General features: G+C 56.1%; 66 protein-coding genes and 2 pseudogenes (1 of these 68 only partly in view). 14 read left to right on the top strand and 54 right to left on the bottom strand.

What is annotated here, in order from left to right:
- The 5 genes from ACYVHB_RS22595 to ACYVHB_RS22575 all read right to left on the bottom strand — a co-directional run.
- A partial coding sequence (locus ACYVHB_RS22595; protein ID WP_461054069.1) for an FG-GAP repeat domain-containing protein occupies window positions 1-614 on the bottom strand: 614 nt, incomplete at its 3' end.
- A gap of 114 nt (window positions 615-728) precedes the next feature.
- On the bottom strand, window positions 729-1,277 hold the full coding sequence (locus ACYVHB_RS22590) for a phage tail protein (RefSeq protein ID WP_461054068.1): 549 nt from the start codon (window positions 1,275-1,277) through the stop codon (window positions 729-731).
- Window positions 1,278-1,742: 465 nt separating this feature from the next.
- Window positions 1,743-3,194: a DEAD/DEAH box helicase gene (locus ACYVHB_RS22585; RefSeq protein WP_461054067.1), complete on the bottom strand. Its 1,452-nt coding sequence runs from the start codon at window positions 3,192-3,194 to the stop codon at window positions 1,743-1,745.
- Between the two features lie 249 nt (window positions 3,195-3,443).
- Window positions 3,444-5,384: an OmpA family protein gene (locus tag ACYVHB_RS22580; RefSeq protein WP_461054066.1), complete on the bottom strand. Its 1,941-nt coding sequence runs from the start codon at window positions 5,382-5,384 to the stop codon at window positions 3,444-3,446.
- Between the two features lie 44 nt (window positions 5,385-5,428).
- Window positions 5,429-6,073 carry a 7-carboxy-7-deazaguanine synthase QueE gene (locus ACYVHB_RS22575; protein ID WP_461054065.1) on the bottom strand — a complete coding sequence of 215 codons (645 nt, stop codon included), beginning with the start codon at window positions 6,071-6,073 and terminating at the stop codon, window positions 5,429-5,431.
- A 77-nt stretch (window positions 6,074-6,150) separates the two neighbouring features.
- Between ACYVHB_RS22575 and ACYVHB_RS22570 the strand changes: the two genes are divergently transcribed.
- The 3 genes from ACYVHB_RS22570 (at window position 6,151) to ACYVHB_RS22560 (ending at window position 10,592) form a co-directional block, all read left to right on the top strand.
- Window positions 6,151-6,345, top strand: coding sequence for a hypothetical protein (locus tag ACYVHB_RS22570; RefSeq protein ID WP_461054064.1), 195 nt, complete (start codon window positions 6,151-6,153; stop codon window positions 6,343-6,345).
- A gap of 240 nt (window positions 6,346-6,585) precedes the next feature.
- A complete protein-coding gene (locus ACYVHB_RS22565) occupies window positions 6,586-6,996 on the top strand; it encodes a hypothetical protein (RefSeq protein WP_461054063.1) in 411 nt (136 codons plus the stop codon).
- Window positions 6,997-7,097: 101 nt separating this feature from the next.
- Window positions 7,098-10,592: a carboxypeptidase regulatory-like domain-containing protein gene (locus ACYVHB_RS22560; protein ID WP_461054062.1), complete on the top strand. Its 3,495-nt coding sequence runs from the start codon at window positions 7,098-7,100 to the stop codon at window positions 10,590-10,592.
- A 17-nt stretch (window positions 10,593-10,609) separates the two neighbouring features.
- Here ACYVHB_RS22560 and ACYVHB_RS22555 read toward each other — a convergent pair whose 3' ends face one another.
- Window positions 10,610-11,134, bottom strand: coding sequence for a hypothetical protein (locus ACYVHB_RS22555; protein WP_461054061.1), 525 nt, complete (start codon window positions 11,132-11,134; stop codon window positions 10,610-10,612).
- 257 nt (window positions 11,135-11,391) lie between these two features.
- Here ACYVHB_RS22555 and ACYVHB_RS22550 point away from each other — a divergent pair, with 257 nt between their 5' ends.
- From ACYVHB_RS22550 to ACYVHB_RS22520, 7 genes are all read left to right on the top strand, one after another.
- Window positions 11,392-13,602: a tetratricopeptide repeat-containing sensor histidine kinase gene (locus tag ACYVHB_RS22550; RefSeq protein ID WP_461054060.1), complete on the top strand. Its 2,211-nt coding sequence runs from the start codon at window positions 11,392-11,394 to the stop codon at window positions 13,600-13,602.
- Window positions 13,603-13,812: 210 nt separating this feature from the next.
- A complete protein-coding gene (locus tag ACYVHB_RS22545) occupies window positions 13,813-14,874 on the top strand; it encodes an efflux RND transporter periplasmic adaptor subunit (RefSeq protein ID WP_461054059.1) in 1,062 nt (353 codons plus the stop codon).
- 92 nt (window positions 14,875-14,966) lie between these two features.
- Window positions 14,967-19,472: an efflux RND transporter permease subunit gene (locus ACYVHB_RS22540; protein ID WP_461054058.1), complete on the top strand. Its 4,506-nt coding sequence runs from the start codon at window positions 14,967-14,969 to the stop codon at window positions 19,470-19,472.
- A 16-nt stretch (window positions 19,473-19,488) separates the two neighbouring features.
- Window positions 19,489-20,214 (top strand): porin family protein, encoded by a 726-nt coding sequence (locus ACYVHB_RS22535; protein WP_461054057.1) that lies wholly within the window; start codon window positions 19,489-19,491, stop codon window positions 20,212-20,214.
- 2 nt (window positions 20,215-20,216) lie between these two features.
- Complete coding sequence (locus tag ACYVHB_RS22530; protein ID WP_461054056.1) at window positions 20,217-20,858, top strand: DUF5367 family protein; 642 nt, start codon at window positions 20,217-20,219, stop codon at window positions 20,856-20,858.
- Window positions 20,845-21,996 (top strand): sensor histidine kinase, encoded by a 1,152-nt coding sequence (locus ACYVHB_RS22525; RefSeq protein ID WP_461054055.1) that lies wholly within the window; start codon window positions 20,845-20,847, stop codon window positions 21,994-21,996. The genes ACYVHB_RS22530 and ACYVHB_RS22525 overlap by 14 nt, the downstream gene beginning before the upstream one ends.
- The gene (locus ACYVHB_RS22520; protein ID WP_461054054.1) at window positions 21,993-22,751 is read left to right on the top strand and encodes a LytR/AlgR family response regulator transcription factor; all 759 of its coding nucleotides are present in this window, start codon (window positions 21,993-21,995) and stop codon (window positions 22,749-22,751) included. Before ACYVHB_RS22525 ends, ACYVHB_RS22520 begins: the two co-directional genes overlap by 4 nt.
- 76 nt (window positions 22,752-22,827) lie before the next feature.
- Here the strand turns inward: ACYVHB_RS22520 and ACYVHB_RS22515 are convergent, their stop codons facing one another.
- The 4 genes from ACYVHB_RS22515 to ACYVHB_RS22500 all read right to left on the bottom strand — a co-directional run bounded on the left by ACYVHB_RS22515 (window position 22,828) and on the right by ACYVHB_RS22500 (window position 26,387).
- Window positions 22,828-23,628: a hypothetical protein gene (locus tag ACYVHB_RS22515; RefSeq protein WP_461054053.1), complete on the bottom strand. Its 801-nt coding sequence runs from the start codon at window positions 23,626-23,628 to the stop codon at window positions 22,828-22,830.
- A 172-nt stretch (window positions 23,629-23,800) separates the two neighbouring features.
- Window positions 23,801-24,670 carry a dienelactone hydrolase family protein gene (locus ACYVHB_RS22510; protein WP_461054052.1) on the bottom strand — a complete coding sequence of 290 codons (870 nt, stop codon included), beginning with the start codon at window positions 24,668-24,670 and terminating at the stop codon, window positions 23,801-23,803.
- An 86-nt stretch (window positions 24,671-24,756) separates the two neighbouring features.
- Window positions 24,757-25,752 (bottom strand): ABC transporter substrate-binding protein, encoded by a 996-nt coding sequence (locus tag ACYVHB_RS22505; protein ID WP_461054051.1) that lies wholly within the window; start codon window positions 25,750-25,752, stop codon window positions 24,757-24,759.
- Between the two features lie 56 nt (window positions 25,753-25,808).
- Window positions 25,809-26,387, bottom strand: a complete 579-nt coding sequence (locus ACYVHB_RS22500; protein ID WP_461054050.1) for a cupin domain-containing protein — start codon at window positions 26,385-26,387, stop codon at window positions 25,809-25,811.
- A 264-nt stretch (window positions 26,388-26,651) separates the two neighbouring features.
- On the opposite strand from ACYVHB_RS22500, the gene ACYVHB_RS22495 reads away from it, so the two are divergent.
- Window positions 26,652-27,449, top strand: coding sequence for a UDP-2,3-diacylglucosamine diphosphatase (locus ACYVHB_RS22495; RefSeq protein WP_461054049.1), 798 nt, complete (start codon window positions 26,652-26,654; stop codon window positions 27,447-27,449).
- A gap of 63 nt (window positions 27,450-27,512) precedes the next feature.
- Here ACYVHB_RS22495 and ACYVHB_RS22490 read toward each other — a convergent pair whose 3' ends face one another.
- The 5 genes from ACYVHB_RS22490 to ACYVHB_RS22470 form a co-directional block, all read right to left on the bottom strand.
- Complete coding sequence (locus tag ACYVHB_RS22490; protein WP_461054083.1) at window positions 27,513-28,505, bottom strand: phytase; 993 nt, start codon at window positions 28,503-28,505, stop codon at window positions 27,513-27,515.
- Between the two features lie 142 nt (window positions 28,506-28,647).
- Window positions 28,648-29,916, bottom strand: a complete 1,269-nt coding sequence (locus tag ACYVHB_RS22485) for a right-handed parallel beta-helix repeat-containing protein (protein WP_461054048.1) — start codon at window positions 29,914-29,916, stop codon at window positions 28,648-28,650.
- 57 nt (window positions 29,917-29,973) lie between these two features.
- Window positions 29,974-32,754 carry a TonB-dependent receptor gene (locus ACYVHB_RS22480; RefSeq protein ID WP_461054047.1) on the bottom strand — a complete coding sequence of 927 codons (2,781 nt, stop codon included), beginning with the start codon at window positions 32,752-32,754 and terminating at the stop codon, window positions 29,974-29,976.
- 278 nt (window positions 32,755-33,032) lie between these two features.
- Window positions 33,033-34,694 carry a tetratricopeptide repeat protein gene (locus ACYVHB_RS22475; RefSeq protein WP_461054046.1) on the bottom strand — a complete coding sequence of 554 codons (1,662 nt, stop codon included), beginning with the start codon at window positions 34,692-34,694 and terminating at the stop codon, window positions 33,033-33,035.
- A 117-nt stretch (window positions 34,695-34,811) separates the two neighbouring features.
- Window positions 34,812-35,540, bottom strand: a complete 729-nt coding sequence (locus ACYVHB_RS22470) for a carboxypeptidase-like regulatory domain-containing protein (RefSeq protein WP_461054045.1) — start codon at window positions 35,538-35,540, stop codon at window positions 34,812-34,814.
- Window positions 35,541-35,812: 272 nt separating this feature from the next.
- Here ACYVHB_RS22470 and ACYVHB_RS22465 point away from each other — a divergent pair, with 272 nt between their 5' ends.
- Window positions 35,813-36,115: a hypothetical protein gene (locus ACYVHB_RS22465; protein ID WP_461054044.1), complete on the top strand. Its 303-nt coding sequence runs from the start codon at window positions 35,813-35,815 to the stop codon at window positions 36,113-36,115.
- 93 nt (window positions 36,116-36,208) lie between these two features.
- Here the strand turns inward: ACYVHB_RS22465 and ACYVHB_RS22460 are convergent, their stop codons facing one another.
- From ACYVHB_RS22460 to ACYVHB_RS22395, 14 genes are all read right to left on the bottom strand, one after another.
- A complete protein-coding gene (locus tag ACYVHB_RS22460) occupies window positions 36,209-36,460 on the bottom strand; it encodes a hypothetical protein (RefSeq protein WP_461054043.1) in 252 nt (83 codons plus the stop codon).
- 34 nt (window positions 36,461-36,494) lie between these two features.
- Window positions 36,495-36,767 carry a hypothetical protein gene (locus tag ACYVHB_RS22455; RefSeq protein ID WP_461054042.1) on the bottom strand — a complete coding sequence of 91 codons (273 nt, stop codon included), beginning with the start codon at window positions 36,765-36,767 and terminating at the stop codon, window positions 36,495-36,497.
- Window positions 36,768-36,898: 131 nt separating this feature from the next.
- Window positions 36,899-37,909 (bottom strand): zinc-dependent alcohol dehydrogenase, encoded by a 1,011-nt coding sequence (locus tag ACYVHB_RS22450; protein ID WP_461054041.1) that lies wholly within the window; start codon window positions 37,907-37,909, stop codon window positions 36,899-36,901.
- Between the two features lie 86 nt (window positions 37,910-37,995).
- Window positions 37,996-38,376: a VOC family protein gene (locus tag ACYVHB_RS22445; protein ID WP_461054040.1), complete on the bottom strand. Its 381-nt coding sequence runs from the start codon at window positions 38,374-38,376 to the stop codon at window positions 37,996-37,998.
- Window positions 38,373-39,158, bottom strand: coding sequence for a sialate O-acetylesterase (locus ACYVHB_RS22440; RefSeq protein ID WP_461054039.1), 786 nt, complete (start codon window positions 39,156-39,158; stop codon window positions 38,373-38,375). The genes ACYVHB_RS22445 and ACYVHB_RS22440 overlap by 4 nt, the downstream gene beginning before the upstream one ends.
- Window positions 39,155-41,245, bottom strand: coding sequence for a heparinase II/III domain-containing protein (locus ACYVHB_RS22435; protein ID WP_461054038.1), 2,091 nt, complete (start codon window positions 41,243-41,245; stop codon window positions 39,155-39,157). Before ACYVHB_RS22435 ends, ACYVHB_RS22440 begins: the two co-directional genes overlap by 4 nt.
- Complete coding sequence (locus tag ACYVHB_RS22430; RefSeq protein ID WP_461054037.1) at window positions 41,245-41,955, bottom strand: RraA family protein; 711 nt, start codon at window positions 41,953-41,955, stop codon at window positions 41,245-41,247. The genes ACYVHB_RS22435 and ACYVHB_RS22430 overlap by 1 nt, the downstream gene beginning before the upstream one ends.
- The gene (locus ACYVHB_RS22425) at window positions 41,952-42,653 is read right to left on the bottom strand and encodes an SDR family oxidoreductase (RefSeq protein ID WP_461054036.1); all 702 of its coding nucleotides are present in this window, start codon (window positions 42,651-42,653) and stop codon (window positions 41,952-41,954) included. The genes ACYVHB_RS22430 and ACYVHB_RS22425 overlap by 4 nt, the downstream gene beginning before the upstream one ends.
- 10 nt (window positions 42,654-42,663) lie before the next feature.
- A complete protein-coding gene (locus ACYVHB_RS22420) occupies window positions 42,664-44,358 on the bottom strand; it encodes a sodium:solute symporter family transporter (protein WP_461054035.1) in 1,695 nt (564 codons plus the stop codon).
- Window positions 44,359-44,425: 67 nt separating this feature from the next.
- A complete protein-coding gene (locus ACYVHB_RS22415; RefSeq protein ID WP_461054034.1) occupies window positions 44,426-45,952 on the bottom strand; it encodes a GH39 family glycosyl hydrolase in 1,527 nt (508 codons plus the stop codon).
- A 36-nt stretch (window positions 45,953-45,988) separates the two neighbouring features.
- Window positions 45,989-47,395: a GH39 family glycosyl hydrolase gene (locus ACYVHB_RS22410; RefSeq protein WP_461054033.1), complete on the bottom strand. Its 1,407-nt coding sequence runs from the start codon at window positions 47,393-47,395 to the stop codon at window positions 45,989-45,991.
- A gap of 6 nt (window positions 47,396-47,401) precedes the next feature.
- Window positions 47,402-48,706, bottom strand: coding sequence for a TolB family protein (locus tag ACYVHB_RS22405; RefSeq protein WP_461054032.1), 1,305 nt, complete (start codon window positions 48,704-48,706; stop codon window positions 47,402-47,404).
- 176 nt (window positions 48,707-48,882) lie between these two features.
- A complete protein-coding gene (locus ACYVHB_RS22400) occupies window positions 48,883-50,328 on the bottom strand; it encodes a RagB/SusD family nutrient uptake outer membrane protein (RefSeq protein ID WP_461054031.1) in 1,446 nt (481 codons plus the stop codon).
- A gap of 20 nt (window positions 50,329-50,348) precedes the next feature.
- Window positions 50,349-53,501, bottom strand: a complete 3,153-nt coding sequence (locus ACYVHB_RS22395) for a SusC/RagA family TonB-linked outer membrane protein (RefSeq protein ID WP_461054030.1) — start codon at window positions 53,499-53,501, stop codon at window positions 50,349-50,351.
- Window positions 53,502-53,774: 273 nt separating this feature from the next.
- On the opposite strand from ACYVHB_RS22395, the gene ACYVHB_RS22390 reads away from it, so the two are divergent.
- Both ACYVHB_RS22390 and ACYVHB_RS22385 read left to right on the top strand, forming a co-directional pair.
- Window positions 53,775-54,545 carry an SDR family oxidoreductase gene (locus ACYVHB_RS22390; RefSeq protein ID WP_461054029.1) on the top strand — a complete coding sequence of 257 codons (771 nt, stop codon included), beginning with the start codon at window positions 53,775-53,777 and terminating at the stop codon, window positions 54,543-54,545.
- A 79-nt stretch (window positions 54,546-54,624) separates the two neighbouring features.
- Window positions 54,625-55,368 (top strand): IclR family transcriptional regulator, encoded by a 744-nt coding sequence (locus ACYVHB_RS22385; protein WP_461054028.1) that lies wholly within the window; start codon window positions 54,625-54,627, stop codon window positions 55,366-55,368.
- Between the two features lie 154 nt (window positions 55,369-55,522).
- Here the strand turns inward: ACYVHB_RS22385 and ACYVHB_RS22380 are convergent, their stop codons facing one another.
- The 25 genes and pseudogenes from ACYVHB_RS22380 to ACYVHB_RS22260 all read right to left on the bottom strand — a co-directional run.
- Window positions 55,523-58,174 carry a glycoside hydrolase gene (locus tag ACYVHB_RS22380; RefSeq protein ID WP_461054027.1) on the bottom strand — a complete coding sequence of 884 codons (2,652 nt, stop codon included), beginning with the start codon at window positions 58,172-58,174 and terminating at the stop codon, window positions 55,523-55,525.
- A 24-nt stretch (window positions 58,175-58,198) separates the two neighbouring features.
- Window positions 58,199-59,119 carry an SIS domain-containing protein gene (locus tag ACYVHB_RS22375; protein ID WP_461054026.1) on the bottom strand — a complete coding sequence of 307 codons (921 nt, stop codon included), beginning with the start codon at window positions 59,117-59,119 and terminating at the stop codon, window positions 58,199-58,201.
- Window positions 59,120-59,140: 21 nt separating this feature from the next.
- Window positions 59,141-60,067, bottom strand: a complete 927-nt coding sequence (locus ACYVHB_RS22370; protein ID WP_461054025.1) for a DMT family transporter — start codon at window positions 60,065-60,067, stop codon at window positions 59,141-59,143.
- Window positions 60,064-60,990, bottom strand: a complete 927-nt coding sequence (locus tag ACYVHB_RS22365) for an ROK family protein (protein WP_461054024.1) — start codon at window positions 60,988-60,990, stop codon at window positions 60,064-60,066. The genes ACYVHB_RS22370 and ACYVHB_RS22365 overlap by 4 nt, the downstream gene beginning before the upstream one ends.
- Window positions 60,991-60,997: 7 nt before the next feature.
- Window positions 60,998-63,655: a glycosyl hydrolase-related protein gene (locus ACYVHB_RS22360; protein ID WP_461054023.1), complete on the bottom strand. Its 2,658-nt coding sequence runs from the start codon at window positions 63,653-63,655 to the stop codon at window positions 60,998-61,000.
- The gene (locus ACYVHB_RS22355) at window positions 63,652-64,065 is read right to left on the bottom strand and encodes a sugar 3,4-ketoisomerase (protein ID WP_461054022.1); all 414 of its coding nucleotides are present in this window, start codon (window positions 64,063-64,065) and stop codon (window positions 63,652-63,654) included. Before ACYVHB_RS22355 ends, ACYVHB_RS22360 begins: the two co-directional genes overlap by 4 nt.
- Window positions 64,066-64,244: 179 nt before the next feature.
- A complete protein-coding gene (locus tag ACYVHB_RS22350) occupies window positions 64,245-64,493 on the bottom strand; it encodes a PKD domain-containing protein (RefSeq protein ID WP_461054082.1) in 249 nt (82 codons plus the stop codon).
- Window positions 64,494-64,607: 114 nt separating this feature from the next.
- Window positions 64,608-64,916: pseudogene (locus tag ACYVHB_RS22345) on the bottom strand (PKD domain-containing protein); the annotation flags it as partial.
- A gap of 175 nt (window positions 64,917-65,091) precedes the next feature.
- Entirely contained in the window at window positions 65,092-66,792 is a 1,701-nt protein-coding gene (locus ACYVHB_RS22340) for a RagB/SusD family nutrient uptake outer membrane protein (RefSeq protein ID WP_461054021.1), read from the bottom strand.
- 89 nt (window positions 66,793-66,881) lie between these two features.
- The gene (locus ACYVHB_RS22335) at window positions 66,882-69,728 is read right to left on the bottom strand and encodes a SusC/RagA family TonB-linked outer membrane protein (RefSeq protein ID WP_461054020.1); all 2,847 of its coding nucleotides are present in this window, start codon (window positions 69,726-69,728) and stop codon (window positions 66,882-66,884) included.
- Window positions 69,729-69,747: 19 nt separating this feature from the next.
- Window positions 69,748-71,487: a RagB/SusD family nutrient uptake outer membrane protein gene (locus ACYVHB_RS22330; RefSeq protein WP_461054019.1), complete on the bottom strand. Its 1,740-nt coding sequence runs from the start codon at window positions 71,485-71,487 to the stop codon at window positions 69,748-69,750.
- A 6-nt stretch (window positions 71,488-71,493) separates the two neighbouring features.
- Window positions 71,494-75,012, bottom strand: coding sequence for a SusC/RagA family TonB-linked outer membrane protein (locus ACYVHB_RS22325; protein ID WP_461054018.1), 3,519 nt, complete (start codon window positions 75,010-75,012; stop codon window positions 71,494-71,496).
- Window positions 75,013-75,126: 114 nt separating this feature from the next.
- Window positions 75,127-76,146: a FecR family protein gene (locus ACYVHB_RS22320; protein WP_461054017.1), complete on the bottom strand. Its 1,020-nt coding sequence runs from the start codon at window positions 76,144-76,146 to the stop codon at window positions 75,127-75,129.
- A gap of 65 nt (window positions 76,147-76,211) precedes the next feature.
- The gene (locus ACYVHB_RS22315; RefSeq protein WP_461054016.1) at window positions 76,212-76,838 is read right to left on the bottom strand and encodes an RNA polymerase sigma factor; all 627 of its coding nucleotides are present in this window, start codon (window positions 76,836-76,838) and stop codon (window positions 76,212-76,214) included.
- Between the two features lie 254 nt (window positions 76,839-77,092).
- Window positions 77,093-77,938, bottom strand: a complete 846-nt coding sequence (locus ACYVHB_RS22310) for a sugar phosphate isomerase/epimerase family protein (protein ID WP_461054015.1) — start codon at window positions 77,936-77,938, stop codon at window positions 77,093-77,095.
- Window positions 77,939-77,960: 22 nt separating this feature from the next.
- Window positions 77,961-79,298 carry a Gfo/Idh/MocA family protein gene (locus ACYVHB_RS22305; protein ID WP_461054014.1) on the bottom strand — a complete coding sequence of 446 codons (1,338 nt, stop codon included), beginning with the start codon at window positions 79,296-79,298 and terminating at the stop codon, window positions 77,961-77,963.
- A gap of 115 nt (window positions 79,299-79,413) precedes the next feature.
- Window positions 79,414-80,802, bottom strand: coding sequence for a right-handed parallel beta-helix repeat-containing protein (locus ACYVHB_RS22300; RefSeq protein ID WP_461054013.1), 1,389 nt, complete (start codon window positions 80,800-80,802; stop codon window positions 79,414-79,416).
- A gap of 20 nt (window positions 80,803-80,822) precedes the next feature.
- The gene (locus tag ACYVHB_RS22295; protein WP_461054012.1) at window positions 80,823-81,926 is read right to left on the bottom strand and encodes a phosphotriesterase family protein; all 1,104 of its coding nucleotides are present in this window, start codon (window positions 81,924-81,926) and stop codon (window positions 80,823-80,825) included.
- 159 nt (window positions 81,927-82,085) lie between these two features.
- The gene (locus ACYVHB_RS22290; RefSeq protein ID WP_461054011.1) at window positions 82,086-83,387 is read right to left on the bottom strand and encodes a polysaccharide pyruvyl transferase family protein; all 1,302 of its coding nucleotides are present in this window, start codon (window positions 83,385-83,387) and stop codon (window positions 82,086-82,088) included.
- 131 nt (window positions 83,388-83,518) lie between these two features.
- Window positions 83,519-84,985, bottom strand: a complete 1,467-nt coding sequence (locus ACYVHB_RS22285; RefSeq protein WP_461054010.1) for a glycoside hydrolase family protein — start codon at window positions 84,983-84,985, stop codon at window positions 83,519-83,521.
- Window positions 84,986-84,998: 13 nt separating this feature from the next.
- Window positions 84,999-87,161, bottom strand: coding sequence for a formylglycine-generating enzyme family protein (locus ACYVHB_RS22280; RefSeq protein ID WP_461054009.1), 2,163 nt, complete (start codon window positions 87,159-87,161; stop codon window positions 84,999-85,001).
- A 13-nt stretch (window positions 87,162-87,174) separates the two neighbouring features.
- Window positions 87,175-88,671, bottom strand: coding sequence for a glycoside hydrolase family 28 protein (locus ACYVHB_RS22275; RefSeq protein ID WP_461054008.1), 1,497 nt, complete (start codon window positions 88,669-88,671; stop codon window positions 87,175-87,177).
- Between the two features lie 192 nt (window positions 88,672-88,863).
- Complete coding sequence (locus ACYVHB_RS22270; protein ID WP_461054007.1) at window positions 88,864-90,327, bottom strand: phytoene desaturase family protein; 1,464 nt, start codon at window positions 90,325-90,327, stop codon at window positions 88,864-88,866.
- Window positions 90,328-90,568: 241 nt separating this feature from the next.
- Complete coding sequence (locus tag ACYVHB_RS22265) at window positions 90,569-91,075, bottom strand: YeiH family protein (protein ID WP_461054006.1); 507 nt, start codon at window positions 91,073-91,075, stop codon at window positions 90,569-90,571.
- 64 nt (window positions 91,076-91,139) lie between these two features.
- Window positions 91,140-91,453, bottom strand: a pseudogene (locus tag ACYVHB_RS22260) (putative sulfate exporter family transporter) (its annotated part continues 280 nt past the right edge of the window); the annotation flags it as partial.

The raw sequence follows: 91,453 nt of genomic DNA, 5'->3' as shown, positions 1-91,453 counted from the left end.
TTGCCGTTTTGGTAGAGCAGGTCCTGGTCCCCATCGGCATCCAGGTCCACAAACAGAATCCGGGCTCCAAACGTGAGCACAGGCAACGGACTACTGGCCGCCACGCTGAACGTGCCATTGCCGTTGTTGACCACCACCCGTCCGGCTGAGTTGTTGGCGGGTTCGATCAGGTCCCGGTCTCCATCGTCGTCAAAGTCGACCGAAAGAGTTGCTGTGGTGACCTGGGTAAAGGTGATGCCATTGAGGGGGCCACTGGTAAAGGTGCCACTCCCGTTGGCGTCGATGGGCGCAGCAAAGGTGCCATTGCCGTTGTTGAGTTTGAGACTAATACCCGCCCCGCTGGTGTTGCCGTTTTGGTAGAGCAGGTCCTGGTCCCCATCGGCATCCAGGTCCACAAACAGAATCCGGGCTCCAAACGTGAGCACAGGCAGCGGACTACTGGCCACTACGCTGTACATGATGGCCATTGGCTTCAGCAAAGGCGCCGGGTGAACGGGTTTAACTAAGCCTGTTGGCGTCAGCGGAGCAGCCTGAAGGCCACCTCCAATCAATAATAGAGCTAAAAGCAGCCGACATAGTAGTCGGCTACCTGCTGTCAGGTAATTGTCAGACATGAGAAGTTGAGTTTACTGAATGGTTGAACGGAATGGTCTTCTAAACGGAAGCGGCACCATCTCTCTCAGGCGGAAGATGAGAAGTGGTGCCGCTTTCCTGAATAGAGCCGTCAATTAATTACGGCTGGGGAAAATGCCCTGCAACGCAATGCAGTAGTTCATTGCCAGGTACGGCTGCACATTCTCGTGAGGTTGGTTGCCGCCCGCCGGAGTAATGGCGGAAGGATCGGCGACAACCGCGTTGCCGGCTGGTGCATACGCATGGACAGTTACAGCATCTCCGTTGACCGTATCAGCACCATTCGTCGAAGCCAGTACGCTGCCCCTGAGGTCGCTAACCGTAGCTGCGTTGCCCGAACCGGTCAGCATGTGGTTATGAGCGGGCATCTGCGTCGACAGCAGCGTCACGTTTTCGCTGCCCCCCTGTTGCCCAATCGTGTAATTGGACAGGCCCGGCCCCTGCCCCATGCCCAGCGGGACCCGGCTTTGCAGGTTGGGCAGGGCGAAGGTGTTTACTCCGTCACCGCCGTATTGTGTGCCTAATAAGGCGAACAGGGCAGAGTTTTGGGAGATGGACAACAGTTGTCCATTGCAAAAGGCCCAGCCGCGCGGGGCAAAATTGAAGCCAAACAGGGCAATCATACCCAAAAATGGATCAGTCATGAACATAAATGGTTAAAAAAGTGAAAAAGGAAGATTGTGTAATTAGTCAGCGTAGCCGGTCCAATTCGCAGCTATGCGCAACGAGGAAACCTGCCAGGCGATTAATCAAGGGCAAAAGTATAGTAAACTTTGATTTTACTTGCCTGTTTTTCTAATTAGGATACCTTATAATAAATTAACAATTACCTCAACTGAAAATATCTTCTCTAAGTATACATATGTAGAACTGTAGATTCTGTTCAGGCGACTTTTGCGTATGCTGGTAGTGAATGTATCCTGGTGGTGCGGCATACTGACGGCCACGTCCGGGCGTAACTGCAACAGTATTTATGTGAGTACGGATAAAGTTGCTGACCGCACCGGCGGACCGGCACAGTCCTTCGACAGTTCAGAGTATTTAGCTCAAAAACACAAAAAGCCCCGGAGAACATCCGGAGCTTTTACAAACGTTACTGACTATACGTCCTAATAATTGCTGTCTGAATTAGTATTGGTGAACCGGCTGTTACCCGTACCCCGGCCGGGCCGTTGTGCGCTGTTTCCCGGACGACTCGGACCGCTATTGCTGCTGCCTTCACGACGATACCCGCCCGTGGGCTGACTCGCCGGACGACTGTCGCTGCTGCGCTGCTGACTGCCGTTGCTGGGTGAACCACCGGAGCGGCCACCACTATTCCGGCGATCACCGCCGTTCCGGTTGCCGCCACCATCCCGGTTGCCCCCGCTGCGACCCTGCCGCGACGCGGGCGTCGATGGCGTGATGGTTGCCGCCGTAATGTTCAGCACGTACGGATGGTCGGTGATGACCGGTACGCGCTTGCCGATGAGCTTGTGAATGTCGCGCAGGTACTCGGTTTCTTCCTCGTCGCAGAACGACAGCGCAATCCCGTCGTGACCCGCCCGGCCCGTCCGCCCGATGCGGTGAACGTAGGTTTCGGGAATGTTCGGCAGTTCGTAGTTAATCACGTGCGAGAGTTCGTCCACGTCGATGCCCCGCGCGGCAATGTCCGTCGCCACGAGTACCCGTGTTTCGCCACTTTTGAAGTTGGACAGTGCGCGTTGCCGGGCGTTCTGCGACTTGTTGCCGTGGATAGCTTCGGCTTTAAAGCCGCCGTTGAGCAGGTCTTTCACCACCTTGTCGGCCCCGTGTTTCGTACGAGCAAACACCAGGGCTGACTTCACGCTCTTGTCTTCCAGAATGAGCGCCAGTAGCCTGCGTTTGTTTTCTTTACCCACAAAATACAGCGCCTGGTCAATCGTATCGGCCGTTGACGACGCGGGCGTCACTTCAACTTTGGCCGGATTGCTCAGGATCGTGTCGGCGAGTTTAGCCACGTCGGGCGGCATCGTTGCCGAGAAAAACAGCGTCTGACGGCGCGTTGGCAACTTGGCGATGACCTTTTTAACGTCGTGGATAAAGCCCATGTCGAGCATCCGGTCGGCTTCGTCAAGGACAAAGAACTGGACGTCGCGCAGATTAACGAAACCCTGGTTCATCAAGTCGAGCAGGCGGCCCGGCGTGGCAATCAGAATGTCGATACCCGCTTTGAGCGTGTTGACTTGCGCGTGCTGCGAAACGCCCCCGAAAATAACGGTGCTGCGCAGGTTCAGGTGCCGACCGTAGGCCCGGAAGCTTTCTTCGATCTGGATGGCTAATTCGCGCGTGGGCGTCAGAATCAGCGTTTTAATGCGCCGGGGACCGCCCGCGCTTTTGCTTCGTTCCTCATTCAGCAGTTGCAGAATCGGAATGGCAAAGGCGGCTGTTTTGCCGGTGCCGGTCTGGGCGCAACCCAGCAAGTCCTGGCGACTCAGCAGAATCGGGATGGCTTGTTCCTGAATGGGGGTTGGGGTGGTGTATCCTTCTTCGGCGAGCGCCTTCAGGATGGGGTCAATCAGTGATAAATCGGAAAATTGCATGTATTAGGTAGACGCTGGAAACTGGATGGCGGGTGCTCGAAAAGGGGATGTTGAACAGCGCGGGTCCGGAGTCTAACGTCCGACGTCTTAATGGAATTGATTAGTTAATCATCTGTACAACCGCTGTAGTGCAAATAAAGTGCCATTTGTAAGCGGGGGTAGGTGGTTTGAATGAATTTGTCATCCCGACGCAGGATGGATCTCACGCATCAAACAAGCTTGAGATCCCTCCTGCGTCGGGATGACAAACTACATCACCCGCCACTCAATCCTCCGGTTAAGTTGCCGGTTTTCGTCGGAGGTGTTAGGAACGGCGGGGCGCGTTTTACCGTAACCGATGGCCCGCATCCGGCCTGGTTCAACGCCTGCTTTGGTTAGGTAGGCCACCACTGCCTGCGCCCGTTTCTGCGAGAGGAGCAGGTTAGCCGCCGGGTCGCCCCGGTCGTCGGTGTGGCCCGAAATTTCGATGCGCACCGCCGGATTCACCCGCATAAACGCCGACAGCCGGTCGAGTTCGGTGCGCGATTTCTCGGCGAGGTCATAGCGGGTCGATTCAAAAAACAGGTTGTTCAGCGTCTCTTTGCCCGACGCCCCCGCCACGGCCGGTTCCAGCGGTACGTTCAGGGCAATGCCCGCTCCGCTGCCCCGGTCGCCCGTGTTTTTGCGGGTGAAGTCGAACGACAGGCTTTTGAAGAGGTAGCCCGGTGTGCTGACGTAGAGCGCGTAATCGCCCCCGCTGGGCAGCACCGCCGTGTACTGACCCGTGCTGGTGTCGGTCAGCACCCGCGAAACAACCTGATTTGTCTTCAGGTCAATCAGTTCGACGGTGGCGGTTAAGGGCTTTTTTGTGCGACTATCAGTAACAATACCTTTCAGGAAACTCACTGGCTTCACCCGCTCCCGCAGTGATTCGGGCAGGTCGAAGGCGTACAGCCGCGATTTCTGCGAGACGCCGTCTTTCTGTTCTTCAAATGAGTAGTAAGCCCGCGCACCATTAGCCGCCACAAACAGCGATGCCTGGTCTTCGGAGGAGTTGATGGGGTAGCCCAGGTTTGTTGGAACCGACCAGCCCGTGTTCGGCCCGGTCGATGCCAGGCTGTCAGCAATAAACAGGTCGTAGCCACCCAGCCCAACGTGCCCGTCCGACGCAAAAAACAGGCTCTGCCCGTTGGCGTGGATGAACGGTGACGCTTCGTTAAAGGGCGTGTTGACCGGCCCGCCGATGTTAACCGGCTCCTGCCAGTTGCCGGTTGCGTCGAGGTCGCTGCGCCAGATGTCGCGTCGTCCTTTGCCGCCCGGCCGGTCCGACACAAAATACAGCCGACGCCCATCGGCCGACAGCGACGGCTGCGACTCGTAGTAGCGGCTGTTAACGGCGGGGCCGAGATTTTCGGGGGTCGACCAGTCGGGGCCGGTTTTGCGGCTCAGGTACAGGTCGCAGCTACCAAACCCTTTGCGGCCCTGGCAAGCGGTGAACACAATTGTGCGCCCGTCGGCCGAGAGGCTGGCCGTGCCTTCGTTGTCGGCCGTGTTGATACCGGGCGAAAGCGACACGGGTGGTGACCAGCTCTCGCCGTTGTAGGTAGCGATCATCAGGTCTTCGTCACCTTCTTCTTTCAGGGCGGTGAACACCAGCGTCTGCTCGTCGGGGGTGAGCACGGGAAAATACTGCGAAGGCGTCGTTTGCAGCACCGGCGAAAGCGGCTTGGGATCGACCGGCTGGGGACGCTGCATGGCTTCCTGCCCAAAGCGGGCCGATTCGATCTGCCGCGCAATGCGCTGTCCCTGCGCCGACTGCGGAGCAAACAGCGTCTGGAATTTTTCGAGGTAAGGCAGGGCTTCACCATAGCGGCCGAGCCGAAGCAGGGTGTTGCTCAGCGACTGATACGCGGCCCCCGATACGGGGCTGTCGGGCTGGAGCCGGACGGCGTTGCGGTAAGCGGTCAGGGCCAGATCGTAGCGCTTTGTGAACTCGTACAACTGACCGAGTTTCAGGTACGCATCCGTGAAGTTTGGGTCCTGCTTGATAGCCTGCTCCATAAACGGAATGGCCTCGGTGGCTTTGCGTTCCCCAAAGAGCTTAATCGACTGGGCATAGAGGTCTTTCGCCTTAGTATCCTGGGCGGAAGAGGGGCTAATGAATAATGTAGAATGGATAATGAATAATGTTAGACGGAATCGGTGGCTCATTATCCATCCATTGTTCATTATCCATTTTACTTTATTCATTACCCTCAAGGAATGTCCATGTATTTGTGAGTCTGTAACGAAATCTGCCATTGCGGATGGTCTTTAACGTAATCAACGATGCGGGGCAGCATTTCATTGGAACGACTCCATTCTGTTTGCAAAAAGAGTTGGCAGCCGGGCCGCAGGTGAGGCACAAACGACTCGGCAAAGGCAAAATCAGAGGGGTTATAAATGATTACTTTAAGTTCATCGGCCCGCTCGAAAATGGCCGGGTTGGGCTTTTTGAATTTCTTGGGCGAAAAACAAATCCAGTCCCACGACCCCGTCACGGCCCGGCACACGCCCGACGTTTCGATATTGGTCCGAAAACCGGCCGTTTGCAGGGCGTTGGTCAGGCAGCTGAGGTCGTGCATCAGCGGTTCGCCACCCGTGATGACCGCCATCCGGCCGGGGTACTGCATCGCCCCCGATACAATGTCGTCGATGGTGCGTTGGGGGTGGGCGTCGGCGTCCCACGATTCTTTCACGTCGCACCAGTGGCAGCCTACGTCGCAGCCGCCGAGCCGGATAAAATAAGCCGCCCGGCCCGAGTGCGCCCCTTCGCCCTGAATGGTGTAAAAAGACTCCATCACAGGCAGGGCCACCGTTTCGTTCTCTATTAGTAGTTGTTGTGTGTGTTCCAAAAGCATAGACAAAGATACGAATTTACGGACCTGCGAATTCTCAGACTGGTGCCGTTTTTTTGAAACCGGGACAGAGCAAACGCATGAAGCAAGGCAATACGGAGGAGGTAACGAAGTCTACGCCCACCAGCGTGTCGGCTACCCTGTTTGGATTCGTTATGCCCCGTGAGTTTTACGTGCCCCGCTATGAGCCATCACCAACGGCTACTCTTCAGGATCGGCGGGACGTGCTGTTCTGGGAACCGCTTGTTTGTTTGCTAACAAATTTTGATATTTAGCCGTTTATTCATAGCGCTGGAGGCAGATGACGTATGGCAACTTAGATATACTACAGCGTGGCGAAGAAGAGCAGATGGGTTGAAAGTCAAATTAAACCGCTGGAATCTTTTTTAGATTCGATTAGAGACTTAATCATGGATAAAGGTGAAACGTCAGCCGAAGTCCAGAAAGACATTGATGAGGCATTGGACACCCTTAGCGGATGGTACGAAATGAGAGACATGTTTAACTAATTGACAATGAACACTACAGCAATTATAGAGCAGATTCGGGCGATTACCACGCTCGATGACATGGATCGGGTCGACGCACTAATTCGTACTGAAGAAGGTTCAATGGCCCCTGAAGTACAGCAGGCACTACTGGAAAAATTGAGAGAAGTTACGGCCAACAGCCGCAAAGCACTGGAGGAGACGAAGTCAATATTGCAGGTGCACGGGGTTAGCTATCCGCTGACGGACTGGTTAACGCCAAGGAATTACGCGCTTAAGTTCGGCGTCAAAAATACAGAGACGGTCATTAACTGGATCAACCGGGGCGTTATCCCGGCAGACGATGTTCGGGAAGTACCCGAACTTGGGCTTCGTTTGGTAAGGGCGGTTCCCTATGCCCCCCGGAAGCACTCCAGTCACCAGACAGTGAACGCCTGATGCTATTCGCTGCCTGTTAGCGACCGGGCCGATTTATTGCCGCCAGTTGATTAGCAGGTGACAAATGCATACATTGGTCTTTCCCTGACCGATAACCCCTGATGAAAATTCGTTGTGCGCTGCTTCAGCTAATGGCCGGGCTGTGGGTCGGCGCGGCTCTGGCCCAGACACCAACGGCCTCCCTCACCGGCCGGGTGCTCGACGCCCAGACGAACCAGCCCCTACCCTTCGCCACCGTTTACCTCAACAACACGTCGCGGGGCACTGTGGCCGACTCCAACGGCGTCTACCGGCTGACTAACGTGCCGCTGGGCAATGCCGAACTGGTGGGGTCGGTGCTGGGCTATCAGACCCTCCGCCAGCCGCTGCGCCTGACCGACGCCCGCCTGCGCGCGGTGGACCTGCGGCTGCAGCCGACCGATCAGGCGCTGGCCACGGTTACCGTCACGGCCCGGCGTAATCCAGCCTGGGCGCGGCAGTTCCGCACCTTCAGCCGCGAACTGCTGGGCAACCGGCCCCAGGCCCGTGTGTGCCGCATTATGAACCCCGGCGTGCTTTCGTTTACTGAAGAGAAAGGACACCTGCGGGCGCAGGCAACGGAGCCGCTGGTCATCGAAAACGGGGCGCTGGGCTACCGGCTCCACTACAGCCTGCTCCTCTTCGACCTCTACCGGAGTAAGCTGCTCTTCGCCGGTAGCGCCCGCTTTGAGGAACTCCCCGCTACCAGCCCCCGCCAGCAAACCGGCTGGCAGGCCAACCGGCAAAAAGTGTATCAGGGTTCATTGCAGCACCTGCTGGCAACCCTGCTGGCGGGCACCCACGAGCAGGCGGGCTACCTCGTCTACCGAACCCCGCTGACCGGGGAGGACAACGACCAGACCCTGCCGCTGGTGCGCACCACGGAGCGGCAGTACGTAGGCAGTCAGCAGGCGCAGGCCCTGTTCCGGCCCGGTGAACTACCAGTTGAACGGCGGCTCCTGTCCGATCAGCCCTTAGAAGTCTACTACAACCGGGTGTATGCCGCCAACTCACCCTACCGCGATTCGCCGTATGCCTACTCCCTGTTGCTGTTGCCTAATAGGTCGCTGGACCTGACCACCACCGGCGGCATTACGCAGGGCAACGGTCTCGATGTGCGGGGCTACCTGGGCAATGAACGATTAGCCACCTTACTACCCGCCGACTGGGTGCCACCCAGCGAAGAGACCTTAGTGCCTGCGAACATCGACGCCGGGCGACCCCAGCGGCCCGACGCCGGACTCGACTCACTCATCGCACTCCGTCGGCGTCATTACGAGCGAACGGCGCCCATCGTCTACGTGCAGACCGACAAGGCGCTCTACGCCACCGGCGACCAGCTTTACCTGAGCGCCTACGTACTGGACGCGGCCCGCCAGCTTCCCATCGTGAGCCGCACCGAAACGGCCCTGCAGGTGGCTCTGATTGCGCCCACGGGCCGGGTGGTGCAGCACCAGTGGCTGCGGCTGACCGACGGGCGGGCTGCGGCCAGCTTCCGGTTAGCCGATACACTGACGGCGGGCACCTACCGCCTGCGGGCCTACACGGCACGGGACCAGGTGGCCAACGGTCCGGCTTTTGAGTGTTCCTTCCCCGTGCTTAACCTGAAGCAGTCGGCCCCCGGTCCTGTGCTTAGCCAGACGGTAGCTACCGCCAGCGGTGCCGTGGCTCATTCCCCACTGCCCGACTCGCCCGACGTGCAGTTCCTGCCCGAAGGCGGACGCTGGCTGGCGGGCGTGGCCGGTTGGGTCGGCATCAAGGCGCTACAAACAAACGGACGTGGGTTGTCTGTCAGCGGACGCCTGATCGACCAGACGGGCACCGAGGTGGCCCGCTTCAGGACCAACGCGCTGGGTATGGGGCAGGTGAAGCTTACGCCCCAGGCGGGCCAGCGCTACGTGGCCCTGCTGGACCCGCTGGCGGGCACAACCACCCGGCCCGTGCCCTTACCCGCCGTTGAGCCAGAGGGCTGGGCACTATCCGTCGATGCCCTCTCGGACAGCAGCCGCCTGACGGTGAGCGTGCGGGCTACGGGCCGCTACAGCCAGCAGCCCGTCTACGTGACGCTGCAAAGCCGGGAGCAGTTGGCATACCGCCAGAAGTGGGTGCTGACCAACGGGGAAGCCCGGTTTACGCTGTCGACGGCTACGCTGCCGCCGGGCGTGTGTCGGGTGACGCTCTGGGACATGACCAACCAGCCCCGCGCCGAACGGTTGGTGTTCGTGCCCGAGTCGGCCGGGGGTTTGCAGATGCGGGTTATCACGGGGAAACCCCGCTACGAGGCCCGCGAGCTGGTGGCCGTTGGTCTACAGTTCCGCGATGCCGACGGCTACCCGGTAGCGGGCAGTTGGTCGGCCGCCGTGACCGATGCCGACCAACTGCCCGCCGACACGACCCGGCCCGATTTGCGGACGTATCTGCTGCTGACGGGCGGGCTTCGGGGCACGGTTGAGTTTCCGGGGTATTATCTGGAGCCGGAGCACCGGAGTGATCTGGACAACCTGCTGCTCACCCAGGGCTGGCGTCGGTTACCGGCTCCGGCGCGGGCTGACTCAACGGGCGGCTGGACGCTGAGCGGCCGGGTGCGGGATGAGCGGGGACGCCCCGTGGTGGGCAAAGCCGTGGTGGTGTCGCTGGAACAAGGTGGTGAGCGGATGCTCCGCCGGGTCAGCACCGATGCGCAGGGCGGGTTTCGCTTAGGCGGGTTGACTATTGCCGACACGGTGCAGGTGCAGGCGGGCGTTCCCGATCTGGCCGGGGCTGTGCTCACGTTTGATGCGCCGGGTCTGCCGTTTCCAAGCCCGGCATTGGCCCCACCCGAATGGCCGATACTAAGTTCCTTTATGACCGATGCCCGCGTGCGCCAGACGGCCTGGCCCGCCCTATATCGCGACTCGACGGCCCGCCAGTTAGCCGAAGTAACCGTGCGGGCGGCCAAACCCAAGCCCGAGCGCCCTAAAGACATCGAGCGGTCCAGCCTGCACGGGGCCGCCGACGCAGTGCTGGTGGTGGACAGAAACATGGGGACCTCAGTTAGGGGAGTGGGTGAGTTGATTATGAGACTTCCTGGTATACAGCGAGTAGGTAATAGTATACGAATCGGCGGCATCGGCAGTTTCGGTGATAATACCCCGCTGTATCTAATCGATGGCCAGCCTGCCAATGAGTCGATGCTTGATGCCCTTCTTCCTCACGAAGTGCGTCGCATTGAGTTATTGAAAAGCGCGACCACTGCCGGTATGTACGGCGCTCGCGGTGCGAATGGCGTCATTGCAATCTATACGGTCATCGGTACTGAAGGAGAGACGACGACGCCCACCAGCGTGTCGGCTACCCTGTTTGGATTCGCTACGCCCCGCGAGTTTTACGTGCCCCGGTATAGCCCGTCACCAACGGCTACTCTTCAGGACCGGCGGGACGTGCTGTTCTGGGAACCGCTGGGCCAGAACGACGCCGACGGGCGGGCCAGGCTGGTGTTTCCCCTGAGTGACACCGCTAAGCGGCTTCGGCTGGTGATTCAGGGCCTGACTAATGAGGGCATACCCCTGTCCTTTACATGGCTGCTGCCCGTTCGGTAGCCTAAACGCAGGAAAGTTTATTCCCTTAGCCTGACCGCTGTTACTTCAAAAGGAAGCGGTGACAGGTTCATCAGCTCAAGTCCGGGAAACGTAAGAAAGTATCCGCTTACCATAACGGGCAAGCTATCCTTTGCGAAGGCAGGGGGCAAATTACAGCTACCCAAAAACGCTGCATTTCCGGCTCGCCTGATCTGGTAACCCACGGACTGACTGCCTGATTTCACTGCAACGATGGTAGCCGGAACCTGGTTGACAAACTGACTCGTGCGGGTCAGGGTGACGCCGGGGTAGGTACAGGACGACACCGACGAATCAATGTCATCTCTGTCGCAACCGATCAAGAAACTTAACAGCAGAAACAAACCCAATCGAACCCTCATCACCCGTTCTTTTTGAGTTAGACCCGCTTTGGTGGGCATTGGTTGTAAGTGGCCTGACGGGCCTGAACGTTCACGGGGCAGATGGGGCCGAATGTCGAACACGAACGTCACTGCCACGCCGTTCTGACGGGCGTACAAGGTAATGGGCTTGGCATCGGCCACAGTGCGGAGTTCACTGTCGACGAGCGGTAAGCGTATGAATCAATTGAGTAAACGGCAAGGGCCTCAGGACCGCACTGGTGCTGCGCAGACGCGGTCCGGGCAGTTGTTGGTTTAATCGCGATAGTCTTTCCGGGCAAGCCGCCAAACCGTCGATTGACCGAATCGGCTTTATTTCAGTATATTGGCTTCTTCAACCGACTACCCGCCCGCCGTCACCGTCGGCACCCGCTTTAGTTGCCTGACCCGTCCACAATTCCATGAAAACCCTTCTCCTCACCCTACCCTTTTTGGCGTGGTCACTTACCGCACAGGCGCAGACCGCTGCCGAACGGGACAGTCTCCTCCGCAAACTTAATGCGTTGCCCGTTACGGCCAATGATACTACCCGGGTCAACGTGCTCAACGCGTTAGCCTTTCAATACTGGTTTAATAAACCCGATACAACCTACCTCCTGTCGCAGCAAGCCTACGAACTTGCCCGTACCCTCAGCTTTCCAGCCGGTCAGGCACGGGCACTCAACCGCATGGCTATTGCATTCAGCCAGTTAGGCGATTACGCCAAAGCATTAAAGCTGTACGGCAGATCTAAGGAAATATCCGGCGAGTTGAACGACACCATTCGGATAGCGGGTACCTTAAACAATATGGCCTACCTCTATATGCTGCAGGGGGATTGGCAAAAAGGCCTCCTACGAATCCAGGAATGTTACGCCCTGTATAAAACCATCGCTAAACCGGATACGAATTTAAAAGCGACTATTCTTTCCAATATTGGGGAGTGTTTTTACCAGTTGAAGCAGTTGGACTCCGCCCGTACTTATTACAATCAGGCGTTGCCATTAGCTAAAGTGGCTAACCCTCAACTGTTTGGCAGTATGCTTTATTTGTTGGGCGATGTGGCATTGGCCGAAAACAACAGAAGCCGGGCCTACTCTTTCTACCAAAAAAGTATTGCGGTCCTGGCCAGAGAAGATGCCTATATACGCCTGAATGAAGCGTACTACCGACTGGCAGAATTTTACCGGAAAACCGCCCGAAAAGACTCAACTGTCCACTATGCCCGGCTTTCCCTGCTATATGGCCAGAAGAGCGCCTTTCCTAAAGGGATTTTGAAAAGCAGCCAGTTGTTGACCGAACTGTACGAAAGCCAGAATGATACGGAAGCCCTGCGGTATTATAAAATCGCCGTGGCCGCTAAGGACAGTTTATACAGTCAGGATAAGATGAAGCAGTTGCTGTCGCTGACGTTTGAAGAAAAACAACAGGCCCAGCAAATAGAAGTCGCTAAAGCCAACTACCGAAGCACCGTTCGCACCTACATTTTCATCGGGCTGTTAGCCGTCCTGGGCATAATTGCGCTGGTGCTCTACCGCACCAACCGGCAGAAACAACGGGCCAATGCCCTGCTGCAACGCCAGCGCGACGAAATTCACGCGCAGCGTACTAAAGCCGAAAACGCCCTGACCGAACTCCGCGTCACCCAGACCCAATTGGTCCAGAAAGAGAAAATGGCCAGTCTGGGCGAACTGACGGCGGGCATCGCCCATGAGATTCAGAATCCGTTGAACTTCGTTACTAACTTCTCGGAGGTGAGCACGGAGTTAGTTGCCGAACTGAGGCAGGAACGGGAGAAGAACCGGGCTGGTGTTTCGGGCGAAAGAGACGAAACGGTCGAAGATGAAATTCTTGGCGACCTGACCCAAAACCTGCAAAAGATTACCCACCACGGCGGCCGGGCGTCGGCCATTGTGCGGGGCATGCTCGAACACTCCCGCACCGGCACGAGCGAAAAGCAACGGATCAATCTCAATGCTTTAGCTGATGAATACCTCAAGATTGCCTACCAGGGCTTACGGCAGTCCGGCGTCCCGGCCAAAGACAAAGACCAGGCAACCGGTACGCCGGAGCGGGGCCGCTTCAATTGTGCGTTAGTCACCAACTTTGATCCCACCATAAGCAACGTGGAGGTGATGCCGCACGAGTTGGGGCGGGTGCTGCTGAACCTTTACAACAACGCTTTTTACGCCGTTCAGGAACGGACACAAAACCAGCAGGCCGGATCGCCGGACCACCTGGAACACTACCAGCCCACCGTCACCGTCAGCACCCGCTTTGTGCGCAAAAACCGCCCTGAAGGGGCCACACCACCAGCCCAGCCCACCAGGCTGGGACCGGGCGAACCGGGTGGGATGGGCGGACCGGGTGCGGGACCGGGTGAGGGCGTCATCGAAATCCGGGTCAGCGACAACGGGACGGGCATTTCCGATGCGGTGAAGCCCAAAATATTCCAGCCCTTTTTCACCACCAAACCCACCGGTGAGGGAACGGGACTGGGCTTGTCGCTGAGTTACGATATTATCACCAAAGGGCATCAAGGCTCGTTGCTGGTCCACAGCCAGGAAGGCGAGGGTACCGAGTTTGTGATTCAATTACCGACCGCAAAAGTCACCGCTCAGGATACGGTTTAACCAACCATCAGCACCCGCTTCATTGGCCAGAACCGCCCTGAAAGGGCCACATTAACACCCCAGTCCGGTGGACTGGGACCGGGGGCTCACGTATCCGTCTGCCACATCCTGCTTTTCAGTCGCCGTTTTCGGCGGTTCAGGCTAATTTCTTCCTTCGTTCCAGCCCACGCCCGCCATGTTTGTCCTGTCAATCAGAACAGGACAAACACCATGAAAAAGATCGTTTGGGTACTTGGAACACTGGCCGTGCTGGGTGGCATTGGGGTATGGCTTGCGCATAATCAGCAAAGCAAACAGGCGCAGGTACAAGCCGCTGCCCGGCCCCTGCCCGTGACGGTGGCGGTGCAGCCAGTCAGGCAGAAAACCATCACGGAGCAAACAGAATACATCGGCCAGAGCACGTTCTGGCGCGAAGTGCCCATGACCGCCACCACGCAGGGTATTGTGCGGTCGCTCAACGTCCGGCTCAACGGCACAGTCCGGCGGGGACAGCCGCTGCTGACCGTCGACACGGACGTGAACCGGGCGTCGCTGACGGTGGCCGAAGCAACGCTGGCCAAAGCCCGCCAGGAACTGGCCCGCTACGAAACGCTCCACCGCGAGAACAACGCCACCGCTACCGAAGTAGAAACGGCCCGACTAGAGGTCAGCAATGCCGGGCTGCAAATCACGTCCCTGCGCAAACAAATCAGCGAAGCCGTCATCCACGCGCCCATCGGCGGCACCATTACCGAGAAGCCCATCGAGCGGGGCATGTTCATCGCGCCCGGTACGCCCTTAGCCACCATCACCGACGTATCGTCCGTCAAAGTCATCGTCAACATCCCCGAAACCGAACTGCTGAACTGGCCCATTGGGCGGGTGGTTCGGGTCGATTTTGAGGGCTATCCCAGCGTATCGTTCCGGGGCAAGGTGCATCAGATTGGCCTGAAAGGGGGCGAAGCCGGGACGTTTCCGGTCCAGATCCGCGTCGCCAACAACCGGCCTGCCACCCCCCTGCGCGTTGGCATGACCGCCCGCGTAAGCCGCACCGATACCGCTCCAGCCGCCGTGCTGACGATTCCGCGCACGGCACTCGTCCAGGGCGCGGACACAACATCCGTGTACGTCCTGCGAGGGCAGCAAGTCAGGCTGCGGCCCATTCAGACCGGCGACCCGTCGGGCACCGATCTCGTTGTGCGTCGCGGCTTGCGGGCGGGCGAACAAGTGGTTGTGAGCGGAGCCAACGGGCTGCGGGATAAAGTAATGGTTAATGTGGATAATGTAAAATGAATAATGGACCGGGCGGACGATCCCGAATGCATAATGCCCCACACGCACGACCCCCATTATTCATTTTACATTAACCATTACTCATTTATAAAATGAACCTCACGCAACTTTCCATATCCCGGCCCATCCTGATTATCGTACTGTTCGTGGTGCTGGGCATTTTGGGCGCTTTTTCATACACGCAACTCCGGTATGAACTGCTGCCCAACATCGCTACGCCCTTTGTTACGGTTACCACCACCTGGCCGGGTGCCTCGCCGAGCGAACTGGAAGCATCCATCACCCGCCCCATCGAAGAAGCCGTCTCGACCGCCGATCAGATCAAGCGCATCACGGCGCAGTCGCTCGAAAACGTGTCGTTGGTGACCGTCGAGTTTCGGGCCGGAGCCGACGCCGACAAAGCCCTCCAGGAGTGTCAGCGCCGGGTCAACGACATCCTGGCGACGCTACCCGCCGGGAGCAAAACCCCACAGGTGAGTAAGTATTCACTGGCCGATTTACCGGTGTTGCGCGTAGCCGTTACGAGTCCGTTACCACCGCTGGAGCTGGGGGCGCTGCTCAGGAATCAGGTGAAACCCCGGCTGGCGCAGGTGCCCGGCGTGGGGCAGATTACGTTCGTGGGACTGGCCGAAACTGAAGTAGCGGTCGACGTAGATGCCCGGCGGCTGGACGAACGGCGGCTGTCGATTCTACAAATCACCAACGCCATTCGGCAGGCGAATCTGAACATTCCGGCCGGTAGTATTAAGGATACCGATGCGCTGTATGCCGTGCGGGTGGTGGGCAAAACCGATGATCTCGACCGGTTGCGCGACATTGTCGTAGCCGTTTCATCATCGGGTCAGAAAACAACGCTCGGTGAAATTGCCACCGTTCGGGCGCGGGCGGCAGAAGCCCAAAACGTGAACCGCTATAATGGCCGGTCGTCGGTGGGGATACTCGTGACCAAGCAGTCGGGAGCCAACAATGTGGACGTCAGCGAGCAGGTGCGGGCCGCGATGCAAAAGCTCCAAACGGAGTTTCCGGCGCAGAAACTACGGTTTGACGTGGCGCAGGACGGCTCGGAGTTTACGCTGGCCGCTGCCGATGCCGTTACCCACGATCTGATGCTGGCCATCGGCTTAGTGGCGCTGGTCATGTTCGTTTTTCTGCACAGCCTACGCTCGTCGCTGATTGTGATGGTGGCCATGCCGGCCTCGCTCCTGTCGACGTTCGTGCTGATGAACGGGCTGGGTTTTTCGCTCAACCTGCTCACGCTGCTGGCTCTGTCGCTGGTGGTTGGCATCCTGGTCGATGATTCAATTGTGGTGCTGGAAAGTATTTACAAGCAGCTTGAACACGCCGGGGGCGCGTCCGCCAAAGAGAAGCGGCAGGCGGCCCTCGACGGCCGCAACGAGATCGGCTTTGCGGCCGTCGCCATCACCCTTGTCGACGTGGTTGTGTTCGTGCCGCTGTCACTCGCACCGGGCCTGATTGGCGACCTCATGCGGGAGTTTGCGTTGGTCGTCGTCATCTCGACGCTGTTCAGCCTGCTGGTTTCCTTCACGCTGACGCCGATGATTGCCTCGCGCTTTGGGAAGCTGGAACACCTCACCCATAAAACGCTTATGGGGCGATTTAGCCTTTGGTTTGAAACGCAGTACAACCGGCTGAGCAACCGCTACCGCGACGTACTAACCTGGGCGCTGGTCCATCGAAAAACCGTAGCGACCGGCGTTATCGTTCTGTTCATCGGCGCTCTATCGCTACCCATACTCGGCTTTATTGGGGCTGAATTCACGGCCCCGGCCGACAAGGGCGAGGTACAGGTAATTGTCCAACTGCCCGACGGGGCGAAGCTCGAACAGACCGACTCAGTGGCAAAACGACTCGAAACCGCCCTGCGCCGGATGCCCGACGTTACGAAGGTGTTTACCAACGTAGGCGCTAACCCCGACGGATTCGCGGGCATCACCACGACCAACACCGCCGAACTGAACATCACGTTTCGGCCCCGTGAACAGCGCAGTCAGACGCTGGCTCAACTGTCGCGGCAGGTTAAAGAAATTATTGCGCAGGAGCCGGGACTGACCATGCGGGTCTCCCCCATCGGCTTGCTCGGCTCCGATGCCACCCAGCCTATCATCGTGATCGTGAACGGGGCCGACCGGGCGCAGGTGCAAACGCAGGCCCGCCGGATCGCCGAAGCTATGCGTCGCATCGCTGGCACGGCCGATATTCGACTGTCGGGTGAGCGGCTGAAACCCGAGGTGCAACTCACCGTCGACCGCGAGAAATTAGCCCGCTACGGACTGAGCACCGAGGAAGTCGGTGGAGTGGTGCGAACCGCGCTGGCGGGGTACGACGAGTTGAAAATCCAGCAAAACGACCAGTCGACAACCGTTCGGGTGCATCTGCGCGAAACCGACCGCAACCGCACGGATCAAATGCGTCGGCTCACGGTCATCAATGCGCAGGGGCAGTCCATCAGGCTCAGCCAGGTGGCCGATGTGCGCGAGGTATTCATGCCCGCCCTGCTCGAACGTAAAGACCGCTCAAACGCCGTCACCATCTATTCGCAGTTGGCCGGTCGGCCCGCGGGCGACATTGGCGAAGACCTCAAACGGGCCGTTTCGGACCTGAATCTGCCGCCTGCCGTGCGCATTACCTACGGCGGTGACCTGGAATTGCAGGACGATTCGTTCGGCAAGTTGGGATTGGCGTTCGGCGCGGCCATCCTGTTCATGTACCTGATTATGGTGGCGCTCTACAACTCGTGGCTCTACCCGTTCGTAGTGCTGTTTTCAATTCCGGTAGCCCTGGTCGGCGCGTTGCTGGCCCTCGCCCTAACGATGAATTCGCTGAACGTATTCAGCATTCTGGGCCTGATTATGATGCTGGGCCTCGTCGCAAAAAACGCCATTCTGCTCGTTGAACGCGCTAACGAGAACCGGGAGTCCGGCATGAACCTGACCAACGCGCTGCTGGACGCGGGCCTGACGCGCCTGCGGCCCATTCTGATGACGACGCTGGCAATGGTCGTTGGCATGCTGCCCATCGCACTGGCGTCCGGTCCCGGCTCCGAGTTGAAAACCGGACTGGCGTGGGCGCTCATCGGCGGACTGTCGAGTTCGATGCTGCTCACGCTGGTGTTCGTACCAACCATCTATTACGACGTTACTCGACTAAGAAACTGGGCGGCTGCGTTGCTCCAAAAACGTCGGCCAACGTCGCTGTCAACCGGCCTTAACCGGGCAATCGGGCTGCTGCCGATAATTAGTTCACTCGTCGCCGTTTCGTCAGGAGTTAGTGCGCAATCAACAGTCCGGCCTGTGCAATTGCGTATGCAGGATGCCGTGGCGCGGGTTCGGGAGATGAACGGTGAGGTGGCGGTGGCCAAATTGGACGCCCAAAAAGCCGACGCCCGGCGTGACGAAGCCCGCCGGGCGTGGTGGCCGACGCTCAACGGGGTGGCTCAGTACACGCACAACATCAAACCGCCAGTTTTCTTTTTCCCCGACGTTCGGGTCGATCCTAACACGGGGGCGCTGGGCTTCGACAACAGCCGACTAACACCCGTAGCAGCCGCCCTGCCCAACGCCTACAGTGCCGCTGTCAATCTGGCCATGCCGCTGGTACAGCCGGACCTGCGCATCAATGATCGGCTGGCTCAAAACGGGCAGCAGCAGGCCCGTGAGGGATTGCGGGCGGTGCAGAACCGGCAGGTGGCCGAGGTCAAAAAGCTGTATTTAGCCGCACTACTGGCCCAGTCGCAGCAGCAGTTGGTGCGGCAAAGCATGGCCCGCGCCGGGGAAACGCTGCGCGAAGCCCGCAACCGGTTTTTTACCCAATTAGCCACCGACGCTGATACACTCCGGGCGTTTGTCGAACTGGAGAATCAGCGTCCAGACCTGTCGAAACTCGGCCGCACAGTTCGGCAGTTGACGAGTTCGCTCGTGACGCTACTCGATTTGCCGCCCGGTACCGATCTGATTTTGACCGACTCGTTGGTCCTGCCAGATCGGATAGAACGTAACGCCAATGCCCAAACCGACCCAGTAGCCCAGGCCATGAGCCACCGGCCCGACCTGCGGCAACTAACGCTCTCCCTCGAACAGTCGCGGCTATTAGCTGATCTCGAACGCACCCGACGCCTGCCAACGCTGAGCCTGTTTGGGCAGGTGAGCACCCAGGCGCAACTGCCCAATTTCGATTTCAGCCGGTCGCGGTGGCCGGGGACGGTGTATGCTGGCGTGCAGCTCACCGTGCCAATTTACAATCCAGCCAACGCACCGAAACTCCGTCAGGCGCGACTGGGCCAGTTTCAGGCCGAAACGCAATTGACCTACAACCGTGCCCTGATTACCAACGAGGTTCAGATTGCGCAGTATGCCGTGGACGAAGCCCGCGACCGGCTGTCGGCGCAAGACCGGGTTATTGCGGCTGCCGAACGGAGTTACGCACTGATTCGGAGCCGCTACCGGCAGGGCGTTGCGCAATGGAGCGAAGTCGCCGATGCTGAGCTTGCGCTGCAACAGGCGCAAAGCAACCGCGTTCAGGCCATCTACGATGCGCTGGTGGCACAGGTGAATTTGGGGAAATCGGTGGGTACGGACTAATTAACGACCTTCTTTCATGCGAACTGTTTTTTTATTCGGCTGTCTATTCGCGCTTCTGCCCATCGCGTCGGCAAGGGCGCAATCCATGACCGTTGATTCGCTGCCCGACAAGCGATCAGTTTGGCGCTTTGGTGGGGGCACGGGCGTGATATTGCCCCTGGGTTTGCCACAAACCATTTATCGGCAGGTCGGCATCAACCTTCAGCTTGGCGTGACGCATGAATATTACTGGCAACAGCGTCTATCGTTGCTTACCGGAATTGAGTACCGGATGCAAAGCGTGGTTGCCGATGCTCAGTTCATACCGGCGGTCCGCGCCGATGGGATCAGTAAGCGAATCATTGTCCAGCCCGCTCCCGACAGCATCAAGTATGCTGCGTTACGGTATCAGATGGTCAGCATTCCGGTTATGATTCGGTATTATTTTGCCCGTAACGCCGTTAAGCGGCTGTTCCTGGATGGAGGATTCAGTCTCAACTTTCCTGTTACGGTCGCCTACCAGTACCGCACAAACGGGCAGACGCATCGGCATAATCTCACTTCGTTTGTGCGGCAACCCATCGTCCTGATTGAACTGGCAGCCGGAGCTACCGGTAAAGTTTTCGGCGGACGATTGACAAAAGCAAACAACCTGTTGGGCAGTCTGCTGTTCGGCGGTTTCGTTTGCATTGATTCGTCCGTACGTACCCAGCGGGGCACATCTATCGCAACGGCGGGCTTTTTAACTAAATTTGTTTTCTGACTATGCAACTACTCAAGCAGTTACCCCCGAAAACAGCCCGGCGAACAGGAATTATTCTGTTTATAATCTCGTGCCTGACGTTCGTTGTGGCGCTTTCGCTGCCGTTTGTGTCACTGCCCATTTCTGGCACCATTAAAGCCGGATTGATCACCGCCATTGCCGTGTTGGGCGAATTGGCGTTCGCGGCTTCGCTGACCTTGCTGGGCAAGGAATTTATCGACAGGATTAAGTTGGTCGTGTCATTTTCGGCCGTCCCGTCCGGCTTGTTTTTCCCAATTGCCGGGCTTGTCGTTTGGGCGGTGGCTACGGTACTGCTGCGGTACGTTGGTCAGTATGTGTTGATTCCGGGCAATACGCCCCTGACCATTAGCGCCTTCGCTGGCGTCGCCGTTTTGATGATTGTTCTGATGAGCGCCCTGTACCGGGCAACCCACGTGCGTGGGCCGGAGCGACTGGCAGCGGCTACCTTGTTTGCGCTGCCGGGTATGCTGCTCGACGCCGGAGCCGTTCTTTTCTTCAGCGACGTGTTTCCGGCGATGCAGCCCGACGCTGACGCGCTGTTTGCCGCCTGGTTATTCTGGGGCTACAGCGTGGTGTTAATGACGGGGCTTGTGTGGCCCAATGAACGGAATGAACGAAACTAAAGCCATAGCCTCTTCTTTTAACCGATGGTTTAGATTGGTTGGTACGCCCTTGTTTGGGTTGCTGCTCTACTTAATTATCTACTACGTTGATCCCCGATCGTTTCAGCAGGGCAGCTACGCCGGTCCCGACGCCTGGGAAGCGTTTTGTTTCGACATCATTACAACCTTAGCGGGCGCGTATCTGCTGTCGGAAACCAGTATTTGGGTGACCCATTGGTTAAATGGATTGCTACCGTGGGAGCACCGACCGCTGCTGCGCTTCATCACGCAGTTGATGACGCTCATAATCGCCAGCGTAGCCACGATTTGGTTACTCATTCAGTTGCTGACCCTGTTGGGAGAACCGACGTACCAACTCACCGAAATTGATCGGTTAAGCATTCGTCAGACAATTGTCTTTGGTAGCTTAGTGGCTCTGTTTATCAACGCGGTTCACACCGGAGAGTATTTCTTCAGCCGCTGGCGGACAACCGTGCTCGAAGCCGAAACGCTCAAACGGGAGTCGATGGAGGCCCGGTACGAAGCGCTCAAGAGCCAGCTGGACCCGCATTTCCTGTTCAATAACCTCAACACGCTCACCGCCATTGTGGAAGAAAACCCGCGTCAGGCGGTCGATTTCATCGAAAACCTGTCATTAGTGTACCGCTATATCCTGCAAAAGCGCGATCAGACGCTCGTGACGCTGGCCGACGAACTCGATTTAGCCCGGTCGTACCTGTACCTGCTCGAAAAACGCTTCGGCGATAGCCTGCACACCACCATCGACGTACCGGAAAAATACCACGCCTGGCAGATTCCGCCGATGACGCTCCAGCTACTGCTCGAAAACGCGGTGAAGCACAACGTCGTCAGCCGGGCGCACCCACTATATATCCGACTGACTATCAGTAACACGGGCGACCTGACGGTTACGAATACAATTCAGAAACGGCCGGTTGGTTCGGTCACACCTCCGCTGCTCAACGGGCTGTCGGTCCATCCGGCCACGCCGAGCCAGGCGGTTTCGCTGCCTTCGCTACCGTCGGGCGTTGGCCTGCGTAACATTCAGAACCGCTACCGGCTGCTGGGGCAGCACCAACCCGTAGTGACCGAGACCGACCGTGAGTTTTCTGTTCAAGTTCCGCTGATTGCCGCATGACCACGCTCCTCATCGAAGACGAACAGGCAGCCGCCCGGCGGCTCATCCGGCTGCTGCACGACATCGACCCGGCCATTAGCGTCGGGCCGGTATTGGAAAGTGTAACCGATGCCGTGGCCCATCTCCAAATCCACCCCCACCCCGACCTGCTGCTGAGCGATATTCAGTTGGCCGACGGATTGAGTTTTGAAGTATTCCGGCAGGTGGAGCCGCGCTGCCCCATCATTTTCACCACCGCTTACGACGAGTACGCGGTGCAGGCGTTTAAGCTCAATTCGCTCGATTACCTGCTCAAACCCATCGTGCCGCGCGAACTGGAAGCCGCTTTGTCGAAGTACCGAAAACAGCTTGCCAGTTCGCCTTCCCCCATCGACTACGGCCAACTTTGGCAGGCATTGAGCCAGTCGCAACGAACCTACCGGCAGCGATTTCTGGTCAATTACCGCGATACGTACCTGACTATTTCAGCGAATGACGCGGCTTATTTCTACTCCGAAAACAAAACGACCCGTCTCGTCTGTCCCGATGGCAAGTGGTTCCCTCTTTCTGAAACGCTGGATCAATTGGCCGATCAGCTTGATCCGCGTCAGTTTTTCCGGGCCAACCGGCAGGCAGTCGTCAGCGTAGGCAGCATCGGCACCATCCATAAGCATTTCAACGGTCGCCTGAAACTCGATCTGCTTCCGCCCGCACCCGACGATGTATTTGTCAGCCGCGAGAAAGCCGACGAGCTGAAAATATGGCTGAACCAGTGAAGCCACGTCAGGACGTAAAAAAGGGGCAACTACGTGGTTGCCCCCTTCAGTGTGTTTATACGAACGGCGACACGCGTTACAGCGATGCGTCTTCGACGAAATGACTCAGCACCAGATTCGCCAGTGACGACGCCTTTTGCTGGCGAGCGGCTTCGTTGGCCTTCGTCTGCACCCGGACGTTGACAATGTGGTTATTGTAGAGTACGTGCAGTGTGCTTTTGGCCGGTTCCCAGACCGCTTTGTCGCCCACGCCCGTCACGGCGACGAAGTTGCCCGTGCTGACAACGGGTTTGGTGAATTGCGCAGCGACCGGGGTAACGCCCGACACGGAACTCGACGAATCATTACCGGCCGTTGAGTCAGCGTCAATATCGCCCGACCCGCTGCCTTCGGGTTCGGTAGCGGGCCGCTCAGCCCCGGTACCTTCCGTTGCCGGACCACTAATGGGTGGTTTCTGACCCGTTTCGCCCATCTGTCCTGACACCTGACCCGCTCCGCCCTGGTAGTTTTTGTCGAAAATGTACTCCGCGTGGTAAATGGATGGGTACGGCTTGGGACCACCGAAGGCAATGCTGGCCGTGCCACCCGACCATTTGAACTCACAGCCGTTCGGGTAATCGAGCGTCTGCATTTCATCGGTCAGCTTAATGTCGAACGTGCTCTGAATCAGGCCTTCGTCAAGAACGTTGCAGGGTTCATCATAGCCGAAGCGCTGATCGGTGCTCAGTTGCCACACGCCCACTACCTCACGGGCTAAATACGGACTGCCCGTACCGGCAGCATCATTCGCGGCATCGGTCACGGTAGCGTTGTCGCCCTTGAAGCAGGACGACAGAAACAGGACCGGCAGCGTGTACAAAAGTGGATTGATCTTCATAACTCGTTTAAGAAAGCCCAAAATTAGCGTTTTCTTAAATACAATCTGAATCACCCGGTTGTTCACGTGAGTTGCCGATTCTACGGGCACTTAGTTTCTACGCAGGGCTTTACAAATCACATCAACTGCATGAAGTGCTTAACGTACGTTGCGCCTTATTTTCCCTGGGACCTCATTTGGCAATGTGGGTGCGCACAAACGTGACGATGCGCTGCGCTGTGTCGTCAAACTGTGCCGAATCACTGAAAATGGCGTTGTGGCCCTTGCCTTCGTAGTACATTACATCAATGTGTTTGTGAGCGGTTCGCAGGGCCGTCTCAAATTGGCGGGCCATGTCTATACTGGTGAGTGCTGAACCACCACTACTGTCAGCCGGGCCATCGGCGGTGCCGTGCAGCATAAGAATTGGCACCTGAACGTCAGCAGCCACCCTTTTGGTAACCTCAGCAGGATACCCGCTCGAGTTCAGGATCGCTCCCTGCACCTTGCCGGGATGGGTCAGGATGTAATCTAACGCGGCTCCTCCGCCCAGCGAATGCCCAAACAGCACCACCTGACCCGTTCGCACCTGACTCAACGTACCCAATCGTCGAACGAGTGAATCGATTGTCTGGCGGCTAATGCGGAAGCGATCAACCTCCGAAGCATCAACGAAAGCAGGCGCGTCGGGGCAGTCAATGGGGGTAATGAACCGTACACCTGCGCCCCGCCGACCAGCAAACCAGCAAACAGCAATACCGACCATGCCTTTGCTGGCGATGCGACGGGCTAAACGGACATACTCCTCGGCATAGCCATGCGTACCGTGAAGGATAACGACAGCGGGAAATGGCCCCGGTCCTGTTGGGGTTGCAATTGCCGCCCGGATCAGGCCGTTACCGGTAGGAATCTGGATATAATCGACGGAGTCGGTGCGTACCGGCGATAGATTCCGTACGTATGCGTGCTTACCCAGTCGATTGAGCAGGCGGGCAGGGTGGTTGTGAATCCACGCCTGTTGGAGAAACCAGGTGAGCGTCAGGAAAAGCGTTGCTTTGATCATGGTCGTGCCATTGGCGAGCGGGATAATGTCGTTTTATTAAAAAAAGTAAGAATTTCTATGTCATCGGTTACATGCTTAACCACCTTTTACTCCACGACTCTGGTTGCTTGTGCCAGTAATTCCTTAGAAAAACTCACGCCTATTTTGTTAGCAGCAGTTTTATTTAACGTCAGGTAGTACTTCTCCGGGTGTTTAGCGGGCAAGTCACCGGGGTTGGCACCTTTCAGTATTTGCGACACATAATGAGCCACTTCCCGAAATTGCTGTGGTAGATTCGGTGCCCACGCCATTAGCCCGCCAGCTTCGGCAAACAAGGTCGCCTGATACATGGCGGGAATTCGGTTTTGGGCAGCAAAATCAGCAATCAGCTTACGGTTCGCCAGGGTAAGTGCTCCCTGAAAGCTCAGCAATCCATTCATGCCGTCGCTCACCAGATCGGCCAGTGCTTTTTCCAACTGCGGCAACGAAGCGGCCCGATAGGCCTTAATCGACACCCCCAGGGTTGCCGCCGTCTTTTCCGCTTCGGATAGCTGGATTTCATGACCACCGATTCCGGGCGTTGTCGACAGCAGGGCAATGCGTGTTACCGTGGGCGCAGCGGCTTTCAACAGGTGAAGGCGCTTAGTCGTAACCCCTTCGGGCAATTCGTCCAGTCCGGTATAGATGCCTCCCGGATGTACCAGGCTTTGGGCAAATCCGTTGCTGACCATGCCGGGACAGGTGGCAAGCACCATGGGCATGTTGGGGTTGTTCTTTCGTATTTCCAGCGCAAGGGGAAGGGAAGCGGCAACGATCAGGGACAGGTCCATTTGTGCCAGTTCCGCTGCCATAGCTACGGCATCCGCCGTGTTGGGCCGGGCAAGCCTTTTCTCGATGCGGATGTTTGCTCCGTCTTTAAAACCGAGTTTCTGTAGTTCGTCAGTGAAGGCTTTCTCCAGTTCCGGCACACCCGCCCCACTCAGATAGCCAATGCGGGAAACCGTCTGATTCGGGAGAAAAGCGCTGCCCTGTACAATCGACGGCGCAACAGAAAGCAGCGAGAGTGTCTTTATAAACCGGCGTCTTGTTGTGTGGTTACTCATGGATCAGGCAGTTTAGGCCAACAAAACGATGATCGTACGATGCGCAACCGCAACGACTACCACTTTTTGAAATCTTTAATGGGTGGTCCTACCCGTTTGAAGCCATGCTCTTCCCTAAATTTATCCTGTTCGGCTTCGGTCATCCCTTTTGTCTTGCCTTCGCTGATTTTTTGGAAGCACTCTTCCATCTTTCCGGCGGGCTGAAAGATCATCAATAGTTTACCTTCTCCTTCGCCTACTTTGGCAAAGCTATGCGGTACGTTTCGTGGCCCAAAAACGCTGTCGCCCGCTTTGGCCTGATGCATGACATCGCCCACTTTAATCAGAAACTGACCCGACAGCACGTACCACCATTCATCCTGCTCGAAATGAACATGGTGGGTTGGTCCCCCTTCTTTTATACGCATTGATTCAAATACGTAGATATCGCCATCGGTGTCTTTTGTGGAAATCTTTGTCGAAAACGTATCGCCTTCAAAAAGAGAAATAGGTTTGTCAAATCGGTCTTTGCCCCCACTGACCATAAAGCCTTTCTCGACCCTGAATTTCCGGACCGTCCTGGCCAAAAGCGTTACCGGGAGTGCCAGGACTGCCCCTACCGACAGGCAGGTACGTAAAAAGCGGGTTCGTTTCATAAGCATGTTTTTTAGAAAATAAGAAACCACTGATACATCAGCTATCGGCTTGATAGCTGATACAATAAAGCGACTTGTGCTATAGATACCTGCCGGTCATTTAGGCAACGGTTCGTTGGGCAGGTTAGCGGTTTTTAACCTGACCGGATAAAAAATCACGCAAATCCGTATCATCCGCTTGATCCGTCGGTCCGCCGATGCGGTTCCGTCGATTCATCAGAATGCTGATCGTTGCTTAATTTCGTGCCTGATTCATCCCACTGTATGTCCGACACGACCGAAACGATTGCCCTGCTGCCCGGCCGCAGCGTTTATTTTGCTTCCGATTTTCACCTCGGCACCCCCACCCCCGAGCAAAGTCAGCTTCGCGAACGCGCCGTGGTGGCCTGGCTCGACAGCATCCGCCCCACCGCTGAGGTCATTTTCTTAGTCGGCGACGTGTTCGACTTCTGGTTCGAGTACAAGCGCACGATTCCAAAGGGGTTCATCCGGTTGCAGGGCAAATTAGCCGAACTGACCGACGCCGGTACGCGGGTAATCCTTTTCACGGGGAATCACGACATGTGGATGAGCGACTATTTTACGGAGGAAATGGGCATTCCGGTCTACCGAGAACCACGCCGGTACACCATCAACGGCAAGCGGTTTTTGATCGGCCACGGCGACGGTCTCGGCCCCGGTGATCGCGTTTATAAACGATTGAAAGTGTTGTTCGAGAGTGGGTTAGCCCGGCGACTGTTCCGCTACCTGCATCCTGACATCGGTATCGGGCTGGCTCAGAAATGGTCGCGCCGGAGCCGGATCAGCAACCTGGACAAAGGTGAAGAAGAATTTCTGGGCGACGACCGCGAATGGCTCATGCAGTACTGCCGCGAAATTGAAGCGCAAATCCACCACGACTACTACATTTTCGGGCACCGCCACCTGCCCCTCGACCGGCCCGTGTCGCCCAACAGCCGCTACGTCAACCTCGGCGAGTGGGTATCGGCCAAAACCTACGCCGTTTTCGACGGGGAGGATTTGGCGTTGAAAAGGTGGGGAGATTCAATTCACAATGAATAATGGATAATGCACAATGAATGATGCGCAATTGCCCATTACTCATTGTGAATTATCCATTATTCATTACTTCAACTCCTTCCCCGCAATGTCTTCCCAGCGGTAGTAGTGGAACGTTTTATTGTCCGACATGGCGACGAACAGGCCCTGCGGAAACGACTTGCCGAGCGGCACACTTGTCACCTCGGAACCGTCGCTTACCGTAGCCGCTACCCGCACGATTTTTAGCCGCTTGTGGTCGTTCGGGTTGGTCACTTCGCCCTCGCGCCGGAAGATGTGGAATTGATTGGCTCCCTGGTCGGAAACAAGTAAATAACCCGTTTTGGGGCCGGTTTTGTAAATAGAAATGCCTTCGTGGTCTTCGGCAAAACCCGTTTGGGCAAACAGGGCCAGTTCCCCATTGCCTTTTTCGGGGTCGGCGTAGTACTTGCGAACGCCCACGCCCTCGTCGGAGTAATAGACGTAGCCTAATTCAGCATCGACGGCGATGGACTCGATCTCTTTTTTGCCGCTGTACGCGCCGAATTTCCGGACCAGCATGGCCTTCACCTGACCCGTACCGTCGTCTTCGAGCCGGTACTGACCAAGGTATGACCCATCGGTAGGGCCCGATTTGCGGCCAACCATCGCGTATAAAACACCCGTCGGTGTTTTGTAAAGCGCAATGCCCATCAGATCGCGGAAGCCATCGCCCAGATCGCCAACAAACATCTCAAGGCCGCCCCGATCAACGGGTTTCATGTCGGGCAGGGAAAAAATCCGGAGTTTGTGGGTGAACCGTTCGGTCGTCACAGCGATGTCGGTGGGTTTACCGTTCAGCAGCAACCCGTAGGCAACGTCCACGTTGTCGGGTCGTTTGAGGTCGTGGAGTTCCCGGACAATTTTCCCCCGCAAATCGAACACGTACAACCCGCCATCCTGGTCTTTGTCGGTGCCAATGACCAAGCTTTTCGCCGGGTCAGCCGGGTTAATCCAAATGGCCGGATCGTCGGTGTCGTGCCGCACGGTGTCGGTAATGAACACCGGCTGAACAACCGTCGTTTGGTCCGTTTTAGTCATGGTTGTCTGATTAGCAGGCCGCTGACAGGTGGATAACAGCAGACTGACAATCAGACAGTATGATGAGATAGTGTTCATGGGTGAGCGACTGAATAAGGGAACCGCACTCGTCGGTCCGCCGGTGCGGTTCCCTCCATTGCCATTAATTCGAGCCATACGCGCCGATGTAGGACGCCGGGGCGGGGGACTGATACAGCTTGCCGCCCAGCGTCAGGCCGTCGGCGTAGAGCCGGGTGAACGACGTAATCCCTTTGCCCAGCGCGGGCGAACCCGCCTGCAGCCGGAAATCCCAGGCCGTGTTGAACGTTGCGTTTTTCATGTCCGTGTTGAGCGGATAATTCACGAATTTGGGGTCGTTCTCGCCCACCGTCTTGCTGATGACATCGTTGGCACCGGTCAGGATTTCGGTCGAAGGCTGAAACTGGTTTACCGCGTCGGCGCTGTAGCCGTAGTACAGGTTATTGCTGACCTTCGAGCGGTTGTCTTCGGGCTTGCCTTTGTCGCGCTTGATACCAAAACGGTCATTGGCGAGCAGGTTATTATACAGATCGGCACGCACGGTTGCCTCCAACCAGATTGACCCGCCTTTGGTCGTTGGCCGACGCCAGCCCGCATTCAGGATCGTGTTATTATAGGCCACAACGTACGCCTGTGGGGTGCGGTCACCGCTGTTCGACAGTTTTAGCCCATTGGTGTTGGGGCTGTAGATCATGTTGAACGCCACGTCAGCCTGCACCCCCGACTTAATGTTAATGGCATCGCCCCCCGAAATACCCTGCGTATAAATCTTGTTGTTGGCGATAATCAGCTTGCCGCCGTCGATGTAAAGTCCGTCTTCGTTCTGATTGTTAATCCGGCTGTTAATCATCACCAATTTGCCGTTCACGTTCGGGAAGTACAGCGCCGGGACGTGTTCGCCCGCAGCGGCTTTGTAATACCCCGCCTTCACCGAGGGCGAGGCTTCGGTCGTTACGGCCCCGCCGTATTCGATAATTGTGTTGTCGAGCACCATTTCGGCGGTGGTTGGTCCGGCCGTTAAACCGCCCCAAAGCGCTCCAAACTCGTTTTTAGCCGTTTTCCACGCGTCGGGAACCGTAAACTTCACCGGGTTGGCGGCCGTACCGAGGCAGTACAGGTTGCCTTTGATGATGACTTCGGGCTTCACCGTCGAATCGCTCATCAGCACCGTGACGCCTTCCTGAATCGTCAGCGACTTACCTTCCGAAATTTGCAGGTGACCCGTGATTTTGTACGTGCTGCCTTTTTCCCAAACGCCCGACACCTCGCCCGATACCGCTTCTTTCACAACCGGCACCGCCACGGGGGTAACCGCGCTCCCGTTGTCTTCTTTAGTCGTGCAACCGACCAGCACAGCGGCCGACAGCGCGGCCATAATGAGTACGTGTTTCATGATTTCTCTTGATTTTGACTTAGTTAGCACTGATTTTCTCTTTGTTGATCGGATGATTCATAATTTGTAGCGCACACCCAGAAAATACGACCGCTGGTAGAAATCGCGCCGGATCAGCGTTTTGCCCGACACGTCCTGATTCGGCACGTCGGAATTCCGCCCGCTCACGTTTCGGGTATACACCTCGGTTGGGGTGTTAAGCAGGTTATTGGCTTTGGCAAACAGGATGAAACCACCCGCTAACCGCTTCTCCGCCGACGCATCCATCTGCACGAATCCCTTCTGGTACAGATCGTTATCGACAAACTGCGACACCGTGTTGATACGCGCTCCGGTGTAACTGACCGCCAATTGACCGTCCCAGCCGTGTTCGCTGTCTTTGTAGAGCAGCGACAGGTTAGCTACGTGCGCCGACTGCCCGTAGAGCGGCCGGGTCTGATTCACCGCAATCGTTTCCAGATCGCCCTGCGCGTTGCGGATGCGTTTCGACTTGGGCGTGGTAATGACCGAATGCGTGTAGGTGTAATTCGCTTTGACACCCCACTGCCGGACGTACTTGATGGCGTCCAGTTCTAAGCCGTAGTTGTTGGCCGTGCCGAAGTTGCCGGGCGAATAATAAATGTCCTGCCCCCGGATGGCGTCGCGCTGAAGGGTGTATTCGATGGGGTTCTGAATCCGCTTATAAAACACCCCGGCCATGAACTGCTCCAGCGGACGCGGGAAGAATTCGTAGCGCAAATCGACGTTGTCGGCGATGGCCCGCTTCAAGTTCGGGTTGCCGCGCTCCTGGTATTCTTCGTTGACGATGCGGTACGGCACGATCTCGAAGAACCCCGGCCGGTTCAGCGACCGGAAATACGACGCCCGCAGGTTGGTGCGCTCCCGCAGCCGGTAGCGGGCGTGCAAACTCGGCAGCACGTCGGTGTAGACCTGATTGCCGGTCGGCCGGTCTTCGCCAATCGGAAATTTCATGGCGTATCCCTGATCGGTATGCTCTAAGCGAACGCCCCCGGTCAGTTCGAGGGGCCGGTCGGTGGTGCGGAATTGGAGATAACCCGATGCCGTTTTCTCGGTAGCGTCGTAGTTGAGACCCGTGGCCACCGAGCCGAGCGGATTCTGCACCGTCCAGCCAATCTGGTTGTAGTCCGTGAAATCGGTGCCGTAGAGCGCAAACGGATTGGTGGGCCGCAATTGATAGTTATTGTAAAAATTCGTCCGCTGTTTGTCGCGGTACAACCCGCCCGCCATCCACTCCACTCCCACGCCCGCCAGCTTGGTTTTGAGCGTCAGGTTCAGGTAACCCGCCAAATCAGTATCAGTGTTGTGCTCCCACCGGCGCGACCCATCGTTGACGGTCGTTCGCCTATCCACGAAGTTCTTGCGGACGCCCAGCAGCGGCACCGTCGCCTGATCGGGCACGTCGCCGGTAGCAACGGAGTACACCGCCGACCAGTTTACGCCAAAAATCGGCGTCAGTTGGTGGGTTCCCTGGAGAGTGCTATTGTAAATCTGCTGCCGGGTCAGGCGGGAGCGCGTCGAGTAGCCAAGCGTAGCGTTGCCGCGTGTTGGGTCGAAGCCGCCGATGGTCAACTGCGTCGATTTCGTATCGCGAATCTGCTCGTTGGTCAGGTTCATAAACGCGTTATACCACTGGATTTTGCTGCCTTCCGCCAGGCGATAGTCCAGTTTGGCGTGCAGCCCGTAGCGACGCTGCTGCTCCGAATACTGGCGTTCGCTCATGGACGTCAATGTAATGCCCCGAAGCGTATCGACCGCGTCGCCGTCGAAGAACAGGCTGTTGCTGCCCCGGTACGTATTCTGCAAACTACCCGCCAGCATCACGCCCAGCCGCCGATTCAGGAAGCGCCCGCCCACGGCAAAGCTCCCAAGTAGGTTAGGTGGTGGGCTGCCGGTGGTGTAGGTCGTCGGTGCCCGGTTGAAGTCCGACGATTTGGCCGCGTACCGATTACCAAACTGCTCGTAGGGCGACTGGAACCGGATAGTTGTAGCATCGAAGCCCACAAACGGTCGGTTCATGAACAGTTCGCTGTAGCCCGTCGAGAGATTGGCCAACACGGTCAGCCGGTCGGGGGCGTCCTTCATCACTAAGTTGATGGCTCCCCCAACGGCATCACCCTCCTGACTGGGAATCAGCGCTTTGTAGACTTCGATCCGATCCAGCAGTTCAGCGGGAAAAATGTCGAGCGGCACGTAGCGGTAGCGGTTGTCGGGCGAGGGAATCTTGACGCCGTTGACGAGCGTGTAGTTGTAGCGTTTATCCATGCCGCGCAGAATGGCGTACTGCCCGTCGCCGTTGCTGTTGCGCTCGATGGAGATGCCCGACACCCGCTGAATGACGTTGGCAACGGTGAGGTCGGGGGACAGTTCGATGGTGCGGCCCGACACGATGTTGGTCACCTGGAGGGCGTTGCGTTCGAGGTCGCGGGCGTTCCGGTCGCTGGCTCCGTCGCGTTTGGCCTTTATAGTGACCCCGGTTAGCTGGCGGTCGGTTTCGGTCGTTAGCGACAGGTCCATCGTGATGGTTTGCCCGGCGCTTTCAACCACCACCTCGCGGGTCATGGTTTGGTAGGAGACGTAGCTGATGCGAATTTTATACGTTCCGGTGGGTACGTTTTTAATCTGATAGGAGCCATCCAAGCCCGAGACGTTGTGGAGTTTCGTGTTTTCGAGAAGGAGCGTGGCCCCAATGACCGGCTGTCCCGTGGCAGCATCGACGGCCCGCCCCCGAATGGTGCCCGCCGAAACCCGTACGCCAGCAAGCAGGCACAGGACAAGTAATAGATAGTTTATCGGGTGTTGAAAAGGGCGGTTGCTCATCGTTCCGTGGGTACACAAGGCCAGGTCGGTTGATGACACAAAGGTGAGACGACAGACTGGCGGGAGCCTAATTTGATCCGTGAACAAAAAGGCAACACGGCGGCCAGGAGCGTAAACAGACAGGCAACACCGTAAACAAGCGACAAATAACTAACTGACTGCCAGCTTGTTATTACGCAACAAAACGCCATTATCTTATTGTTACCCGAATATTATCCAAGTGTGAAAAACCGCACCGGGGAATGAGTTGGCGAGTGGTGGTTGTGAGGTAACCAGCATCATACGTGAGCAGCAACGGGTATCGGCACTGGTTGAGCAGGAAACCGCTGAATGTAGGCCGAGAGCGATTCGCCTTCGGGAAGGCAAATTTTCTTACGCAGCCGGTAGCGGGCCACCCGCAGGCTGTCGGACGAGATACCCAGCAGGGTGGCTACGTCAGCCGAACTGATGTTCATTTTCAACAGCGCAATCAGCCGCAGGTCGGTGGCGGTCAGGTCGGGAAATTGTGTGGTCAGTTGATTAAAAAAATGCGGGTGTACCTGGTCGAAAATGGTTCTGAAATCGGCCCAGTACTTGTCCTGACTGAAACTCAGGCTGATTTTCTGAACCAACTGACGGAGTTGTTTTTTCTGGTCCCGCTTGTCATCCGACAGTATCGCCGTCAGGTCATTTTTCAGTTCTTCCAGCACCTGGTTTTTCCGGATAATCTGGAGCGTGTGGGTCGTCAGTTCCTTACTTTTCAACTCCAGTTGCCCTTTTAGTGACTCCTCTTCCAGTTGCTTGTTCTTTAACTCAACCTGCATCAACTCGTTCTGCGTCTGGAGTATCTGCTGGTTCTGCTGGTTGAGCGCCCGCTCATTGCGAATTTTCAGCCGCTGCCGACTGATAATCACGACCCCCAGACTGGCTATCAGCAGCAGAACCACCCCCGTAGCGATGATGGCCATGAGGTCGATGCGCTTCTGGGCGTTTAGCCGGGCAATCTCGCCGTCCTTCCGTTCTACGTCGTAGAGCGTCTGAAGCAGGGCAATCTGCCGGTTGTTGTCGGCGGCATAAATCTCATCGACCAGGTCGCGGCTTCGCTCAATGTAGGCGTAGGCACTATCGGGCTGGTTCAGAAGCTGGTACGTTTTGGCGATGTCGCGGTAGGCGCTGCTGAGTTGGTAGCGTTCGCCGGTTTGCCCAGCCAGCCGCATCGCCTGCTGATACAGCGTCAGGCCCTGGGCATAACGGCCCGTTTTGCGGTAGGTGTCGCCGAGGTTATTGATGATTTCGATCTGACCAATCTCATCGCGGGCCTGCTGCGTGAACGTGAAGGCCGTCTGGTAATAGTAGCGGGCCGAGTCGTACTGAACCTTGTCCTCAAAGATACTGCCGATGTTCTCGTATATCTTCGCTAAGCTGCCCGCGTCATTGGCGACCCGTCCGTTCATCAGGGCCAGCTTTTGATAGCGATACGCCCGTTCGGGGTCCTGTCGTTTTTCGTAGATATGGCCGATGTTGGCGTAGGTCTGAGCCAGTCCCAGCGCGTTCCGGTTCTGGCGATAAAAGGCCAGTGCTTCGGTAAATTGGACGAGTGCCTGTTTGCCCTGTTCGTTGTAGTAATACACCGTTCCGAGTTCGTTGCGGTTGCGGGCCAGCCGGTTACCGTCGTTGGCACTCCTAAATATTTTTTGCGCCTGGAGCAGGTAACGAATCGCCTGAGCGTAGCTGCCCTGGTGGTAAAACAACAGTCCCACCTGCTGCCGATAATCACCCTCCGTCAGGGTATCATTCTGGCGAATGGCTTCATCTAAGTTAATTTTAATCAGCCGATACGCTGAATCAGGATATTGACGGGATAGTTGCTCCGTGGCGGCAGTAGTCTGAGCGTCAGTACCTACCGAAAGCAAGCACAAACTGAGCAGGCACAACCCGATTGGGAGCCAGCGAAGAAGCAAATGGGTTCTATGCGGTAAAGCAGACGGGTGGAGATGACGTGGCCGCATCCTGCGTGGGTTGGTCTAACCCGTGAAGATAGGAACGGCCGACGCGTTTGTAATGTGAAGTTTTTATTATCAGTTCTCGTCCTTCAGAATGTCCTTGCGCGACATATTCTCGCGGGGGGCTTTATTGAATTCGCTGCGCCACTCCTTGGTTTTCAGGTCACCGCGCTTGACAGACCGGATGAAATTGGCCCAGGCAAAGGGATTGGTGAAGGCAAACGTCGGCGTTGAACTGCGCCCCACGATGGACTCCCGCCCGAAAAACTGCTGGTTCACAAAGTTCTGGTGGTTGGCCACCGCCCCCATCGGCATCGTGGCGGCTAACCGCATAATGGCGGCCGGGTCGGTGTTGCGGGCTAAGTTTTCGCGCTCCTGCTCGTCGGGAAGTTTCAGATTCACGAACGCTTCTTTAAACAGTTCTTCCGTTGCATATGGATACACCTTTACTTCGGCCAGCGTTTTAACGTCTTCCTGCAACGCCACCACCGCCGAATAAGTCAGGTCAGTGAGTCGGCGCGGAATAATGTGATACTGCGTTTTGAAGCCGACGTAGCTGAAGATGATACTGTCGCCGGGGAAGACGGGCAGCGCAAAATAGCCGTTGGCAGCCGCCAGAACGCCTTTCCCGGCTTTGGGAATGTAGATGTAGGCACCGGGCAGCGGTTCGTTGGTTTTGCCCCCCGTCAAAAATCCCGTAAACGTTACCTGCCGCTCCTGCCCCTGCGCCCACGTGTCGACAAACGCGCCCGCAAGCAGTAACAGACTCAATCCCAGCACTAAATGTTTTACCAATTGCTTCATGCTTTATCAGAACGCTGACGGTTGACTTCAGGAGTTGCCACTCGGTCCACAACCCGGTGTTTCTCTTCTTAACTACACAAAATAACGAATGATTTGCTGGTCAACAGTATTCACACAAATAATTTAAGAAACGTTATGACTGAAGGGGTCTCCTACCCGCAGACCACCGGAATAGCCTCAAAAGCTGCCCGATGGGGTCGCCCTACACTAAACCGTCAAACCATTCGACGGCCAGCGCGTTAATCAGGTATACTCATCAAAAGAGATACACTATGGATAAGGCACAAAAATTTGAGTTGATGAACAAGATTGTTCGTGAACTGGAAGACCTTCAGAATAGCCAAACGGCCCTGATTACCAAAATTGGTCAGATTGAAGTTGACAACATGAACGGGTTGAATGACTCGTATCTGGAAACTAACTTGGGCGATATGCACAGCAAAATTGCCGAGAACGTTGACGCGGTTACCGAAATTTTTGCCCACTTCGAGCGGCAGCGCGACGAGTACGCCGAAAAGAACAGTGGCGCAATTGCAGCCGCCGAGGCAGCCGCTGCTGCGGAAGCCGTAAAATAAATCAGCAAGTTTCTCAAAACAGAAGAAGCCGGGCAACGCTGCCCGGCTTCTTCTGTTTCAGACAGGTGCGTTAACCCCCGTTTCTTTACCGCTCTATTCCTCCTTCTCGCTGTTCGATTCGCTGCCGCTTCGACTACCACTATGACCCGAATGACCATGCCCACCTTTGTTGGTGTTCTCAACCGAACCGGTGGCGTCGTGTTCGTCTTCGGTGCTTTGCTTCGTCTTGTGCTTACCCCGCGCCGTTTTGCCCTGTGCTTCGTCGGGCAGGTTATTGTCTAACTCGTACTTCTTGGTATCATCGGCCGTGTCGCGAACGGTTGGCTGGGTGGCTCCTTTGCTCATAATTGGGTTAACGTGTTTACCAGTTCAATTTCATTTACTGCTTTTTTCGGCTACCATTCCGGTTGCCGCTGTGACCCGAGTGGCCGTGACCTCCGCGCTCGTCGGCCAGTTCATCTTTTGTTTTGCCCGTCACGGCCGGGTCGTGCTCCTCTTCGGGTCCCTGCTTGCTTTTGTTCGAGTTGGTCATGGTTTGCTCGCCGTTGGGGCGCAGGCCGCTGGTGTCGCGGGCTTCGTGATTGCGCGTCTGTTCGCCGTGTGGCCGCTTATCGTTCGAGCCGGGCTGGTCGGTGGTTTTGTTGTTAGCCATACCGTTGGTTGCGTTGTTGAGTAGAAAGATAACGCCCGACCGAACGGATTGTTTAGACCAAAAAAACAGTCCCCACTTGTCAGGAATGGTTCCTTCAGCCCTACCGTCCGGTTGCTAACCCGGCTCCTGTATCAGCATTGCAGCAGGTATTTCATCCCGGCGGGGTTGTTGTCGATAGTCTCAAAAACGGTTTTGGCATCGGCTAAGGGCGATACCTGCGTAATGAGTTGATCCAGCGGCAACCCGCCCGAAGCCGCTAATTGAATGGCCTCCTCGAAGTCCTGCGGTTCGTAGACCCGCGCCCCAATGAGCCGGAGTTCGCGCCAGAAAAACCGGAACAGGTCCACGGGTTTCGGTTCAGCGTGAATGGCCACCATCACAATCCGGCCCCTGGCGCGGGGTAGCTGCGTCATGGCCGCTACGCCCGCCCCCACGCCCGACACCTCGAAAACTACGTCGGCCATCGCGCCATTCGTAAACGCTTCGACACGGGCGACCAGGTCGGTTTCCACCGGGTTGACCGTTGCCAGGCCCAGCGACTCAGCCAATGCCAGCCGCGCCGGGTTTACCTCCGAGATAAGCACATTCGCCCCCTTGTGCTTCGCCACCAAGGCAATGAGCATCCCGATGGGGCCACCCCCAATGACAACCGCGTTTTCGTTCGCCTGCAACTCGCCCAGCCGTACGTCATGGCAGGCAACGGCCAACGGCTCAATCAAGGCACCGAGTTTCAGCGACAGGGTATCAGGCAGGCGGTGCAGCGTGTGGGCCGGAACGTTCCAATGCGACTGCATCCCGCCCGGTGAGTCGATGCCGATGAAGGTCAGGTTTTTGCCGATATGCCGGAGTCCATTGTCGGACGGGTCTTCTACGCCCGGTTGCAGGGGCCGCACCGTGACGCGGTCGCCCACCTGCCAACCCGTGACGCCCTCGCCCACGGCGGCAATCTTGGCGGATACTTCGTGGCCAATCACCTGCGGCAGCTTCAGCCGGTGGGCCATCGCGCCGTGGTAAATGTGAACGTCGGTGCCGCACACGCCACAGTAGGCCACGCGGAGCTGCACCTCGCCGGGTTGTGGTGCGGTTGCCGCAGCAGGTTGTAAATCGAAGGCGTTATCGCCCGTAAAAAAGAGTGCATTCATAGCTTGAAAAAGTGAATGGTGAATAGCGAAGAGGGAATAGCGAAAGAGCAAACCATCACGACCTTTCACCATTCGCTCTTCACCATTCACCGTTGAAGAATTTGGAGCATGTTTCCATCCGGATCAAAAAGGTTGCGGACTTTACCGCCCCCGATGGCGTTGATGACCTCGCCACCCCAGGTTACCCCTTTGGCATCGAGAAAAGCAATGGCGTCGTCAATGCTTTTGACCCGCAGCGCGAGGTGCGACCAGCCGGGGGTCCAGGTGGTGCGTTCGGGCCGGTCGGTGTCGTCTTTGGGCATTACTTCGAGCAGCGTACCGTCCGGTGCGCGAAGCATCCAGACTGGCTTTTCGTGTTTGAACCACTTTTCGTAACCGAATACGTCGCAATACCAGTCAGCGAGGGCTTCCACGTCGTTGGCGGCTACGCTGGGATGGTCGATGCCCAGAAACGTCAATTCGTTCATTGCTTTTTGGGGATGTTGAGGTAGCTATCGGCAAAGCGACGGCCGAGCGTGCGGGCGGAGGGTGTATCGAAGTGCGTCGTGTCGCCTTTGTGGGTCAGTCCACTGGCCGATACAACATACACGTTTGGCAAAACGCCGGGCAGTTTGGTCAGGATGGCGTTTATTTGCCGGGCGTTCGGATTCTTCTGAACATAAAAATCACCCAGCGTCCCGACCAGAAACGGCACGGTCTCGGCCCGTAAATCAGCCCGGATGCGCCGGATGAGGGCCGTTAGCTTCTGCTCGTAGACGGTGGTCTTTTCGGGTTGGCTGTCCGACTCGCCCTGGTGCCAGAGAATGCCCGCCAGTTGCCCATTTTCGAGGGCTTTTTTCGCACGTCGGATGGCATCGTCGTAGGGGTATGATTTTGTGGGTTCGTAGTAAGCCCCCGGCTCCCAAACGTCAATGCCCGACCCACCCACCGCAGCCGGAATCAGTCCGATGCTCTGCTCAGGATTAGCGTCGGCCACCCGTTGCGCAAACGACAGACCCGGCCCAACGCCCACCACGGCGGGTTTGTCGAAGTGGAGCGGGTCGCGAGCGGGTACCCAGTTCTGCTCTTTGGTAAGCATCCAGACGCGGGGGTGTGGCGTTTCGTCATCCACTACCCCCCGACCGGCCATGTTCGACTGACCAATCAGCAGGAACAACTGCAACCGGGGTGGCGCGTCCTGCCGGAAGGCTAAGCAAATCACGAGCGGGAGCAAAAATAGACAGGTCTTCACGAAGGCATTGCGGTTCATGGTTCTCTTTTTAGCGCAAAGCCGTTTTCATCCTCTGTAATACTGTAATCAGTACCACCAACAACCAGCCGAAAGGAAAGCGCATCGGTCCCGGATTGGTAAAGCGCGACCGTCGTTCCGCCTTTGGCTACGGTCAGGCCTTCCGGGTCCGGCGTTAGTTGCCAGTCGTCAACAAAAGCCGAGTCGTCGACCACAATCACGTGCATCCGGTTGATAGTCTGCACGTTTTGGGCGTCCGTGAACCGAAACAACAGACCACTGCCGGGTTTCCCTTCGCCCAACTGGGCCGGTTCGGGGTGATAGGCGTCGTGCAGATAGCCGTAGACCGGGCCGGACAACTGAGCGTGGGGCGGTGCGCCGGACATTACCTGCCAGAGCCGCATCCCGACTCCATGCCGGTAAAGCGCGAGGCTATTGTTGGTGGTACTGACGATAGATTGTCCGTCCTGGTTGTTGAGCAGCCAGTTCCAGACCGTCCGCACGGGTTCGGCAGCCCGGATGCGGTCGATGACCAGCGTGACGTGTTCACCCACCTGAATCCAGCAGCGAGTAAACTCCTCGATGGGTTGCCCATATGCCCTGCCAACCTCCGACACAAGCAGCGACACCTCGCCTTCGCGCTGCGCGGTCAGCAGCCGACCGCCCCGTTCAACGGGTGGGCCGATGACTCCGCTCGTTTGTATCACTCTGCGAGTCAATACATTACGCTGTTCAAGGAGTTTGACTTTAGCTAAATCTTCTTGTAGCCCCAGCGAATCCTGCTCCACCAGGAATGTGCATGTGTTATGCGTTTGGGTCGAGCTTTCCAGTCCGTGAATCAGGTTGCGGTAACAGCTATGACCGGGATCGGCTAACAGGCGTTCGCGGTTGTAGACCAGCATAAAACTGTTCAGATCGCCCTGCAAATGACCGGGAGCAAAGCAGCCCTCGTTCATGCCTCCCTGCACCGCCAGCACCGATTTGCCGCCCCAGGCATCGCGCACAAACGCATTCCCGTTGGAGAAAGCAGTCGTCAGCGGCAGGTTAGCAGCCGGTGGCAAAACGGCGGCACCGGCTTTGGTCAGCAGGGGCAGCGTCAGAAAGCCCCAGTCGTTGTTCATGCCGAACGTGGCGAGGTCGTGCGGCCCCTGCGTGGGGCACGGTTCGTAATATTCCGCAAACAGCCAGCGGGCCAGACCAGCCGCGTTCGCATCGTCGCAGCGAGTGGCCGCGTGCAGCAGCAAATCGCCCGATGGCCGGAACAGGGCCGCTGAGTCGTTGAAGTTGACCGCCCGCGCCCGCTCGTCGCTGCCCCAGTTGGCTAAGGGCTTGCGGTAGAGCATACTCTGCGCCATCCAGCCCATCCCCCGGCCATACGCCGACACATCGAGTTGGGCAGCATAAGCCGGATACTGCCGGATCAGTGATTCGTGGGCCAGCATCAGCGCATTAGCCAAGTAATTACCGTACTGCAACGACTCGCCATACGATCCGTCGGGCTGAAAGGCCTGCGTCATTCGGACCAGATCGGGCAGCAGTTCATCGAGTACCTCCTCATTACCCAAAGCCGCCGACGCGACCACCGCCCCGGATACCAGGATGCCCCGCCAGTTGCCCAGGTGCGTGTTTTTTTGCAGCCACCGGCGACACAGCGCAATCCCTTTTTTGTACAGCGCGTCCCGGACTTCGTCGCGCTCGGCGGGGGTAAAAACCGCCGGAGCCAGGGTCAGCACGGCGGACACGCCCCAACAGACGTGGGCGGTTTCGAGGTGGCCCATAAACGGCTCGGCATGACCCCGAAACCACGGCCCAACCCAATCCGACGTTGGTCGCCGGACAATGTGCAGGGTTGCATTCCGCAGCCAGCCCGCGAGCGCATCCGTGGGTTCGAGGGCGTAGTGCATGGCCGCATCGGACAGGTACTCGGCCGCCGGATACCACCAACCCAGCTTGGGATTCTCGGCCTGCAAACCCGACACGGCTAACCGCTCGGTCACGCGCAGGGCCAGCGCTTTCCGAAACCGACGAACCACCGGGTCCGGGCTGGTGAGAATGGCGGTTTTCTCGGCTTCGGTCAGGAAAAGGCACCCGGTTGCTATCGCTTCCATCAGAAGTACCCGCCGTTTTTTACCACGTCGGTTGGTTTCATGCCGCTTTCGACCATTTCGCGGATGGTGTCCTCTTTCTGTAGAATCGCTTCGGAGGCTACGAGTACGTCGTAAGCAATCGCTTTGGGGATGGAAATGACCCCGTCGATGTCGCCGAAAATCCAGTCGCCCGGCTCCACCACCACCGCGCCCATGAGCACGGGTTTCTGATAGTGGTACATCTTGAACCGACCCAGCATCCCCGTGTTGGCTTTGTACTGGTAAAAGACTGGAAAGCCCTGCTCCAGAATCGCCATTGTGTCGCGGATGCCGTTCACCACCGCGCCCCGGCACCCGATGCGCTGCGCGGCCATCGTCATCACTTCGCCCCACTGCGAGGTGACCGTGTCGCCGGTGCAATCCCAGACCACGACCGAATCTTCGTGCAGCGCTTCGAGCATCTGGGCGCGGGTTTCCATCTCGCCGTCGGTCGTGATGTCGGGGGCACCCTTGACCGTGAAGGCCAGCCCGGCCAGCTTCATCTCCTCGCGCAGGGGCGCAAAATGGGCAGGCAGGCTGGTGGTGTGCATGTTGTAATTGAACCGCAGCACGTCGTTGACTGCTCCGGTATAGAGGCTCAGGTATCGTTCCCGCATTTCGGCTACCGAAACCGGGAAGGGCGACGCGGGCTTGTGCAGGCCGTTGCCATTCGTGGGAAGTGTCGCGATCATGCGGCTAAGAATTTCATGTTGTCGAAATTGATTTCCCGAATCAGTACGTCGTCGGGTTGATTGAGCACAAACAGGATGACGCGGGCCACGTCGGTTACGCGGAGAAATTTTTCGCGGGCCACGGGCCGGTCGCCCCAGTAGTCTGAGTCGGTTGGGCCGGGGTTCACGTCGGTTACTTTAATGCCGAGTTTCAGCATCTGATCGGCTAAGCCGCTGCTTAGGCCCCGCGCCCCGAACTTCGACGCGCAGTACACCGGCGAACCGGGGTTGGTGCGCTGCCCGGCCATCGAAATAACGGTGATCACGTGGCCGCGTCCGCGCGGTTTCATCAGGGTCAGGGCTTCGCGGTCGCAGAGGAACACGCCCCGCAGGTTGGTAGCCACCATCCGGTCGAAGGCGTCGACGTCGGCGGTGGACAGGTCGGGCGTGGGCAGACCCAGCCCGGCGTTGTTCAGCAGCACGTCGACCGTTCCGAATGCTTCCAGACAGGCGGCAAAGCCTGCTTTTACGTCGGTCTCCTGGCTCACGTCGCCCCGGAACGAGCGCAGGTTATCGTGCGGGTGCTCATCGGCAAGTTGCTTCGTGCGGCTAAAATCAAACACCTTCGCGCCTTCTTCAAGCAGCGACAGCGCCGTGGCCCGTCCGATGCCCGACGATGCGCCAGTGATGAAGATGATCTTGTTTTCGAGGTAATTCATGGTTGTATTTTTAATTATTTAATTCGCTGAAAGCGGTTTCCCGCGCTTTTTCGAGTTTGCCCGTTCTCGTCCGGTACCAGAGGATAAACGCGAGGATCAGGCACAGCATACCGGCTCCCATCGCTAATTGGCCGCTCAGCAGAGTTCGGGAGGGATAGCCCATAATTACGAACATCAGGCCCGTCAGCCCGAAGGCGATGCCGTACATGAGTTTGATGGCTTCTTTGAAAACGTCCCCGTCTTTGCTCTCCGCTTCCGGCACGAACGGCACGGTCAGCTTGCGAAAGAAAGCATCGACCTTTTGGTTGTAGGGGGCATTTTTCGACGGAAAGAAGCCTGAAATAACGAAAATGGCCACGCAGAAGGCAATCTCGACCAGCGTAGCCACTTCCCAGCTAATGCCTTTGTTCAGGTTCAGGATAAACCCTAAAATTGTGCCCAGAAACAATGTAGCCAACGCCCCCCACGGCTGGGGTTTTCGCAGCAGCAGGCCGAAGATAACCGGGATAATCATCGGTACGGAGAAGATCCCGGCCAGCAGTTTGTTGGCTTCAAAAGCACCCCCGAAACCCGCCACAAACAAGGCTCCGACGGTTACGATGCAGCCGACGAGCAGCGTCATAACCCGGCCCACCAGCAGGGCCTCTTTGCCACTGGCATTGGGCCGGAAAACACGCTGGTAAATGTCGCGGGTGAGTACACTGGCCGTCACGTTGTATTCGGCACTCAGCACCGACATAGTGGCCGCGAACATGGCCGCGATCATCAGGCCCATGATGCCCTCGGGCAGCAGTTTGAGACACAGGCTCACGTAGGCCATTTCAGGGTTTTCTAAGTTGGGCAGGATGACGCGGGCGGCCAATGGAGGAAACAGAAAAATGATGGGAAAAATGAAAAACAGGATGGCCGAAAGACCCGCTAACTTCTGACCATCGGTTTCGCTTTTGGCACTGTAAAACCGCTGAATAAACGTCCAGTTGCCGGTGTACCGGATGATAATCAGCACGTAGTACGCTACCAGGAACAGCGGCATCCCTTTAGAGCCATTGAACCAAGTCATGTTTTGGGGAATCACCGCCCGCATGTTCTCAAGCCCACCGGCGGCATTGTAGGCGAGGGGCACCAGAATCAGCGTGGCAAAAAAGAGGATGACGAACTGAACGACATCAGTGACAATAACCGCCCAGAAACCGCCAACCACCGTGTACAGCGTAACGACGATGCCACACAGGATAACGGCGGTTTCAAAGGGAACGCCCGACGCTGCGGTGACGAACAGGCCAATTGAATACAGCTTTATCATGTCGTCGAGCAGTTTGAACGCCACCCCGCTCCACGAGAAAATCTGACGGATCGGGGCGTTATAGCGCGTTTCCAGAAACTCCACCGGACTCATGATGCCCGCCCGTTTCCAGCGTTTGGCGAAAAAGAAAATCGCGAGCATCGACGGAAAAATGGTGCTCCACAAAACGGTGATGGCCACTAATCCGTCCTGATAGGCAATACCGGCGTAGGCTACGAAAATAAACGTACTGAACTTGGTCATGAAGTTGCTGATGCCGCCCGCCACCCACGACACTCCGCTGCCACCCTTGAAATAATCGTTGATATTTTTGACGAATCGACCCAGAAAAATACCAATCCCCGACATCATCACCATGTACAGGATGATAGCTGCGTAGTCAAGCGTTTGGAGTTTGTTCATGAGTTGTAGGGCGAAAAAGTGAATGAGTGAAAGAGCGTACCATCCGGCCGACTTTTCGCTCGTTTACTCATTCACTTTTTAAAACGATGGATTTGTCGACAATCAGCACCGGCGAGTCATACACCGGAATATTCCTAAACGTATAGGTCGTACCGGTTTTGGTCCATTGATCCGCCGGAATTTCGTACACGCCACCCGTGATAATGTCCACGTAAACCGGCTGGTCGAAATTGGCGTTCAGGAAGGTGAGCGTCAGGTTTTTGGTTTTGTTCGAGTCAGTGGGGATGGACTCGTCCATCCAAATCGTAAAGACCTGTTTCTTCGTGATAGCGTGCTGATATCCGTACACGGCGACACTCCGGTCGGTGCTCTTGTTGTATTTCACCTCATCGGGGGCCGTCGTCGCCCTGGCGTTGAAAGTTGGGGGCAGGTTCTTAATTCGTTGCAGCGAATGGTCAAAAATCGACGCGATGTGCTGCATGGCGTAGTAGGCTATTTTGGGGCGGATGGCTTTTTTTGTCGAATCAGATTGAATGATTCCTTTCACGTTGAGCCGGGTAATCGGGCCGCTGACGGCGGAGTAGTTCATGTCGATTATGCCCAGAATGCTGCACTCAATGTCGTGGCCTAAATCGCCCAGCATCCGCCGGGTAATCCATTTGGCCTGCGTTACCTCCGACCAGTCATAATCCCCCAGAGCGCCCCGCCCAAAACCGCTAAACGACGGGCAGCCATTTTCGCCCTGCCGCAACTTGACGCTGGGGGCATATTTGTCTAAAACCCGCCGTAGATCGGCAACGTGGCCGTAATTGGAATCGGGGTTGTACACATAATCGTGGTAAGTCATATTGTCGAACAGGTGCATCTTTTTCTGTTGGTGAATCACCTTAAAAAAAGCATCAGCGTAGGCAAGGTCGATATGGCCCATTGACAGGCCAGATATCTTGGCGTCGGGCTGGATGCGTTTGATAATGTCGGCGGTGCGGATATTCAGGTTCGCCACCATGACGGGGGTGTTGATTTCGTTGTCGCCGAAGTTGGGTTCGTTCCAGATTTCCCACTCGTTCACCTTGTCCTTGTAGCGTTTCACCAAAGCCTCCACCCACGTATCCCAGGCCGCGAGGGCTTCGGGTGAGGTCGGCACACCGGCACTCAGATTGATGCCTCCCCCGCCCTTGTAAATCGGATTCCCGTACGACGTTTCGAGCCAGGGTTTAAGGCCCTTTCGGGCAGCATCGTTAATGATAGCATCGAGCCAGACCCAATCGTATTGGCCCTTTACTTTTTCGGTTTTCGCCCAACCCGCCTGCATCCGCAATCGCCTGATGCCCAACGGAACAAGATACTCTTTATACTGGTTGTAATCGGCCATGTCGCGGTCCAGCGTTTCGCAGCCAATCAGCCAGTTCGAGGCTTCAATCTCGTTGGCGTTGCGCGGCTTCACCGTCCCTAACCGGGGGAATGAAACGGCAAAGTCAGTTTTAGCCTGGTCTTTGGCCGTAACTGGAGACTGCGCTGATGCACTGTTCAGCAAGCCGCAATTCACGATGAGGATTGCAAGCAGATTACGGCTGTTGTTTATTCGTTTATTCATAAGCATGACGCAACTATGCGTCTCTACGTTGGCCCGTTACAGAGCAGATTTGTCGGCAATCAGTACGGGATAATCCGGCACGGGTAAAACAGTAAACGTATGGGTTTTTCCCGCTTTCGTCCACGCACTTTGCGGTATCTCATACACCTTTCCCGTTATCAGATCCACAAATACGGGTTGGCGGAATTCCCCCTCAACGGTTAGGGTCGTCAATTTGGGTTCGTAGGTTTCGGCGGGCCGTGCTTCTTTGCTCCAGAGCGTCACTAAACTACCACCGTTTTTCTTGTGGCGATACGCAAAGGCGTTGACCGTTTCCTGACTAACCGTTGGTCTGTTATCCACGAGCCGTTCGATCTGATCGTCGAAGAGCGAGAAGACGTGCTGAGCGGCTTTGTAGGATAGCTTGGGACGTTTGATGGTTTTGTCGGGGTTAGTTTGCAGCAGACCTTTTGAGTTGATACCCACCATGTGATCGCCAGCCGCGTAATGAATGTCGCTGATGGTGAACAGGTTGGTGGCAATACCGCGTCCGTGGTCGCCGAGCATCCGGCGCAAATCCCACTTAGCCTGGGTTAGTTCGCTCCAGTCCTGGTCGGTCATGGCCCCTACGGTCGTGCCTTTAGCCTGCGAGGGTGCCCCGTTTTCGCCCTGCATGAACACCACGCCGGGTTTGTAGGCCCAGACCAATTTCCGCATCTCCTCAATGCGCGGATACGAGTCGTCAGGGTTGTGGCGGTAGCCGTGATACGTTAGAATATCGACCAGATCCAGGGCATTTTCGCGTTTCAGCACCTCAAAAAAATCCCGCATCCAGTCGAGTTTGGTGATGCTGGCCATACCGAGGGCAATGAGCCGGGCGTTGGGCTGAATGCGTTTGATAAGCCGGGCCGTGCGGATGTAAAACTGAGCGATTTCGGCCCCGGTGTGATCTTTATTGAGGTCGGGTTCGTTCCAGATTTCCCATTCAGGCACCTGATCTTTGTAACGCGTCACCATGGCCCGCACCCAGTTGTCCCAGGCCGCGAGCGCTTCGGGCGAAGTCGGGATGTGCCCCGCTAATTTGGCTTCGCCCCCACCCTCGTAAATCGGGTTACCGTACGACAGCTCGACCCAGGGCGCTACCCCGCGCGAAGCCGCATCGGGAATGACCGCATCTAACCACGCGAAATCGTATTTGCCCTTTTCCTTCTCGCACTTCGACCAGCCACCCTGCAACCGGATGCGTTTGGCCCCCAGCGGACCGAGGTAGGTTTTGTAGGATTGATAGTCGGTATAATCCCGGTCGAGCGTTTCGCCCCCAATGCTCCAGGTGGACGACTTTATATCTTTTGCGTCATGGGTTTTTAGCTGTCCCACTTCTTTCCAGGCGGCCGGGGCCGCGTTCGGCTGGGCGGAAAGACCGGATACGAGTAAGACGCTACAGGCAGGCAGGATATATTTCATGATCGGCTACTTACCCGTTGACGGGCTCTTTTTTACGTTGTCCAGTTTGCCGTTCAGATCAGCCATGAATACGTTACGGGTGCCATCCTGAAAACCGTTGAAAATCACGTAGCGGCCCGACCGATCCCAGGCGGGGTGCGCATCAATTCGAAATTCGCCCCCGGCTTTGGAAAGAAATATATTGACAATAGCCTCTTCCTGACCCGTCTGCACGTTCATTAACCGAATGGGCACGGTGCCGTCCGTCGTACCCAGCTCGCCCGGATAGGCATCGGTCACCATCAGGGGGCCACCACCCGGATTAAGCGACGGGTGACCCGACCCCGGCGAGAACACCGTTTTCAGGTCGCTGCCGTCGTGCCGGACGGTGATAATTTCCAACCCCGGTTTACCATCGACGTTAAGGTTCATCGACAGGTGTTCGCCATCGGGCGTCCAGTTGATGTGGTGCCCGCCCTTCGCCCACTGATCGGGTGTAATGGCCGTTCGGATGTCGGAGCCGTCGGGCCGCATCGTAATCACCGACCGTCGGCGGTCGCCACCCGTTCGGGGTGTCCATTGCAGCGTTGTGAGCAGCCGGGTTCCCTGTGGGTTCCATTTGACCTGAAAGCAGTAGTATTCGTAGTCTTTCGGATTGGCAATGGCAATGCTGGGCACCGTTTTTTCGTAGATGTCTTTAATCGTCACAATCCGTTTAACGGCTCCGGTGCTGGTATTGGTAATGTCGATGCCATCGGTAGCCACCGGGCCAATATTGTGGGGTGTTTTCGCATCGGGCACCACCACACCGTAGCCCACCTGCGCTCGCCGGGAAGCCAATAGATTGTACGACGCCAGCTTTGTACCGTCATGAGAGGCCATAAAAACGGTTCCGCCCATCCGGCGCGACTGGCCCGTTAGTGGGTTCAGTTGCACAGCGAACGCGCTCCATCTGGTGGTGTCAACGTCGTTGAAGTACAGGGCTTCGTCGGTGTTGCCCCATTGCACATTCGCGCCCAACTGCATTTCCCAACCCCGCGACTGGGCCACGACCTTTTCCTTGCCGGTTTGGCGATCCACCAGAATTACTTCACCCACTTCACCCGGCTTTGGCGAGGTGGTTTCCTGCGGGAAGCGAAACAGGGCCAGATACCGCCCCGACGGACTCAGCGGTGATGTATCGAAAAACCGGTGAATCACCCGCCCCGAACTGACTTTTACTGCCGGAACGGTTGCTTTGCCGTCGAAAGCCGGAAAGGCATAGGGAACCGTTTGCTGAGCGAAACCGGCGGTGCTTAGCACCAGATAGAAAACGAAAGCAGTGTTTTTCACAATAGAACGCGGATTCTTATGATCTCAAAGATCAACAATGATTTTTGCGTTATTTCGAGAATAGAACAGTTGACAATTTGCATTTAATCATGATGAATCAGGTCAATCATAAAAATCAGCGTTCTATTGTTTTTCATACGAATTAGTTGGGGAAGGAAGTCGTCGGCCCAACTCCCTTAATAGCCCGGATTCTGGGCGAGCTTGCTGTTCAACTCAATCTCGCGTTGTGGAATGGGGTATAGCACTTGAAACGGCTTGGCCGCAAAGCCTTTGGCCATCATTACCGGCACGTAGCGACCGGTTCGTACCAGATCGAACCACCGCTGACTCTCAAAAGCCAGCTCCACCCGCCGTTCCTGCTCCAGTGCCAGCCGCAGATCGGCCTGGGTGCTCACCGTTACCTCGGCCAGCCCAGCCCGTTTGCGGATCTGGTTAACGAGTGGCCCAGCCGCTGCCGTCTGGCCCTGCTCGTTCAGCGCTTCGGCGTACATCAACACCACGTCGGCATACCTCAGAATGGGATAATCGACGTCGGATTCGCCCCGGATAATTCCCGTTTGTTTAAACTTCACGGGATACGCTTCATTCACCGCGACGCCCTGGGGATTCGTGTAGGTGGTGGCGATGGAAGCGGCCTTTCTCAAATCGCCCGGTTGGTAGGCGGCAATCAGATCGGCGGTGGGCTTATTGACACCATCGCCCGGTCCGCCGGTTACGCCGAAATCAGGTGACAACGCCCCGAACGGAGTCCACAGCGAATAGAAACCACCGCCCTGCCCAATTTGCCCGGTTTTATACTGTACCGCTAAAATAACCTCCTTGTTGGCCGCAAACGAGGTCGACGCAGCAAACACAGACGCATAAGTTGGCATCAGGCTGTGCACATTGGCATCGATTACTTCTTTCAACTTAGCTGCGGCTTTGTCGTGCTGATTCTGCGTCAGGTACACTTTCCCCAGTAAACTTTTAGCTGCCCACTTAGACGCACGGCCTGCGTTGGCGGCCGTGATGGTGGCGGGTAACTTTTCTTCGGCCGCTACCAAATCACTCACGATGAGAGCGTATACGTCGGCTACGGGTGAGCGGGTTATGGTGGCCGTTGCGTACGGATCGTTGATTTCGTTGGTTACCAGTTGCACCTCGCCAAACAGCCTGACTAAGTTGAAGTAAAACAGGGCCCGTAAGAAGCGGGCTTCGCCTTCGTACTGATTCTTGAGCGCGGCATCGAACGTTGCGGATTCAATCCGGTCCAGAATACCGTTAGCCCGGCCAATACCCTGATAATGACCCAGCCAGGCATCCCGAAAATAGGTGTTGGACAGGGAATAGTTCAGGTCTTCGAGTTCAAACCCAATGGCGCTGACGACCGATCGGGGATAGCCATATTCGGTGTTGTCGGTGGACACTTCGCCCAGCCAGATCAGCGACCCACCGCCGGTGCCGTACAAACCCGCGTGTTTAAAGGTTCCGTAGGTTCCCACAACGGCCGTGTTGAAATCGGCGGCTGTTTTGTAAAAATTGGCAACGGTGCGCTCGGTTTCGGGCACGACAGAAAGAAAATCAGAGCTACAGGCGCTTAACCAAAAGGTTAGCAACGACAGGTAAATGAGTCTTGTTTTCATGATAACGTAGCCTGGGAATGTCAAAATGAAAGATTGATACCAACCGTGTACGACCGGGCAATGGGGTAATTACCGAAATCGGAGCGCGAGGCCAGGAGGTTATCACCCGATACACTGACTTCGGGATCATAGCCCTGGTAGCCGGTGAAGGTGAACAGGTTAGCGCCGGTGGCATAGACGCGGGCGTTCTGCAAACCAAGTCGCTGCGTCAGTCCGGAAGGCAGTGAATAAGCCAGGGTTACCGTCCGTATCCGCAGGTACGATCCCTCAAAGAGGTATTGAGAGCTGTAGGTTGCATTGTTGTTCCGGCCTCCGCGAATCGTCCGCCCAAACCGTCCGTCGCCGGGCTGCTCGGGCGAAATCCAGCGGTTGTCATACACATACTTGGTGTTGTTCTGCACCCCGGAGTTGTTCAGCATGAACGTACCGTTGTAAATCTGATAGCCAACCATGCCGTTGGTGGAGATGTCGAGGCTTAGATTTTTGTAGGAAAACGTATTATTGAAGCCAAAGAAATACCGGGCATGGGGGCTGCCAATTACCTCCCGGTCATTATCGTTGATGACCCCATTGCCGTCCACGTCCTTCCATTTCACGTCACCCGCTCTGGCTAAGGGCTGCGCTTTATACTCGGTTGCCTCCTGGTTGCTCTGGAAAATACCCAACTGCCGCCGTCCGAAGAAAACCCCAATCGGGTAGCCCACCTGCGTTACGTGGGTGTTGGCAACCTGCCCATTGGCCGTACTAAAAATCCGTTCGGCATCGGTGCTCATTGCCAGCACTTTATTTCGGTTGAACGTGATGTTGGCGTTGGTTGTCCATTTGAAGAGACCGGTTAAGTTGCGGGTGGTCAGGGCGAGTTCCAGGCCTTTGTTCTGCACTTCGCCCAAGTTCACGACAGCATTGGTCAGGCCCGTTGCGCCAGGGGTCGATATGTTGAAAAGCATGTTGGTGTTGCGCTTGTCGTAATAGTCAGCCGTCACATTAACCCGGTTGTTCAGCAGAGAAAAATCCAGCCCCAAATCCAGTTGTTTCATCGACTCCCAGCCCAATAGGCCATTTGAAAAAGAGCTACGTGCCAGACCGGGCGCGAGGGCATCGCCAATAATGTAATAGCCATTGTACGGCTGTGTAGGCTGTCCGGCCAATGTCTGCCCGGATAGTTGGCCAATGGCCCGGTAGTTGCCGATGGCGTTGTTGCCCGTCAGTCCATAGCTGGCCCGCAGTTTCAAATCCGTGATGATGCGCTGGTTCTTCATAAACGCTTCTTCCGACACCCGCCAGCCGATGGAGGCCGACGGAAACGTACCCCACCGGTTGTTCTCGCCGAAGCGGGATGAGCCATCCCGGCGGAGGGTTGCCGTCACTAAATACCGGTCGTTGAACGTGTAATTGACCCGAGCCAACAGCGACAGAATGGTGTAATCCTGAATGTTTTCGCTGCCGCTGTTTACCGTTCCGCCGTTGATATTCGGGACCAGATTGTCGGGGAAGTTAATGGCCCCCGCCGTCACGGCATTGCTGGTTTCCTGTTGGGCCGTGAAGCCGCCAACCACATCCACCACATGGCGACCTACGGCTTTTTTGTAGCTTAACGTATTCTCGTTCAACCAGTTGATGCTTTCTGACCGGGTTGCCGTTGCCGACGCAATACCGATTGGCGCGGACGTACTCAGCGTGGATGGTATCCAAATCTGGTTTTTGAAGAAGTTGAGATCGGCACCCACCGTGGTCCGAAACTTCAGCGCGGGCAGAATTTCGTATTCAGCATACGCGTTTGCCAGCAACCGGAATTGCGAAGACGGATTTTTGTATTCATTGATAATCTTGACCGGACTCTGGAACCCAGCCGACCCTTCGGGAGCCGGAATCTCGTTGCCGTAGGAACCGTCCGGGTTGTAGATGGGTACGTGGGGCGATATGCCCATGGCAGTTTGAATGACCCCAAACGCGCCATAGTGACCGGAAATTGGTAGGTTGACCTGACTGGTATAGCTGGGCAGTAAACTGGCCCCGATGGTCAGTTTCTTCGAGACATTCGCGTCGACATTAGCCCGGAAACTGTAGCGTTTCAGACCCGTATTCGTAATGATTCCCTGCTGATCGAAATAACCGGCTGACACCGCATAGCGCACCGTCTCCGAACCGCCCGAAGCCGCCACCTGAACATTGCGAATGAGGGCATCCCGGTAAATGGCATCTTGCCAGTCGGTCCCCTCGCCTAATGAAGCCGGGTTTTGTAAGGCAACCGGAATACGGAATGTTGCCGCCCGTGCGCTGTTCGGATCAGTGATTTTACCCGTTGGCACATTGTCTAAGTAGCCGTTATTGCGGGCGTCGGTGGTGAACTGAGCGAACTCCTGCGCGTTCATCATCTCTATCTTTTTGCCCAGTTGCTGAAATCCCGTGTAGGCATCGACCTGAATCTGCGATCTACCGGATTTGCCCCGCTTAGTCGTCACAATGATGACCCCGTTGGAACCCCGTGACCCGTAGATAGCGGTGGCGGAGGCATCTTTCAGGACGTCGATGCTTTCAATATCGTTCGGATTGATGGTGTTCAGCGGGTTGCCGACACCCGCCCCCGAAACCGGAAACCCGTCGATGACAAACAGCGGCTCGTTACCACCCGAAATCGAGCCAATGCCCCGAATCAGGATATTGGTGTTGCCGCCCGGTGCGCCCGACGAGCTGGAAATCTGCAATCCGGCTACCTGCCCCTGCAGGGCCTGATCAAAACCCGACACCGGCACTTTTACAATGTCTTTAGCACCCACCGACGAAATTGCTCCCGTCAGGTCTTTCTTTTCCTGGGTGCCATAACCCACCACGACCACTTCGTTCAGCGTTTTGTCGTCGGGAGCCAGGTTGATGTCAATCACCGAACGTCCGTTAACGGGAATCTCCTGGTTCAGATACCCCACGTACGAAGCCACCAGCGTCGCCTTGCCCGCTGGAGCCGACAGGCGGTACGTACCTTCGGCGGTCGTGGTAGTACCCGTTTGGCTGCCTTTGATGAGCACGGTTACGCCGGGCAACGCCTGCCCCGATTCGTCAGTAACGCGCCCAGTGAGGGACGCGCCCGGCTGAGCGTGTGCCCAGATTACCGTCAGTAGAAAACAGATCCAGTTAAGGAGCAGTGCTTTCCGGCATGAAGTAAATTTACGGTTCATAAACTTTCTTAATTTATCATTGATAAACTATAATTCAACGATACAATACTATATAGTCGATTGCTAATCACCAAATATTTTCACTTATTTATTTTTTTGTAGTACTATTCTTATAACTTAGTTATCAAAAAAACCATAAATAGTATTATAGTATAGCCTGTAAAGGCCTATACAACTTAGAATAGTACAATAATTGCTGATATTTGACAAATCTCAGTTTCGTAGTTTGATCTAAATCCAGTAAACTTGCGGATACTATCACGATGCTGAATTATGAGCCTTTCACAACAATTTGATCTGAGCGGTAAAACAGCCGTAGTCACGGGTTGCAAACGGGGAATTGGCCGGGCAATGGCCGTGGGGTTAGCCGAAGCGGGAGCCAACATCATTGGCATATCCGCTTCGCTGGAACCAACAGGCAGCGCCGTAGAGCAGGACGTATTGGCCCTGGGCCGCTCGTTCCGGGGCTACCAGTGCGACCTGAGCCAGCGGGAAGCGGTGTATCAATTTCTGGAACAGCTTAAACAGGATGTGTCGGTCATTGATATTCTGGTCAATAATGCCGGTACGATCCTGCGCAAACCAGCTACCGAACACCCCGACGCTTATTGGGACACGGTGCTCGACACCAACCTCAACGCGCCGTTTATTCTGACCCGCGAGATTGGCCGGGACATGGTGGCGCGTGGTTCGGGTAAAATCATCTTCACGGCGTCGCTGCTGACGTTTCAGGGGGGCATCACCGTGCCGAGTTACGCGGCCAGCAAGGGTGCCATCGGTAGTTTGGTGAAAGCGTTTGCCAACGAATGGGCCGCGAAAGGCGTGAACGTCAACGCGATTGCACCGGGCTACATCGCCACCGACAACACCGAAGCCCTGCGCGAAGACGCCGAGCGCAGCAAAAGTATTTTGTCCCGCATTCCGGCCGGTCGCTGGGGCGAACCCGACGATTTCAAAGGCATCACGGTGTTCCTGGCCTCAGAAGCCGCCAGCTACGTTCACGGCACCATCGTTACGGTAGACGGCGGCTGGATGGGGCGGTAATCTTTCAACGATAAATGATGGGTAGGCTATCGCAAACATCAATTCATCGTTCATCATTCATCGTTTATTATTAATAATCATGGTTCTCGTTGTCGTCAAAGCTTTAGATATTCTGGAGTACATCGCCCGTGATCCGAACCGGGCCTACTCCCTGACCGAAGTAGCCGAAGGGCTGGGCATGAACCAGGCTACCTGCGTTAACATTCTTCAGACGTTGGTTGAAAAGAGCTATCTGGAGCACCTGGGTCGCAAAAAAGGCTACCGGCTCGGGCCAATGGCCTACAACCTGACCAACAACGTTTCGTACGGTCAGCATTTAGTGACTGCGGCAAAGGACGTGATGGAACGCCTGACAGCTCACCTGAATGAGACATCAATTCTGGGCGTGATTCGAAATCAAAAGCGATTTATCCTGCATCTTGTCAACAGCGATCAGGATCTGCTGGTCCGCAGCCGCACCGAACGTACCATTTATGAAACAGCCAGCGGCCGATTGCTGCTGGCCTTTTTGAGCGATAAAGAACGCGAACATCTACTTCGTCAGATTGGGTCCCCCCCCGCCGACGTGTGGGAATCGGCCAGTTCGTCCGAGGGTCTGGCGAGTGCCTTAGCCACGATTCGGACCAATGAACTGGCCATCACTCTCTCAAAAACGCACATTATTGGGTTGGCCGTACCCGTTCGGCGCCATGAGGTGACCGTTGCCTCGTTGAGTGTTTTTCTGCCACAGGTCCGGTACAGCACCCCACGCGAGAAAGAAATTGTTCAGGCCCTCCGACAGGCGGCCAGCGACATCAGCCAGCGCTTATCCCAATTAGCCTGATATCATTGATTACAGTTGAGTTGCTGACGCGAAGCCCTTCGATAGGCTCAGGGTGACCGGGAAGCTTGACAGCGTCTACTAAGTTAACTCAACTTCCCGGTCACCCTGAGCCTGTCGAAGGGCTTCGCGTCAGCAACTTTATCCCGAATTCACGTTAAAACTGAAGGCGGTAGGTGTTGAGTTGATGCGGGGCGAAGTTGAGCTTTAATTGTCCATGAGCAGGATTAAGTAGCCGCTCGTTGGTTTCCAGATGCGTGGTTTGCCAACTTTTACGGATTGGTATGGCCCCGCGAACCGTTGGCGATACCTTCGCACCCTTTACATTCCAGAATCGGGTTATTACGCCTTTATTAATACCCTCCTCACTGGGTTTCAAACTCCACAGCAGTACCGCACCGGCGGACCGCGCATCGGCCGGTACGCCGGTGCGGGACCGGCCCGAATTGCTTATGATTAAAAAGGAGTAGCTGGTTGCTGGATAGCCATCCGCTGAACCAGTGACGGCTCCCGTTACGAGTGAATTCTGGTGTTCGAGCGAGAAGCGCATAGCCGCCAGCGCATCGAAAGGCCCCTGGTGCGTTGTCAGCGCGAAGTGATACCGGAACGCCGTTGCACCGTTCTGATTTAGAATCCCCAGTTTTGGCCCGTCGACCTGCCCACCCGCCAGCGCACTCAACTGGGGCGACTGCTCCCAGAGCGAATCGGGGGTGCTTTGGCCGAGTTTAAAAAAACTACAATCCTGATTGGACAGCGTTACACCGTAGTTCGGCTCGCTGAGGTCGGCGAAATGATTGAAGGTCAGCCAGTCGTAGCGGGCATTCTGATCCGCATAATGCCCGCCCCGCGTTTCTGTTTTAGCCGTCAGAATGGCCCCCAGCTCTTCGTGGTGCGTGGTTGGCTTGTCCAAATTCAGAGAGAAAGCCCACGTTTTAACATCCCCGAAGTTGGCCTGAATACTGTCTTCAATCTCGATTCGGGGATTACTGCGGAACAGCGTCACCCGAACCGTGTGCGCAATCGGGTCGCTGGAGGTCGCCCTAAGCGTAACCGACACCGGTCCCTCGTTTTCAATCACAACCGGACTACCCGCATCCTTATTGGTTGAGCCCAAATCGTTGAACAAACGACCGTCGAGCGGCTGAATCACTTGTCGATTCCTGGACCGGAGGTCAATCAATTCGCTGATTACGCCCGACTTGCGGAGCCGAAGCCGGTAGTAGGCGTTTTGAATGAAATCACCAGTAACCTCTGCTGCCCATGATTTTTGGGTAGCTGCTCCCGGTCTGATCTCAAAAACTTTGTAGCCCACCGACGGAATATCTTCGGCCCAGATTCGCAGGTATTGCTTACCGCCTTTACGGATTAACTGACTGGCTACTTCAGCATTGGTTTGGAGATCAATGACTCTCACCGGGCTTGCGCCGGGAAATGGAAAATCAGCCACGTCACTGCGAATCCAGCTCAGCGGGTTGAACACGTAGAACCGGGCAGCAGCCGCACCAGACAGATTCGTGGCTCTAATAGTTTTACCCAATGCGACTCTCGCCCGGTCATAAAGCGTATCGACGTAAGCCGTAATAGCGTTTTTTTGCCTGATTTGCCAGTCGGCGCGGTCCTGCCGCGAAACCGGCCCGTCGGCGGTCCAATCGTGCTCCCAATACAGCCCATACGCATCCCAGGCCGAGTTGCGGGCTGCTCGGTTCACTGGTGCGATCAGATCATTGGCAAACATGCTGTCTTTGAGCGCGACGAGGGTAGCAAGCGCTTCGGCCGAACGGAGTTTTTCGGTCGCTCGCCGAACCTGCGCCGTGGTTTCGTTCATCGAAACGGGATACAAATCCCACTCGTTGCCATACGAAACGGATTGAGCCGGAATGGTCTTATAGGTCTTTTCAATGTCCCGAAAGAAATCTTCCTCATTCGACACGCGAACCCGGCGCGTTGAGGTCGTCGTCTGCCGGGCAGCGGCAATGAAAGCGGGCGAATTATACGTTTCCAGATCATCCCAGCCGTAGCCAAAGGCCCCAGCCACATTGTACGGATAGGCCGATTTGGGCGCAATGGTGTCGCAAAGGGCGGTCAGGTCGCCGACGGTCTTGGTCAGGCTGGCGGCTGCATCGGTCACCTTGTGCTCTTGCCGGGTTTCGCCGTAACCGCCCAAACCCGTATTTTCACCGGGGATATTGTACCATTTCATGAGTACGCTGCGGTTGTCGAAGCCCATGTAGCGGTACAACTGGTGTTTTCGGACCTTTAGTTTAGTGTCGATTTTACTCGCACAGGCGCACACGCCCCGCCAGCTGTATTTCGCTCCCGAACCCGCCCAGAGCGAACTCAGACCGAAGGGCATGGTCTGATTTTCCATGCAAACCGCCATCGAAAAACGCAGGTCATACTGTCGTTCGAGCTGACCGGCGTGGTACATGCCCCGCAGAACGGCTTCGGTAGGCTGTCCGCCGTACGTGCTCACGACCGAATTTAACGGGCTGCTGATATGGCCCGATTTGATGTATCCCACCAGCCGCTCAAACTGGGCGGGACTGCGAAATTTCTGGTACGTTTTCAGCCAGTAACTGCCGTCACAATTCCAGCGGGCCTGATAGTCGTCGGGGTTATTTTTGGTGGAGTCGATTTGCGCCATGTAATAATCCAGCATGCGCACAAAAGCCGTATCGTACTGCGCTTCGTTGCCCGTCCACATATAATCGGTATGGTCGTCGTTAGCGAGGTAAATGCGCTTAACGGGTTGCGCCTGAAGCGAAAAAACGAAACCCAGCAAACTGATGTATAGAGTTAGTGATTTCATGCCGTGCTGCTTCTTCGTCCTCTCTCAAATTACTTCTGTCACCTTCCCGCCGACCACGAACGTTTCGCCGATATTCAACTTCTGAGCCAGGTAATACGCCATGAAATTGAACGGAATGATGTTGGGTAAAATGGAAAAGTTCTCCGCCACATCCGGCTCCCCGACAGTGAACACGTGCGCACCTGCCCTACCAATCATGTCCGACAACCGGCGGGTCCGTTCGTAGGCTTCGCCTTTGGCCAAAATCTGAATAACGATGCTGTGGTTAGCGGTTTCTTTGGGGCCGTGGTCGTACTGCGCCATTGGCAGGCCGTGGAAATTCAGCTTGGTGCTTTCGCTCAAAATCAGGGCTGCTTCATGAGCCGTAGCGATGTTGGGACCGCTGCCCGTCACGTACATACCGTGAATGGGATACTGATTCCGCACGGCCAAAATCTGGTCGGCAAGTTGTTCGCCCTGTTCGCGATACTGGTCAAACTTGTCGGCAATCAGCGCCACCTGGGCTTGGGGCGACAGACCGAAGCCTTTGAACAGAGTCACCAGCGTATTGACGTACGTTTTGGAGGAGGAGTAGTGCTCCTCACCCGCCAGAATCGGCATGACCAGACTTACATTCGATGCCGTGCAGAGTTCGCTGTTGGTGTCGTTGGAAATGGCCACGTACTGATCGAAAAGGTCCCGGCACCACAGCGCTTCGCTACTCCGGCCCGATTGCGACAGGATGACGGCCAGCGGTGCTTTTTTTCCGTTGGCCAAATAGTAAAAACATTCCGATGCCAGTTCGGGATAGATCGGCACGCCCATGTACTTAAACGCCAGCGGAGCAAAATACGACGATCCCATGCCCAGGTACGGCACGTGCAAGGGCAGTGGTTCAAGGGGCCTGTTGAGCGCGTCGGCTGCCCGTTCGGGTATCTCTAAAATTTCCGCAAAGACTGGGTCCATGTGGTTCGTTAGTTTACTGATTTACACGGGCTTGGGAATGGGCTCCGGCTCCGCCTTCTCCGTTTCGTACGATAACGTCAGCGCACCAATGATGGCCAGCAAAATGCCCAGCGATTCGATGAACGAGAGGTTTTCGGACAGAAAAATAATGGCCAGCACGATGGTAAAAACGGGTTGCAACGCCCCCGCAATGGTGGTAACTTTTGAAGCTTTTCCTTCGGCGCTGTAGGCCGCAAAACTGGCCAGTACGCCCAGGCCGTTGAGCATCCCGGCCAACGAACCGAACACCAGCGTTTTGGTCGACATGGCGAAATCAGCCCAGCCAAACACGACGAAAACAAGGGCAACAAAAACCGATGAAACGATAAAACTGACGTACGACCATTCGGCCGAAATTGAATTGGTCGTTTCTTTTTGGGCGGCACTAAAAACACCCCAGAAAAACAAGGCCACGAACGAGTACAGCAACCACGAATTTAATCCAATGCTCCGAAAGAAAGCCGCCGGATTATCGAACAACAAGGACTCGCCCGATAGCATCACAACGGCCGGAATTGCCAGCAGAATACCAATTCCGTTAATCCAGTTCAGCTTTTCTTTGAAGACCAGCAACGCAATGGCAATGGTCACGAGCGGATATAAATTCGTCACCGGAATGACGATGGCGGCCAGCCCACCCGTACTAAACGCCTGATACACGGCCACATTACCCGTTACGGCAAGCACCCCCGCGACGAGTCCCCAGAGAATGCCTTTGCGGTTGGGTTTTACAGTGCTAACTCTTTTGACGACCAACGGCAGCGTCAGCAGCATACCTATGCTAAACAGCACGTGGTTCGTAAACGGCGAAACCTGATCCGAAATGAGTTTGGCCACCACGCCCCAAGTGCCCCAGAAGAAGGCAGCCGCTATCGAGTACAGAATCCAGGGTTCAAGTTTATTTCTCATGTAGTCTGTTTAAAAAGAGCGGCACTACCTAAAATACCCGCCTGCTCTTCCAAAGTTGAAATAGCGATGGTGGTTTTGTAGGTTTTGTATGGATTCAGCAACCGGGGGTTGTGCAATTTGTCGGTGTCGGCCTTCAAGCCTTTAGCAATCCCACCGCCCAACACAATAATGTCCGGGGCGTACAGGTTGACGTAATTGTCGATGCCGGTTTTCAAATACCCGATGTACTCGGCCACAATCGCCTGGGCATCGGGATTTCCGGTACGTCGTTCGTTGAAAATGGTTTCGGCGGTCAAGGGCAGGTTTGGGTAGTTCTGTGTCCACCCAACCCGCGTTGCGATCTGACAAATGCCAGCCGACGAAACGAGCGATTCCAGACAGCCGGTTTTACCGCAGTAACACACGGTATCGTTGCTTGTAATGGTCATGTGGCCGCCCATGTGGGCAAACGGCAGCGGTCCGTCGAGTGTGCCGTTGATGGTGAACCCAAGGCCAAGCCCGGTGCCCAGCGTAAGCACCAGTACCCGGCCCAAACCCCTCCCCTGCCCGTAAATCGCTTCGCCCAACGCCACCACCCGCGCATCGTTATCGAGCCGACAGGGTAAGTTATGTTGTTGCTGAATGTTATCGGCCAGCGGATAATCCTCCATGAATTCGAGAAAGCCGTAGGTCGAATCTACCGTTCCGTTAGCAAACACAAACCCTGGCACGCCGATGCCCACCCCCGCCAAAATCGCCTGCCGGGTAGCAACTTCGGCTTTAAACTGGGTGATGGCATGTCCAATCAGTTGCAGAAAACGCGCTCCGTCTTTGGTTTCGGTTGGCGTAATGAGCATGACCTCTACCCGACCGGTATCGAGACAGACCAACCCAATTTTGGTTCGGGTGCCACCAATGTCGATGCCGATTGCGAGGGTTTTCAAATCCAGATCAGTTAGCCAGTTGGAGCCGGTACGTATTCAGTTGATGGGGAGCAAACGTAAGGCGTAATTGCTTACCCGCTGGTGTCAGGACTCGTTCGTTGGTCTCGATATGCGTCGTTTGCCAGGCCCGCTGAATGGGTTTGGCAATGGTCAGCCCGGGAGTGACCGACTTACCATTCATGTTCCAGAAACGGGCAATTGCGCCTTGCCGGATGCCCTCTTCACTTGGTTTCAGGCTCCACAGCAGCACATTTGGATCGGTAGTACCCAGCAACGAAAACGTTGGACTGGGATACGTGCCCCGCAAACCGGTTACCATCCCCGTCACGAGTGGATTCTGGTGTTCGAGCGAAAACTTCATGGCCGCTACCGGATCAAAGTCAGTTTGGTGGGTTGTCAGCGCGAAATTATAGAGGAAGTTGGTTTGCCCGTTCTGGCCGAAAATACCCAGTACGCCTTTGTCCTCCACCTTCGTATCGACCTGTCCACCCGCCAGCGCACTGAGTTGCGATGACCTTTCCCACAGCGAATCGACGGTGCTCCTGCCCAGCTTAAAAAAGCTGCAATCCACATTCGACAGCGTGATGCCGTACCGGTGCGCCGGAGCGACGGCCCGGCCGTAGTTCGACTCGCTCAGGTCAGCGAAGTGGTTAAAGGTTTGCCAGTCCAGCCGGGCGTTTTGACTGGCATAATGACCACCACGCGTTTCTTTCTTAGCCGTCAGAATAGCACCCAATTCCTCGTGGCGAGTGGTGGAATTGGTCAGATTAAATGAAAACGCCCAGGTTTTTACGTCTTTGAAATTGGCCTGAATGCTGTCTTCAATCTCGATGCGCTGGCTGTTGGCAAACAGCGTTACCCGAACCGTGTGCGGCACCGGAACCGGCGAAACGGCCTTCAGCGTCACCGATACCGGCCCGGCGTTTTCCACCACGACCGGCTGACCTTCGTTGACGTTCGACACGCCCAAATCATTGACGTACTTTCCGTCGATTACCTTCACCAATTGCCGCCCGGCCCGCTTATCCTGAATCTCTGTGATGGCCCCCGACGGGCTGAGCCGTAGGCGATAATGGACGTTGCTGATGTATTCGCCGGAGACGGTCGCGGCTATCGGCAAGCTGACCGACGTACCCGGCCTGATCTCAAAGACCTTATAACCAACCGAAGGAATGTTCTCGGTATAGATGCGCAGTAACCGACGATTTTCTTTTTTAATCAACTGACTAACAACGTCTTTATCCGTAGTCAGGTCGACAACACGCACGGGATACGGACCCGTGTATGCCAGATCGGCCACATCGTTGCGAGTCCAGCTTAGCGGATTGAATACGTAGAATCGGGCGGCAGCCGCGCTGGATTGGTCCGCTTTCAATAGCCCACCAAGGGCGTTGGCGGACAGCACAAACAGCGAGTCGACGTACCCGGTTATTTGTGCCTGAATCTTGTTTTGCCAGGTTGCCCGCACCGGCTGTTTCACCGGCCCATCGGCGGTCCAGTTGTGTTCCCAATACATTCCGAACGATTCCCAGGCCAGATCCCGCGCTGGACGCAGCCGATTGGCGAAGGCGGGTGATTTCAGCGCCACGAGGGCGGCCATCGCTTCGGCTGCACGTAGTTTTTCGGTCGACCGGCGCACCCGCGCGGTGGTTTCGTTCATCGACGCGCAGTACAAATCCCACTCATTTCCGTAGCTCACCGACTCCGACGGCAAGTTGGGGTAACTGCGGGCCACATCTTGGAAGAAGTCTTCTTCGTTCGAGACCCGCACCATTCGGGTGGGCGTCGTTTCGAGCCGGGCGGCTTCGATAAACGGCTGGGACGTGAAATTATCCAGGTCATCGTGGCCGTAGCCGAAGGCACCCGCCACGTTATACGGGTACGCGGACTGGGGCGAAATGGTGTCGCACAGTGTGTCCAACTGGTTCACGATTTTGCGCATTTCGGCCAGCTTATCGGTTGATTTGATTACCAGACGACACTCCGCGTAGCCGCCAAACGGAGTGTGCGCCTTAGGGCTTCCGTCGTAGGCATACCATTTCATGAGAACACCCGACGAATCTAAGCCCGTGTAGCGGTACAACGGGTGACGACGATTCGCCCGGTATTCGTAGGTCATCTGGCTGCCGTACCCGCCAATGCCTTTCCAACTGTATTTGGCCCCCGACCCGGCCCAGAGCGACGCCAAACCCAGCGGTATGGTGTTGTTTTCCATCGCTTCGGCCAGCCTGAACCGGAGTTTGTGCGCCCGCTCCAATTGCCCGGCGTAGTACATACCCCGGATCACAGCCTCAGTGGGTTGGGCACCGTAGCAACTGACCAGAGTGTTCAGGGGGCTGCCAATGTGGCCGGATTTAATAGCCGCGATAAGCCGGTTGAACTGGGCTGGTGAGCGGTATTTTTGGTATGCCCGAAGCCAGTAGCTGCCATCGGTGTTGAAGCGAGCCTGAAAATTGGTCGGGGCCGCTTTGGTGGAATCGATCTGCCGGAGGTGGTAGTCGAGCATCTGAACAAAGGCCATGTCGTACCGCGCTTCATTGGCCGTCCACATGTAATCGGTATGGTCGTCGTTAGCGAGGTACAACCGTTTGACCGCGGTCCGGCGATCCGGCTGGCCGGTTGCGGCAGTGAGGCCCAGAAAGAGCAGCGGGATGAGGTAGTTCACAAAGGGGCAAGACAAAGAGGCTCAACGCTTACTGTTCCGCGCTCAGGCGTATACCGCTCGTAGATATAATCCTGCTCATCGTATTTTTCATTCGACACCACCAATACGATAGCCTTGTTCAGGAGATTCTCCAGAACATGCCAGTCATCGGGTTCAAGAATCAGGCATTGGTTGGGCCTATTGAGTGAATAGCAACCGGTTTGCCCGCCTGTTTCGACCCGTATATCAACCCTACCCTGAATGCAGATTAACGCTTGCCAGGCCCTTTTGTGGCGGTGTCCGCCCCGGCTGTTTCCATCCGCGTTGGTGATGTAGAAGATTCGTTTCAACGCCCCTGGAATCAGGTTTTCAAAAACCGTTAAGTCGCCCCGTTCGCACGAGTGCTGTGTTAGTTTGCACAGGTGGGCCATACTGTGGAGTGTAAAAAAGAAAGTGCTTCCCTATACGAGTAGGGAAGCGTTTACCGATTTAACCTATGATGAAAGCTATTCATAAATGCAAAATGAATAATGCACAATGGGGCCGGGTATAGCCCTGATACTCAATCTTTCTTCTTCGGCATTATACAGTATTCATTCTGCATCATTTATTACAATACAGTGACCGTTGACGTTTTTTTGACCGCATCGGCGCTGCCCGTAATACCGGTGGCGGTCAGCGTGACAGTGTATTTACCGGCCGAAGCATAGGTGTAGGTGGGAGCCGCATCGGTAACGGCCGCCGAGCCGTCGCCAAAGTCCCAGGCGTAACTAACGGCGTTCAGCGAGGTGTTGGTGAACGCGATCTTCCGGGGCGTAGTGGCGTCTGCCTTGGTGGTGAAGGTTACGGTGGGAAACAAGATGGACGGGTCGAGCGTAATAATGGTGGTTCTGAGCAGCGGATTTACGGTCGCCTGCGCACTGGCAATGCTCACGCCAACGGCTAACTTTTGCGCCGGATTAGCCCGCAGATAGTCTAAGTCGATGCGCAGCTCGAACGGAGCCGCCGTTTTGCCGTTGGCTATGGTGACGGTGCCCGGCAACACGAATTTGTCGGTCGGAAGAGCGATTGTCCCAACCAACGCCTGAGCCGTAATGAGTTTACTGATCGTGTCGGCATTCGCAGCAACCGTGACGGGCAAATCGCCGTCCGCCGATACGCCCCCCCGAAACACGCTGAGGGGGATAACGAATTTTTTCTCCGTCTGGTTAATGGTGAACCGATACGTTCCGACGGTTGGAATGCTGGCGATGGCAAACACGCCATTTTTGGCCGTGGGCATGTACAGCACCTGCTGCGGATAGTCAGCTTCGGCGAGTTCTTCGTAGCCGCAGGAACCCAGCAACAGGCAAAACCCGGTGCCGATCAGCGCAAGTTTGGTGGTAGTGATAAAGGAGGCCATGCGGTATACGGTTGTGGAATTAAGAGAATGAAGGCGGGACAGGCACTCGCGTAGTTTACCAGCCCGGATTCTGAATCAGCCCTTTTGAGGCATTCAGCTCGCCCTGCGGAATGGGATACAGGTACATCTTAGGTTCAAAAACGCGGGTTTCGACCACAGTCGGCTTGTAAGCAAACGTCCCGTCCGCATTTCGGGTAATGTCGACACCCATCAGCGGGGCGCCTAAGTACTGCGGCCCCTGTAGCCACCGGCGCACGTCCCAGCCCCGGTGATCTTCAAACGCCAGTTCCACCCGGCGTTCGTTCCGGATCCGTTCGCGCATCTCGGCCTGCGACAGGCCTGCGGGCAGCACCGGCATGGCCACGCCCGTTCGGGTCCGTACACGGTCGACGTACGTTTTGATGTCGGCAGCGCCGGGCGTGGCTTCGTTGAGGGCTTCGGCGTAGTTCAGGTAGATCTCGGCCAGCCGGAACAGGTTCCACGATTTCACGCTGGTGCCGTTGGTGAGCAGGTTTATACTTTCGTTGACGTATTTTTTCAGATAATAACCCGTCTTGGTCGCGTTGGTAATACCCCGACCATCGCGTCCGCCCGGAAAGCTCTCCACGTTGCGGCCTTTGTAGGCGGTGTTATTCAGGATGATGTTCAGCCCTAAACGGGGGTCGCGGTTGGCGTACGGGGCGGCCGCGTGGGCCGGATTGGCCCAGTCGAACTTGGCACCGCTGGTCAGTTCGTGGGCATCGACTAAGTTCTGCGACGGTGTGGTGCCGCTGTTACCGAGGTCGTAGCCGATGGGGTAGTTCGCCTTCTCGAAGTCGTTGGAAGCCGAATTCCGCCGGGAAAAAATAATCTCCGGCAGGGTATAGCTATTGGTAATGAACAGGTTTCGGTAGTTAGTACTCAGCGCATAGCCCGTGCCCGTTAGGTCAATTACGGCTTTGGCGGCATCGGCTGCTGCTTTCCAGCGGGCCTGCCGGTCGCCGGTCAGTGAAATCAGTTCGGGATTGGCGTAGCCAGTTGCCCACGCGGGGTTATTGAACAAATCGCTGGCCGCGTAGAGCAACGCCCGGCTTTTGAGGGCCAAGGCCGCGCCCCGCGTCGCCCGGCCCAAATCCGTAGCTAAGTAGGTAAGCGGCAAATTTTTAGCCGCCGAGTCACATTCGGCGGTGATATACTGAACGCATTCGGCGAGCGTATTGCGTTTGACGCCACTAAAATCGTCGTTGACCGAATAGATCTGGGAAACGATGGGTACGCCCCCGTAGCGCTTCATTAACTCGAAGTAGAAATACGCCCTCAGAAAACGAGCTTCGTATTTCCACCGCTTAATTTCGGCCAAGCGGGTTTGGTAAACGGTTTGAGCCGAGGGCGTCGGGTCGAGTTTGTACTGGTCTAAATTTACGCTGTCGGAGGAGGCCAGAAACTGGTTTGCCTTGCGAATTCCCCGGTAAAAGTTGACCCACTGATTATCGGGATTGTCAACCGCATTCCACGAGCCGTTATTCAGTCGCTGCACCGCCGACGTTTCCAGCGTATGCTCCGCTTCGTCGGTGGTTGACGCGGTCATAGCCCCGTCAATTTGCCCGTATCCCCCCGGAATGTCGGTATATATCGACGTAATCCGGTTCAGGGTATAGTCGTAGGATTTAGTGACCTGTTGCTGAGTGAGGTCGGTGACGAGTTCGCGTTCGAGGTCTTCACAACCCGTCAGCCAGACAACGACAGCCGCGCAAAATATAAATGTGATGCGTTTCATGTTGTTTATTTTTTACCCCCAACCCCCTAAAGGGGGCTTCGCTTGACCATTCTCAATCTAAGCCCCTTTAGGGGGTTGGGGGTGTTTGATTAAAGTTGAACTCGAACGCCCACGCTAACGGTGCGCAGGGGCGGGTAGCCACTCGTTACTTCGGGGTCTACATAGCCCTTGAGCCGGTCGAGTGAGAACAGGTTCGTGCCGTTGATAAATAGCCGGGCATTGGCCAACCCGACCTTGCCAACGAGTTGACCCGACAGCGAATAGCCCAGTTCGAGACTGCGCAACTTGATAAAGCTACCATCGCGCTGCCAGAACGACGAATATCGGTAGTTGTTCAGGTTGTTGGAAGCCGACAGGCGGGGATACGTTGCCGACGCGGCCGTTTCGGTGGTCCAGCGGTCCAGAGCAGTCAGCCCGGCGGTTCCGTTGTTCTGAAAAGCGTAGAACTGATTGCCGTTAAAGTACGCCGTTCGTCCGGTAACGCCCTGGAACAGAAATTCCAGATCGAACCCCCTGTATTGGAATCGGGGGTGGAGCGTGAGGGTCAGCGTGGGCACCGACGTATTCCCAATCGGGGCGTTGTCGTTCTGGTCGATTACGCCGTCGCCATTCTGGTCTTTGTACTTGACGTCGCCCGGCTGCACGGGAGCAAATAGTTGCCGGGGGCTGGCCGTGATGTCGGCCTGATCCCGGAACAGACCAACGGCCTCCAGGCCAAACGGCTGACCAATGGGGCGGCCCGTTCCGTACTGGTAGTCGAAGAGCCGGATGGCTTCGGCGTTGTAAACAATTCTGTTTTGGGCGTACCAGCCGCTTGTCTCCACCGAATACTGAAACTGGTCGGCAGGCGCATCCGTGGTTGACCGGCTGCTGTACCGGACCGTGGCTTCAAATCCCCGGTTGGTGACTTTTCCCTGGTTGAGCAGCGGCAGCGCTACGCCAATGTACTGCGGAACCGTGCGGTTGGGAGCGGCCAGGATGTCGTACCGGTTGTGGTAAAATACGTCGACGCTCAGGTCCAGCCGCTTCGCCAGCGTCAACTCCACGCCGACGTTTAGTTTTTTCTCTTTCTCCCAGCTCAGGTTCGTGCTCGCAGCTGCGCCCTCGGCTAAGCCAAACACCTGCGTATTGGCGGTGCCCAGATAATAAGCCGCCGTGTACGGATAGCGTTGCTGGAATATAAACCGCGAGGTGGTGTCGACCTGATCATTACCGGCCAGTCCATACGAACCGCGCAGCTTCAGATACGTAACGGTGCTGTTTTCCTTGAGAAATGCTTCGTTGGATACGATCCAGCCGACCGAAGCCGCCGGAAAAAACCCGTAACGGCGGCTCTTGGGAAACGCTTCCGACCCCATGTAACCGAACGAGAACTCACCGATGTATTTGCTGGCGTTTGAATACGTGACGCGTCCGCCAACGCCCACGTGCTTGTAGGGCAGGCTTCTGACGGCGGTGGTTGAGTTATCGGTGTTCGTGTAGCTGTCCTGGTTGTACAGCAGCACCGCCGAGACGCCGTGTTTGCCGAACGTTCGGTCGTAGTTCAGGAAGCCCTGGAAAACGACGTTCCGGTACTGATCCGACTCGGCTTCGTTGCCCACTAATGAGGTGTTCTGGCCGAATCGGGTGTAGATGGTTTCGCCAGCGGGGTTTCGGGTCGCGGCAAACCGCTCGTACTGCTTGGTTTTGTTGGAAAAACTTCGGAAGAAATTATTGAACGACACAGCGGCCGAAATACTCAGTCCGGGAGCCAGCATGTCCAATTGCTCGGTTAGTTTCAGCGTCGACTGGAGCGTCCGGCCATTGGACGTATAGGAACCCGTCTGAAGCAGGTTGGCGAGGGGATTTGTCAGGGCGCTGGTTCCGCCAAAACTGCCATCGGCGTTGTACACCGGAAAGGCGTTCGGGGGCAGGGAGGCCAGCGCGTTGAAGATACCCCCCGTGGTGTTGCCCGCCGGATTGGTTTTGTCCTCCACTGAGCCACCCAACGTCAGCGAAGCCGACATCCGCTTGGTCAGGTTGATGTCGATGTTCGAGCGGAAGTTGAACCGAGAATACCGGGAGTTGATGCTTTCCTCGGCCATGTCGCCCGCATTTTTGTACAGGCCATTGCTCCGAATGGCGTTCAGCAGCACGAAATACCGAACGGTGCTGTTGCCCCCCCGGAAGTTCAGATTGTAGTTTGAAATCGGGGCCGTTTTTTTCAGCACCTCGTCGTACCAGTTCACGTTTGGGTGCAGGAACGGGTCGCTGCCCGTGCGGTAGGCTTCCAGATCGGCATCGGTGTAGAGCGGTGCCCGGCCGTCGTTTTTCAGGCCTTCGTTATACAGCCGGGCGTAATCGTAGGAATTCAGGAACTGGGGCAGCCGCGAGGCCGTGTGGAAGCCCTGCTGCGTACTGAAATTGACGACTAACGGCCCATCGCTGCCCCGCTTAGTGGTCACCAACAGCACCCCGTTGGCACCCCGCAGACCGTAAATGGCCGTCGCCGACGCATCTTTCAGCAGTGAAATAGACTCAATTTCGTCGGGCGACAGTTGCTCAAACGGACTCTCGAACCCATCGACCATCACCAGCAGGTTGCGCCCCGGCCCGAACGTGCCCACACCCCGACCCACGAGCGAGGGCGAATCGTTGCCCGGCTCCCCGCCGTTCTGCCCAACCGTCAGACCCGGTATCCGCCCGAACAGCGTATTGGCCAAGTTGGTCGTGAAGTTTTTCTGGAGGTCACCGCCCCCAACGGTGGACAGCGCACCCGTCACTTTCCAGGCGGGCTGCACGCCGTAGGCAATGGGTCGGTTCAGGTACGGCTGCCGGCTTGGGGACGTAACTTTCGTCGACGAGTCCGGGGTGGCCTCCTGCCCCCAGACAGTCAGGGATAACCCAGTGCCCAGCAGCACCATCAACGATATGGTATGGTAGTTTTTGAGGTTCATAGAATGGAAAGAGAATAGGTTAGTAACCCGGATTCTGCACGAGGTAGCCTTTGTACACCTCCGTATTTTGGAAGGGGTGCAGGTACATCCTGGAATTAAACGTCCGGTTTTCGATCACGTACGGTTCGTAGCGAAACTCGGTGCTGCCCGTAATTTTGTTGATAAGCAGCCCGTACATCGCCCCCTTCATGACGCCCTCCTCTTCAGCAATTAGCCAGCGCCGAATGTCCCAAAGCCGGTGCTCTTCAAAGGCCAGTTCGATGGCCCGTTCGTTGCGCACCCGCTCCCGAAACTGCTCTTTGGTGAGCGTGGCGGGCAGTTTGGGCATCCCCGACCGCTGCCGAATCGTGTTGATGGCATCGTGGGCGGCCAGTACCGGCCCCTGGGCTTCGTTCAGAGCCTCGGCGTAGTTGAGGTAAGCCTCGGCCAGACGGAACACAATGGCATTGGGCGTGGCGGATGAGGTCGTTGAGAGCTGATCGGGAATCAGTTTTTTCATCCACGCGCCCCCTTTACAACCACCCACGTTGCGCCCGCCCTGAAACGTTTCCAGCACCGGGAAGTCCCGGTTCCAGAACGAGCCGTTATAACCAACCGTCTGGGCAAAACGGGGGTCTAATTCACTGTACTTTTTCACCAGATCAGTGCCGCCCGTCGGGCTCCAGGTTTGGGGCGTACCATCTTTCTTTTCGTACCGGCGCACGAAGTTATGGATCACCGAAACCCCGCCCCAGGAGTTGATTATATTATTGGGCTGCATGCCGACCCAGGGAAACTGAGTGCGGGCGCGGGCACTGTACACTTTTTCGGCCAGCACGATCTCCGCATTGTCGCCCTGCTCCCACACGAATTTGTAGTTCTTGTCCGCGCCTTTATCGGTCACCAGCGTGAACCCGCCCGCCGGGGCCAGATCGAGGGCGGCTTTGGCGGCATCGGCCGCAAGCTGCCAGCGGCTGTTGTCCTGACTGCCGTAGCAGATCAGTTTGTTGTCGTTACCCAGAGACAAATACGGCGTGGCCGTGTTGAACAATGGACTCGCAGCATACAACAGCGTCCGCGCTTTCAGCAGTTGCGCCACCGTTTTCGTGGCCCGGCCCCGGAAGTTAGACGGGTAGGCAGCGGGCAACAGGGCGACGGCTTCGTCGCAGTCTTTGATAATGAAGTTGACTACCTCCTCCACCGTGCTTCGCTTCACGTTGGGAGCCTCGGTGGCGTCTAATCGCTTGTCAACGATGGGAACCCCGCCGTAGCGTTTGAGCATTTCGGAATAATTCAGGGCGCGGATGAACTTGGCCTCCCCGGTTACCTGATTCTTGTAACTCTCGTCTAAGCCCGGCACCTCGTTGACTCGCTCCAGAATAATGTTGCAATACCGGATGGCCGTCCAGCGAATAAAGTACCGGTAATCCTCCTGTGCCACCAGCGTTCCGGCCGACGTGATGTTCGCCGAATTCCAGTTGTTGGTGTGAAAAAACTCCGCCAGTCCATCGGCTTCAGCCTCGTCGGTAGCTCCGGCGTTGATGGTGAAGGTGCGGGACGTTGGAATCAGCGCGGCATCGTTGTAGGTAAAAATTGAGTGAATACCAATCCGGTACGCACTCGTAACGAACGTCTCCAACTGAGTCCGCGACGAGAAGATCGTGTTTTCGTTAACATCGACCCCCGGTGCTTTATCTAAAAATTCACTCAGCTTCGTCTCGCAGGACGACACTACAACGCACAGGACACCACAAAAAATAGCTTTGAATACGGGTTTCATGGTGATTTAAAATCTAAGGTTAAGCCCGACGTTGACGGTGCGGGTGAGCGGGTACGGTTCTTCGTTGACAAGGCCCGGCGAAAGCTCGGGGTCGACGCCCGGATAGACCGAACTCCAGGTGTAGAGGTTGTTGGCGTTGACGTACAGCCGGGTCGAACTCAGCCCCAGCCTGCCCAGAAATGGCTTCGGGAGGTTGTAGCCGATCTCGACGTTCTTCAGCCGCACGTAGCTGGCATCGCGGGTGAAGTACGTAGACGACTGGTAGTTATGGGTGTAGTTCGTGTTCTCGGAGAAGCGCGGAAAGTCGATGGGCAGCCCCTTCTCGTAACGCTCGGCCGACCAGCTATTGATCAGGTAATCGACCGCCCCCCGGTTTTCAAAGAGGCCCCGGTTCTGCGTCCGGCCGTAGGCGATGGATACGTTGTCTACGCCCTGAAACAACACCGAAAAGTCAAAGCCCCTGAAATTGCCGCCCAGAGAAACGCCGAAGATTTTTTCGGGGAAGTTCGAATAGCCAATGGGTACCTGATCGTCGTCATTGATGAGGCCGTCGCCGTTGATGTCTTTGTAGCGAATATCGCCGGGCTGAATTTTGTTGGAGTTCCAGTTCGACACGGGCCTGTTGGCATCGTTCACCTCTTCCCAGGTGTTATACAAGCCGTCGGCCACTAAGCCAAAAGACTGACCGAACCGTTGTCCCGTGCGGTATTGGTAGGTAAAGGGCCGTACGGTCTCGTCTTGAAATTCTACTTTATTGCGGGCAAAGGTAAAGTTTGCTTTCACGAAAAAGTTAAACGCACCCACCCGGTCGTTGTAGGTAACGTCGCCGTCGAAACCCCGGTTGCGCATCCGTCCCAGGTTGTAAGCGGGCAGCGTGGCCCCCACCGTCACGGGAACCGTACCTAAGTTCGCCAGAATGTTGTCGCGCTTTTCGCTGAACACGTCCGCCGTGACACCAATTTTACCTTTCCAGAGCGAGAATTCGACGCCGACGTTCTGCTTGATCGCCCGTTCCCAGGTCACGTCCGGGTTGCCCAATTTGCCTTCAACAGCGCGCGTGTAGCTCGTGGCGGTGCTGCCCACCTCGCCGAAAACATAGCCGGGGACTGCTGGCGTTGGGGGAATCAATGTGTAGGCCGAAGGACGGTACAAAAAGCGGTCACTGGTGATCAGCGCAGTGAGCCGGTCGTTACCCACTTCGCCGTAGGACCCCCGAATTTTCAGGTACGTGAGCACGTTGTTTTTGGGAAAGAACGGCTCGTCCGACGCCACCCAGCCCAGCGAGTAGGCCGGGAAGAAGCCAAATCGTTTGCCTTCGGCGAAATTCTCCGTGCCATTGTAGCCGAAGGTGAATTCGGCTAAATAACGGCCTTTGTAGCCGTAGGTCGCCCGGCCCACCACGCCCTGATAGCCGTTGGGCACCAGAAACGGCAGCTCGGGGTCGAACCGTTTAGTTTGGTTGTAGTTGACTAAGCCCGTCACGTAATGATCCCCGAAAGCCCGTTTGTAATCGACGCCAAACTCGGCGTAGGTACGCCGGTTTTTACCAATTCTCTGTTCGAATCCAAAAGGTTGATCGACGTTCTGAGGAATGTAATTAATTGTATTGTCGGGCAAACGGACAGCGTTATACGTCAACAGCGGCCGCCGATTTACCAGCGTCTCGGTATTATTATTCTGGTAATTGACCAGACCATGCATGGATAAGCCCTCGGTGATAAAATCGAGCGTATAATCTAAACGAACGGAGCCTTGCAGGAAGTTTTTAAACTCCCGTTTGTAGCCTTCGCTAAAGAGGTTGGCAATTGGATTAGTGGCGGTTCCGACCCCGATCAGGTTCACAATTTTGTCGCCCACAAAACCCGGCGACGTCAGCGGATTGGCGGCACCGATCCATTCAATGATTCGGACGGTCGAGTTGTTAGACCCGCTCAGGTTTTCGGTCTGCGACGACAGGTCGATGGATGCTTTCAGCCGTTTGGTGATGTCGAAGTCGAAGTTTGACCGGAAGTTGTAGCGCTTGTATTTCCGGTTGGCATCAAAATCTTTGATCAGATCCGTGTGGTTAAATAAACCGCCCTGGCTAAAAAAACCCGCCGACACGAAGTAGCGGACCTTTTCGGTGCCCCCGTTGATACTCAGGTTGTGCTGGGTTTGCAGCGCCTGTGGTTTCAGGGTGAGGGCGTACCAGTCCGTGTTGGGGTGGAGAACGGGGTCCTGCCCGTTTTGGTAGAGGGCCAGGTCAGCGTCCGAAAACCGGGGGACGTAAGTGGCTCCGGTAATGTACGAATCGTTGCGGAGGGCCTCGTTGAGCGACTTGGCCCAGTTGTAACTGTTCATGCCTTTGCGCAGAGACGTAAAGCTCGTCACGGCTACGTTTGCCGTGTAACTGAGTTGTGGTTTGCCCACTTTGCCCCGCTTGGTCGTGATCAGCAGCACCCCGTTGGCACCCCGGATGCCATAAATAGCCGTCGCCGAGGCATCTTTCAGGATAGTCAGGTTCTCAATTTCGTTGGGGTCGATGTTGTTGTAGTTGCTCACCTCCACGCCATTAACCAGAATGAGCGGGTCGGCGGCTCCCGAAAACGTGCTCACCCCCCGGATGCGCAGCGTCGAAGCATCGTTACCCGGCTCACCACTGCCCTGCACGGCAAAAAGCCCCGGCATCCGCCCCGCCAGCGAGTTGCTGATGTTGGCCACCGGCGACTGGAGCAAATCTTTGGTGGTGATAGACGCGATGGCCCCCGTTACGGTGGCTTTCTTCTGCGTCCCGAAACCCACCACAACGACTTCGTTGAGTTCCTTCATATCGGGTTTCAGCACCACGTTCACTTGGGTCTGACTGCCAACCGTAACTTCCTGACTTTCAAAGCCAACAAAGCTAAAAACGAGCACCGCAGTCCGGTCCGGCACGGCAATGGAATAGGTTCCGCTGGCATCCGTGTTGGCTCCTTTGTTCGCGCCTTTCAGCACGATGCTGGCCCCCGGGATCGGCTCTCCCTTTTCGCTGTCGGTCACCTTCCCCTTCACCACAACATCGGCGGGCTTGCTGGCCGGACTCAGTTGAAGACCGGCCCTGGCGAGGAGAGTGGCGGGAATCGACTCGTTTACTGCGCTCTGCTCAGCGTACTGATTGACGGGCGGGGTGAGCAGCAGCGTCTCTGTAGTCTCATCTTTCGCACTTCTCCGGGGCAATATGGTGTAGCCACCCCCTTTGAGTTTTTTAAACCGCAGGTTTACCGGCGTGAGTACCCGCTCCAGAATTGCTTCCAGTTTATCGTTCTCGTTCACCGACCCGGAGAAGGTCTTGTTCTCCAGTAGTTCCTTCTGATAAACGAAGCTGACTTTGTGAATCGACTCTAACTTCTTGAGCAGGGTTGAGAGACTATTAACGCCCTCCTGCGTGTTGGCGCTGGTCGATTTCGGCGAGTTAGACCTGAACGCCAGTTGAGCGAACGATTCATGAAGCCCGCTCAACCCTAATAGCACTATTACTCCACAGAAAAAGAGGATATGTCTTTTCATAGTCAAAACGGAATCATGTACCTGGTAATGCTGTAGTTGGTAGTCAAACGGGCACGGGTATCGCTTTTCCCGTTTTTACTATGACTATTTTCTGGTTGGGAATAGACTGCGTCCCTACCTGAACAGGTACGTGTCACCGGCTTTGGTAACGTCGGCCTCAACGATGATCGCTAAATTTTCCAGGCAGTCTTCGGCGACTTCGGTGCGCAGTTTACCCGTCAGTTTCTTATTGGCCAGCCCGGCGTCCTCCAGCTTGATAGTGATGCCGAACGTGTCTTCCAGCACATTGATAATTTCGGGCAGGCTTTTGTTATCCAGGATGATGTACGACGCCTTCCAGGTATCGTAGACATCGGGCTGCACCCGTTTCAACTGAATAGACCGACTTTTGGGCGTCACAATTGCCATATCACCCGGTTTCATCACCGTCGATTGACTACCCGTGCTTAACTGCACCTTGCCCTCGTGCAGCACAACGTTGGTTTGCTGGCGTCGGGTGTTCACGTTGAATTCGGTACCCAGCACCTCCACGTTGGCTTCGTCCGTGTGAACAATGAATTTCGCCCCCGTGCGTTTGGCAATGTCGAAATAAGCTTCCCCGTCGAGCCACACCTCCCGGATCGGAGCATCGCCCAGATTATCAGACACTGTCAGCGACGAATTGGCATTGAGCGTCACCACCGATCCGTCGGCCAACCGAATTTCCTGAATTTTCCCGTATGCCGTCTCATACGTCAGGTCAGCCCGTGTTTGATACACCCACCAGCCAAGGCCCACCGACGCCACCAGCAACACGACGGCAGCCGCAGCCCAATACGGCCGCTGATACCACTGAATTTCCCGAACTGGCCCGTTCTGGCGTTGCAGCTCCGGGTTCCAGACCCGCACGGGCTGGTCGATGCCCTGCCAGATCCGCTGTTTGAGCCGGGCAAGATCGTGCGGGGAGGGATCAATTTCGGCGAAATGAATGGTTTTAACGTAGACAGTAGCCGTCTGAACATCAACCACCTTGTGCGGATAATTGACCAAAAACGACCGCCAGAACCGATTCGATTCGTCGGTGGGCGCGGTCACCCAGCGAATAAAATCCGGGTCCTTACAAAAGTCCTCTACGGTAAAAGCGGGATAGTGCATTGGGTTGGCATCATAGTGGTACTTGTTAAACAGCGTACTGTTCGTTTTTCCCGGCTTTCTGACAACTAAATCTTCGTGAAGTAAGCGAGAACGGCACCCGCAAGGCTCCACAACGCGCCCCGTTGCTGGAAGGCACCCCGCACGTGGGTTCGCAACGTCGTTAAGGCAACGTTGATGGTATTGTAAACACTCTTCATCGTTATATCCATCACCTCGGCCGCCTGCTGGTAGGTAAGGCCTTTCATATACACCAGATACAGGATTTCTTTTTGCCGCTTGGGGAGCTTGTTCAATTCGGCAATGAGCACTTGCTTTTGTTGGTCAATTAACTGCTCCTCCACTAACTGGTCTTCATACGGCTGAATCAGAAACTCGGCGCTATTGAAAATGTAGTCATCCGAATCGAGTTTGTTCAGGCGGCCAACAGTGTCTAGCAGCCGTCGGCGCAGGGCGCGGTACAAATAAAACCGGATGTTGTCGGTGGGTCCTAAGCGTTCCCGGCTTTCGTGGAGGTGCAGAAACAGTTCGTGCAGACAATCTTCAACCACCTGCCGGTTACGGACTAAGTTATACCCGTACCGGTACAGATCAGCTGCAAACAACTCGTAAAGCTGCGAGAACGCGTCCCGGCTCCCGCTACGGAACGTATTCCAGAGGTGACTATGCTCGGCAGCGGTGAGTTTATCAGTCATACGGCGTTTAACGCGGGATCGGTAAATATACTCACAAAATAATCATATTATAAATTGGTTTTCAAATGGATTGTATCATTCGTTAACAAATCAGGGAAGCCTTCACGGCAAATACCCAAACGAATGAGTCCAGCCCGTTTCCTGATAATACCCCGGCTTTTGATAGCTATTATTGGGGTATTGCAGGAAACAGACTGGACCTATTCACTGAGGCTCGTGTGCAGCAGCCAACACCAACCAGCGGTTGCCCGCCGTTAGTTTTTCAGGTTTTTCAGATAAGCGATGCTCTGCGGCACCTGCGTGGCAATGCTTGGGCTTTCGTCTTCAATGTAATAATGCTGAACGCCCGCTCTTTTGGCGGCTTTCAGGACAGCGGGCAGGTTGATTTGCCCCGTACCGAGGGCCACGTCGTTCTCCACCGGCGTCCCGCCCGACAAGTTACCGACGATGCCCTTGCGCAGGTCTTTCAGGTGCATTAATTTGAACCGCTTGCCGTATTTATCCAGCAGCGCCACCGGGTCCTGCCCCGGAAAAACCGTCCACAAAATGTCCATCTCGAAGCTGACGTACTGCGGATCAGTGTTCTGCACGATATAGTCGAAGAGGGTGCCGTTCTCGTATTTTTCAAACTCGAAACCATGATTGTGATAGCAGAACGTGAGGCCGAAGTCGTCGCGTAACTGTTTGCCGAACTGATTGAAATCAGCCACGGTCTGCTTGGCCAGTTCGGGCGTGAACGAACCTTTGTGGGGGATCCAGGCGACGCGGACGAACTGTGCCCCAAGCGTTTTGGCGTTCTGGCCTACCTCCCCCAGTTTGGTTTGCAGATCGGGATAACCCACCCCGAAGGAAGAGCATTTCATACCGCGTTCATCGAGGAGTTTGCGGAGTTCGGTAGCTGTTTGGCCGAACAGGTTCGAGAACTCCATGTCGGTGATGCCCAGCGCCTTGATCGTGTCGAGCGTGGCCGCTACGTTGTTTTTAAAGCTGTTGCGGTAGGTGTACGACACCATACCGGGGGCTTGTGGAAACACCAGTTCCTGGGCCTCGGCTTTACCCAAACTCAGCAGAACCAGAAAAATGAACAGCTTGTTTTTCATATTTTTTCGGTCTATCGTTACCCTACACCCGCACGTTCCAGCTTTTATCGTACTCCCGGCCCCACAGTTGCATTGCTTCTTTGTCGTTCAGGATGTGGCCGTTCTCGGGGTTGCAGTTCAGCGTCCGGCCCGTTCGGTAGGCAATGTTGCCCAACTGCGCAATTAACGTCGACTTGTGGCCGTTCAAAATCTCGCCCGTCAGTTTGCTCTCCCCCCGTATTGAACTGACAAAATTTTGCAGGTGCGTCGCATCCAATTTTTCGAGCGGGCTGACGGTATTGGTCGCGTCGTAGGGCGTGTCATCCTTCACTTCCTTAACCAGCTTGTTTTTCTGGTCGTAGATGCTGTAGCTGTTTGCGCCGGGATACACCAGGGTCCCTTTCTCGCCGTAAAAGATCACGCCCCGGCCGCTGCCTTCCGAGTCGTAGCCGTTGCAACTCCGACCCTCCCAGGTCAGAGCCGTGTTGTTGCCAAAATTAGCCGTGATGGTCTGGGTGTCGGGCGTTTCCCAATCGTCCTGAAACGCAAACCGCCCGCCCGACGAAACAACTTTGGTGGGGTAATCGACGCCCAGTCCCCAGCGCATCACGTCGATCTCGTGGGTGCCGTTGTTGAGCGCTTCGCCCGTGCCCCAGTTCCAGAACCAGTGCCAGTTGTAATGCACCAAGTTGTCGCGGTAAGGTCGGCGGGGAGCCGGACCTTGCCAGAGGTCGTAGTTGAGCGTGGCCGGTGGTGCTATTTCCTTGCCCTTGCCAATGGCTTTCCGCCAGTTGGTATACCAGCCCCGCGCAAAATACACCCGGCCAATCGCGCCTGCCCGGAGCTGCCCCACCAGGTCGTTGACGTTGCTGAAGGACCGACGCTGACTGCCCATCTGCACTAATCGGTTGTACTTGCGGGCGGCTTCCACGGCCATTTCACCCTCGTGCGGATTGTGGGAGCAGGGCTTCTCAACGTACACGTGCTTCCCCGCCTGGCAGCCCATGATGGTGGCGGGCGCGTGCCAGTGGTCGGGGGCGGCAATGGCCAGCGCGTCGAAATCTTTCTTTTCGAGCAGTTTGCGGATGTCGCTGATGCCCTGCGGTCGTTTGCCCGTCAGCTTTTCGACTTCGGCTATGGTTTTAGCCAGCACGGTCTGGTCCACGTCGCAGATGTATCCCACTTCGACGTTAGGCAGTTTGGCGAAGGTTTTGGCCAGGAATGCGCCCCGGCTGTTGGTACCCATGATCCCCAGCACGACTTTGTCGTTGGGTGCCCCAGTAAACAATCCCCCTGCCGACAGCGACGGAGAAAGCAGCAGGCTGGTGCCCGCAACGGAAGCCGTGCGCAGAAACTCACGGCGATTGGTTTGGTCAGACATGTCGTTTATGGTTATCGAACTGTTGCTACTATGCGTTGTAGTTTGTGGGTTTGTAGTCAGGTGACCGGACCGGCGGGATCGCATTTACCGGTCCGGTCACCTGACTACAAACTTATTACTGTTCAAAAGCGCCCCGGTCCCGGCCTATACCCTTCGGACGCGCCTTGCCAAGAATGTCGGTTGGCAGCGGCAGATCAGAGCTACCTGAATTGGAGCCACGACTTCCTTTGGCCAGCCGGAAATTCCCCCTCATGATGTCAGTTTGAACGTCGACAAGTTGGGGGTCGGCCACGATGTCATTCGATCCGACGAAGACATCCTGAGCCGCTGGGTACAGGTTATAGTCCCAGCGGATGTTGGTGTTCCGGTTGTTGGAGGTCACCTTGCCGCCGGGGCGGGGAACGATAACGTTGTTCAGGATGACCACATCGTCGGAGCGGTTGGGAAACAACTCCTGATACCCCACGATGCCCCCATTGTGGTAGGTGGTGTTGTTGATAATGTCAACGTGGCTCGTGCGGAAGGTGTGGATACCGGAGCCGCCATTGAACGCACTGACGTTGTTGGCAATCAGGGCGCGGCCTTTCCATTCGGGGCGCTTCGGTTTTTCGGGCGTTGGGAGCGCCGTTACCGAAGCCGGAGTAGCCAACTGAGTGCCAGTGGGTTTAATGACCGCATCGGCGTTGGGGTTGGTAGCGCCCTGAACCGGATTCTGGTCGGTCACGTCGAGCAGAATACCGTTGCCATCGCTTAGTTTGCCGATTCTCTCCCAGGGGACCAGCGTCTTGTTGTTCCAGACAAAATTGCGCTGGATGATGATGTGGTAGCCGGGTGCATCGTCGTGCGCCCAGTTGTTGAGCGTCGTGATGCCCGACCCACCGTAGCGCATGAACCAGGCGTTCTCATAAATCCGGCAATCCTCAATGGTGAGGTAATCCATTTCGATACCGACGATACCGCCACCGGGGCACTTGCCAACCATGCAGTTGCGAATGACGAGGTGATGGGGTTTTTCGTCCGGCTGCTTGCCGCGTCCGTTAAAGAAGATGCCATTGGTGTTGTAATATGGATCAGGCTTTGGGTTTTTAGCATCCTCCTGGGCTTTGAGCAGCACAATTGAATCGTTGCTGCCCGTAACGGTCAGGCCATCTAACACGTGATACGACCCCGACACCTGAATGCCGCACCACCCAACAGGCCGCACGTCGGGCCGGTGTCCGGGCCGGGCTTTCCACGTAATCCAGGCATCGGCTTTGCCGGAGCGGGTAATGTTTAACACGGCACTGCCGTTCGATTTGTCAGCGTTGGTGTAGGTACCGTTGCCAACCATCACCACATCGCCGGGCTGGACTAAATCGGCCGCTTTTTGCAGACTGCGAAAGGCAGTTTGGGGTGTTTTACCGTCGTTAGCGTCGTTGCCCGTGCCGGAAACGTGCCACGTCTGGGCAATGACCAGCTTGCTGATTGTAAACAGTAGGGCAACAAGAAAAAGGGTGCGCTTCATACAAATCTGATTTTTAAGCTTTATGACCACGTAAAGAGCCGCCGGGGGTTGTCGATCATGAATTTGTCGATGGTGGCTTTGGGTAGTCCCTGTTCTTTCATCCAGGGCACAACCTTGCGGAGCGGATAGGAATAGGTGCGGTCGTTGCCGTCCTCGTTGGTGTCGCCCCACAGTATTTTTATGTTTCCGTTTTCAACCGTCCACGTCAGGTCGATAGTCGCCACCATCCGGTCGTCGGAGCCGCGTTTGGTGAGTTCCAGGATAATGCGGGCCAGATCACCAGGTTTGGTGTGGTTCCAGTTGCCGAAATTATTGAAACTAAGGCTACTCCCCTTGTCGACCACGCCCTGCAAATAATCAATTTCCTGCTCCACCGTCCGGCCGCTCCAGCCAAACGTGGCTTCAACGTGCGAGAAGTAGCAATGGCGCAGGTCGGCACCGGCTTCATCCAAAATCTGCTGCTGTTCGGCACAGCCGCTCACGGCATGGGTGCAGATGGTCAGGTTATAGCGTTTCTGGACGCGGGCAGCGGCAATCAATAAGTTTTTCTCCGCCGGGGTAATCGGCAGTCGACGGGTAGCCACCTTAATCACCCCCGGACGAATCTGCGTTCCCTGAAGCCCGTCCTCAACATCCCGGCGCATTCGGTTTTCAAAATCAGCCACCGTCATGGACTGTTGCTCATCCCTGAGAATATACGAGCCTGTGCAACAAACGACGTTCACGCCGGTGGCCAGCGACGCTTCCCGAATACCGGCCACGTCGTCGGTGGGGCCAACATCAATGATCGTTTGCAGGCCCACGGCTTTAGCTTTCTTTAACTCACTGATCGCAAAGGCCATGCTTTTTTCGCGTTGTGCCGGATCGGCTGGCATAGGAATGTGCTCGTGCACACTGGTGATACCCATCTGGTCCGGGAATATCTCGCCGGTTGCTGTGGGAATGGCTTTGGCCACTACCTCCGACCGGTTGACAGACTGGACAGCGGCTCCCGGAACCGTGCGGTTCAGGGGTCCATTCCGTGATGGTCCGGCAATGGCGAACGGCATCGGTGCCAGCGTAGCCGCCGTGCTCAGGCCACCGAACTTCAAAAACGTTCGACGGTTTAGCGTGTCTGCTTTCATAGAGGGGTTAGTAAAGCTTTTTGATTCGGTCCGGACAGTTCAGGCAGTACTGCCTCATTTTATCTCTGTCCAGTTCGGTATATTCTCTGATCTGCCGCTGGGTATTTTCAGGAGGGGTAAGCACCAATTGAACCTATCAGGCACGGCCTCCGCCCCTGCCTACCCCTGTTTTTGAGCCTTTCTCAGGGTATTTTCAATGGCCTGAAAACCCTGCCGATGGCTGCGCCGGACCAACTCCTGAGCCTGCCGGGCGTACTTTTTGGCCTCCAGCGGTTTTTTGACCATATCCAGCACCGTAGGTACGTACCGCTTGATATCCTCCTCCCGGTCAAAGTCGAATAACCAGTTAGACAAGCCTATGTCATTCCACATAATCCCTTTGCTGCTTTGTTCTTCCCAGCGGCCCAGAATGGCGGGAATACCGTTTCCAATACACATGATTGGCGTGTGCTGCTCGTGGCCGAAATACCCCGCCGACTGACGGTAAATCCCCAGCGCTTCCTCCAGCAGCCAGGGTTCGCTGCGCCAGACAACGCCCTTTCTAACGTCGTCGGGCAACTTGTCGAGCAACCATTCCTTACCGATGGGCAATTCCGTTTCGTCCTCATGACCAATCAGCACCCTGCAATCCGTTTGTCGGACAATGGCGGTGATGGCCTCCCGCATTGGTGCATGGTCGTGTTCTTTCATCGCTTCGTTGCGAGCCTGTCGGTCGGTATCCACAGGCCGGTTTTTGGCTTTGTGGAGCCAGGCAGGGGTGTGGCGCTGTTTGGGAATGCACACCACAAATTTTCCCGGCTGCAGGTTATTGGCTTTCAGATAGCGAGTGGCCGCTTCTCGATTAACCACATCCGTGCCGAAGGCCGCATCCGGGCCAAATTCCATGATTGGCGCGGTTATGCCGTCTTGTTTAGCCAAAGCCAGGGATACCGAATCCCGGAAATAGATAAAATCGGCTTTGGGCAGGGTGGTCCGTTCCTGTTTGCCATACAGTCCGTAGGTAACGCCAAAAACGCCGAAAGGCTTACCGGTTCGTGTTTTGAACGCTTCAGCTTCAGCCCAGCCAATCGTGGCCGGACCGGAATTATGGACAAACAGATCGGCTTCGGCAAATGCTTTTTCTAACTCAGGGCTGTCGGGTTTACCGTTGACGATCTTCCCGCGTACAATCTGCAAACCCGGAAAACGGAGCATAAGCATGTCGATTTCCTCCCGGGGGAGCACGGCATAGTGGGGCCAGAAAATGGCTCGTGCGCCGGGCAGATATGTTTGCATCAGGGCCAGGAAACCCGGCGTATGCGCTACATCGCCAATGTTCTCTATTTGCCAGCCCGAGCGCAGCAGAATAACCGGACTGGTTTTCTGACCCGTGGCCAACCCTATGTGGGATGCCAGCATCGAAGCGCTCAGCAGACCTGCCTGTTGCAGAAAATCCCGGCGGGTTTGAAAAGATAAAGACATTGTTATAAAGGTTTATCGCGGTTTAACCCGTTGTATGATCACTTTTTGTTAAGCCAGTCAGATCCTAATCCACGTGAGTAAAGCAGAAATCCGATCAGGGCTTGCCCATTTCATCACGTATCGGTAAGGGGTTATTTTATTGGCCCGAAGGTTGCATTCTCTACCCGCTTACTGCCCGACCGCAGCGGAATATCGGCTTCGGCTACAACCCGCTTTCCGTTCAGCATCACGTTCTCGAAGGTTATCCCACGGATGGTGTTTTTAATAACCGAAGGCACTGGCTCACCCAGCATGGTAATGTCTTTCAAGCATATGTTCTGAAACTGCGTTTCGGGATTTTGCAGGCCAAACAAGGCGACGGGTTCTTCAAACTGGATATTCTCAAACACATAATTGCTGTGTTTTGCCTGCCCTTTCCCGTTCGGACTGACCATGCAAAACAGCGACCAGGGCGCGTACCACTCGCCTTTACTCATGTGGATGACATCCGTATTGCGCATCGTGATGTTGTTGGTTGTCAGCGCCTGTCCGTTGAAACCAATCCGGAATACATTCGCCAGCGTACTCCACAACACGCAGTTATCGATGTAAATGTCTTTCACTTCGCCCGCTGTGCTGCGGGTAGTCGCCCACATATCCTGGCTACTGCCGGGCGTAAAAAACGCAAAACAATCGTCCATCGAGCGAATGAAGCTGTTGAGGACTTTGGCCCGTCCACCGCCGTACCAGTCGATGCCGTCGCCGTTGATGTTCTGCGGGTTGACAGCCAGGATTTTGATATTATCGAAAACGGCGTCGAAGGTCGTGTGCGTTTGCAGCGACCAGGTACGGCTCCGCCCCACGAACGTAACGCCCCGGACGGTCAGGCCCTGTACATTATGCGTTGTGAGCGGATGCCAGTTTTTCTGGTTCTTCCAGCCATCGTCGTGGCCTTCCGACTGCGGACCGTAATACAATACCGTTCCCCGGCCCAGAATGCTGACGTTTTTGGCATCCCAGACATTAATGCCGCCAAACAGCACTGAGCCAGCATCCAGGTACAGCGTTTGGCCACTCGTCAGGTTAATGTTCCGGTAATGAATGCCCGGTTTCAGATGAATGACGTTTTTGGCCGTTAAGCTGGGTACGTTGGTATCGGGGCGGTTAGCAAATAGCAACAGCACGTCGTCCTTGAAGCGGTCCGCCGTCGCGGTACCCGTACCCGCACGTTCTACCGAATACTGTCCTGCTTCGGCCAGCGAGAACTTAACGGCTGACCCCGTTAGCTGCGGCTTAACATTTTTGGACAACGGCCGTATGCTGACTTCACCGCGCCAGTATCCTTTTTCATCAGGCTTTACGGCTTCTTTATTGGACGTCTGTCCGGCATATTTATCGTTATCGACCTTGGGTGATACCGTTACGTTGGCTTGGCCGGTGAAATCGAAGCTGGCGAAATAGACATTCAGGCCCGCATGGAACACCGGCACCGGCCGCCCATTTACAGTCACTACGTAGTAGTCCGAAGCAAACTCGTCCGGTACCGGATGGGGCGTTACTGACTGGGCATAGCCTTTCACGAAAAGAAAGGCCAGGACGATATACAGGCTATTTTTCATAGTTCTCTGCCTATTATTTCGTATCCACCACGCACCGGAAACCAACCGTGGCGCATCGGTCCAGGCCGGGCGAGGTCAGTAGGTATTTAGCCCCAAAACTCGTTTTTTGAGCACCCCCATCGGCATACCATTCCGAGGCCCGATTGACGTACCAGCCTCCGCCCCGTAAAATGCAGTAGTCATTATACCCGTCCGTCCGCTCACTTTCAGTTAGTTGCCATACGTTGCCGCTCATGTCGTACAGCCCGTGTTGCGTTCTGCCTTTTTCAAAGTTGGTAACGGGGGTCGTTCCCGCGTATTGACCGGTATTTACCACCGTAGAATCATACCTATTTCCCCACGGATATTGGGTTTCGGCATTGCCGTTCTGAGCCGCCCATTGCCATTCTGCTTCGGTGGGCAATCGTTTACCGGCCCAGTTAGCATAGGCGCGGGCGTCGTTGAGGGTTATCCAGACAACCGGATGATTTTCCTGCCCACCGGGTGGTGCGTTATTGACCCAGTGTTTCAAAAAGTTGTCAGGCTGGCTGGGTTTGTAGCCGCTTGCTGTCAGGAATTGCGCGAATTGCGCGTTGGTCACCAGCGTCTGGTCCATCGCGAAGGGCTTTAATTTAGCGTTCACCGGCCCCGCCGTTAGCTCATTCCGGTTTTGACTATACGAATAATCAACAAAACCGCCGAGGGGGTAAAAACCGCATTCGCGTTGCCGGAAACTGAATGTCATCCTGGCCGAATCGGGAGGAACGGGAATGGTGATCATGCCTTGGGGCAGGCTACTCGTCGGGTATGCTTTTGTGAGAACGACGGGTTTCAGGCGATTTTCGGGCAGTGTAAACGAAGTAGAAAAATCCGCTTTTTGGGCAATGGCGGCTTGTTTTTTTAGAAACAGGTAAAAATCGGGGGTTAACTCGCGCTCGGGAATCGACAAAATGCAGCCGATTGCTTTGGGTTTTAATTCGGCATATAAACCCAGTTTCCCGTTTTCGAGTCTTGTTTTTACTTCGGTGCCGGCAATCAAATCGAAGTATTTCTGGCCTTTCACTGGGTCAACTTCCGCCAGTCGGCCCGTAGCCAATTGCTCCTGCCGATTGATGATCGTCCATAGTTTTTGAGTGCCCAACTGCCACTGACTCGCGTACACCCGGTTGAGTTTCATGGGGAGCAGTGGATACCAGTCTCCTTCCGTAAAGAAGGCCGAATAGCGTCGTAGAACCGGCAACATCGCGCTCATTAACGACCGGTCGCGGGGAGTCAGCTCGTTGATGGTGCCGAATACATTTTCCCAAATCACGACGCCACAGCCATTGATCCAGGCATTCTGAATCAGGGTTGATTGTTCGTGACTAAAGCGCGACAACCGGTAAATCATGTGCCGCTGCTCCAACCACCGGTTGCGAACAAGAGCGGGCACCTCACCAAATTCCAGGTGTTTGTTTTTTTCATTCCAACCCACCTCCAGCCACGACTGATGCACCTGATTTAACGCCTGCGGATTTATCGGAATTTCGGATTGAAAAATCGCACCTGGATTGGAGCGCTGCATATTTTGAAAGAAGCCATCAATATTCGAAATCGTATCTAAATACACCCCATCCGCGCCCGTTTCTTTGAGCATATCCAGCAGTTCATCCTCATCCGTTTTCCCCTGATTTCGGCCAACGTTGTCCCAAGGATTATAGGCGATCATCAGCTTTTTGCCCAGTTGATGCAGTTCATTACACAGTTGTTTCAGCCCGGCTACCCCGCCCGGCAGATTCCGGTAAAATGAATACTGGGTCCGATTGTCGAAGCCTAATTGCGGATAGGTCGGCCATAACACCACCACATCGACCCCGCCGTAGTTTTCCTCGTAGTTGCGCAGGCATTTCTTTACGTCATACTTCCCGTTTTTGTCGTAGAGATGTTTATCATTGGCCATCAAAAAAAGGGTGGAATAGGCACTGGACGCCCATTTATAGTCGCTTTTGTGGTAGTTTTCGCCTTGGTAATTCAGCAGCGTCAACGTCGAGTCCCGCCAGTTCCGTACGGCCAGCCGCCACGCATCCCACTTGTCGGGCGATGCAGGCGCTTCAATCAACTGATAATAGCGGTCAGCAATTGTGGGTTTTAGCTGGGCGTGACTGGTGGTCAGCAGACAGACGAAAACAAGGATCGTCATCGCAATTGTCCTAAGCATAGCCGTCTCCCGGTTAATTAATTATCTCCAGTAGTTGGGTTTTTTCCTGCCTAACCATCCGGGCGCTCTTCTCCAGTTTTTCATTGTCGATAAGCACGTTTTTAAAGCGTATCCCCGTTACATCGTCCACGTAAAAAGCAGGCCGGGCCTCCCGTTGCTGATGGGTAACCGATACGTTATCGAACACCAGTCCTTTCACGTGTTTCACATAAAAAGCACTGGCGGGAATCCGGGTACCGAAAGTCAGTCTGTTTTCGGGATAACCCTTCACATCTTCGGGCACAACGGCGGGAAACGTCTTCAGCGAATCGGCCGATACCCCGATTGGGATAGAAACACGAATGTTGGTTAACCGAACATCTTCCAGGGGGCTGTCGGCCAAACCGGCGATAACCGACGGGATGATGCTCCGGCTTTCGACCCGGATGTTCTGAATGGTAATGTGGCGCATCACCGACGGTTTATTCTCTGGATTCAGAAAACGTTTGCCCACCCGAATAAATAGGGGACTCAGCACATCGGTCATGATGATGTTCGAGATGGTGATATTCTCAACCAGCCCACCGTCGACGCCCAGAATAACAATACCCGTATTGACGCTCTGTATATCAGGCTTATACACCACACTGGCGGGCATTTTCCAGTGGCGGTACCCGTTGACCGATGCCTTTTTGACGACGCAGTTGGTGACGGTGATATTCCGAAAACCCGCGCGGGAACCCGTCCCTATTTTGATGCCGTTGCAGAGCGACGAGAGCACGCAGTTAGTGACGGTAATGTTCTCGCAGAATTTATCCAGATACTCACTTTTAAAACACAGCGCATCGTCTTCCGAATCAATGATGCAGTCTGAAATAACGATATCCCGGCCGTCAATATCCAGGCCGTCGCAGTTCCAGTTGACTAAGCTTCGGAGATAAATCCGGTGCATCATGACGCGCTCACAGCCGGATATGGAAATAGTTACCTGCGCCGAATTAAGGACGCTGATGCCTTCCAGCAATACATCCTGGCAACCAATGAAAAAGATGTTCTTGGGCCTGCCATCTTTGTTTAAACCCAACTGAAAGGCTTTTCCTTCACCGGCTCCTTTCAACGTACCCAGCCCGGTGATGCCTGTATGGTTTGCCCGGTCGGCAATGACTACCGCTTTCATGGATTCTACATACAGGCCGTTGTGCGTAATGGTACCGAATTTTTTAGCCCACAAAATGGAGTGTTCGGGATAGTCGGCCGGATCATAGCTTCCCTGCAAAACCGAACCGGGCATCAGGTGCAGATAGACATTTGATTTGAGAAAGATGGTGCCCGTCACGTACTTCCCCGCTGGTACAAGCACCTCCCCGCCCCCACTACTGTAGCAGTTGTCGATGGCCGACTGAATCGCTTTCGTGTTCAGGAATGTACTGTCGGTTTTCGCGCCAAACTCAACAATATTGTAGGTCTGGGCGTGCAGGTCTGATGCACTCAGAAAAAGGAAAAGGAGGAAAATGCTTGTCTTTACAGTCATGGTCGTGATCCCGAACCTGAACGCGGCCTACTTGATTTGTTCTTCACATCGGCGGCAGGCCGGTGCACAAACCATGAATCAGTTAAGCGGGGACAATCTGATCCGGTGGCGCGTAGTCGTTCACCTGTCAAACAGACAGCCCTATCCCTTTTCCTGCTTTTCACCAGCTTATTTTTTAGCTAAGTAGCGTTGTCATCCGTTCGCTAAGGCCACCGGCACGGCTTTCCCGAACCCTTCCCGCAGCGCGACGCGGGCCGCGTGGTAACCACACATGCCGTGAACCCCACCGCCCGGTGGCGTAGCCGACGAACAGATATAAATCCCCGGCTCCGACGTTTGATAAGGCGTCAGGCCGAGCGTTGGGCGGGTGTACAACTGCCCAATGTCGATGATCCCACCGTTGATGTCGCCCCCCACATAGTTGGGGTTCCAGGCTTCTACCTGCGCCGTATTCATGGTATGGCGGGCCAGAATCCGGTCGCGGAAACCCGGTGCGAACCGTTCCACCTGTTTTTCAATCGCGTCGGTGCGGTCCACCGTCGAGCCGTTCGGTACGTGGCAATAGGCCCAGGCCGTGTGCTTACCCACCGGGGCGCGGGTGGGGTCGAACAGGCTTTGCTGGGCCAGCAGCACGTAGGGGCGGTCGGGATGCTGCCCGTCGTAGGTTTGCTGTTCGGCTTCGACAATTTCTTCGAGCGTACCGCCGAGGTGAATCGTGGCGGCCCGATGGCAGTCCGGCGCGGTAAACGGAATGGGACCGTCGAGCGCCCAGTCGATTTTGAAGATGCCCGGTCCGTAGCGGTAGTGTTCGAGTTGTTTCTTGTAAATCCGGTTCGCCAGCCCGCTCGAAAACCGGTCGCCGACGATGGACAGAATTTGTTTGGGCGTCAGGTCGAACAGCACCACCCGCGTTTTGGGCAGGTCGCTGAGCAAACGAACCGGTCGGTCAACCTCGATCTCGCCCCCCAGCTCCTTAAAATAAGAAGCAAGGGCAGTCGTGATGGCCTGCGAGCCGCCTTTGGGCATCGGCCAGCCGCGCCGGTGTCCTACGGCCATCAGCACTAAGGCAATGGCCGAGGTAGTCAGGTTGGTGAGCGGCTGAATGGCGTGGGCCGCCATTCCCGCCCACAGCCCCCGCGCTTCGGTGGTTTTGAACCGGTTGGCAACCACCGTCGAGGGCAAGAGCGCATCCAGCCCGAACTGCACCAGGTCGAGCGGATGTTTGGGAAAGCGCAGCGGCCCCAACACGTCGGCAGCCAGCGTGGGCCAGTGCTTCACAACGGGACCGAGGAGTTTACGGTAAGCGGATTCATCAACGCCGAGCAGCCGGGCCGTTTCATCCACCGACCCGGTCAGCAGGGCTGCCCGCCCCCCATCAAGGGGGTGCGCAGCCGCAACGGGTGGGTAAATCCACTCTAAGCCGTGCTCCGCTAAGGGCAGGCTTTGAAACAGGGGCGAACCAGCCGCCAGCGGGTGAATGGCCGAGCCAATATCGTGGATAAAACCGGGCAGCGTCAGTTCGGCCGAGCGCGTTCCTCCGCCAATGGTCGCTTTGGCTTCCAGCACCACCACCGACAACCCCGCCCGCGCCAGCACAATAGCCGCACTCAGGCCATTAGGCCCGGAACCCACAACAACCGCATCGTACGCACTCATCAGGTATTCGTTTAATTCAGGTTCGGCGGCAGCACGATGACAGCAGGGCGGTTATTGACGAAGCGAAACGGCTCGCTAAGCGCTACCCAAACAGCACGTAGGCAATGCCAAGCGTGACGACAATATTGAACGCCTGGGCTACTAAAAAGACGTAGAGCGGTCGGCGGCTATCGGCACTGAGCAGGTCGGCGAAGCGGGTTTCCAGCCCGATGCTCGTGAACGCCAGCGCAAACCACAGCCCCTACAAACTCTTCAGACTGCCCTTGACGGCATCGACCGATTCGGCCGACAGCACAAACGAAAACAGCAGTGAAGCCGCCAGAAATCCCAGAATAAACTTGGGAAAACGCTCCCAGATGACGCCTTCGGTTGGTTTAACAGCCTGCACTTCACTGGATTTATTTTTCGTGTAGGTCCAGTAGACGCTGATGGCAAACGCGGCCACGCCCAGCAGCACGTTCTGCGAGAACTTGACGATGGTGCTGATTCTCAGGGCTGCTTCGCCCGCCAGCGTCCCCGACGCGACGACGGCCCCGGTGGTGTCGATGGTGCCACCGAGCCAGGCCCCCGTCACTTCGGGCGACAGGCCCATCCCCTGAGCGGCCCAGGGCATGAGCAGCATCATCGGAATAGCCGTAATCAAGACCAGCGAAATCACGTACGACAATTTCTTGCTGTCGCCGTGAATGGCCCCCGACGTGGCGATGGCCGCCGACACGCCACAAATTGACACGGCAGAGGCCAGCATGCATCATCGTTAGCTCGTCGTCGACCTTCAGGCGTTTGGCCAGCCAGTAGGCAAAGTACCAAACCGACACCACCACCAGCAGGGCCTGCACCAGTCCCAGCGATCCCGCTTTTAAAATATCCCCAAAGATGACGCTCGTACCCAGCAGTACCAGCCCAATTTTAACCCAGAGTTCGGTGGCCAGAGCCGCCCGAAGCCACTCGGGGAGCCGAACGCGGCCCGGCCGGCCCGGCCAACTCAGGTTGCTCACCGCCAGCCCAATGCCCAAGCTAAAAATGACGGCTTCGAGGTTGAGGTCTTTCAGGGTTTTGTTGCCCGCCAGCACCAACGCCAGGAGCGTCAGCCCAAACACCACCGGAAAACCCAGCAACGTCGCCC

This window comes from Spirosoma arcticum, assembly GCF_054779955.1.
This window is presented reverse-complemented; position numbering and strand designations above follow the sequence as displayed.

Bases quoted from the DNA above. Each gene is read 5' to 3' on its own strand.
- ACYVHB_RS22590 (WP_461054068.1), bottom strand. From the start codon at position 1,277: ATGACTGATCCATTTTTGGGTATGATTGCCCTGTTTGGCTTCAATTTT.
- ACYVHB_RS22585 (WP_461054067.1), bottom strand. From the start codon at position 3,194: ATGCAATTTTCCGATTTATCACTGATTGACCCCATCCTGAAGGCGCTC.
- ACYVHB_RS22580 (WP_461054066.1), bottom strand. From the start codon at position 5,384: ATGAGCCACCGATTCCGTCTAACATTATTCATTATCCATTCTACATTA.
- ACYVHB_RS22575 (WP_461054065.1), bottom strand. From the start codon at position 6,073: ATGCTTTTGGAACACACACAACAACTACTAATAGAGAACGAAACGGTG.
- ACYVHB_RS22570 (WP_461054064.1), top strand. From the start codon at position 6,151: ATGAAGCAAGGCAATACGGAGGAGGTAACGAAGTCTACGCCCACCAGC.
- ACYVHB_RS22565 (WP_461054063.1), top strand. From the start codon at position 6,586: ATGAACACTACAGCAATTATAGAGCAGATTCGGGCGATTACCACGCTC.
- ACYVHB_RS22560 (WP_461054062.1), top strand. From the start codon at position 7,098: ATGAAAATTCGTTGTGCGCTGCTTCAGCTAATGGCCGGGCTGTGGGTC.
- ACYVHB_RS22550 (WP_461054060.1), top strand. From the start codon at position 11,392: ATGAAAACCCTTCTCCTCACCCTACCCTTTTTGGCGTGGTCACTTACC.
- ACYVHB_RS22545 (WP_461054059.1), top strand. From the start codon at position 13,813: ATGAAAAAGATCGTTTGGGTACTTGGAACACTGGCCGTGCTGGGTGGC.
- ACYVHB_RS22540 (WP_461054058.1), top strand. From the start codon at position 14,967: ATGAACCTCACGCAACTTTCCATATCCCGGCCCATCCTGATTATCGTA.
- ACYVHB_RS22535 (WP_461054057.1), top strand. From the start codon at position 19,489: ATGCGAACTGTTTTTTTATTCGGCTGTCTATTCGCGCTTCTGCCCATC.
- ACYVHB_RS22530 (WP_461054056.1), top strand. From the start codon at position 20,217: ATGCAACTACTCAAGCAGTTACCCCCGAAAACAGCCCGGCGAACAGGA.
- ACYVHB_RS22525 (WP_461054055.1), top strand. From the start codon at position 20,845: ATGAACGAAACTAAAGCCATAGCCTCTTCTTTTAACCGATGGTTTAGA.
- ACYVHB_RS22520 (WP_461054054.1), top strand. From the start codon at position 21,993: ATGACCACGCTCCTCATCGAAGACGAACAGGCAGCCGCCCGGCGGCTC.
- ACYVHB_RS22515 (WP_461054053.1), bottom strand. From the start codon at position 23,628: ATGAAGATCAATCCACTTTTGTACACGCTGCCGGTCCTGTTTCTGTCG.
- ACYVHB_RS22510 (WP_461054052.1), bottom strand. From the start codon at position 24,670: ATGATCAAAGCAACGCTTTTCCTGACGCTCACCTGGTTTCTCCAACAG.
- ACYVHB_RS22505 (WP_461054051.1), bottom strand. From the start codon at position 25,752: ATGAGTAACCACACAACAAGACGCCGGTTTATAAAGACACTCTCGCTG.
- ACYVHB_RS22500 (WP_461054050.1), bottom strand. From the start codon at position 26,387: ATGAAACGAACCCGCTTTTTACGTACCTGCCTGTCGGTAGGGGCAGTC.
- ACYVHB_RS22495 (WP_461054049.1), top strand. From the start codon at position 26,652: ATGTCCGACACGACCGAAACGATTGCCCTGCTGCCCGGCCGCAGCGTT.
- ACYVHB_RS22490 (WP_461054083.1), bottom strand. From the start codon at position 28,505: ATGACTAAAACGGACCAAACGACGGTTGTTCAGCCGGTGTTCATTACC.
- ACYVHB_RS22485 (WP_461054048.1), bottom strand. From the start codon at position 29,916: ATGAAACACGTACTCATTATGGCCGCGCTGTCGGCCGCTGTGCTGGTC.
- ACYVHB_RS22480 (WP_461054047.1), bottom strand. From the start codon at position 32,754: ATGAGCAACCGCCCTTTTCAACACCCGATAAACTATCTATTACTTGTC.
- ACYVHB_RS22470 (WP_461054045.1), bottom strand. From the start codon at position 35,540: ATGAAGCAATTGGTAAAACATTTAGTGCTGGGATTGAGTCTGTTACTG.
- ACYVHB_RS22465 (WP_461054044.1), top strand. From the start codon at position 35,813: ATGGATAAGGCACAAAAATTTGAGTTGATGAACAAGATTGTTCGTGAA.
- ACYVHB_RS22460 (WP_461054043.1), bottom strand. From the start codon at position 36,460: ATGAGCAAAGGAGCCACCCAGCCAACCGTTCGCGACACGGCCGATGAT.
- ACYVHB_RS22455 (WP_461054042.1), bottom strand. From the start codon at position 36,767: ATGGCTAACAACAAAACCACCGACCAGCCCGGCTCGAACGATAAGCGG.
- ACYVHB_RS22450 (WP_461054041.1), bottom strand. From the start codon at position 37,909: ATGAATGCACTCTTTTTTACGGGCGATAACGCCTTCGATTTACAACCT.
- ACYVHB_RS22445 (WP_461054040.1), bottom strand. From the start codon at position 38,376: ATGAACGAATTGACGTTTCTGGGCATCGACCATCCCAGCGTAGCCGCC.
- ACYVHB_RS22440 (WP_461054039.1), bottom strand. From the start codon at position 39,158: ATGAACCGCAATGCCTTCGTGAAGACCTGTCTATTTTTGCTCCCGCTC.
- ACYVHB_RS22435 (WP_461054038.1), bottom strand. From the start codon at position 41,245: ATGGAAGCGATAGCAACCGGGTGCCTTTTCCTGACCGAAGCCGAGAAA.
- ACYVHB_RS22430 (WP_461054037.1), bottom strand. From the start codon at position 41,955: ATGATCGCGACACTTCCCACGAATGGCAACGGCCTGCACAAGCCCGCG.
- ACYVHB_RS22425 (WP_461054036.1), bottom strand. From the start codon at position 42,653: ATGAATTACCTCGAAAACAAGATCATCTTCATCACTGGCGCATCGTCG.
- ACYVHB_RS22420 (WP_461054035.1), bottom strand. From the start codon at position 44,358: ATGAACAAACTCCAAACGCTTGACTACGCAGCTATCATCCTGTACATG.
- ACYVHB_RS22415 (WP_461054034.1), bottom strand. From the start codon at position 45,952: ATGAATAAACGAATAAACAACAGCCGTAATCTGCTTGCAATCCTCATC.
- ACYVHB_RS22410 (WP_461054033.1), bottom strand. From the start codon at position 47,395: ATGAAATATATCCTGCCTGCCTGTAGCGTCTTACTCGTATCCGGTCTT.
- ACYVHB_RS22400 (WP_461054031.1), bottom strand. From the start codon at position 50,328: ATGAAAACAAGACTCATTTACCTGTCGTTGCTAACCTTTTGGTTAAGC.
- ACYVHB_RS22395 (WP_461054030.1), bottom strand. From the start codon at position 53,501: ATGAACCGTAAATTTACTTCATGCCGGAAAGCACTGCTCCTTAACTGG.
- ACYVHB_RS22390 (WP_461054029.1), top strand. From the start codon at position 53,775: ATGAGCCTTTCACAACAATTTGATCTGAGCGGTAAAACAGCCGTAGTC.
- ACYVHB_RS22385 (WP_461054028.1), top strand. From the start codon at position 54,625: ATGGTTCTCGTTGTCGTCAAAGCTTTAGATATTCTGGAGTACATCGCC.
- ACYVHB_RS22380 (WP_461054027.1), bottom strand. From the start codon at position 58,174: ATGAAATCACTAACTCTATACATCAGTTTGCTGGGTTTCGTTTTTTCG.
- ACYVHB_RS22375 (WP_461054026.1), bottom strand. From the start codon at position 59,119: ATGGACCCAGTCTTTGCGGAAATTTTAGAGATACCCGAACGGGCAGCC.
- ACYVHB_RS22370 (WP_461054025.1), bottom strand. From the start codon at position 60,067: ATGAGAAATAAACTTGAACCCTGGATTCTGTACTCGATAGCGGCTGCC.
- ACYVHB_RS22355 (WP_461054022.1), bottom strand. From the start codon at position 64,065: ATGGCCCACCTGTGCAAACTAACACAGCACTCGTGCGAACGGGGCGAC.
- ACYVHB_RS22340 (WP_461054021.1), bottom strand. From the start codon at position 66,792: ATGAAACGCATCACATTTATATTTTGCGCGGCTGTCGTTGTCTGGCTG.
- ACYVHB_RS22335 (WP_461054020.1), bottom strand. From the start codon at position 69,728: ATGAACCTCAAAAACTACCATACCATATCGTTGATGGTGCTGCTGGGC.
- ACYVHB_RS22330 (WP_461054019.1), bottom strand. From the start codon at position 71,487: ATGAAACCCGTATTCAAAGCTATTTTTTGTGGTGTCCTGTGCGTTGTA.
- ACYVHB_RS22325 (WP_461054018.1), bottom strand. From the start codon at position 75,012: ATGAAAAGACATATCCTCTTTTTCTGTGGAGTAATAGTGCTATTAGGG.
- ACYVHB_RS22320 (WP_461054017.1), bottom strand. From the start codon at position 76,146: ATGCACTATCCCGCTTTTACCGTAGAGGACTTTTGTAAGGACCCGGAT.
- ACYVHB_RS22315 (WP_461054016.1), bottom strand. From the start codon at position 76,838: ATGACTGATAAACTCACCGCTGCCGAGCATAGTCACCTCTGGAATACG.
- ACYVHB_RS22310 (WP_461054015.1), bottom strand. From the start codon at position 77,938: ATGAAAAACAAGCTGTTCATTTTTCTGGTTCTGCTGAGTTTGGGTAAA.
- ACYVHB_RS22305 (WP_461054014.1), bottom strand. From the start codon at position 79,298: ATGTCTGACCAAACCAATCGCCGTGAGTTTCTGCGCACGGCTTCCGTT.
- ACYVHB_RS22300 (WP_461054013.1), bottom strand. From the start codon at position 80,802: ATGAAGCGCACCCTTTTTCTTGTTGCCCTACTGTTTACAATCAGCAAG.
- ACYVHB_RS22295 (WP_461054012.1), bottom strand. From the start codon at position 81,926: ATGAAAGCAGACACGCTAAACCGTCGAACGTTTTTGAAGTTCGGTGGC.
- ACYVHB_RS22290 (WP_461054011.1), bottom strand. From the start codon at position 83,387: ATGTCTTTATCTTTTCAAACCCGCCGGGATTTTCTGCAACAGGCAGGT.
- ACYVHB_RS22285 (WP_461054010.1), bottom strand. From the start codon at position 84,985: ATGAAAAATAGCCTGTATATCGTCCTGGCCTTTCTTTTCGTGAAAGGC.
- ACYVHB_RS22280 (WP_461054009.1), bottom strand. From the start codon at position 87,161: ATGCTTAGGACAATTGCGATGACGATCCTTGTTTTCGTCTGTCTGCTG.
- ACYVHB_RS22275 (WP_461054008.1), bottom strand. From the start codon at position 88,671: ATGACTGTAAAGACAAGCATTTTCCTCCTTTTCCTTTTTCTGAGTGCA.
- ACYVHB_RS22270 (WP_461054007.1), bottom strand. From the start codon at position 90,327: ATGAGTGCGTACGATGCGGTTGTTGTGGGTTCCGGGCCTAATGGCCTG.
- ACYVHB_RS22265 (WP_461054006.1), bottom strand. From the start codon at position 91,075: ATGCTGGCCTCTGCCGTGTCAATTTGTGGCGTGTCGGCGGCCATCGCC.